Origin of the sequence: Terribacillus sp. AE2B 122 (assembly GCF_902497585.1) — a bacterium.
GTDB classification, from domain to species: Bacteria; Bacillota; Bacilli; order Bacillales; family Amphibacillaceae; genus Terribacillus; species Terribacillus saccharophilus_A.
Window position 1 is genome coordinate 18,814 of record NZ_LR700948.1, and the last position, 109,146, is coordinate 127,959.

Consider the following 109,146-nt stretch of genomic DNA (forward strand, 5'->3'; position numbering starts at 1 on the left):
ATTATATGGCTAAAACACTTTTGTCCCAGCCTCATTTTTTTCTTTTAAATACAAAGTACTTCATGAACAGGAAGCTGCTGGCCGAAGACAGGAACATCGCTGCTCCTTTGGCTATATTATTATCAATGTATGCCGGGAAGGATACGAACGTAATTGCGCGCAGAACAGCTAAACCAGCAATGAAAACAAGATTGCTGATTACTAATGCAACCAAGGCTTGGGCAAAGAACAGACTTTTCTCGGTGTTACTAGATCTTTTCTGCTTGCGGAACGTAAATCTCGTATTCCAATAATAACTGTTCCAGATACATACTAAATAACTGATCGTATTGAAGAGCAGCAGCAGGAGATTATTCTTCGTTGGCCAGATAAGTAGTAATATATTGAGTACGACTAGGTCTACTGCTGCATTTAATACACCAATGGACGTAAATTGCAGGATTTGTGTGCGAGTCCTTTTTAACATGATTTATCACAGCCTTCAAGTTACATAGTTAGATCTTAACATCATTCCCTTATTACATTCCTTTTTAACGTTTCAACCAGCATATATGTGGTATGTAGAGCTATATGCTAGTTTTACTTTACTAAGCAAATTTGTAAGAGGAGTGATTGCAGTTTGTGTTACGCAAAGGACATGGAGAAACTCGCACAAAAAGCCAAGCGCCATCCTCAGAAAGTACTTAGCATGTATGTGAATACGGATCCAGCCAACCGTGATCAGACCGGTGGCGAATGGAAGATTCACGTGAAAAATGGTTTGAAGAACTTCGAAACATATCTCAAGAACGACCCTGAGGAGCTGGAGCAGTTCTTGAAAGTGAAAGAAAAAGTGAAACTGTTCTTGGAGGATAACGGGCAAAGCATGAAGAAAAGCTGCGTTGTGTTTGCATCTGCGGATGATATTTGGTTTGCCGAATGTCTCCAGATGCCAGTGACGACTGAATTTCACTGGGAAGATGAGCCAAAGCTTCAGCAGTTTCAAGCATTGTATGAAAAATTTCCAGAATCAGGTGTCATTCTGGTCCAGAGAAATCAAGTCAAAGTAATCGATGCTGTATTAGGAAAAATAAATGATACTAAGCTATATGAGATGGATTTAGATACAGAGAAATGGAAGGTGCAGGCAAGTCCGCAGCGGGCGTTATCTATTAAAGGAAAAGGCGGAAAAGGATCGAAGAAGGACACAATCGAGAACCGTTTGGAAGCTAACCAGAAGCGTTGGTACAAGTCACTTGCACCAGATCTTGATAAACTTGCAAAAGATAATGAATGGAAAAGCATCCACCTTGTCGGAAATAAAGATGAAGCCAAATTGATCGAAAGCTATATGCAGAAGCAGGTCCAGCACACGGAAGGTAAGAATCTCTTCGAGCAAGAGGAACGGAAAGTGCTGGAAGAAGTGATTTTATAAGAAAAGCAGCATGCCCATGGGGTATGCTGCTTTTTCATTAGGATAGACGCTTTCCAGCGACACCATAATTTGCTTTGTTCATTTCCTCGATGATGATGGAAACTGCTTCGGCGCGAGCGCCTGTTGTCTCAACCATCACGTCAGTCATTTTCTTGATCATTTGTTCTTTCTGTTCATCCGTGCGGCCTTCCAGCATTTTAACAGTAATGATTGGCATATATATCGACTCCTTAACGATTGTGACACGTCGGGCAAAGACCATAAAGCTCGAAAGCGTGTGTATTTACATGATAATCCGCAAGTTCTTCTGTGTAAACTGGCAGTGGACATTTCTGCAGCGGTTTGGTCAGCCCGCAACTTTCACAGATGAAATGATGATGATGCGTACCGCTTTTACAAGCGATTTTAAACAGCTTCTCTCCATTTTTCTCACGGGATTCCAACAGCTCCAGTTGTTCGAAAAGACGAAGATTACGATAGATTGTGTCCAAGCTGATGCCAGTATAGCTGGTTTCCATATATGCAAGCAGTGCTTTTGCACTTCGATAGCCTTTGGCATGAATGAAATAGGTAAGGATATCCGCTCGTTTATCGGTATATTTATGACCGTTTTCTTTCAGAATCGCAATGCCTTCGTCTACTTGCATATTAGGAAACTCCTTTCTCGAATGCAGTTTTTCGTTTATTCGCAAGCAGTAGCTTTTGAACAATAAAACTCAACAGAAGAATCAGGATGGATACGACAACAATAGTACCCCCTGGTGGTATCTCGAAATAATAACCAGAGAACAAGCCGACAATAACGGAAGTCTCTCCGAAGACAATAGCCAATATCATTGCCTGTTTGAACCCTTTTGCCAATCGAATGGCTGCTGCTACTGGTATTGTCATTAGGGCAGAGACAAGCAGCACACCTACAATCCGGATGCTAGCTGCAATTACAAGAGCAATCAGGAGCATGAAGATGAAATGAATCGCTTTAGAGTGCAAGCCACTGACACGTGCATGCTCTTCATCGAAGGAAAGCACGAGCAGCTGCTTGTACAAAAATCCGATGACAAGCAGGACAATGATCGAGATGATCACAATAACACGCAGGTCTTCACTGCTGACAGCAGATACAGAACCGAATAGATAAGAAAACAGATCCGTCGTAAAACCATTAGCCAAAGATATGAAGATAACACTCAAGCCGACTCCGCCGGAAAGGATGATCGGAATTGCGATTTCTTGGAAATTGCGGAACATATTCCGAAGCTTCTCAATTAGCAGGGAAGCGAGAACAGAGAACCCAAGACCTGCATAAAACGGGGAAATCACAGGTGTTGCCAGCTTTTTTTCCAACAAGAGTCCGAATGCAATACCAGCTAAGGTCACATGCGATAGTGCATCTGCAATTAAGGATAGTCTGCGTACGACGATGAAACAGCCGAGCAGCGGGGCAATCAAGCCGATCAGCAGTCCGGTATATAGTGTATTTCGTAAAAATTCAAATTGAAGAAAATCGGCAATCATGCATGAATACCTCGCAATACATGTAAATCGGTTTCAGGCAGGCTGAATTGCTCTGGGCTGCCTTCGTATTTGATTTGCTGATCCAAATAAACCAGCTTGGACGCGTACTGTGCAATCCCTGCTAGATCATGCGTGATCATCACTAAGGTAAGTCCTTTTTCCTCGTTCAGCCGCTGCAATAATTCATAGAAGCCTTTTACATTGGCGTGGTCGATCCCAACAGTCGGCTCATCAAGAATGATCAATTCTGGCTGGCTTACAAGCGCTCTAGCGATGAAGACACGCTGCTGCTGACCACCTGAAAGACTGCTGATATTTTCATGCAGATAATCACTCATATCAACTTGAGCCACAGCTTGCTTCACAGCAGTCCTGTGCTTAGCTGAGAATCTCCGGAAATAACCAATCTTCGGGGTAAGCCCCATTGCGACTACTTCGAAAACGGTAGCTGGAAAACCTTTGTTGAAGGCATTCGCCTTTTGGGATACAAAGCTCACTTTGTCCCAATCCTTAAAGGAGGAAACAGTATGTCCGAAAAGCCTAATGGAGCCATTATTCGGCTGCAGCATTCCGAGTGCCAGCTTGATTAATGTTGTTTTACCTCCGCCGTTTGGACCAATCAGACCAAGGAAGTCCCCTTTTTTTACTTGAAGGGATACCTCGCGCAAGGCAGCCTTCTGTTCATATGAGAAATTAATAGTATCTATTTGAAGGATAGATGTCATTTTCTATCACCTTTCTAATCACGTACTTCTTCACAAGGAACTATTCTATCGTAATCATTTCGATTTGTAAATCATAATCGTTTCGATTTATAAATCAAACTGTTGACATATACCTGGTGGGGGTATAATATGGATATATACCTGCAGGGGGTATAAAGGGAGGCATACTATGGAACATTCAGATAAAAAGCCAGTCAAACCAAGGACAACGACGGAAAAGCAAGCACTTGTCAATCGGCTTAAACGAATTGAGGGACAGGTCAGGGGTCTTCAAAATATGGTTGAGGAAGACAGATATTGTGTGGACATCCTTGTTCAGATATCTGCCATTCAGGCGGCACTGAAGAAAACAGGAGCCGCAGTAACGGAAAGACATATGAAGCATTGCGTTTCTCATGCAATACAACATGGAGATGGGGAAGAGGCAATTGATGAATTGATGAAAGTACTGCAGCAATTCGGCAAATAGGAGGCGGTTCATATATGGAGAAGAAGCAAGTAACAGTACCCATTACTGGTATGACTTGTGCTGCATGTGCCACCCGTATTGAAAAAGTGCTGAACAAGATGAACACGGTAGAGGCCAATGTCAATCTGGCAACAGAAAAGGCAGCAATCTCTTTTGATCCGAACCAGGTGGATGAAACAGATTTAACTGGTAAGATCGAAAAGCTTGGCTATGGGGTGGAACCAGAGGAAGTTTCTCTTGATATAAAAGGAATGACTTGTGCTGCTTGCTCAGCAAGAATCGAGAAGGTGCTGAACAAGCAGGAGGGCATCCAGCAGGCTGTTGTCAACCTGGCTGGAGAGACGGCTAGCATTCGCTATAATCCGCTGCTAACAGGTACAGATGAATTTATCGAACGTATTCGGAAATTAGGCTACGACGCAAGCCCGCGGAAATCCAGGAAAGAAAATGCTACAAGCAGAAACAAAGGTATCAGGCTGATGCAATTGAAACTATTGCTATCCGCCCTGTTATCTTTACCATTGCTCGCAACAATGGGCGGGCACTTGGATTTATATGAAGTACCGCATTTCCTAATGAATCCATGGGTGCAGCTATTGCTCGCAACACCCGTTCAATTTTTGATCGGATGGCAGTTTTACCGGGGAGCTTATCACAGCTTGCGCAGCAAATCAGCCAATATGGATGTGCTTGTTGCGCTCGGCACAAGTGCTGCATATTTCTACAGTTTATATGAAGTGATCCGTTTTCAAGGCAGCGGACATATGCCCGCCCTGTATTTCGAGACGAGTGCCATTTTGATAACCTTGATTCTTCTCGGTAAATATATGGAGAAAGTAGCAAAAGGACGGACAACTACTGCCATTACTTCTCTAGTCGGCTTACAGGCGAAAGAAGCGACAGTATTGCGTGGAGCGCAGGAAGAGAAGATTGCAGCAGCAGAGCTGGTTCAGGGTGATATCATTATTGTACGACCAGGAGAGAAGATTCCGGCAGATGGTATCATCGTGAAAGGAAGCACCCATGTTGACGAATCAATGCTCACGGGAGAAAGTATACCGATTAGCAAAGCAGTTGGAGATAATGTAGCAGGTGCTACTGTCAATGCGAATGGAAATATCCAAGTGAAAGTGACGCATTCAAATGATGAGTCAGTTCTGGCGGAAATCATTCAAGCAGTAGAGCGTGCGCAAGGTTCTAAAGCACCTATCCAGCGCTTTGCTGACCGTGTCTCTTCGTTTTTCGTCCCTGCAGTTATCGTGATTAGCATAATCACTTTTGCTGTATGGATTTTACTAGTGAATCCTGGGGAGGTGGCTCCGGCCTTGACGGCTGCTATCGCCGTACTGGTAATCGCTTGTCCTTGCGCGCTGGGACTTGCTACTCCGACAAGCATCATGGTCGGTACCGGAAAAGCAGCGGAAGTGGGTATTTTGTTCAAAGGCGGCGAACAGCTGGAGACTGCATATAAAGTAGATGCTGTCGTCTTCGATAAAACTGGCACCATCACCCAAGGAAGACCGCAGGTAACAGATATTTATGGCGACGCACAGCATTTGTCTGAAGCGATTGCGCTCGAGAAGCAATCAGAGCATCCGCTGGCGCAATCTTTCATTCAATATGGAGAGGAGCATAGTCTTCCGGTCAAAGAAGTGGAAACGTTTGAGAACATACCTGGTAGGGGTATCAGAGGAATAGTAGGAGGCACTTCTATTCTGATTGGAAATGGTGCGCTTATGTCGGAACAGAATTTGCTGTTGGAGGACTATAAGCTGCAGGCTGATATATTGGAAAAAGACGGAAAGACCGTCATGTATCTTGCTACTGAAAATAGAGTAGAGGCCATCATCGCCGTCAGTGATGCGGTCAAACCAGATGCTGCCGATGCAATTAAACAATTAAAGTCACAAGGTATTCGAACTGTCATGCTGACAGGAGACAATCAGCAAACAGCTGAAAGCATAGCAGCAAAAGTTGGCATCGACACAGTATATGCCGGGGTGCTGCCTGCTGGTAAGGCAGATCGAATTGCAGCACTGCAGAAGGAAGGCTTTACTGTGGCGATGGTAGGGGATGGAATCAATGACGCACCAGCTTTGGCATCGGCAGATATTGGCATTGCTATAGGCACCGGAACAGATGTTGCGATTGAAGCAGCTGGTGTAACCATCCTTGGAGGAGATTTGAGACTTGTACCGAAAGCGTTGGGTTATAGTGCGAAAACGATTCGGAACATCAAGCAGAACTTATTTTGGGCGCTTGCTTATAACAGTGCCGGTATACCAGTTGCTGCTATTGGACTGCTAGCGCCATGGCTTGCGGGAGCGGCAATGGCCTTCAGTTCCGTCAGTGTGGTAGCAAATGCATTACGATTGAAAAGACAATTAAAGGAGAGATAAGATATGGAAATGACATTACAAGTAAATGGTATGACTTGCGGACATTGTGAGAAAGCAGTTAAAGGAGCATTAGGGGAATTAGAAGGAATCCAAGGAGTAGACGTGGATTTGGCCAGCGGTAAAGTCGATGTTGTGTATGATGACACGCTTGTGACGAAGAATGAAATGAAAGAAGCAATCGAAGAACAAGGTTATGATGTAGTAGCATAAGAAAGACCTCCGCAATAATTTGCGGAGGTCTTCTTTTTATACTGCAGCAGCGTTTTCGTCCTTTTTAACGAATTGAACGGGTTGCTGTTTCTTAAGTTTCAACACTATACAAGTAATCAGGAAGGTAATAACCAAAATCAAGCCAAGGTGGAGGATAGCTGATGAAACACTTTCTCCAGCATAGATCAGTTGACTGAAGCCTTGTACCCCATTAGAAGCTGGTAGTGCAGCGCCTATTACACGGAATACAGGAGACAACAGGTCAGTCGGAATGATATTCCCAGCAGCCATCAATTGGAACGGAATCATGGCAACGTTGAATAAAGCACCAGCATTGCCGAAAATAGCAAAGCTCATCTGTGTGAAACTAATGCAGGCAAAGACAACTAGCAGCTCGAATCCCCATAGCTGCATGTAGGAAGCAGCTGTATCATTTGCAAGTGCATGAATCGTTACGATAATCGTTGTTACGACAAGTCCGATAACTAGTAAAAGCAGCTGTTTATTCCAAAAGAGCTGCCATTTGCCGAATTTGCGGCTCAGAATTTGCGTGACAATGTTCATTTGAATATTCATTGTCATGACAGCGATGAAAATGATGAATCCAAGAATCATCGGTACCATGCTGGTTGCGAAGTTGCCGATGTGATTTTCTTTTATGATTTCTGCTTGTACATTGGAACCAGCTATAGAGTCAGTCATTTGTCTTGCTGTACTTTCGGCTGCCGATAAAGCAACCTGTGAGTTGGAGCTGTTCAAGTAGAATTGTAATGACGTGTCGCTCTGTTTGGCCAAATTTTCGGTGAATGCCTCCGGAATGACAACGAGCATCGTAATATCATTTTGATCAAGCTTTTCTTTTGCTTTATCATAAGAAGCAAGATCCGCATCAAATGGCATATTATCCATCATTTGTTCTGCCAATGCATTGGCTTGTTCCCCATCTTCATTGACGACAGCAACTTGCAAACGGTCCAGATGATTCGTTGCATCATGATAGCCTGTCAGCCAAATGATGGAAAAGAGTAATGGGACAAGAATGGCAAAAGCCATGCCCACTTTCGTATTTGGGATTTTAAGCATTTCCCGTAAAGGTTGTAGACGCAAAATAAAAACTCCTATCTATTTTAGTTGCACATGCATGTATTTAGCGAAAAAAATCACTGCAAATTCTGATGCAGCTTTCGAATCAGAGTATGCAGCAATTCTATATCCTTCTGATGGAAACCAAGATAAGCATGATTTTCGATTTCTTCTATCTTCGGTTTGATGTCTTTGACCAGATTTCGGCCTTCTGCTGTAATTTGCAAGCGGATAGCCCGCCGGTCATGCGGATCATGTCCGCGGGTGACCAATCCCTTTTTGACAAGCTTATCGACAATCTTCGTAACGGTTGTCTGCTCTCTTTCCGTTAGATCGGCAAGCTCCTTTTGGGTGATGTTATCCTGCTTATCCAATTCGGCAATAAGGGAGAATTGTTCTGGTGTTAGTTCAAACTGCTGAAGCATGCGGGACGTTTCCCGTTTCAAGGATAGATAGGTCCGCGATAAAAGCAGTCCTAACTCGTCTTGTGTCCTGCTCATGGTCCGCTCCTTTCAGATAGCTCAAATAGTTGCACATGCAAGTATATTACGGGTTTGTATTCAATACGTCAATAATTTTTTTGGATTGAGTCAGAAAAAAGGACAACCAGCAGCTGATTGTCCGTCTGTCTCATGAGTATGGAAGTTCTTGTCGTGTTTTGCTGAATTGCTGATAAGCCTGTTCCACTTTTTGCTGTGGCGCTTGTTCCAAGCTGTACCATCCATGTTGGAACATTAGATTATATAAATTACGCTGGGAATCCTGTGTTTCCTTGAATATACGCGCTACTGTTTCATATAACGACTGATTGCTCATTTCATTCAGCGCCGTACTGTACGAAGCTGTCATATACTTTTCCGTGGCAAGCAAATCAGTTACATGATCCCGGTCATTCATTTCCTGCGTTGTCGGGACGGGTGTCTGGGGATTTTGTATCTTTTGATTCTCTGGCATAGCGTTCCCTCCTTAATTGAGCGGTTTTGTCTTCAAATGCTCCAGTAACATATTATAATGGCGCTGATGCATCTGGCCGATAGTGTGCAGCGCTTCCTGGGCATCTGTCAGCTGCACTTCACCGGCAGCATGCTGTGCTTTTTTTGCTGCATTCAAGTTCCAGTTCAGCATATCACTCAAGTACAGCAAGTCTTTTTCTGAAACCATCTCCGGCGGCTGGAGCATAACATTTTGTTGATTTTCTGCTGGCATGGGGATCCCTCCTTTTTCCTTTCTATCGTACCCGGGATCCTGTCGATTATTCTGTGCGAAAGATGTAAACGATTATGCTAAAATAGCAGTATGAAAAGAAAGGAGATCTGTATGTTCCGATTTTATTGGTACCCAAATTGCAGTACATGCAAGAATGCAAAGAAATGGCTGGATGCGAATGAAGTATCTTATGAAGCGATACATATCGTCGAGAACCCTCCGAGTCCGGAGATCCTGCAGGAAGCAGCGGATAAAAGCGGGTTGCCGCTTACCAAACTGTTCAATACGAGCGGAAAAGTATACCGAGAGGGCGGCTATAAGGAGAAAATCAAAGAGGCAGATGATGCCCAGCTCAAGTCATGGCTATCCGAAAACGGTATGCTGATTAAGCGTCCTCTTTTAATTGGAGAGAAGTCAGCGGCAGTCGGTTTCAAGCCGGAAGCATACGAGGCTGTAACTGCTTAGAATTGAGCTGAAACAGTGGTAATTTTATCTATTACCTTTTATAGTAAATATGTTAGCTATTCTTGTAGAAAATAGGTGGAGGAATAAAAATGAGCAACTTACCGAAAGATCTACGTTATACAGAGGAACATGAATGGATTAAAAAAGAAGATGGCAATCAGTACCGAATCGGTATTACCGACTTCGCCCAGGACGAACTCGGAGACATCGTATTCGTGGAACTTCCATCCGTCGGTGACGAACTGAAAGCAGACGAGCCATTCGGAAGCGTTGAATCTGTCAAAACAGTGTCCGAGCTGTATGCTCCGATCAGCGGAAAAGTCGTAGCTGTGAACGAAGATTTAGACGACAGCCCTGAATTCGTAAATGAATCCCCATACGAGAAAGCATGGATGATCGTAGTGGAAGCAGACGACGAAGCAGCGTATGAGAGCTTGCTATCTGTAGAAGATTACGAAGGACGGATTAAAGAGGATTAATTTTTTGGATCCTTGTTGATATCTGTTAGCAAGGGCAGCGGTCTCTTATCATATAATATGGCAAGCGTTCATTGCTAAGCCTTTATCGGGGCACGGGCAAGGAAGCAATCAAATATCGATCAGAATAGGTGATGCCAGTATGGGTGATGAAGAAAAGGTCATTATTGTAGAAGGACGCTCGGATAAAGAGCAGATAAGGAAGATCATCGATGAGGAAGTGACGATCATCTGCACCAATGGTACATTGGGCATCGAGCGGCTGGAACAGCTGTTGTATGACTATGACTTGGATCACAAGCAAGTATATATTATGGTGGATGAGGATAGCGCCGGTCATAAGCTGCGAAAACAGTTAGCCCGAGAGCTGCCGCATGCCCAGCATATTTACGTAGACAGAACCTATCGAGAGGTAGCGGCGACCCCGGCCCCTGAATTGGCCACAGCCCTGCTTAGCAGAAGTATCATGGTGCATCCATTCTTCCTCGTCTGAAGAAAGAAGGGATGAATTATCGAGGTTATCAAAACAGAGGTTCAGAAAGTCACACACCAGGAGCAAGCAAGAATATTTGTGCACACACCTTTTTGCGGTACTTGTCAGCTTGCAGAAAAAATGCTCCTTACAGTGGAGGCCGTGACAGGCCAGGAACATTACCATAAACTGAACGCCTCTCTTTTTCCTGATTTTATGCAGGAAAATCAGATCGAAAGTGTACCTTGTCTTATTACATTCAAACAAGGGGAAGTTCAGGAAAAAATATATGCGTTTCATTCCGTTCAGCATATGCTGGCGAAGACGCTGAGCGAATAAAACAGCTTTCCGATTTGGAAAGCTGTTTTTTCTTGCAGGAAATCAGAACAAGAAGAGCCAAATACAGTGTAGGGAGGGAATGGCGGATGATCATCGAAAAACTGACAAAGCTTAAGCATCAGATCGAGGTAAGGGAGGATCTGCTGCCTTTATGTAATGACAAGCGGCTGAAGGTCTTCATTGAATGGGGAGATGCACATTTTGATTTACATATAGACAGAAGCAGCCTCACGACACCAGCTTCTAAGCCTTATGGTATTTTACATATACGTACTGATGAGCAGACACTGCAGGAGCTTCTTGCTGGTGAGGTACAGCTTCGCAGTATCCGTAACAAGCAAGTAGTGGACGGCGATTATCAGCATATCCTGCTTGTAGAGGCACTTCTATTTCTGGGAGGTCAAGGAAGTCTGTGAAATATGTTGACAAGAATATTGACTAGATGCTAAACTCCTTTTAGCAATCATATAACTATACTCTTATCAAGAGTGGCGGAGGGACTGGCCCGATGAAGCCCGGCAACCACAGGTTATCCTGTATGGTGCCAATTCCTGCAGGGAAACCTGTACAGATGAGAGAACAATTATCGAACGCAGCTGCGTCTTTTTGTTCTCTGAACAAAAAGACGCTTTTTTATGCTTATAAAGCAACACGAGGAAGGAGGAGCGGATATTGATCACTATCAAAAACCTCTCCAAGATATATCGTACGAAAAAACAGAATATTACAGCGGTCGATGAGCTTAATCTGAAAATTGAGTCAGGTGAGATTTTCGGCGTAATTGGCTACAGCGGTGCTGGGAAAAGTACTTTCGTTCGCCTGCTGAACCGTCTCGAAGAACCGACAGCTGGTGAAATAATAATCAATGGCAAGGATATCGTCAAACAGCGCAAAAATGAACTTCGCCTTGCCAGACAAGAAATCGGGATGATCTTCCAGCATTTCAATCTGCTATGGTCTCGTACTGTACACCAAAACATTGCTTTTCCATTGGAAATCGCAGGTGTGCCGAAAAAAGAAAGAAAGGCAAAAGTGGATCGTCTGATTGAGCTAGTAGGATTGCAAGGGCGCGAAAACGCCTACCCATCTCAACTGAGCGGTGGACAGAAGCAGCGAGTCGGCATTGCAAGGGCGTTGGCTAACGATCCGAAAGTGCTTCTATGTGATGAAGCAACATCCGCACTGGATCCGGAAACAACAGACTCAATCCTTGATTTGCTTGTGGACATCAATAACCGTCTCGGTTTGACTATCGTATTGATTACACATGAAATGAATGTAATCCGTAAAATCTGCCACCATGTAGCTGTTATGGATACCGGAAAAGTTGTGGAACAAGGAGATGCAACGCATGTATTCCAGAATCCGCAGCAGGATATTACGAAGCGCTTCGTTCGACAATTGGATGGAAGTGAACAGTATGCTTCTTTATCCGCAGCAGTAGTCAAAGAAGGAACTGGCACGATCGTAAAGCTTTCTTTCTCTGGGGAAAACGTGAATCAGACGGTCGTCAGCCAGACTGCGAAACAATTCGATGTGGATATCAATATCCTGCAGGGGAATGTTTTGCAGACGCAAACCGGCGCAGTCGGCAATCTTTTCTTACAGCTAGTGGGCAATGAATCGGAAGTGGAGAAGGCACTGGACTTCATCCGCGGAGCAAATGTAAAAGCGGAGGTGCAGGAACTTGTTTGAGAAGTGGTTTCCGAATGTAGATATTGCAGACTTGAACACAGCCATCTATGAGACATTCTATATGACGATTCTTTCCTTGATCGGTACATTCATTATCGGTATCATCCTTGGTCTTTTACTTTATCTGACTAGCAGAGGCAAGCTCTGGGAAAATAAAATTGTCTACGGAATCGTAGCAGCGGTCGTCAACATATTCCGGGCGATTCCGTTCATCATACTTATCCTGCTTCTATTCCCATTTACTGACTTTATCGTCGGTACAATCCGCGGTCCGGAGGCAGCATTGCCCGCACTTATCATTGGGTCAGCGCCTTTCTATGCACGGTTAGTTGAAATCGCATTGAAAGAAGTAGACAACGGAGTAGTGGAAGCTGCTAAGGCAATGGGTGCAAAGAATAGTACGATCATGTTCAAAGTACTGCTGAAAGAATCCATGCCAGCACTTGTTTCTGGTCTTACAGTAACAGCAATTGCGTTAATTGGTTCTACAGCAGTTGCAGGTGTTATCGGAGCAGGCGGTTTAGGCGATTTCGCTTACTTCTACGGCTTCCAGCGACGTCAGTTTGATGTAGTATTCATCTGTACGCTTTTAATTGTTATTGTGGTATTTGTCTTCCAATTTATTGGAGACTTGATTTCAAATAAATTAGATAAACGATAAGGAGAGATTCATTTGAAAAAGGCATTATTAGTTATTTTATCGGCAGCTTTCATGATCTTCCTGGCAGCCTGTGGTTCATCTGACAGCGGCTCAGGCGATGAAGAAACAACAACAATCAAAGTAGGGGCTTCCAGCACACCGCACGCTGAAATTCTTAAAGAAGCACAGCCTATCCTTGAAAAAGAAGGAGTCAATCTTGAGATTGAAGAGTATCAGGATTATGTACTCCCGAACGATGACTTGGCAAGTGGTGATTTGGATGCGAACTACTTCCAGCACATCCCTTATCTAGAAACTTCTAACGCAGATACTGGCTATGACTTGATCAGCCTTGGAGCAGTTCACTTGGAGCCAATGGGTGTGTATTCTAAGAATATCGAGAGCGTAGATGATATTAAAGATGGTACTGAAGTAATTATGGGTCGTAACGTTTCTGAGCAAGGACGTATCCTATCCATCTTCCAAGAGGAAGGCCTTATCAAAATTAAAGATGGTGTCGAGCCTGTAGATGCTACTTTGGATGATATTGCAGATAACCCGAAAAACCTGAAATTCAGCATGGATGTTGATCCAGCTTTCCTTCCGGATACGTATGAATCCGAAGAAGATGCATTAGTAGTTATCAATACGAACTATGCATTGCAAGCAGGTCTTACGCCTTCTGAGGACGCATTGATCCTTGAAGGTACTGATTCTCCTTATGGGAACATCGTAGCGGCACGTGCCGAAGACAAAGACAATGAAGCATTGAAAAAATTGATGGATGTCCTTCATTCTGATGAAATCAAACAGTTCATCGAAGACAATTACGACGGAGCAATTCTTCCTGTCGATAAATAAGTACCACTATTCTCATGCCTTTGCTGGAATTCTCAGCAGAGGCTTTATTTTTGGCTTGAAATGGATGTGTGATACAATAGAAAAAGATCATGTTAAAACTGTGTATTTATCCAGTAAAAAAGTTGATAATGGTCGAATAATGCTTTAAGATTGTAATGAGAATAAATTGATAATGTGTTTAAATAACATATTATCAAAACTTATAAAATAGCAGCTATCGGAGGGTTTATAAATGGCAGGTTCAGTTTTAGAAATTAAAGACCTACATGTTTCGATTGAAGATAAGGAAATTCTAAAAGGTGTAAACCTTACGATAAAGAGCGGGGAATTCCACGCAGTAATGGGACCAAACGGTACTGGTAAATCTACGTTGGCATCCGCAATCATGGGACATCCTAAATACGAAGTGACAAGCGGAAGCATCACTTTGGACGGAGAAGATGTTTTGGAAATGGAAGTGGACGAGCGTGCTCGTGCTGGTCTGTTCCTTGCAATGCAGTATCCAAGTGAAATCAGCGGTGTAACAAACTCTGACTTCCTTCGCTCTTCCATCAACGCTCGACGCGCGGAAGGCGATGAGATTCCACTGATGAAATTTATTAAAGAGATGGATGAAGCTATGGACTTCCTTGAAATGGATAAGAACATGGCACAGCGTTACTTGAACGAAGGTTTCTCCGGCGGGGAGAAAAAGCGTAATGAAATCCTTCAGCTTCTAATGATGAAGGCTGAAATCGGTATCCTTGACGAGATTGACTCTGGTCTTGATATCGATGCACTGAAAGTTGTTGCAAAAGGAATCAACAAACTGCGCGACGAAAACTTCGGTTGCCTAATTATTACCCACTACCAGCGTTTGTTAAACTACATCGAGCCTGACTTCGTACACGTTATGATGCAAGGCCGTGTTGTTAAATCCGGCGGATCTGAGCTTTCTAAGCGTTTGGAAGCAGAAGGCTACGATTGGATCAAACAAGAGCTGAACATCCAAGACGAAACAATTAACGCGTAAACTGGAGGAGGGATCTTATGACTGTTGAAACGAAGCAACAATATAATGATGAATATATCAGCCGTTTTTCCAGTTCTCGCAATGAGCCTGAATGGATGAAGGAACTTCGCCAGCAAGCTCTTTCTCAATCGGAATCTTTGGACATGCCAAAACCCGATAAGACTGGGATTAAGAACTGGGATTTTGATACGTACGTGCATGAAGTAAAAGGGGAGAAAATCAGTGCATTGGGCAGCCTGCCAGCAAGTGTGGCGGCACTTATCGATGCGGATAATGCTCCAAACCTTTACATTCAGCGTAATAATAGCGCGGCATACCTTGCCCTAAACGAAAAATGGAGCGAGCAAGGTGTTATCTTCACGGATATCTTCACTGCCTTGCAGCAGCATGGTGATTTGGTGAAGCGATTCTACATGAAGGATGCTGTAAACATTGATGAAGATCGTTTGACAGCTCTGCATGCAGCATTGATGAACGGCGGAGTGTTCGTCTATGTTCCGAAAAATGTTGTAGTGGACGAGCCGCTTCAAACTATTTTCTGGCAGGAAGATGATAAAGTCGCTTCCTTTAATCATATTTTGATCGTTGCCGAAGCAAACAGCGCTGTAACATATGTTGAAAACAGCATTTCGCATAATGCAGAGCAAGCAACATTCGCAAATGTCGTAACAGAAGTTATCGCGGCGGACAATGCTAACGTTTCTTATGGTGCGGTTGATAACTATGCTGCAGGTACGACTGTCTATGCAAAACGCCGCGGTGTAGCTTACCGTGATGCTCGCATCGACTGGGCTATCGGCCAAATGAACGATGGTAACACAATCAGTGAGCATATTACTCACTTGATCGGTGACAACTCCAGTTCTGAAGCGAAAAGTGTAGTTGTGGGACGCGGGAAACAAATCCAGAACTTCACGACGAACATTGTCCACTTCGGTCAGAATTCTGTTGGAAGCATCTTGTCCCATGGTGTTATGAAAGACCAGGCGAGCTCTGTATTCAACGGTATCGGTAAAATCGAACATGGCGCCAGCAAATCTGATGCTACCCAAGAAACACGCGTCTTGATGCTTAGCCAAGGTGCTCGTGGAGATGCTAACCCGATTCTTTTGATTGATGAAGATGATGTAGTTGCTGGACACGCTGCTTCTGTAGGCCGTGTCGATCCGCTTCAGCTTTATTACTTGATGAGCCGCGGAATCACGAAGCATGAAGCTGAACGTCTAATCATCCATGGATTCCTTGCACCTGTTGTTAATCAGCTGCCGATTGAAACTGTAAAAAATCAGCTGACTCAGGTAATTGAAGGGAAAGTAAACTAATGGATGCCCGCTCTATCCGTGAACAGTTCCCGATCCTGCATCAGGAAGTCAACGGACATCCGCTGGTCTACTTGGATTCCTCCGCAACTTCCCATAAGCCAATAAAGGTATTGGAAGCTGTGGATGCCTATTACCGGAATGACAACAGCAATGTACACCGTGGTGTGCATACGCTAGGAACCCGGGCTACGGATAAATATGAAGGTGCCAGAGAAAAAGTGCAGCAATTCATCAATGCCAGAAGCACCAAGGAAGTAATTTTCACACGAGGTACAACGACAGCAATCAATACGGTTGCTCACAGTTACGCCCGTGCGAACTTGGAACCTGGTGATGAAGTGATCATTACACCAATGGAGCACCACAGTAATATCATCCCGTGGCAGCAGGCGGTCAAAGCGACCGGAGCAACACTTAAATATTTTGAGCTAAATGAAGATGGAACCTTGAACATGGAAGATGTGAAAAAATCAATCGGTCCTCAAACGAAGATCGTTGCTTTGACTCATGTCTCCAATGTATTGGGAACCATTAATCCTATAAAAGAAATCGTTGAGCTTGCGCATCGTCAGAATGCTGTCGTTCTCGTTGATGGTGCGCAAGGTGCTCCGCACGTGAAAGTGGATGTGCAGGACATCGATTGTGATTTCTATTGCTTCAGCGGTCATAAGATGTGCGGACCGACTGGAATCGGTGTTCTTTATGGAAAGCAGGAACTGCTTGAGAACATGGAGCCGGTCGAATTCGGCGGTGAAATGATCGATTTCGTACATCTGTATGATTCAACATGGAAGGAGCTTCCTTGGAAGTTTGAGGGAGGTACTCCAATCATTGCAGGAGCAATCGGACTTGGCGCTGCGATTGACTTCCTGACTGAAATCGGTCTGGATAAAATAGAAGCGCATGATCAGAAGCTGACTGCATATGCAATGGAACGGATGAGCGAAATCGAGGGACTGACCATTTATGGTCCTTCGAAGAATAAACGCTCTGCAGTGGTCACTTTCAATATTGATGGTGTCCATCCGCATGATACAGCGACTGCACTCGATACAGAAGGTATCGCTGTCCGTGCCGGACATCACTGTGCGCAGCCGCTTATGCGCTGGCTTGATGTCACAGCTACTGCCCGTGCAAGCATGTACGTTTACAATACCGAAGACGATATCGACAAACTTGTCAGCGGACTGGCAAAAACGAAGGAGTTTTTCGGAAATGTCTTTTAATAACCTTGATACACTCTACCGTCAAGTGATCATGGATCACTATAAACATCCGCGGAATCGTGGTAAGCTGGAAGAAGACGCACTTGTGGTCGATATGAATAACCCGACGTGCGGAGACCGTATCCAGCTGCAGATCCAGGTGGAGGATGGCAAGGTGAAGGATGCAAAATTCGAAGGAGAGGGCTGCTCTATCAGCATGTCTTCTGCCTCTATGATGACACAAGCCATCAAAGGCAAATCCATCGAAGATGCACTTCGTATGTCACAGCTGTTCTCTGACATGATGCTAGGGAAGGAAATCGATCCTGGTAACCTGGAGATGGGTGATGTGGAAGCACTGCAGGGAGTTGCGAAATTCCCTGCACGCATCAAATGTGCGACACTCGCCTGGAAGGCGATGGAGCAAGGCGTCGAAAAGAACTAAGACTTGAACACTGTCGTGTGAAATAGATGTAATCCTATAAGGAGGTTTTACTATGGCTAAAAAAGCGCCTGAAATTGGAGATTACCAGTATGGATTCAGTGATCGTGATGTTTCCATTTTCCGTACGGAAAAAGGCCTTACACCTAGAATCGTTGAAGAAATCTCTAAGATGAAAGAAGAACCACAATGGATGCTTGACTTCCGTCTTAAATCCTTGGAGCAGTTCTATAAGAAACCAATGCCGCAGTGGGGTGGAGACCTTGCTGAGCTTGATTTTGATGAAATCACATATTACGTGAAACCATCCGAGCGTTCCGAGCGTTCCTGGGACGAGGTACCGGAAGAAATCAAGAACACATTTGATAAACTAGGTATTCCGGAAGCTGAACAGAAATACCTTGCTGGTGTTTCCGCACAGTACGAATCAGAAGTTGTCTACCATAACCTGAAGGAAGACTTAGCGGATATGGGTATCATCTTTAAAGATACAGATACTGCGCTTAAAGAAAATGAAGATTTGTTCCGAGAATATTTCGGTAAGCTTATTCCGCCTTCCGATAACAAATTCTCAGCTTTAAACTCAGCAGTCTGGTCCGGAGGTTCCTTCATCTATGTACCGAAGGGCGTAAAGACAGATATTCCATTGCAAGCATATTTCCGGATCAACTCTGAGAATATGGGTCAATTCGAGCGTACGCTTATTATCGTTGATGAAGATGCATCTATACACTATGTTGAAGGATGTACTGCTCCAGTGTATACAACGAACTCCTTGCATAGTGCGGTTGTTGAGATCTATGTAGCAAAAGATGCTTACTGCCGTTATACAACAATCCAGAACTGGGCAAATAACGTTTATAACCTAGTTACAAAACGTGCGACTGTTGATGCAAATGGTACGATGGAATGGGTTGATGGCAACATCGGTTCCAAACTTACAATGAAATACCCTGCAATCATCCTAAAAGGTGAAGGCGCACGCGGTATGACATTGTCTATCGCACTTGCAGGTAAAGGACAGCATCAGGATGCTGGTGCGAAAATGCATCATTTGGCACCAAACACTTCTTCTACGATCGTTTCTAAATCCATCTCTAAACAAGGTGGTAAAGTAACTTATCGCGGAATCGTTCACTTCGGTAAGAAAGCAGACGGCGCTCGTTCTAACATCGAGTGTGATACGCTGATCCTGGATAATAAATCCACTTCCGATACGATTCCTTACAACGAGATCTTCAATGAGAACATCTCTTTGGAACACGAAGCGAAAGTTTCCAAAGTATCCGAAGAACAATTGTTCTACTTGATGAGTCGTGGTATCTCTCAAGAAGAAGCGACAGAAATGATCGTAATGGGCTTCATCGAGCCATTCACGAAAGAACTTCCAATGGAATATGCCGTTGAAATGAACCGTCTGATTAAATTCGAAATGGAAGGTAGTATTGGATAAGCCTTTGTTATAAGGGTTTTCCTGCACTTGTTGAAGTGGTTGCCCACCAATTGCCCAACAAGTGCAATACTAACCTTCAATATAACTGGAGTACTGATTGAGAGCATCGTCCTCAATCTTCTCTGTTACATGTAGATACGTGTCTGCTGTGACTTTCACGCTTGCGTGACCAAGTCGCTCGGACACGTATTTTATATTTGCGCCAGCTTCAAGCAAGTGGACTGCATGAGAATGCCTAAGCGCATGGGGTGACAATACAGGTAGATCCATTCGTTTACAATGGACCTTGAAGAAATCACGTACTATGTTTGTACGCAGCCAGCGACCTTCATGCTGGTGGAATATAACACCATCCTTGGAGGGTCTATATCTTTCATATTTAAGCACAGTTTCTTTTTGGTTGATTCTGTGCATTTTTAATGCCTTCACAGTAAAGTCATCGAGCTTAACTTTACGAACACTCTTCTTACTCTTAGGAGTAGAAAGGTACGGCTCGGAGTTAGTTGGATAGACCAATGTCTTGTCTACGTTAATTGTTTTTCTAAGTTCATCAAAGTCATCCCAGGTAAGTGCTAGTGCTTCACCTATACGAAGACCTGTCCTGGACATTAACGTAAACAGATACAAGTACTGTCGACTGTGTTGATACTTCGCGTTCTTCTGTGGATTTTTCAGCCCATCCAAAAAGACAGACATTTGCTGTTTGGTGAAGTATTGGAGTTTTTCCTCCTTATCGACTTGCTTCGGTATCTTAATCCTTTGAATAGGATTTGATTTCAACACTTGGAATTCATGTACCGCATCATTGATTGCTGAATTCATTATGCTGTGAATTCTTCTTATTGTGCCCTCAGAATACTTACCTGGAAGCTCATTGATCCACTTCTGATATTCAGTACGGTTTAATTCCTTTAACTGATAATTACCCCATCGAGGCAGTATATTGAGCCTGACATTTCTCTCCTGAAGAGAGTAGGTTATGGGCTTTACGTAAGGCCTTTTGTAAACCTCAAGCCAATCTTCAAAGTACTTACTTACAACCTCACGCCCGTTTTCAATGAATCCGTGATAATCAAGATCGGACTGCATTTGTGTAGCAGCTATCCTTGCTTCGGGCTTCGTACTGAAACCTCCAACAGTCTTTTCACGTCTTTTACCTGTGATTTTGTCCTTATATACGATTCGGAATTCCCACGTTTTCCCGCGTTTCCTAAACGACGCCATGGTTTCTCACCTCCTTTCAAGTTTCATTAGGTAACGATAAGGCTCAAAAGTTAATGACAATCTTCTTAAGTTTGCCGGCGATCTTAACGCTGCCATCCGTAACGACTATAGGTGGATAGTTGCTGTTTTCGGACTGAAGAACCAAAGCACCATCTTGTTTGTAAACTCTTTTTAATACAGCCTCATCATTAATAACAACCGCTGCTATTTCTCCATCTTCTACTTCCTCTTGTTTTCTAATTAGCAGTAAGTCACCGTCGTTAATCCTTGCCCCAGTCATACTATCGCCTTTTGCGCGCAAATAAAAATACTCCCCACCATTCAACCATTCTTTTGGAGTAGCCTCATAACTTTCTATATCTTCAAAAACAACTGTTCCATTACCACAGGAGATTGCACCAACTACTGGAAGAGCTATCATTTCTTGATTAGGAGTCTTACGCTCGTCTAAGTCATCGTCCACTAAGTAGTCCAGACTAACATTAAAGTAATCAGCTAATCTTCTAAGTGTTGAAAGTTTAATATTGTCAGATCCTTTTTCATAGAAATTCACAATTGTTGTGTATGGAACACCCGACGCTTTAGATAATTGACTCCTGTTAATACCACGCTCATCCATTAACATATCCAATTTTTCGATAAACAACATTTTCCTTTTCCTCCGATTGCAGCTAATTTATTTTAAATGAATTATGTAAATTATTACGTTACAAGGTAAGTTAGGTTTCATTATACAGTAATATTTTTCACTTGTGAATAATATATATACCCTTCATGGTAAATTATGTTTACTTTTCTGTTGACACATCTACCATGCACGGTATATAGTTTAGTCATTCCTACCACGCATGGTAGTTTTGGGGAGGTGATGATAATGTTTCCAAACCTTCGAGCTGAAATGGCGCGGTCGGATATTGATGGGGTTACTGTAGCTGACATCATTGGTGTGAGTACAAGAACATTCCGAAATAAGATGTCCGGTAAAACCGAGTTCAGCAGGTCAGAGATGTTCACCATTAAGCGGAAAATATTCCCTGGACACACAGTAGAGTATCTGTTTACTGAAAATGAAAATATAAAAATCGCTCAGTGAAAGGAGGGTGCCTGTGAGTGCTTTGATAAATGTGCAGATAGACGAGAATAAAGCTCTTGAAATTTATAAGGAGAAGGTAGCTGAAGTCATCAAGGATTACGATGCAGACTTAGTCTACTGGGATTCGAAAGAACTGTGTAAGAGGACTTGTATGAGCTGGAAGTTCATACAAGAACAGTTCTTTTACGATCCAAGATTTATCAAAACAAAAGTGGGGTCTAAATGGTTCTTCCCTGCAAAAGAAGCTAGAGAATTTCTCCAGATCTGGATTCAAGAAAAGGGGGCAAGAGGATGAGCGATTTGATATTAACCTCTCAAGATGGTCTCCTACTTGCTGATAGTCGTGATGTTGCTGAAATGATTGGGAAAAGGCATGACAATTTGGTTAGGGATATAAGTGGATTTGTCGATATTTTAGAAACCTCAAATTTGAGGGCTGATGACTTCTTTTTAGAATCATCTTATCGAACAGGCACCAGTAAATCATACAAGTGTTACCTTCTAACTAAAATTGGTTGCGATATGGTTGCCAACAAAATGACAGGTACAAAGGGTGTACTTTTCACAGCTGCTTATACAAAAAAGTTTGAAGAAATGGAGAGGCGACTTCAGGGTCCAAAGTTACCTGTCACCTACAGAGAGGCATTACAGCAACTGCTATTAGAGGTAGAACAAAAAGAGAAGTTGGAAACACAGAATCTTGTACTTTCTCAGCAGGTTCAGGAATTTCAGCCAAAAGCCTCCTACTATGATTTGGTTTTGCAGACAAAATCCCTACTGACCATTACTAAGATTGCCAAGGATTACGGGATGAGCGGAACTACATTGAACCGTAAATTGCACGAACTGCGAGTCCAATATAAACAGAGCGGCACTTGGCTGCTGTATGCAGAACATCAGGACAAAGGATACACCCAAACAACAACTCATGTTATCGATACGGACAAGTCCAAGGTGAATATGAAGTGGACGCAAAAGGGACGACTGTTCTTGTATGAGCTGCTGAAACAAAACGGTATTTTACCAACAATCGAAAGGGAGGCTGAACTCAGTGGCATACAAGCTTAAACCATATATGGAGATGGAGAAGCCGGAGCTGAGAGAAGGGAAACTCAAGTTACTCGAAAAGGCTTACGCTGAACAACAAGAAGAATTGAACAAAATGAAAGACAATGACGCTCATGGTAATAGAGTGAGTATTCAAGAAGGTCGAGTACATGGCATAGAATTAGCAGCTATATACCTGGGATATGAATTCGTGGAGGTAACTGATGATGTCAAATCCTCGTAAGGATTACTACAAAGGACTGCTTGCTATAGCAGCCTCCGATCATTTGGATTTTACGTCAAAAGCTTCAGAAGCTTCGTTTGATGGTGATGAAAAGAGCGCTCTGAGATATCAGCAAAGAGCAAGTAATTCCTTAAACACAATGCTGACTATTCAACGTTGCATAATCCGCTTAGAAGTGGCCGAGAACAATCGGAAGTTGAGGTTAGTGCGATGAAGTTTGATAAGATCGATTACTTTTATCTGAGCTTAGGCGGGATGGCATGGTTATTCCTCTACGTATCTGGGATTATCGGAAGCTAATGAAGGAGGTGCTGCGAAGAACATATATAGAAAAAAAGAAAACACTGATCAGCCGCCAAGCAAAGATCAGTGCCTAAAAAAATAACTTAATTCGATTTTAACCATTCGTAACAGATTATTCAAGGGAGGTTCGCGGTATGACAGATGAAATCAAAAAGTTGGTGCGGAATTTTTTGAAGGAAGATCTGGCTAAACAAGTTGTTGAACTGCAAAAGACCATCACTGAAATGGAAAGAGTGTTTAACCAAACGGAAGAAGATAACGTCTCACTACGATCTCGTTTGAAGACTATACAGGATAGCAAACTAATTATTCTCACCGACGGCAAGTCCAGTGGAACTCAGGTTATTTGGGAAGGCGAGCCTATCCGTGATTTGAATACAGTCAAGCTATTCGTAAGCCATAAGGCAGTAAATGCTTCAGTACAAAAAATGATTCCATCAAGCGACGGCAGTATTGATCGCCCAATCGTCAACCTGATTGGAGAAGGGTATAAGCCTGCAGATAAGAAGCAGCATAAGCCAGTTATTAAAGAACCTTTGACTAAAACAGTACCGTCTAAAGCAAAGGAGACTCATCGAAAAAAGTCTCCAGCCAAGATAATTAAGAAAGCTAAACCTGAACCTGCTACTAAGAAAGAAGTACTTCCGACATTCAAGCAGCCTGATGCATGGACATGCTTCGAATGTGGGGCTGTTAATGACAAATCGAAAAAGAAAAAAGGCAAGGTGCAGTGCTACAGCTGTAAGTCCTGGACGAAAGAGGATGAGCTATGAAAACAATTGATTTCGGTTTGAAAAATAACTGGTCATATTTTATCGACTTTGCTGAGAAAGAACTTGGAAATTCCTCATTTCCAACACTTTATTTTGTTTATGAGGAAGATGACTGCGGAGATGAAGTGCATATCTTTGATGATCATTCAGACTTGGATAAATGGCTTGCGGAAGAATTTTGGAGACGCGAGAGATACGACACAAACAATATGGAAGAATCAATGGATGACTTTTTCATTTGGAAAGTTGTTTCAGAATCGGATTTTAAACGTCTTAGCAATCTTTACGAAGGTGCTAAACTCACCCCTATTTCAGTTAATGGTGAGCGTTATTACCGCAAAAAAATTGCTGTTGCTGTTGAGCCGACAGTTAATGTATCAACCAATTTTTATTAACGGTGATGACTATGCAATATAAAATCCCAATTCCTTACTTCTATCACAGTTTAGCTGCTAACGCATATCCAGCAGATACTGACATCGATGAAGTGAGGAAGAAATTTAAAGCCTATGTCACTGGTTATGTCTTAAACACTCATCCAGGATGGGAGTTAGATCGCATAGAAGAGAACTACGCATTACTCAAAAGGAGAGAGTAGCATGGCAAAATTCAGAATGGTTCACACTGAATTCTGGAGTGATCCAAAAGTAATTGAGGAGATGACACCGGAAGACAAATTGTTCTTCCTATATCTCCTTACAAACAGTCGCACTACGCAAATTGGTATTTACCAAATTACAAAAAAGGTGATGGCTTTCGAAATTGGTTTTTCTACTGAATCAGCAAATGCCCTGATGGATCGCTTTATAAATCATCATAAGCTGATTAAATACAATTACGAAACTCGTGAACTTGCAATAAAGAATTGGGGCAAATACAACTTCAATAAGGGCGGGAAGCCAATCGAGGATTGTGTGAAAAGCGAGCTGTCAGATGTGAAGGATTTAAGCCTGATTAAGTATGTTGCTGCTGGAATTGCAAATGAAAAAATACGAACCATCTACGATACGTATTACGAATCGTTAACGGCACGTATCCCGATAAGTGGTACTTCGGTAGAAGAAAAACAAGAATCCAGTAATAATGCCGGTTTGAACGATACGTCTACGATACGTACCACGATAAGGGGACAAGAAAAAGAAGAAGAAAAAGAAGAAGAAAAAGATAAAGAAGTAGAAGAAGAAAAAGATGCGCCTCACGGCGATTCGGACACACCACCTACTCCTTCTGAATCTATTACATTTTTTCAGAAAAATATTGGACTAACATCCGCATACGTTTCAGAAGAAATCCTTCAATGGATTGACGATGTTGGAGACGATCTTGTGTTATTTGCTTTAAAGCGTGCAGTAGATCAAAACAAACCAACATGGGCTTATGCGAAAGCCATCTTGAAAAAATGGTTGCAAAACAATATTCGTACTGTTCAACAAGCACAAGATGAGCAGGAAAGGTTTTCTAACCAAAACCAGCGCAAGCAGAACAATTCTGTATCAAACAAGCCAGCTGAGATTGTTCCGGAGTGGTTTCAAAATAAAACGGTCTTCATTGACCCTCCGCCTACTACACCTGAGGAAGCAATGGATGCTGCAGAGATGTTAAGACAATTTAACGAGCAAAAAGCAAAGGACAAGCAGTAATGCAACCTCATCCGCGACGAGTAATTATTTTAGAAGATTGCAAGTTCGATTGGGAATGGGAAGATCTCCATGAAGTTGCGGAAAGTTGGGAAGCTGGGGAAGAGCTTGAATCAATCGCTAAAAGGCATGCAGTAAGCCGACGTTCTATGTTTCTAGCACTCTTTTATCTTGCTGACGAGAAAGTAATAAGCAGACCTTTTGCTTATCGGATTGGAAGTGGAACAAATGAGTCCTAATGAGTTGAAAAGACTCAGTGATGATGGATTATGTGAGTTGGCAAAGGATGCCTATTGCCGCATTGGTACTCACTCTGTTAGCGAATATCCAGATGAGAATTATTTAGAGCAACAGAAGGGCATTATCGCAATGATTTCAGAAGAGCTATCCAGGAGGGATGTTTAGTGGCAAAGACCATAACGGACGCAGACAAATGGGTTGCAGAAACAACACGTAGACTCCAGCTTATTAAGTATTTAAAAGCTGCAGGGGTTAAGCGGACGCCAGCTGGTAAGTCATTAATCATAGCACCATTGGTGGATTTAGAAAGATTAAATATTACCGTAAAATGCGCGAATTCCTGAAGGAGGTGGATCAACCTTATCATCGGTACCAGAAGTTAATGATATAGCTGCTGTTAGCAGTCAATACACCGCAGATACATAACTTGTCCTCTCAAAACAAGATATGCAGCTGCACTGACAAAAAGTACAGAAATGAGGTTGTACCGTGAATACCGAAGAAACTCAAATCAATCTTGATGAACTTGCCGGTGGGGCAGTGCATGAGAAATTTAACCGTGAAATGAAACGCGTATTAGCAAACATAATGGACCCGAACACAGATCCAGAAAAGAAACGCAAAATCACTATTACTTTGACAATTGCCGGTGATGAGAATCGAATGACAACGGATGTAACTGTTTCTGCGAAGTCTACCTTGGCGCCTTCTAAAGATGTATCTACGAAGTTGGTCATCGGAGAAGACCATTACGGCAACGTTTTAGGTCAAGAGTTAAAGTCTGGCATCATCGGTCAAACATACATGGATGATGATGGTGAGCTGCGGGATGATACAGGCCACCTAATTGATTTGCAGAAAAAACGCAACGAATCCAAATAAAACGAACATATCAGGAGGAATTATACATGATTAAAGAAGCGTTTCAGTATGTTATTGGCTTAGCCCAGAAGGAAATCAAAGAAATTGGTGGTCAGAATTATGCTACTGGTCAACTACACCTAATTCCACAGCCGACTGTTAGCACGTTAAAGGTTCGCAGTCTATCAGGCCTAGTTGAGTACCTGAAAGAGGAATTCGATCAAACAAACAAAGTACTAATCCATATCGAAAGCCCGACAAGCGTTCGAGTGTACTCGCAAAATAATCAAGACATGAATCGAAATGAATGGTTACATGCTTCAGCAATTATCCCGGATTTTCGATTCGATAATTTTTATGATGCAGAGTCTTTCAACATCAAGCTACAGTCCGTCTTCGTTCAAAATGAAGATCGTGACATCATGCTGAAGGTTGTAGGCAATATCCAGGAAGAGAACGTGTCTACCACAGGTGATGACGGCGTATCTCAGAAAGCCACAATACGAACTGGAGTTGCAACAGTAAGTGATGTAAAGGTACCGAATCCTGTACTAGCTGCACCTTATCGTACTTTCACCGAAGTCGAACAACCGGAGAGTAATTTTATATTCCGGATGCAGAATGGTCCTCGCTGTGCATTGTTTGAGGCAGACGGAGGAGCTTGGGTGCATGAAGCAATGGATAACATCTCTGATTATCTAGCTAACGAGCTGCAGGAACTTATCGAAGCGGACAAGGTTAGCATAATTGCATAATAAGTCGGGGCTGAACGCCCCGATCATTTCTCTCTAGAAAGGATGATTAGGTGGGTAGTTTAAAGGATATTCTCAAGTTTAATAAAGGCGATGTTTTCTACGCTCCTATAAAAGTTGTGAAAGTGAAAAAAGAAATACCGACTTCTGTAGTCATAAACGAAAAGGAGTACGTATTGAAACCTGCTGGCCAAAAGAGGAGGAAGTAGGATGCCGATTTACATGAAGAAAGCAATAAGCTCTTTAATTGCCACAGCAACTGTCACGTTAATGTATGTAATTAAAAAGGATGAACAGTTACGTCAATATGAGCAGTTAGATCAAGGGGAGGAATTGTAATGAGCGAACCAGCATTTGTCGGTACTCCACTCGAAGGAAGAAAACGCAGATATACAGTCATAAACGAGCGCGATTTAAACAAATACGTACCGGAGAAAGCACAAAGTGATTTCCAATATGAATTCAATAATATATGTGACTTAATCGAAGAAGGAAGAAGCAATGACGGTAAGCAGCGGTACAACTCTTATATTGTTATTAATGTTGATGAGCCGTATGTAGATGAAATCATTGAGGTCATGAAACGTCATGGTCACTGGGAGGAAAAGAAATGAGTAAATCAATCAATGAACTTTGTACTGCAGCATTCGAAACAGCTAAATCAAAGGGATGGCACGATGAACCTCGTGAAACTGGAACCTTGCTTGCATTGGTTCACAGTGAAGTATCAGAAGCTCTGGAAGCCGATCGCAAAGGTGATAAAGAGAATTTCGCTGAAGAGCTTGCTGACACTTGCATCCGGATTTTTGACTTGTGTGGATCTAAAGACATTGACTTGGAAGCTGCCATCACCGCAAAGATGGAAAAGAACAAAGGTAGATTGTACAAGCACGGTAATAAACAGTATTAATAAAATGGCTTGAGATTAAATTCAATGTTTTTGTCTACCCAGTAACGATGGCTTGCCTTAGCAGTCAGACGAAGCAGCTGCTGGCCGGATACCCGAAAAGTGCCGCTGTCGTATCTGGTACGCCATTGATATTCACGAGAATCTTCGGTAGTATGTATGACCTTAACGGCCAAACGGTTTGCACGCCGCATCTGCTCCTGATCTTGCTTTATCAGTCTAATGGCAGCTTCAGTTCTAGCAATATAAATACGTTTCCCATGAAGCCCTGACTTCTCATACAGTTTTATGTCATTCTCAAAATTTTTACAAGCCAGAGATAAGCCTATATAGCCAAGAACAATTTTCATCTGATCATCCAAGGTAATCACTCCTTAATAAGGGCATTATAACACGAACAAGTGTTCCAAATAAGTGCATGAGTTACACATATTAATACTCAATTAGACAGTGCGGTGGTATAATGGAACAAAATAAACAGAATGTAGAAATTGATTTGAACACTGATGCAGTATATATGGTCTCAAATGGGACGTTAAAAGAATTGGACAAACCGAAGTCCGGATATGGTAAACAACAACTTACCTGGCAAAAGAATAAGTTGGTTAATGTAGAAGTAAGCTACACAATTAAATAACGCTACTGGAACAACCAGGGCGCTTAGGACAATCCAGAATAGGATGCTCCTTAGTGCTCTTTTTTATTTAAAGGGGAGGAATTACATATGGCTCAACAATTGTCATTTGTGCTGCCTGAAATCGATCGAGTAAGTACCAAGAACCGAGTGGAGAACTTGCTGGAGCAATACCGCATCTTATTGCTGCAAGTTGATATAGAATTCTTACCAAAGGTGACGGCTGGATACAGTCTCGTGCCACCATCAAACACCAATGCCTTTCATTCCTCTACGGAAGATGCTGCCATAAAAATAGTCGATTACCAGAGGAATCGAACTGAGTTTATCCTACGGATGCAGAAGTCCGTTAATCGGCTTTCATTTCAGGAGAGAAGCATCATTGTTAGGCGGTATATGTTGCAAGAAGAGTACTATGATTATGAAGTATATAATGAGCTTGGTATGTCTGAAAGAAAGTATTACCGAATAAAGGCGCGCGCCTTCTTAAGACTTGCTTTTGCGTTAAGAGAAGAAGTGTACGTGCAGGATGGACAGGCGGTGCCGACGGAATGAAATTTGTACAACCTATTCGGGATCCTGAAGTCATTCGGGTTATGAAAGCATTTTTAAAAGAAAAGAATATGCGCAATTACATGCTCTTTGTCACAGGCATCAATTGCGGTCTGCGAATATCGGATATCTTGCCTTTGCGTGTCAGTGATGCTAAAAGGAATTACTTAAGCCTCAAGGAGAAGAAGACAGGCAAGCAGAAACGTCTAGATATGACTCCAGCCTTGCGTAGAGAACTTCGTGAATACATCATCGATAAAGAGGACCATGAATTCTTATTTAAGAGCCGGGAAGGAATCAATAAGCCTATCGGCCGCAGCATGGCATATAAGATATTGCAGGAAGCTGCTGAGTACGTCAGCCTTGAGGAAATTGGTACGCATACGCTGCGTAAAACATTTGGGTATCACTTCTATAAACAAACAAAAGATGTGGCTATGCTGCAGACAATATTTAACCATTCCAGTCCAGATATTACCCTGAAGTACATCGGTATTAATCAGGACGGCATCGATAAAGCAATGAAGGAATTTAAGATATAGGCTCATCCTATGATAAAGGGATGAGCTTTTTTATTTGCTTAATTATCGACGGCATATTCCATAATCTGATAAATACCTAGTGAATTATCCATAAAAACGCTATGTGTAACTCATTTCCATGGGGTATTATGGAAGTAGGTGTAGCAAGGCATTCAGCCATTTTACCAGTTACACAAAATATAAGATATGGGTAATTGATATCTATTAGGAGGATTTAAAGTGTCGAGTAGAAATGAGTATGAAATTGAGATTATGCCGAGTCAGGAATTACAGCATAATCCCAACTATGAAATTATAGAAGAGTCCGGAGTAAAAAATTATCTTCAACGAATAAGGCCGGCATGGCATGCAAAACAATTAGTTCAACGTACAATGAGGATTCTACCGGTTGATCCAAGTAGTGCTTGCCAAAGAATATTTAATGCGAGTATTCATGACCTAAGAGAAAAAGTGATAATGGCAGGAACTGATATAGCTCAACAAGCTGCAAGATCCTATAATCTTCCCGCAATTTCAAGCGATGAAGACGTTTTAGAACGTTATGATACTGGAAAGTTAATTACGTTAGCATACAGGATGGGGATGTTAACTAGACCAGAATACAGAAGAATTACAAGGGTCTATGATATTAGAAAGGACTTGGAACATGAGGATGATGAATACGAAGCGGGCGTAGAAGATGTAGTGTATATATTCAAGACCTGTGTGGATGTAATCTTAGCAAATGATCCAATCAGCATTATTAAGTTGACTGAGATTAAATCCATTGTGGAATCCCCGGATCCAGTTACTCTAGACCATGCTGTCATTGAAGATTTTGGACAGGCTCCTGAACCTCGACAAACTGAAATTTATCAATTCCTTATTAGTACTGCATTGAACAGCAGTCATCCAGATATTGTACGACAGAACTGTTATAACGCTTTAGGTACTCTCAGAGCCTATACAAATCGGAATACAATCTTAACCGCATCCCGACATTTCGTTGATAATAGGCTAGAAAGAAGAACTCCTTTATTAGCTGAGATGAGAGTGGCTAATGTATCAGGGATCTTACCTTATCTTAGAAGTGCTCACGTTAACAGTTTCTACGAACAGTTCTTACAAAGATTAAAAGACACGGGTTACCATTGGGAGAACCATATTGTGCATGGTGAGCTATTAAGGGATTTAAAAGAGATTGGTGGATTGGTCAACTGCAAAGATGAATTAATTAAGGGTAAGATTATGACTTGGCTTATAAAGTGCTATATTGGTGAACCAGGAGGATACGGGCCTTATGGAAGAGGCAGAAGAGTCTTTTACAGTAATTCCGGCGCACCATTGTCCTTGGAACTCCTCGTTGAAGATCCTACGATTAATAAAGAGGAGATTGAAAAAGTAAGAACTAAAAGCCAAGTAATCAGACAAAAAATCGCTGATCAATACATTATGGCTAGATTCCAAGAAATAATAACAGCTGTAGAAAGTCGGTAAGTTATAAAAAGTGGCAGACAAATGGCAGAATGATGGCAGGTCATTTGGTTCTGGATGAGCTAATATGATATTAAGCAATAAAACGAAGGCGCGCTTCCACGTGATGGAAGGCGTCTTTTTCAATGTTCATGACTGAAGGTGATCAGTATGAAGAAAGACAAACCGAAACCCGAAAAGAAGCAGGGAGCGGCACAAGAGCTATCGCTAAAAGAATGGCGCGAAATAATGGGGACTAATCGTGATACATATAAGCGAGGTCCAGGAGGAGCGCTTAGAAATAAGAAGAGGTGACGCACTATGCAAGCTTATGTATGCATGGTTTGTGATGAAGTATTCGATAGTGACAAGAAGCCAGGGAAGATTGAAGAAGACTGGTCTGGTCCGGCATTGTGTCCGTGTTGCAATAGTGATGAGGTGCGGGAAGCTTCAGCATTAGAAGTCGGAGAGCAAGATCGTTTCAATGGTAAGTATGCTGTATGGAGATGCGGTTCCTGTTCACATAAACAAGTCTTCTCTAAAGATGATTGTGAACAAGATGCTTTGACGTGTTCTAAATGTAGAGGTCCAGTATTTCTTGAGAGTTATACAAATAGGAGGGGATAGCGTTGATACCTTTTGAATTAATGAAGGAAGCAAAGAAGGAGTACAGCATACGTTCAGTTGACTTCTCTGACTACTCTGTTGAAGCGTTGGCTGCTATAGGACTTAGCGATGATGAAACCGATATTGGTATTGTCTTATCCAAGTTACAAGAGTGCGACGACATTATACAGCAAGTGCATATAGGTACAGTATTATTCGGTACGATGTATGAGGATATTGCTGACTACATTGCACCAAAGGAAACAGAGTTCCTATCTATCAAGCTTAGCAATATAAACGGAGTACCAGAAGTATGGTACAAAGGTGAGCGTATCAATCCACTGTACAGGCTGCGGCTTGACTGGCATACCAAGACTGATGAGCCTCTGAAGGATATGACTCAGTTGGACATTACTTATATCTCAAAAGAAGACGGACCAAACTTCAGGACTATTGGTTATAACCTGTGAAGTGTCGTAGTTGTAGCAGCCATATACAAGCAGGTGATAAGTACTGCAACAGATGCTGGAGCAAGCAGAGCTTCTACAAGTCCAGAGCATGGGAGCTATGCCGGGCAAAGGTACTGACCAGGGACAACCACCTGTGCCAAGAATGCATGAAGGTCAAGAGGTTAACACCTGCATCAACTGTCCATCACATCATCCATCTACTTGATGATTGGTCGAAGCGATTAGATGAGGACAACCTGATCAGTGTGTGTGCTGCGTGCCATAATAGATTGCATCCAGAGAAGCATGACAAACGAAAATATAATCAAAAAAAGCGAAAAATTATTAAAAATAATACAAAAAACAAAGTAAAACCAATGCAAATGGCGCAAAACCCAGACATTTACTAAGCCCCCCTCCCTTGAAAAGTATAGGAACAACACAGCGGTACCGGAGGGAGGCCCTTCGTTTTCACCGCTGGAACTTTTCATGAGGGGGGGCAACGCCAGAGGAAGGAGGTAAAAGGATGGCAGTTCCGACAGCAAAATTGCTTCGCGATTATCTCGGAGATTCGTATAAGGAATCAGATGAAGAATTGATTTTACTGTATGTAGAAACCCATAGGTTTTATCGAAAGCTTAAAAAAGAGATTAACAAAACTGATTTAATGTACGAGTATACGAACAAGGGCGGCGCGACCAACCTCATTAAGAATCCTCTGGCGGTTGAGCTGACCAAGACGGTTCAGACGCTGAACAATTTATTGAAATCTCTCGGGCTAACGCCGGCACAACGCAAGATTATATCGGACGGCGGTGGCAGCGATGACGGCTTCGACGATTTCTAAGAAAACATCGCTACCAAAAGGCTGGTATCAGCGTTGGCTGGTAGAACAAAAACAAAAGGGCCATATTCTTGAAGTAGCAGCTGATTGTTTACTTACAACCTGGTATGCCGAAAAGCTTGTTGCCGGTGAAATCTTAGCCAGCAAGAAAAACGTTATGGCAGCCCAGCGGCATTTAAATGATTTACAGAAGCAAGGTACCGATGATTTCCCATGGATATTCGTCGAAGATAAGGGACATCGCCCCATTCGGTTTATTGAAAGGTTCTGTCGTCCTTCCAAAGGTGATTTCAAAAGCCTAGTCATACAGCCTTGGCAGCATTTCATATTAGGCTCAATTTATGGATGGGTTCATAAGGATACTGGCATCAGACGATTCAGGGAAGCAATTGAATTTGTAGGTCGGAAAAATGGTAAATCCACCATGATATCCGGCGTAGCAAACTATGCTGTGTCTAAAGATGGGGAGAATGGCGCGGACGTCTATCTCCTTGCTAACAGTAAACAACAGGCCAGTATCATTTTCGATGAAGCAAAAGCTATGGTGAAGAAGTCGCCTCCATTAAGGAAACGATATCAGACGCTCAGATTTGAGATAAAGCATCCTGAATCCTTCTCGAAGATAGAAGCGAGGGCTTCTGATAGTGAAAAGCTGGATGGATTGAACACGCATCTTGGTGTATTTGATGAGATACATGAATTTAAAGATTACAAGCTGATCAACATCATTAAGAAATCTCGCGGATCCCGTAAACAGCCACTGATTCTTTACATTACGACAGCTGGTTATCAGCTGGATGGTCCTCTTGTGAATTACTACGAGCAAGGTGCTGATGTTTTAGAAGAAGTCATTGATGATGATCGTACCTTTTATTTCCTTGCTGAATTAGACAGCGAGGAAGAATTTGAAAATCCGAAGATGTGGATTAAGGCCAATCCGAATATTGGGGTCTCATTAGATTTGGAGACATTGGTTGAAGATTGGAACAAGGATAAGCGGACGCCATCTGAACGAACCGACTTCATAACAAAGCAGTTCAATGTCTTTGTAAATGCTGCAGCAAATCCTTTCTTGGAATTCCAAGTCCTTAAACGAAATGAAAAAGTCATTGATATGGAGATTCTGAGAGGAAAAGTTGCCATAGGAGGCTATGATTTATCATCAACTGAAGATTTCACCAGCGCTTGCTTGGAATTTCCTCTCTTGGACACAGGAGAGGTTTTTGTGTTGTCACACTCTTGGATTCCCCAGAGGAAAGTAAATGAGGGTAATGAAAAGATTCCGTATCAGGAATTTGCGGAAGCAGGGTACCTTACGATTGTCCCCGGTGATTATGTGAATGAAGAAGCTGTTTTTGATTGGTTTGTAGAACAAGCAGATCTATATAACGCCGAATTAATCACATATGATCCTGCAAATGCGTTCCGACTGAATAAGGCACTGGAAGCACACGGTTTCCAAACAGAAATAACGCGGCAAGGTTACGTTACTCTAAGCCCGGCACTAAAGGACCTGAAAAATCTTTTTATTGATGGCAAAGTGATTTCGAATAAAAATCCCTTGCTTCGTTGGTATATCAACAACGTTGAGTTGATAAAAGACAGGAACGGTAACCTTTTGCCTACCAAAACCAACCGTTACCGTAAGATAGATGGCTTTGCTGCATTACTGAATGCACATACCAGAGTCATGGAGCGTTTGGTTGAACCTGCAGGCAATGGCGATATTAGCGTCGTTTCCCTTGCAGATTTAATGAATTGAAGGAGGTGAGATATTGAAGTTATATCAGCGTGTCAGAAGTGCAGTGTACGGGGCGTATATGGCTTGGAAAGGAGTAAGTTACGACTTTTCTCCTTGGCGAGGTAAGATATTTTGGGGTATTGAGAACTCTACATTAGCCACAAACGAGACAATTTTCAGCATCATTACAAGACTTTCCAATATCATGGCGACTTTACCGTTGAAGTTATACAAATCATTTGATGTAGTCGATACCGATACATCAGATACCTTGATAAATTCGCCCAATGTAAATGCAACTGGATTTGATTTTATCCGACAGCTGGAAGTATCGCGGAATGAGTCCGGCAATGGCTATGCTTTAATTCAACGAGATATCAGAATGCAAGTTGAAAACTTATGGATCCTGCAATCGAATTACGTTGTTCCAGTACTGGATACAGATACGCGGGAGCTATGGTACGAGGTAATGGGAGCAAACAACCAAAGATACCTCGTTCATAACATGGATATGATTCACGTAAAGCATATTAGCGGCAACGGCAGCTTAAAAGGCATCAGTCCAATTGATGTATTAAAAAATGCAAATGACTTTGACAAGGCAGTGCGTGAATTCAGTTTAAAAGAAATGCAGGGTGCTCAGAATTCTTTCATTCTAAAATACGGGGCAAACATTGACGAGAAGAAGAGGCAGGCAGTTATTGATGATTTCAAGCGATTTTACCAAGATAACGGCGGTATCCTCTTTCAGGAACCAGGCGTTGAGATCAATGCCCTGGATAGAAAGTATGTAGCTGCAGATACCTTTACATCTGAACGGATAACACGTTCCCGGGTTGCTAACGTATTTAATGTACCTACAACTATGCTGAATGATACTGAGGGGCAAAGTTACTCCAGTAACGAGCAGTTGATGCGTATGTTCGTGGATTTAACACTGATGCCTATTGTCCGACAGTACGAACAGGAATTTAATCGTAAATTATTGACACCGGCCGAGCGCAAAAGCGGTCGGTATTTTAAATTCAACGTGAATAGTTTGCTCCGTGGGGACACAGCAGCAAGGACGTCCTTCTATAACATGATGCTTCGTTCTGGCGGTATGAAGCCGGATGAAGTGCGAAGGCTTGAGGATCTTCCACCAGAAGGCGGAAATGCGGACAAGTTATGGGTTAGTGGTGATTTATATCCTATTGATATGGACCCAAGCCAACGTAAGTCTTCAGCAAGCACAGCACCATCGAAAGGAGGTGAGGAGAATGAGCAAGGACAAGAAGAATAAAAAACCAAAAAAATATTGGGAGATGAAGATGGCTGCAGGAAGTAATAACACTGCAGACATTTTTATTTACGGTGACATTGTACGGTATCAGTGGAAAGAAACTGATGTAACGGCTGCTGGATTCAAGAAAGAGCTCGATGATTTAGGAGAAGTTGACACAATCAATCTATATATCAACTCACCTGGAGGCTCTGTATTTGAAGGTCTGGCCATTTACAACATGTTAGCCCGGCACAAAGCTACGATTAATGTTTATGTCGATGCATTAGCCGGATCCATTGCTAGTGTGATTGCTATGGTCGGGACGATTCATATGCCGAAAAACGCCATGCTTATGATTCATAACCCATGGAATATTGTAGTTGGCAATGCTGCAGATCTTAGAAAAGCTGCAGATGACCTTGATCGCATTGGGAACTCAAGTGTCCAGTCTTATCTCCAGAAAGCAGGGGATAAGCTGACAGAAGAAAGTTTGCAAGAGTTGCTTGATGCAGAAACATGGCTGTCAGCTGATCAAGCATTATCATACGGTCTGTGTGATGTAGTTCTTGAAGAAAACCAAATGGTCGCTTCCATCAGTGATGAATTTCTAGAACGATACAAGAATGTACCAGAAAAATTGAAGAAACCAGAACAAAGAGCTGGTATCTCAGCTGAAGAACTAGTAATGCGTCAACAAATTGCTGACGCGGCAAAATCAAACAAATCTTATTTGGATGTATACCTAGGAGGTATTTAATTATGTCATTTAAAAGAACACCACTTCATCAAGCAAAAAAGTACAAGTTGCCACTCGGATTGCAAATTCAGTTCTTCAGCAAGCAAACACTGTATGAATTGAAACAAAATATGTCTACTGTCGGTCAGCAGCTTCAAAAGGTGGAGCAGAACCTAGCTGATAAGGCTATGGACACATCTGCTACCATGGATGATATCAAACAGCTTCAGCAGGAAAGAGACGGATTGCAAATGCGGTTTGATGTTATCAAGCAGCAGCACGATCAAATGGAGAAAGAAACGAAGCAAAAACTGCAGCAGAATCAGAACTCCTTTGAAGGACTCTCCACAGAAGAGCGGACGGTAAAAGCTAAAGCTGAATTCATCCGTGCATCTGTTCAACAGAGACAGATTTCTGATGATGTTAAACAGCTAATTGCTATTCCGGCTGGCAACTCAACAGGTGGAGATAATTTCTTGCCGACAAATATGCAAAAAGAATTGGTTCATGAGCCGTTCGCAACAAACAAGCTGCGTGAAGTATCTAAGGTAACAGGAATCAAAGGCTTGGAAGTGCCACGTATCAGCTACACTTTGGACGATGATGATTTTATTACGGATGAACAAACTGCCAAAGAACTTAAATTAAAAGGTGATACCGTAGCTTTTGGCCGTAATAAGTTTAAGGTTAAAGCTAAAATCTCAGACACAGTCATTCATGGTTCTGATGTAGAGCTTGTCACGTATGTAGATAATGCTTTAGCTTCCGGACTTGCTGCCAAAGAGAAGAAGGATGCTCTTGCGGCAACTCCTAAAGAGGGACTTGAGCATATGTCCTTCTATGAAGGCGCGAAAGTCAAGCGTGTTTCTGGTGCCACAAAGTACGCTGCAATTAAAGCGGCAATTGCGGATCTTCATGAGGATTACCGCGAAAATGCCAAAATTGTAATGAGCTACAAGGATTATACCGATATTATCGAAGATCTTGCTAACGGCAATGCGACGTTCTACCAAGCACAGCCAGAACAAGTACTTGGGAAACCTGCAACGTTCGTGGATGCAGCTACTGAACCGATTGTCGGTGACTTCAATTATTTCGGTATTAACTACGATGCAATGACATATGACACTGACAAGAATGTGGACACGGGGGATTATCTATTTGTTCTTACTGCTTGGTACGATCAGCAACGTACGCTTGACTCTGCATTCCGTATTGCGACTGTAGAAGCTCCTACACCCTAATGCGCCCCAAGGTCTGACGCTAAGCTCCAAGTCGGACACGAGTGTGAGTCTGACTTGGGATGCTGTCAGTTATGATGGGGGCATTAAGCAATACGAAGTGTTCCGTGATAGGGCGAGTATCGGGACTAGGGTGGGCACCAACTTTGCTGATAGCGGCTTGACAGCTGATACTGCCTATGAATATACCGTTCGTGCTATCTCTAATGATGATTTGTACTCTCCAGAAAGTGATTCACTCACTGTGACAACGGATCCTGCACCTGGAAATGAAGGTACAACGTAATGGCTACAGCAGAAGAATTACTGCCAGAAGTGAAGGAATGGCTTCGAGTGGATGGGGATGATGAGAATAAAACAATTCTCACCCTTCTCTATTCTGCTAAGTCAATATTAAAAGGTTCTGGAGTTCCGGAAGTTACTGATACGGATGATAAAGAGCTTTTCGAGCAATACAAGCTAGCTATATTCCTATGCGTCACTCATTTCCATGAAAATCGGATACCTGTTGTTACCGGCATGACTGCAGCTAATCTACCGTTTAGTTTGCAGAGTATTATCCTCCAGCTAAAGGCAGGTGCATTACCACATGAACCCCGGGAGACTTGATCAACGTATTGCATTCACAGAAACGGGTTATGTAGAAGATGACGATGGTTTTGGAGTAGAAAAGGAAGTGGAGTTTACAAAAGCTTGGGCAGAACTGAAAACGCTCCGGGATCGTTCCTTTTATGCAGCTGCACAAACCAACAATGAGGATAACCTTCAGTTTCTAATCCGTTACAGAAAGGATATAGCAAAGCGTGATGAACAAGGAACGCGAATGGGTCTCCGGTGGCGGAATAGAGATTATGAAATTGCCTCTCTTACAGACGATGACGGGAAAAAGAAGACCATGACCATCATTGTTAAGGCAGTTAATGCCAGAATTCAATCTGAAGAGGAACAACCTGATGAGATTTGAATTTGAAGGTATTGATGAATTGATCCGTAAAATTGAGTCGCTTGGACAAGATACCACTCAAGCAAAGGAAAAAGCAGTAGAAGCTGCGGCAAACATCTATCGCGATGAAGTCGAGTCTTTAATACGTGCACGAGGATTAGTCGCTACGGGTAAGATGGCCAAGTCCATTATCGTAAAGAAAGTTGATGGGGAAATAGCATTTGACGTAGGACCTTCCGATGATGGGTGGTACCTTATCTTTCATGAGATAGGAACATCAAAGATGAAGGCCACGCCAACAATGCTGCCGGCTTTCGAAAATACAAAGGCACAAATGATAAGCGTCATGGCTGAAACCCTGCGGAAGGAGCTGAGGCTATGACCATAAAGGATATTTTGACACCACTAGGGTATCCGGTTGATAAGTTTCGTAGAAGAAGCACCAAGCTTCCGAGTATCTCATACTTCTATGTTCATCAGGGTACTGCATTAGCTGCGGACGACGCAGAGAAGAAGACGAAGCATATTGTCCAGGTAGACGTGTGGGCAAACGAAAATATCAATGCGGTCGTGAGGAAAGTAAAGGAAACGATGATTGCTGCCGGCTACTGGAGAACATTTGAATATCCGGATTATGAAGAAGATACGAAGCTCCTGCATACGGCGCTTCGTTTTTCTATTGATACAAAACCAGAGGAGGAATTGTAAATGGCATCTATTGGCGTAAGTAATCTACACATCGCAAAGCTGTTGACTGACAATAAAGATGGAGTGACCTATGATACACCGAAAAAAGTGGCTCCTTCTATTACAGTAGGAATGGTACCTACTACAAATTCAAACAACCTATATGGTGATGACCAAGTTGTTTCTGCAGACACAACTCTTGGCCCCGTGGAACTCACACTCAATACAACTGATTTACCGGCAGACATTGAAGCTGAAATGCTCGGTCATACAATTAATGATGATGGAGTTATGGTATCGAACAGTCAGGATCAGTCACCTTATTTTGCGGTTGGATTCAGTTCAAAGCAGACAGATGACGGGAAAGAGCTATTTGTGTGGCTTTTGAAAGTTAAATTCCGAGTCCCTGATTCCAACCACCAGACGAAGGGTGAAAACGTTGAGTACCAGACCCCTACTATCATCGGTTCAGGTATCCCTCGTACTTCTGATGGCGACTGGAGATATAAGGTTAAAAGCGCCGATCCTGACGTAAACCAAGCAGCTATATCTAATTGGTTCAATCAGGTTTACGATAAGTCAACGGCAGAGGCTCCAGCTTCAACTCAAACTTTTACTACAGAAGAGGAAACAACTGATTCAACAATTTAAGGAGGCTAATTAGCCTCCTATTTTTTTAGAGGAGAGGATAAGTTATGGCGCTGACATTGAAACTTACACTAACAGATGACAAAGGAAACCAAAAAGAAAAATTATACACTATTAACAAGGTGAAGGCTGTGTTTCTTCGAAAGGCTTTAGAACAGGATATGCGCATTGACTATACAGAAATGAAGCTGGAGGTAGTTGATGAGCTTGTTGGATTTTGTGTAGATGTATTCGGACACCAATTCTCAGCTGATGAGTTTTATGAAGGTCTAAACACAGATGAATTATTCCAGACTGTCGGCCGAATCAAAGCATATTGCCGTGGTGTACAAGGTATCACTGAGGCAAATCCTCCAGCTGCTGTCGAAGAGATCCAAGAAAATCAGGATACGGAACCAGTGGGAAAGTAAAAAGTGTCGCTGAGCAGTACAGCGACATAAAAACTTTTTATAAAAGAAGAATGAGTGAAGGGATGTCTATTTCCGAAGTTGACGAGATGGATATCTTTTTCTTTTTTGAGCTTTTCGAAGAGCCACAGGTTTCTATTGAATCGATTTTGTAAGGGGGGGTCTATTCGTGGCTGAAGAAATTGCTGCTTTACGGACCAAGGTGTCCATGGAGGATGCCCAGTTTACCCGGTCAGCTAAGTCAATGGCTGCTGATCTCCGTCAATTAAAGTCAGAAATGAATATGGTCAAAGCGAGCGGCAAGGAATACGAGAACAGCATGTCCGGCATGAAGCAACAGTCTGATATTCTTTCTAGGACTTTAACAGTGCAGCAGCAGAAGCTTGCTGAAATTAAAAAGCGATATGATGAGAGTGTTCGTGTTAAGGGTGTTGATGCTGATGAAACAAAAAAGCTAGCTGCGCAATATAACAATGTTGCGGGTCAGATCACCAGAACACAAACTCGGATGGATGCACTAACAGCAGAGATTAAGGAACAATCAAATCCTTGGAATCAGCTTAGTCAGGATGTAAGTGCTGCAGGGGATAAGATTCACTCAGCCGGACAAAAAATGTTCGGTACCGGTAGGAACATGACAGTCGGTGTAACTACTCCTATAGTCGGTTTTGGAGCGGCTAGTGTAAATGCTGCTTTGGAATTCGATGGAGCAGCAGGAAAAATACAAGCTCAAATGGGTACGACTGCGGACAGAGCTGAAGAATTAGCCGGTATTAGTAAGGGATTGTGGAAAGACGCAGTAGCTAATAACGTATCTGAAGCATCTAACGCTATTCGTACAGCTGACACTTTACTTAAAGGATTATCGAACGAACAACTTGAGAATGTAGCTATTGGTGCATTGGATCTTCAAAGAGCTTTTGAGTATGACGTAAAAGAAAGTATTCGATCAGCTAAATCACTAGTAGATAACTTTGGTGTGGATGGTGTGAAGGCTTTTGATTATGTCACTGTGGCAGCGCAGAAGACTGGTGATTACTCCAATGACTTGCTTGATACCATCAACGAATACAGCCCTCAATTTAAAGCAGCAGGCATAAGTGTGGAGGGGATGTTTAATATCCTTGTTCAAGGTGCACAAAACGGCGCTTTCAATATGGACAAGGTTGGAGACGCAGTCAAGGAGTTTAATATCAAAGCCAAGGACGGTTCTAAAACGACTGCTGACGGATTCAAAGCTATTGGTCTTAATGCCGATGAAATGGCTCAAGCTATCGCTAAGGGAGGCGAGGATGGAGAAAGAGCATTCATGGCTACTGTCACTGCTCTTGCATCAGTCGAAGATCCAGTGAAAAGAAATATTGCTGGTGTTGCTCTCTTCGGGACACAATTTGAAGACTTAGAATCAAAAGTCATTTCTTCGCTAGATCCAACTAAGGATATGCTTGGAGATGTAGAGGGAGCCACGAAAAAAGCTGGAGACGCTATGCGTAATAACTTCGGAACAGAGGCATTGAAAGTGTGGCGTGATTTGCAAGAAGAGCTTTTACCGGTGGGCGAAGAACTTCTTGATATCGCAGAAGATGTCATGCCTCGCGTTGTCGACATGGTTGGAGGCATGACCGATGCTTTTAGTAACCTTTCCCCAGAGATGCAAACTTCTATAATAACTATTGCTGGCATTACGGCAGCAGCCGGGCCTGCTTTGATGGGCATAGGAGGTTTGGCGCAGGGGATCGGGGGCTTGATTACAGTCGGAGGCACTTTAATTGGAGCATTAGGTGGTACAGCTGGTTTAGGGGCTACTTTAGCTACATTTGCAACAGGACCCGTTGGCATAACTGTCGGTGCTCTTGCACTTCTCGGTGGTGGAGTTTATGCCGTAACTCAATCGGTAGAAAAGAGTAAAGAGGTTAACCTTGATCACGCTAAGTCTCTTCTCGAGCAGCAGCAATCTTTTGAGGGGATGATTGTTAAATACGAAGAGCTTCGCAATCAAAACCAGTTGACCAATGAACAGCTTTTGAGATTCCGAGATATACAGGCAGAGTTGAAAACGGCTTCTTCAGCTGACGAAATTGCAAGGTTAAAAGATGAAGCTGCAGGATTACAGGAAAAGTCGGGTCTTACGAACGGCGAACTATCAAAGATGCTAGAGCTAAACGATGAGATAATTTCCCAGACTCCGGAAACTAGCCAAGCGTTTTCGGATAAAGGTCAATCCATAATCGAGAATACTGACCAATTACAAGAAGCAAACGAGGTCATGCGTGAACAATTGATGTTAGAACTTGAAACACAAAAGGCTAAAGCAGACGCAAAAGTTGATGAGAATATCAGGGATGAGATAAAAGCTCGAGAAGATCTTAATGCTAAAATCATTGAATTTAACAATACGCGCGTGGAAGAAGCAGCAGAACAATACAATTTGAACCAGCTTAAGAAACAGCAGCAAGAAGCGTATGCTGCGGGTGAGGAAGGCATTGCGTTCCAATTAGGCACACAAATTACAACGCAAGAAGCGTTAGTTGATCAAAAGGGTAAACAAGTTGCGAAGATAGCTGAAGAGATTCAGGGAAAGCAGACTTCCTTGCAGAAGAGCCAGGAAGAGCTTGAAAAGACACAACAGATATATGGAGAAATGATTAATTTACAGCTTGCTCAAGCAGGCATCAATGCAAAAGGAGCAGAGGGAATTACCCAGTTAGATCAATCCATAGAAAAATCCATTAATAAGCGCAATGAACTAATTAACATTAGTAATGAGCAAGGAGGCTTAAATGATAAACAGCGAACGGAATTAGAAAATCTTAATTCCTCTATACAGAAATACAAGGATACAAAATCCTCCATCCAAGAAATTCAAGGTGAGCAGGATGCAGTGAACGGAAAGATTAGTGCCGGTCGTAAAGAGGCAGGTCAGATGTCAGACACTCTAAGTAAATCCGAGGCAAAAGATATCAGATTTACCGGAGATGGCTATGAAGATGCCAAGATAATAAGTGATGAGACAGCCAGAGGCACCATGAAAAAAGTTGAAGTAACAGATTATGGAAAAGCGAAGTCCATCTCAGATGAGGCTGGCAAGGATGTAGACAAGACGGTGACAATTTGGGCAAAAGTAAAAGGTGCTGTTGGAAAAGTAGGTGATTGGCTCGGATTTGCTGGAGGTACAAGGTATGCACCTGGAGGCATGGCTTGGGTTGGAGAGCAAGGAAAAGAGCTTATGCATACTGCCAACGGTTTGAACTGGGTAGGTGAACAAGGTAAGGAACTTATGTATGTTCCTCGAGGAGCTCAAATAATTCCTCATGGCGAATCAATGAGGATGGCGCGCGCAGCAGAGAAGGATTATCCTGGTTACGCTACCGGTACATTGGCGGCTGCATCCAATGTAACAAATAGCCTGGACATGTTTGCTCGATATGCGGTTAGTCGTGTAAGAGTGCCGAGCAGAGAGCAAAATACAGGTGCTGTAACTATTGATAACAGAAATGAGTTTGATAAAGTTGTGCGTGAATTAAGACAGGTTAAAGGCGTGCTTAATAATATCCTAGCAAAAGATACAAATACTTATTTGGATGGTAAGTTGGTATCAGATCAGGTAGATAGGCACGGATTAAATAAACTGTCCTCAGCCGAAAGGGGACTTGCTACATGATGTCAGGTATCGCATTCATGGGTAAACACTCCTTTAAGGATTTCGGCTATACAATATCTCCGGATAAGGAAATAGGTATTGCCGAAAAACAGAAGAAATTGATTACTGTTCCATTCAGTAACAGCTCATATGATTTCAGTGAGTTGTATGGTTCGCAGACATATTCATCGCGGTCCTTGACGTATCCAATAAATATCGTGAATGAGGGCAACCCCTCGAGGAATGCTCTCATTGCGACTCGCACGAGGCTGCTAAACTGGTTAGCGAATTCACCTGGGAAGCAACCTCTACTTGATGACGACTACCCAGGCTACTATTTTCTAGCGGAACTTGATCAGGGTGCAAGCTTTCAAGATGACTGGCGCACGGGTATCCTTACAGCTAACTTCACAGCATACCCGTTTATGATTGGTACCCGGCCAGAAGGACACGATATATGGGATGAATTCAATTTTGAATTGGACGTTGCTCAGCAAGTACGTTTTGATGTCAATCGCAGCTTGATGGTGAATCTCTTGAATGTAGGAACGCCGGATGTAATACCTGAAATTATCACATCATCTGCAATGTCCTTGCGTAAAGGAGCTATTACATTAGAGGTGCCCGCAGGTAGGAATAGGAGCGATGATTTCACACTGGAATCCGGAGACAACTTGATTACAATTACGGGTACTGGAACCATTGAGTTTGTGTATTACAAGGAGATGTTGTGATGTACAAAGTCACTGCAATAAATGATGGTGTGGCAACAGTTATTCATCACCCAAAAGTAAATAGTATTAAATTACCTACAGGGTCGATCGCTAAAGAAATTAACTTGATCGACTCTTTTAATTTTCAGATTTATCCGAGCAATCCGGGATATGGCAAGATACGCCCATTCAAAACACTGATCAATGTCTTGAACCTCAAGACAGGTCGGTATGACTTTGAAGGACGTGTCCTCCAGCCGAATGAAGAGATGGAGGATTCAGGTGTTGTCAATGCAGCCTTTACTTGCGAGGGCGAACTTGGGTATTTACATGACAGCCAGCAGAAGCATCGGGAATATCGGGGATCACCCACAACCTTTCTACAGGAAATACTCAACTACCATAATAGTCAGGTCGAGGATTACAAACATTTTAGGCTGGGACAGGTAACTGTAACGGATCCAAACGATTACGTCTATTACTACACAAGTGCAGAACAGTCCACTTTTGATACCATCAAGGATAAGCTTCTTGATCGATTGGGTGGAGAACTGCAAATACGTAAAGCGGATGGCATCCGATACCTGGACTATATGGTGCGAATAGGAGAGTTAAAAAAGAACACGCCTATTCGCTTATCAAAGAATCTCAAGAGTATTACGAAGCAAGTAGACCTGACCAGTATCATTACGCGGCTTACAGTACTTGGAGCAAGAATTGAATCAGAGGACGACACTGCTACAGATGCATCTGAAGCAAGGATAACAATTGAATCAGTAAACAACGGACTTCCATATCTTGATGGATATGCACTTATTGATGAATACGATATAAAAGGTGGATCAGTAACCTTCGATGATGTCACAGATCCGAATATTCTCAAAAGCAAAGGACAGGAGTATTTGGAAAGTCAAAAGACTTTTCTAGCTCAATATACATTGAATGCTGTGGATTTATCGCTGATTAATAAAGCTATAGACAGCTTTGAGGTCGGAAACAGTCACCCTGTATATAATCCAATCATGAATATAAACGAGGACTTGCGTATCATTGGGAAGTCGATTGACATCAATGGTCCTGAAGGAAATGACCTTACCATAGGTGACAAGTTCAAACAGCTGCACCAAATCCAAGCAGATAATGCAAAGGCAGCGAGGAACATTGCTCAAATACAGTCACAGGTAGGTGCTCAGTCACAGCGTATAGGAACGCTGTCGGCAGAAGTGAAAGCTGTTAACGAAAGTGTTGTACAAATAAACCAAGCAATCATTGACAATGATTTGCCTGGAATGAACCAAGCAATAGTAAATCTAAATGAGGCAATATATGACCTTAATTCAGCAATAGAAGGCATTCCTCTTTATGGAGATGCAACGCCCAATACATCAGGGCTTATGCCTGCTACTGATAAAGCAAAGCTTGACTTAATCTCAGCTAAGCAATTAATTGATTTAGATCTAATCAAAACAACATTAGAAGAGCTGCAGAAAAAACTGCAGCTTATTTCCGTTGTGAATCCTGTTGATCTTAATCAGATGAACGAAAGAATAACAGCTTTGGAAGGAGGAACAACAAATGGCAATACCTGATAAGATTAAGCAACTTGCAAACGATGTTCGTACAAAAATATTTGGAGTAGATGTAAGGGAGTCCTTTGCAAAGAGCATGGAAGAAACTGCGGATGTAGCGGATCAAGCAAAAACAGCATCAGATTACCAGACTGGAAGAGTAGATAACTTAATCAGAAACAATCCTCAGCCTTCTGAAGTGGTGGATATGAGATATGATGCAGATGGAGAAGAACATGCAACGGCAAGCGCCCGCTTGAATTCTGACTACGATAAGTTAAATGGCGGGATAGAAACAAATACAAATGCATTGCAGAAGAAAAGTAATGAAATTAATGTTATCTATTCAGCAATTAAAGTGCCTATGGCTAACTATCCAAGGCTCCAAGGTGAAACAGACGACAATGGTAGCTTTGAACGAGCTGCAGCCGATATCCCTAATGGAGCAATCCTAAAACTCGAGGCAAAAGTTTACTATTTATCAAGGAAGTTGGCCTTTAATAGGCAGATTATTGTAGAGGGTCTTGGCTGGTATCGGGTACCAAACAGTATGGCGGTATTCGGGAGTGTAATAAAGGTTGCTTCTGAAGAAGCTCAAAACTCCTTAGAAAGTTTGCTCCATTTCAAAAAAGGCGGAAGTGAACTACGATTTACTGCTGTAGTGGGATTGAATAAGAAAGGTATTGGAGTTGAATTCTCAAACCCAGAAGCGGTACCTACTGACTCATCACAATATGTACACACCGGTAAACTTGATGGATGCATTGTAATGGGTTTTAATATCGGACAAATGAATGGTGCTTTTAGTGACCACATATCAAATCATAAGTCATATCTTACAGGTAACAATCATGCGGTAGGTTTCGGAAAAGATACTCATCATGATCATTACTTTGAAGACAGCAATTTGGACGGGAATGTTGAATCGAGTTTATATTTTCCTTCTAATTACAGTGTAGTTAACACTACAGTGCTGAGAACACACCTTGGATTTTCTAAATGGGGCATTTATCAAGAGGAAACCACCACGAATGATGGAATTGCGGGTCTTACTCTTATTGATTCTCCGATTGAGTTCGTTAGCGAGGGCATGATTAAATGTAGAGCGATAGGTCAAGCTCGATTTATAGGTGGTTACTGGGCGTGGGCAACCGGAACGACCTCATCAAATGCGTGTATTACTACGGATATGGTCAATTTCGGTCCTGTAGAAATTAAAGTAAGAACGGAAACCACTAGACCTAATCCAAATTCGCCATTCCTTATTCGAGTAAACTCTTACCACAACCATCCTATTTATATTGATACAGCTCTTAATGGATTGGCGAAAGAGTTTTATTATTCTCCAACTGGCGGAAGAAAAGTGTTTATAAACGGGGAAGAAGAAGCACCGGTTGTATCAAAGTTTAATGCATACGCTAATGCAACTCAACATTTCCCTTCCGTGGAATGGACTAAAGTCAATTATAGAGTTGAAGAATATGACACACTTGGTGAATATGATATTCAAAACTCACGGTTCACTTGTACCAAATCAGGCGTATATATCGTTTCAGCGGCAATTTATTTAGGTGCAACCAATGATATGATCTTAGCAATCAGAAGAAACGGAAATGAGTACAAAAAGATATACCATGGAACAGGAAATATGGCATCAGGTACATCTACAATCAATTTGAATGCAGGGGATTACGTTGAGATATTTGCTAAGCCAAATGGAGCAACTAATGCTGATATTGTTAGCTCAAACCAAAATCAGTCTGTTTATTTCTCAATGGCTAAAATTAAATGATTGGAGGTTTAGTTATGGCTTTGACAATGACGATTACTACAACAGACGGCATTACGATTTCTAATGCCTACGGTAAAATAACAAACTTTAATGGAGACAAGCATCAATTTTCTTTTACGATAAATTTTTATATATCGAAAGAAGCAGCTGAAGAAGGTATTGCTCCTTTAAGGACGGGAAACAATAGTCATTCGTTTTCTTATGATTTAATTGACTCTAGAAATTTATATGAACAAGCCTATGATTATCTGAAAACCCTAGATTTTTTTAAAAATGCGATAGACGTTATGGATAATTACGTTATATAAGCAAAATAAAGGGACACCTCTTTTTCAATATATGGTAATATTTAATCATATAAAAAGGGGTGTGTTTTTTATTGAATTCTAGGTTAATAAATAATAAGTTTTTTCTAGCTTTTATTATTTTGGCAGTCAGCGTGTTTTTTGGTACAGCGATACCGGTAATCTCTTTATACAATCAAAAAATGTTGATTGAATTATTTTTCACAGCAATCTTACTAATTCCCACTTTATTTTATTGTATAAAAGGATCACATCGAATAATCCCTGCGGTATTTTATGTTTGGATTTTGGCACCATTCTTTCGGAGAATATGTGACTGGCTCACGGGAGCGTATTCAGATACATCACTAATTATTGTTGCTCCTTATGTCGCATGCTTCATACTGTTCGTACCGCTTTTAGGGAGTAAATATCGCATTACTAAGAAACAAAAATATTTAATGGTATCGTTTCTTGTTGTAGTTGGATACGGATTATTATATGGAGTTCTAAACAATGGAACAGCAGCACTTTATCAATTTCTAGCATATTTTGCTCCAGTAACTATCCTTTTGTACATTCTCATTAAAAACCCTTCTAATGAAACACGAGTTAAGTGGATTAATAGATTGGTTTCAATGGCTGTACTGGTTTCAATATATGGATGGATTCAATTTCTGTTCGTTCCACCGTGGGATGCTTTTTGGATGCAAAGTGTTGAAATGAATTCAATCGGCCGTCCGCTACCTTTAGAAGTTAGGATGTTTTCGACATTAAATGCTCCGGGAGTTACAGCCCTTTTCTTGGGTGCAGTGCTAGTTGCTCAATTATCTGACAACCAGTTTAGCGGTCGATGGGGAATTCTAAAAGTCATTATTATCATCTCAGCACTTGCAATAACACTTGTTCGCTCAGCATGGATTATGGTTGCGATAGCATTTCTTGCATCTGTATTCATCCTATCTAAGAAGAAAAAATTTAAATCTTTATTCCTCATGGCAACAATGGGAGCCTTCTTATTCTTGGTAGTACCACACTTACCAGGAGGGGACATAATAGCAAGTCGAGCCAACTCATTCCAAAGTTTAGGTCAGGATACATCGTTCAATGCCAGGATTAGCTTTTTGCAGAGTACATTGCAAAATGCGATTGCATCTAATCCATTGGGGTATGGTTTAGGCGGCACGGGTGTAGGTACTAAGTTAGGTAGTGACGGTGGAGGAACTAGTGTTTTCGATAACGGTTACCTGGATATTATATATACTTTTGGAGTTGTGTTTGGAACATTTTTAATTATCGTTTTCTTTAAAATTAGAGGGGTTATTAAGGAATCATTAGTGTATGATAATTCGCTAAAACCTTTTAGCAGGTTGGCTTATCTAACGTTAGTTTGCTTATTTGTCAGTCTTTTAGCCGGTAACAGTTTCACAGGAATATTCGGTCTCGTATTCTGGTTATTCATAGGAATATCACTAAATGATAAGAAGTTCGAGGCTATTAATCAAACTGAATTAGAAGATGGTAAGAAACCTAAAGGGGTTAAGGTAGGAAGAAAAAGAATTGTGTGGTAGTTAGCCCGAAAAGATAAGGAGGTACCTATTTTGAAAAGGTACCACGAATTGGACTCCATTAGAGGAGTTGCAGCTTTAGCAGTATTTGTACTGCATTTGTTAATAGTATTAGGCTTCACTTCAACAGCCTATTTTTCGTTTTTGGAAAAATCGCCTTTAAGGATTTTATGGTCTGGTAATGAGGCGGTTATTATATTCTTTGTTCTAAGTGGCTTTGTGCTGTCACTTCCCTTTATCAAAGGGAATAAAGTTAGTTATCCCGAATTTATTGTTAAAAGGTTTTTCAGAATTTACATTCCATTTGTAGTCACATTAGTTATAGCGATAATTGCGAGAAGCTTTCTTACTATTGAAGGGCAAGGGGATATCTGGTCTAAATCTCTAAGCTTTGGTTCTGTAGTTGAACATATCTTCTTGATTGGGATGTATGATCAAAAGCAACTCAATCCAGTAATATGGAGTCTTGTTCATGAAATGAGGATATATATTATTTTTCCTCTGTTAATGTACTTTGTGGTTTATAAAAAAATAACACATGTTATATTGGGAGGCACAATATTGTCGATTGCTGGCATTGGCCTTCATTACGTATTTGCTGACAAAGTTGATTATTACACTAATTATTTTGATACACTCCACTATGTCCTAATGTTTATAATGGGCGCTTTGTTGGCTAAGCACCGCGAATATATAATTAACAAACTAAGAGGATTGAATAAATTAACTTTCAGTACCGTGTCAATATTAGCATTACTACTGTACACTTATTCCAGTCTCTTACCTCCATATGTTTCAGATTGGTTCACGGCATCAGCTGGTTGTATTATTATTGCAGTTTCCATGGCTAGCTCTAAAATATCCAAAATGCTCAATAAAAAAGTTTTCATTGAGTTGGGTAATATTTCATATAGCCTGTATTTGTTACATTTCATTATTTTACTTTCATTCATTAGCCTCATAGATAATGCATTCGTAGTACTTATATTAACTATAATATCTACATTTGTCGTTTCAAAGGTGTCATCTATATATTTGGAGGGCGCAGGAATAAAGTTTGGTAAGAAAATTGCTTCAGCATTAAAAAAGAACAGTGAATTAAGAAATGAAGAAATAGCTTAAATCACATAGTGTTTTAATTTTAAGCATCTCCAAATTGGAGGTGCTTTTTATTTTGTGAAGGAGGTGACAGCGGTGAAAAGATTAAAAGGGGGCGAGAAAAGAAATGGAGGAAGAAAAATTGCTAAATGATCACGAGCGCAGAATTGCCAGTCTGGAGCAGGGGCAAGCAGAAATAAAAGATCAAATGGATAAATTGTCCGATCAGGTCACTGCCGGAAACACCAAGGCTGAAAAAGACAACACTTATCTTCGCGAACAGAACGATAAGATGTTCAAAACTCTTATTGAGATCAACACCAGGTCGCAGGATCGTAAGCATGAACTAAAGCTACTGGATAAACAGAACTTCTGGAAATTAGCTATTGGTATAGGTGGCAGCGCTGGTGCCCTTATCACCTTAATTCAAGCTTTAATTGGATATATGACACGTTAAGCCTACCGGGTCCATCTGGCGGGCTTTTATTATGCAGAAAAAGGAGAGGTTCACTTTGAAAATCAATTGGAAAGTACGTTTCACAAATTTTCATTTCTACATTCAACTAGCATTAGCAATTTTCGTTCCAATCTTGGCATATGCAGGGCTGACAGCGCAGGACCTTACAACATGGCCGACGCTTTTTAATGTATTCGCTGAAGCAGTCAGAAATCCATATGTACTGTTCACTGTTGCAGTCAGCGTCTATAACTCTATTCCGGATAACACCACAAAAGGTATCGGAGACAGCCAGCAGGTTTTGACTTACAACAAACCGAAAGGGGATAAATAATATGGCTTACAAATTTCAAGGATTAACACAATTAGTGGATAAACGAGAAGGACTAAAAGAAGCTGGGGAGTATGTTGATTATGGTGCATCAAGTAAAACAACACGGGTTTGGCATCATAGCTTAACCAAAAAAACTGCTGGTGGTTCAGATGCTGCCAGTTTCGCGGCTTATCATGTTTCCTTAGGCTGGCCAGGAGTTGCATACCACTTCATAATTGAGCCGAAAAATATCGTAAAAGGCAAGGACGGTAAAGATCGAGCGCGAATCGTATGGGCGCAGGAAATCGGAAAGAAATCATATCACGTAGGTAACAGCAATAAATTCTCTCTTGGTATCTGTATTGCAGGAGATTATCGTTCTGATAAATTGGATGAGCCAACCCTTAGATCGATTAAGGAGCTACACGGCGCGCTGGTTTCCGATGGGATTGGTAAGACCGACAAGGCTCATAACGAGATGCCAGGATACAGTTGGAAGGCTTGCTGCGTGTTTGATTATAAAAAAGCAATTCAAGGGTCATATGTACCTTCTAGTGACAAATCTGATTCGGTACCGGACACATATACAATTCAGGAAGGCGACACGCTTTACAGCATTGCTGGCCGTGACGGCGCTGGTGGCGTAACAGTTGAGGATTTAATAGCAGTGAATGATGTAGATCCACTCAATTTACGTCCTGGTACAAAGATTAAATTTGCTAAAGCTAAGGGAGCTTCAGCTAGTACAAGCAAGCCAGCAACGTCCACTGCATCCAATACACGAAAGAGCAACATCAAAAAGATTCAGGATACTCTTAACAACCGTTACGGATTGAAAATAGCAGAGGACGGCATCCCGGGACCAGAAACAAACAAGGCAATTTACAAGGGTCTGCAAAAAGAATTGAACACGCAGTATAAAGCTGGACTAGCTGTAGATGGTATTCCCGGCAAGAAAACGAAAGCAGCGTTACCTACTGTACGGCAAGGTGCTAAAGGAAACATTACTTGGTTAATACAAGCTATCCTTTATATCAAAGGGTACGACATCAACGGTAAGGATACGGACAAAGACGGCAGCGGCGTGGATGGAGGTTTCGGCTCCAATACTGCTGCCGGCGCAAAAGATTTCCAAGGAGACAAAGGCTTGAAGAGAGATGCTGTCATCGGCATAAATACTTGGGCAGAGCTTCTTGCATAACAATACCCCTCCTTAATTGGAGGGGCTTTTTTTATTTGGCAGTATGATCACCGAAGATTAAAGCAGCATGATCCATATACATTTCTTCGAACATCTTCCGTTCCTCATCAGTAAACCTCAAAAACCTGTGATCCCATTCTAATGCTCTTTCTAAGTCGTACCCTTCCTCGTGCGCAATAAAGTCATGAACTACCTTCTGCCTCACTAATAAATACTCTGAATACATTTCTGGTCTGATCAATCTGATCATCTCCCTTCACCTTTATAATCGGACAAAAGGTTAGAGAGGTGTGATTTATTTTCCATTTTTACAATTTCTTAATCCGTGTAAATTTCCTTTATGTCCACACCTAACATAGCTGCCAGTTGGACAGCTTTATCAAGAGGAGGATAGCTACGGCTATATATCCAGTTAGCAAGTGTATTGCCAGACACTCCAAGCTCTTTGGCAATGTGTGCTTTCTTGAATCCGGACTGCTTAATATGCTCTTCTAGCTTCATCTTCATGCGTATCACCCTTGGATTTATCACAAATTAATTTGTGATTTTTGGTATCAAATATGAGTGCCATGGATATACTAATCTTAGAAACGCATATACGAATGCAGATACAATCGAATACACGACCTTAGAATCTAGGAGACTCTCATCTTAGCGCTTCTCTTTTAACTTTATTTTCTTTCTTGCTTCGCTCCTAAGATGACCTGTAATTTATCTTCTCTTTTTCCTTGTCCAATCCCTGCTATCAACCCATCGGAATATACAAACGACTATACATCACATGAAGATACGACCGTATATGCAATCGAAAAGAGGGATGCATATGTTTGAAATGGCATTTGCTATTGCCGGCTGCAGCTATATTGCGGCTAGATTGTTCGCACCTGACAGTGACCGTTATAAGATCAAAAAAGCTTTTCGCAATTTGAAATACCGAGTGAAGGACTATGACCCTTCACTGATTCGGACGATTAAGAAAGACGATTATCAGGAGTATGTCTACAACGTGCCGTATGGATTGATAGACGATTCAAAGCTGCAGCCTGTGCTCGAGAAAACGCTTGACCGCCCTGTGCATGTGTATTTTGATGGGAAGCTTCATGTGAGAGTGTATAAAAGCAGCATACCGAAAAGGATTGCTTACAATTGGCAGCAGAGTGACGGTTGGACGTTCCCAATCGGAGTTGGTCTTTCAGGAATGGTGACGCATGATTTTGATAAAGTCCCTCACATGACGGTCGCTGGAGCAACGAGACAGGGTAAAACAGTGCTGCTGAAGTTAATCCTTGCCCACTTGATTTCAAACCATCCTGATGATGCGGAAATCTACATTGTGGATATGAAAGGCGGCTTGGAGTTTGGACCATATGAAAGGATGAAGCAGATCAAACGCGTGGCCAGCTCAGTAGACGAAGCCGGCGAACTATTTGAACATATCCTTGCTGAGATGCGGCAGCGGATGAAGATGTTCAGGGAAAAGGAATACACCAATATCCTGGACACTGATTTGAAAAGAAGGACTTTCATCATAGTCGATGAGGGCGCAGAATTAACGCCATCTGCTTTCCACACCAAAGACGAGAAGAAAGTATACCAGTATTGCCAGCAAGCTCTGTCAGAGATCACACGCATCGCAGGTGCCATGGGGTACCGAAATATATTCTGTACGCAATATCCAACAGCTGACACGCTGCCGCGACAGGTAAAGCAGAATAGTGATGCTAAGATTAGTTTTCGACTACCGACTGAAGTAGCCAGCCGTGTGGCTATCGATGAATCTGGAGCAGAACAGATAAGCAACGTGGGCCGGGCAATTTACCGGACACATGAGCGACAGGAGATTCAGGTACCGTATGTCAGCGACGAAGAGATAAAAGAAAAATTGGGGAGGTACATGGAAGATGTTACAGGCCGAGAAGAGAAGGTTACGCGAAGAAAAGATATTGTCCACTTTGGATAGCCTTGGTTTTGCAACCCGTAAACAGCTACAGCTTATTGAGCAACTGGGCGGAGATCGTAATGCTCACAGGATCCTAAAGGAGATGGAGCAAGATAAACTGATTGGCAGCCAAAGGACAGAACAGAAGGTTTACTATGTGGCTGCCCGAGGAAGAGATGCGATCGGAAGCACAAAAGATGAATTGAGAACAGGTAAGATGAAACATACCCTTATGCGTAACGAGATGTACATTAAGCTCGGAATGCCTGGAGACTGGCGTAATGAGGTCCCTGTCACATGGGGACAGAACAAGCTTATTCCGGATGCGATGTATCACTTAAAGGGTGAAGTACATTTTGTAGAGGTCGATAATACACAGCCTATGAGGTCTAACTATGAAAAGATTAAGCGGTACAGTGAACTATCCAGATTGATTTTTGAATCTCAGAAGCACCTGCCTACGTTAATATGGTGCACGATATCCGCCTCAAGGAAAGCTAAGTTGGAAGAATCATGTAAAAAAGCAGCTGTAAAATGCAAGGTTATAATGGTATGATTTAGGTAAATAGTATTAGGGGGTACTTATGAAACAGTTGGTATTTGGACTCATATTATTGCTCTGCTTAGTCGGATGTAGCTCTGCGCAAGGTGAAGGTGGTGCAAGAGGCACTGCCGAAGATTACATGGATGCAGTCAAGTCTGGAAGCGATGAAGCAAGCGATTATATAGATTGGGAAGCTGAAGGATTTATTGATGTTTTTGATTATGAATATTTAGAAACCATTGATGAAACCGAAATACAAGACACACAAGTTTACTCATACGATCTATGGCACGACGTGTACGCTGAAGACTACGCCACTTTTGATGACTTTAAAGAATTTGAAAAAGAGCTCTTCCATAATGTTAAAGGTGATTATGAAATAATACAGGATAATCAAGAAACACTTGAGTTGTGGGATGGCAAATCATACAAAACTAAATACACGCTTTTATACAATGTTGAAATAGCAAATGAATTTGGAGAAAAAATATACAAAAAAGCTGAGATAACCCTTTCGCCTGATTTAGTTATGCGAGATGGGGACGATGAATTTGTAGAAGGATTTGTAGTATCTGATATTTATTTAAGATAAGGGCCTTGTGGGGGCCTTTTTTATTTCCATATTTTACAACTTAAATATGGAATAACATTCCTGTATAGTAATAACAAAGGAAATACTTTCTCATTGAGAAAGTATCGCTCCGGGAAGGGTTACAATCACCCTCTGCCGTTTAGCACTCAATCCATTCGTACAGATCTTCTGCTGAGCAATTAAGAATACGCGCGGCAAGTACAGCATGGTTAAATCTCATTTCACTCGTACCTGATTTCCACTTTGACACAGTTCCTTCAGTTACTCCCATGCGTCTTGCAAACTCTGCCTGGTTCATTCTGCGATCTGTAAGGATTAAAGATAAACGACACTTCCCTTTCCGGAGTGCCATAGTTTACCTCCTTAAGCAGCTATTAAAAGTATAACTTCACGGAGAAAAAATTGGAAGGAAGGTTTGCATCATGAATGTGCTGATTGATGAAGAGTATCACGAATGCGGTTATAAGTACAAGAGGAAGAAAGTGATTGATATCGAACACAACATGCACACAGTGATCTTAGTATGCCGTCAATGCAAGCATACTGTGGAGTTAAACAAAAAAGACCTCCCTAAGGAGGTCTGAGCTTGCCCACGTTCTGCCCACCAATTGCCCAACAACCTAGAACATCATAGAATATCCTATCCCAAACACCCTATTAAAAATGCTAGTTTTAAGCTATTTAGTACCTTCTATCTTCCTATATAATAGGCGCAAATAATCAAATTCGAGATGGAAGGTTCTATCGGTTAATAAACGTAATATTTATTTGAAGAAGACGAACTTTTGAAGTTCGTCTTCTTTTTTGTGAAAAAATAAAGAAAGACAAGGGAAATAGGAATCTACTGCTTTTTCTTACGTAGACTTTAGTTTAGGAACATTAAACTTGTTAGTTGTATAAAAATAAATGAGTTCAACTTTCGTGAGGAGGAAGATTCCTATGGATCAAGATTATTCTTATAACAGCAAGCAATTACCAATGCAGAGACAAAGAATCACAATGCAACAAGCACAAGAAAGAGCCCTTCAAAGAGTACCTGGAAGCGTAATGCATGTAGATATGGACCTAGAAAATGGTGTTTTAGTTTATGAGGTATTCATTATGACAGCACAAGGAATGATTTATGAAGTAGAGATACTAGCCAAAAACGGCAGAATACTAAAAATTGAACAAGAAAATGATGATTGATATCTGAAGGCACTAATAAGAAGGAATAAGGTGCATAAGCCGAACTGTTCACTTCCTATAAATATCGTAAGGTCCAATTTAGCATATAAGGCATTCTTTCTTGCCGAGAATGCTTTTTTATTTGTCTATTTCAATAAAAAAACGTTATTATACAGTAATTATTTATTGTAAAACGATAAATAATGTATTAATATCATAAATAAGAAATTCAAGTGAGGTGCTCTTATGAAACGTGAAACACTCTTTTTAAAGCTGGCTGTCTTTCTAATGGCATTGCCGGTTCTTGCAATATGTATTTTTGCAATTCCGAATATAGCTTTTGGTTCGGCAGATTATTATCCGGAAGTAGAATTTTTAAAATATCCTGCTTTGGTTGGATTGTATGTAACGGCATTGGCATATTTTCTAGCTCTATATCAGTCTTTCCGCCTGCTTGGTTATATTGACAAAAATATAGCTTTTTCCGATTTGTCTGTTAAGGCATTAAAGAATATTAAACACTGCGCTATAACTATCAGTATTGTTTACGTAATACTTCTGCCGCTAATTTATGTCGTTGCAGAGAGAGACGATGCTCCAGGACTTATTTTAGTAGGAATGGCACTTATCTTCGCACCGTTAGTAGTAGCAATCTTTGCTGCTGTCCTGCAAAAGCTGCTGAAAAATGCCATTGATATTAAATCAGAAAATGACTTAACGGTCTGAGGTGAGAAATATGGCGATAATTATAAATATAGATGTAATGCTGGCAAAAAGAAAAATGAGTGTAACCGAACTGTCCGAGAAGGTTGGGATCACGATGGCCAATCTATCTATCTTAAAGAACGGAAAAGCAAAAGCAATTCGAATATCAACGTTAGAGGCTATTTGTAAGGCTTTGGATTGTCAGCCAGGAGATATACTGGAATACCAAAATGATGAAGTGTAATGAAGTAGCGCAAATGTGGTAAGAGGAAGAAAGTACTGGAGGGATAAAGCTATGTATAGAAATCGCAATCTGACTTACTATGCAGGACAGGAATTACCGGCATTCCAAAAGAGAACATTAGCTTCAAGAATGCTGGGAGCATTAACGCAGCTCGTTCGTTTTGGCTGGGATCAGGCATTATCATGTTTGTTTCCGGTCGTGATTTTTGCTTCTTTGGCTCTGACTCAAGTAATTCCGCTTCCCTTCCTGCCGCGCTATGACTGGCTGCTAGTTATCTGTCTCCTGATGCAATGGCTGATGCTGCGTTCCGGACTAGAAACACGGGATGAACTAAAAGTGATTACAGTGTTCCACATTATTGGTCTTGCGCTCGAATTGTTCAAGGTACATATGGGTTCCTGGTCTTATCCCGAAGAAGGCCACTTCAAAATCTTCGGCGTTCCTTTGTATAGCGGCTTCATGTACGCAAGTGTTGCGAGTTATCTCTGCCAGGCTTGGAGAAGACTTAAAGTAGATCTTATTCAGTGGCCCCCGTATCTCGTTGTGGTTCCACTTGCAGCTGCTATTTACTTGAATTTCTTCCTTCATCATTTCTGGATTGATATTCGGTGGATTCTATCCGGGCTGGTACTTATCGTCTTTTGGCGAGCATGGGTTACTTACGAGGTTGGTGGAATTCGTTATAAAATGCCGCTCGTACTTTCCTTTGTACTTATCGGCTTTTTTATCTGGGTAGCTGAGAATATTGCAACATTCTTCGGAGCTTGGGAATATCCGAACCAAACGGAAGCATGGAGCCTTGTTCATTTAGGGAAGGTGAGCTCATGGCTATTATTAGTAATTGTCAGCTTCCTTATTGTAGCTACGCTGAAGAAGTTTAAGGGAAGAACCACATAAATTTATTTAGCAAACTGCATTTAGCAAAGCGAGAGATAAATGTTTGGTTATAACTTCGACTGGGAACATTTCCTTATGTGAAGAATCAAAGGAGATGAAGTCCATGAGTTATAATTTAGAAGGCAAAGTAGCAATCGTGACTGGTGCCAATGATGGTATCGGCTTGGAGACAGTGAAGGCATTTTTGAAAGAGGGAGCGAAAGTTGTCGGTGTCAGCTTGACGTTGGATAATGTGAAAGATATTGCAGATCATTCTTCTTTCCTGCCACTGGAGCTGGATCTGACTGATGAAGGTGCTGCTGACAAAGTGGTCGAAGCGGCTGTTTCTCATTTCGGAAAGCTTGACATCCTAGCGAATGTTGCGGGGATTGCCATCTATAAAGATAGTTTCATGGATGTAACGTTGGATATATGGAAAGAGACTTTCGAGACGAATTTATTTGCTGTCGTAGCATTAACGAAAGCGGCTATTCCGGAACTGAAGAAACAGCCTGGGGCGAGTATCGTCAATGTAGCATCTGAGAGCGGACACGTGCCGGATTCGTTTGCGATTGATTACAGCGGCAGCAAAGCAGCTATTCTTAATCTGACACAAGCCTTATCAGATGAGTTTGGCGGAGATATCCGTGTGAATGTCGTGTCACCAGGTCCGACTCGTACAACGATGTGGAATAAGCCAGGCGGTATGGTCGATATGCTTAGTGATATGTTCGATAAAGAAGGAGAGGAAGCGGTCAGCTACTTCGCGAAGGAAGTCCGTCAAATTCCGCGCGGTGAGATTGGGAAACCTGAAGAGATTGCCAATGTGATTGTCTTCTTAGCTTCTGATAAAGCGACGTATGTCACTGGAGCAGAATTCCCAGTAAACGGCGGGTCGGTCAAATACAAATAATTTCTGTTATAATGGTATGACTGCGGTATGCAGTCATACTTTTTTTATTACAGTTGAAAAGATGGAAGGGATACACATGGTATTTGCCGTAAGTTTACTAATAGGACTTCTTGCAGCAGCGCTTGGCAGTCTGGTAGGTTTGGGAGGAGGAATCATCCTTGTACCGTCGCTGCTGATTTTGAGCAACTTCTGGGATGAATTCAGCTGGGCTACACCACAAGCAATCGTTGGTGTGTCTGTCATCTTTATGATTTTTACTGGCCTGACTTCTACGCTGACATATATGAAAAGCGGACGGGTTGATTACAAAAGCGGACTCATTTTCCTAGCTGGAGGAATGCCAGGAGCTATTCTTGGGTCATTCCTGAATCGTTTTATTTCGGGTGATGGTTTCTCGTTATACTTTGGTATACTTGTGCTGCTTGTTTTCTTTATGTTCTTCGTAAAACGTAAGGAACGTGAAGTGATTAATCCAAAAGGCATCATCGTTACAAAAGAGATTAACGGAACCACGTATACATATAGCTTCCGATTCATGGCAGCATTTGTACTGTCCTTGTTTGTCGGACTGCTTTCTGGTATGTTCGGAATTGGCGGAGGCAGTTTTATGGTGCCTGCCATGATTCTCTTATTCGGATTTCCAGCGCATGTTGCTGTTGCCACAAGCATGCTTATGGTATTCTTCCTCAGTATCGTTAGTACCGTTATGCATATATCCCTGGGACATGTGGAATGGAACGTTGTATGGGCCTTTATTCCAGGTGCGATTATTGGCGGGTTCCTCGGTGCGAGGATTAACCAGATGCTGAAAGGTAATACTGTCGTTTGGATATTGCGTATCATGCTCGTATTAGTTGCTGTCCGTTTGATTTGGGACGGTTTGTCGTCATAAAGGAGTAGAGAAGGATGCAGGAAAAGCTGACTATCAACTACACAAATGATTTGCATAGCTATTTCGAGAACTGGCCAAAGATTGTCGGCTATCTGAAGGAAAATAAACAAAGGCTTAAAGATGCAGGTGAGACATGCTGGCTTGTTGATATCGGTGATCATGTCGATCGATCACGTCCGATTGCGGAAGCATTCCGAGGCAAGGCCAATATCAGCCTGCTGAACGAAGCTGGCTACGATTTCGCAACAATTGGCAATAATGAAGGCATCACACTTGATTATGATGACCTTTATCATTTGTACGATGAAGCAGAATTCCGTGTTGCAGTTGCAAACCTTCATTCACAGACCGAGGAAGATCCGAGCTGGATGGAGTCGTCCTGGGTGGTCGAAACTGCTGGCGGTGTAAAAGTCGGCATGATCGGATTAACAGCGCCGTTTCCGGATTTCTATAATCTGATCGGCTGGAATGTACAAGATCCGATGGAAGTCCTGAAGCGGGAAATTAGTTCGCTTCGATCTTCTTGCGATGTGGTTGTTTTGCTTTCCCACCTCGGAATTTATGCAGACAGGGACATAGCTGCTGCTTTTCCTGAGATTGATGTAATCGTTGGCGGGCATACCCATCACTTACTCCATGAAGGGGAATTTGTGAATCAATGTCTGATTACGACTGCTGGTAAGCAGGGCTTCCATTTCGGAGAAGTGGAAATCATCTGGGACACAGAACAGGGATGCATTATCGATAAGCGAGCCAGGGCAATTCCTGTGGCAGATTTGGAAGATGATACAGACACAGCGGAGCATGTTGCTATTTATTCGGAAAATGCAGCAAAAGCAATGCATCGTCCTGCCGTCGTTCTGCCAGATCCGATGCCTTGTGTTCCTTATGAAGATTCCCGTGTAATGGATCTCCTGACCGATTATCTGCGCAGATGGACGAAGGCAGATCTTGCTTTTCTAAACGCAGGGGTGCTACTGGATAGCTTTCCTGCAGGAGCCGTATCTTATATGGATATTCATCGGATTTGTCCGCATCCGATAAATCCGGCTACAGTTCCGTTAACTGGAGAAGCACTGGAGCAAATCGTAAATGCTGCATTACAGCCTGATTTCGTTTCATTCCCTCTTAAGGGCTTTGGTTTCCGCGGAAAGGTGATCGGTAAGATGATCTACAGCGGACTGACGTTCGACATTACGGGAACAGAAGCAAAACCCGTGGCTGTAAACTTGAAGATACACGGTATGCCGTTGGATCCTAACAAGCTTTATCTAACGGCAATGGCGGATACCTTCACTTTCGGCAGCTTGCTGCCAAATATAAAGCAGGCAGAAGGTAAGAAATATTTCATGCCTGAAATGCTGCGGGATTTACTTCTGGAAGCATTTAAAGAAATAGAAAAATAGCAAACACCTCCGTTTCTCCTACATAGGATATAACGGAGGTGTATTTAAATTGATGACTGTAGAACCTTTATTTCTAGAAGGTAAGCCTTTTACCGCTGTGACTGTAAAATTGCCGAAAACAACCTTGCTCGTTGTGTCGAATGATGTCGGTTATATTATGTGCGGAGCACTGGACGTAGATTTGCTGAATGAAAAGCTGGCAGATCGCAATATTATATCTGGCAGGGCAGTCGGAGTTAAGACAATCGAGCAACTGCTTGCAGCACCGCTTGAAAAGGTAACAGAAGCATCAGCTGCGTATGGCTGGAAACCTGGAATCATAGGAAAAGAAGCATTACTTCTCCTACCTTAAAAAAATTGTCGAAGTGCGTCCCCTCAATCTAGATTGTTTTCCGTTTTTCTGGTACTATTTTATCAGAATGGAATGTCGGAGAAGATAAGGGGTACGTAAATGAGACTAGTTTCGACAAAATCGGTAAAGCCCGGCAGTAAGCTCGCTCAACCCGTATATAATGATAAAGGCAGTGTTCTCATCCAGCGAGATGTGGAGTTGACAGTAAATATTATCGATCGCTTAAGAGAGCTGCGATATACCTATGTCTATATCAGAGATGACAGGCTGCAGGACATCGAGCTTTACTTCTCCACTTCCAATGAAAAACGGCTAAAAGCGATGCAGGTTATCCATAAGAGCTTTCAGGAAATCAAGAAGAATGATAATGGCCGATATCTGACCGAAAAGATGACAGATAAAATTACGAGCTCCATCCAAGAGATGGTCAGCAATTTGCGGCCAAAACGCCAAACATTGACGATTCTTTCCGATATGCTCATATATGATGATTATATTTTCTCTCATTCAGTAAATGTGGCATTATATGCGATGGCCATCGCCAATGAAATGAAACTTCCTGTTTCTGTTGTAGAGGAAATCGGTTTTGGTGCGATCCTGCATGATGTAGGCAAGATGTTCGTTCCGCAGGAAGTATTGCAAAAGACCGGCAAACTAACTGACTCGGAATTCGAGCAAATCAAGGAACACACAACAAAGGGTTTCCATTATTTGCGCAAGATGAACAATATCCCTCTGGTAGTCGCGCATTGTGCATACCAGCATCATGAACGGATAAATGGCTCCGGTTACCCACGAGGTATTAGCGGGTCGGATATTCACTTGTATGCGAAAATCATAGGTATAGCAGATGTCTTTGATGCTGTGACGAGCAACCGTGTTTACCGGGATGCGATGCTGCCGCATGAAGGTTTGGAAATACTGTTTGCAGGTGCAGGGGATCAGTTCGATATGGAGATGGTTGAGGCTTTCAAGCGAAGTGTTGCAATCTACCCGACTGGACTTACTGTTCGCCTGAGTGATGGACGGATGGGAATCGTGATACGTCAAAATGAAGACATCAATACAAGGCCGATTATCCGGATTCTTCAGGAAGCGGATGGTACAGAACCTGTGCCGTATGAAGTGGACTTGTATGTGCATTTGAATATAACGGTTGTAGCTTGTTCGACATCTGCTGAGATGAACTAGCTAATTCTAAGCCCCCTTGGTCAAGCATATGCTTGATTCGAGGGGGTTTTTTCATGCGTCCATGGCAGCGCAGAGCTTCTAAAGCATCACCTTCCTTTCGTCATGTGTTTCTGATGACCCTGCTGCTTTTCATGCTATTCACTAGTTTAAGCCTTTGGCTTGTGAATAGGGGCTTGGAGCCGACACTTATGGCAATTGCAGAAACAAAGACAGAGCAATTTGCTAAACAGGCGATAAACCAGGCTGTACAGGCAGAAAAGGAAGCGGATTTGGACTTGAATGCATTTGTGCAAGTTGAGAAAGATACGAATGGAAATGTTACACATGCCAGCTGGGATGCAGCAACTGTAAATGAGGTGCTGCGGAAAGTGACCTTCCGTGTACAAAACTATCTGCGGCTGATGGAGGATGGCGAGATGCCGGCTGTCAGTGAGGAACAGCTGGCTGAAGAAGCAGCAGCTGACGTTATTCAGGAGAAGTTGGAGGAGGATCCGACACTTGTCGATATACCACTTGGTCAAGCAACCAATAATGCTTTGCTTGCTAATCTTGGTCCGCGGATTCCGGTAAAATTCGAAATGATTGGCTATGTAGAGTCAGGTGTTGATGTAAAGGTGGAAGAGTACGGCATAAATAATGCGATGTTTGTATTTATGGTCGAAATTAAAGCGAATGTCCGAATCATCATTCCATTTTCTACGAAGACGACAACTGTAACGCAGGATGTTTTGTTGGGAAGTACGGTCATCCAAGGGCAAGTGCCGGAATTCTATAACAATGGAGGAGAGTCCGGATCATCTCCATCTTTCTCCATTCCAATGCAAAAGGAAGGCGAATAAATTCAGCCTTCCCTTTTTTGCTGTTTGGATTTTTGTTCCCAAATTCGAAGGTATGGATATGGATCAAAGGAAAACTCTGAGCGTCCATTGTCCTTATACATGCCGTAATGCAAGTGAGGCGGGAATTTACCTGATGTTCCTGGCGGTCCATAGCCGCTTGCGCCTACATACCCTATTACATCTCCAGGTTTGACGACATTCCCGACGGATACACCTTTTTCGAATCCGTTCAAATGGGCATAGTAGTGATAGATATTATTGCTATCCCGAAGACCGATACGCCAGCCGCCATACAAATTCCAGCCTTTCAGTTCGATAACGCCGTATGTCGTCGCATATACGGGTACTCCGTAGTTAGCGAAGATGTCCGTACCTTCATGAATCCTTCTGCCGCCAAATCCGCGTGCATCTCCCCATGTATTGCGATAGCTGTAATTATGATGAAGCGGAAGCGGGAAAGAGCGTTTATCCAGCTCTATTGTACCGAACTTCTCATACAGCTTGGCAGTATTCATGATCGTCTGTACAGTAAGATCACGCTCATAATAATGCCATAGGGCTATCTTGATATCGTTTTTCGTCGTTCCAATTCGCTGGATAAAAGAGGCCATCGTGTAGAGTACATCTTCTGGATTATCTGGATCAGCCTGTTTGTCTCCATCTCCATCACGCCCTAATCCTTGAAACCATAGAATGGAGGATTCGTCTGCCAGCTGTCCGTGTGAAGCAGCCCCAAACCATTTTTCTTCTGGGATTTCGATCGCAATCAGTTTCTCTTCTTTGGATTGTGTCGGGAGATTATGCTCGTACTGATCAATTGCAGCTAAATAATACCAAGGAAGTCCTGCGGCAGCTGCTGTTTTCTTATAAAGCGCCATGCGATCCTGCTTTGCTTTATTTACGTTTTCTTCACCTTTTGCAGAGGCAGAGAACGGGAAACTGCTTAGCAGGAGAATTAGCAGCATGGCAATGTGTATCTTTTTCATGTGCTGCTCACCTTTCCTTACACGTTTGCTGTTAGTTTGTACAGAGATCAGAATTTCATGAGTAATGATCATTAGATGAGAAGAAGGAATGCGAAAATATAAAAGAAATATGCTACACTAGAAGCAAGATAGGGGAGTCGATAGATGGTGAAAACAACAGTACAAGGCAAGCACTATGAAGTGGTGCAGGATGTGAAGGAAGCCTTTCAGGAACAGGCATTCCAAAACCGCTATAGCGAAATCCTGACTAAATATGATTACATTGTCGGTGACTGGGGGTATGAGCAGCTTCGTCTAAAAGGATTCTTTGATGACGATAACCCAAAATCCACCTTCGATACGAAAATCAGCACATTGGAAGATTATTTGTATGAGTATTGCAATTTTGGCTGCGCATATTTTGTCGTGAAAAAAGTTTCGGCAAAGTGAATGCGTGAGAGAGGGGCAAATACGATGTACTTTGTAGATAAAAGAAAGATAGAAGCAATCCTTACATATATGGAAGAGCTGCTGGGAGTAGAGATACCTCATTCTGCGGGGCTAACAGGCAAGCTTGCTGCAGAACGGCGGGCACAGCTTTTGATTGAAGGTATACTGGATACTGGCAACAGTGTAATTGACGGATTTATCATGCGTGATCCAGGCAGCTATGATGATATTATCGATATCCTAGCTGATGAAAAGGTAATAGAGGAAGATACTGCACCAGCCTTTAAAGAAGTGATTGGGCTGCGTAAAATGCTGACTGCAGAATATCAGCATGTGGATCACCAAAGACTTGCAGATACGATGGAGAAACATCACGGTTTGCTTAAACAATATGTAGAATGGGTTAGAGCATATCTGGTGGACGAGACGCGGACAGCTTCCGCTTTTGCAAGGAGCAGCCAAGATGAAAGCATATGATGGGTATCTGATCGATTTAGACGGAACGATGTATCTAGGTAAGGAGCGGATTGAAGCTGCACCAGGATTCATTCAAAGACTAAAGGATGCTGATAAAAAGCATCTTTTCGTGACGAATAATTCCACGCGCACACAGGAGCAAGTAGCTGCTAAGCTTCGCCAAATGGATATTGCAGCTGAACCGGAGGATGTGTTTACGACGAGCATGGCTACGGCAGCATTCATCCGTGAGCACAATCCAGCTGCCCGGGTATTTGCTATTGGTGAAGAAGGGTTGTTCGATGCCTTGGAGAAAGAGGAGCTTACCTTAGCTGAAGAAAACTGTGATTATGTTGTGATCGGTCTTGATACATCGATTACGTATGAGAAGCTGGCAAAGGCTTGTCTGCTTGTTCGAGCAGGAGCAAAGTTTCTCTCCACGAACAGTGACAGAGCACTTCCTACTGATGCCGGCTTGATGCCGGGCAATGGAGCGATCACAGCTGTCATTTCTGTCAGCACTGGTATTGAACCGACCTTCATCGGCAAACCAGAGAATATCATGATGGAGCAAGCAAGGAAGCTATTAGATTTGAACAAGGAACAAGTTCTTATGGTAGGGGATAACTACCTGACCGATATAACTGCAGGTATCCGAGCGGGTATGGATACACTGATGGTTTGTACCGGTTTTACAAGAAGAGAGGAACTCCCTTTCCTTGATCCGAAGCCAACATATACGATCGATACGTTAACCGAATGGGAATTCAAATAAGAGCAGCCTTTCATAAGGCCGCTCTTTTTGTTTATCCGTCAATATTTTCTTCGTCGTTCTGACTGTGCGCAAGCCTACTGGCTGCCGCCGCTGCGATAGCACCTACAATGTCATCCAGGAAAGTGTGGCATTCCCCGCTGCTTTTATCATTCAGCTTGGCCAAAATGCCGGGTTTCTGTTTGTCGATATAGCCATAGTTCGTAAATCCGATTGATCCATATAAGTTAATAATGGAGAGTGCAATCACTTCGTCTATTCCATACAAGCTCTCGTCTCTCGCCAGATTATCCTGCAGCGGCTGTTCCAGTTTTCCTTGTTCGGTTAGTACGTCAAGCTGGATTCCTGTCAGGATGGCGTTTTGTACCTCTCTTTTTGACAATACGCGTTCCACATTATAAATGCACCGGTCCATCGTTAGGCCAGGGTAATATTTCTCTTGCAGAAAATGTACCAGCTCCGCGATGTCTTCTACTTGTACACCTCGTTCGATAAGCCATTCCCGTGCTTTTTTCTCTAATTCAGCAGTCATAAGATCACTTCGCCTTTCTATGTATAATTCTGTTAGCAGTATACCCTTCTAACCTATGCGCCAACCGTCAGCTCTGGAACATGTTTTTTACCGATGCTTCATAAAATGTATCAGGAGGTGTTTGCTCGTGTTGCAGTTGATGCAGCAATATATACCAGGGTTCACCGGGAAGCCGGTTTCCTATCGGAATTATCACGCTTATCAGACAACAGAACGGTTATATGTCATTATACCAGCAAGAACGGATCAAGACAGTTATTATGAACTGGCTGCTATCACCGTTTATATGCAGGAAGCAGGTTTTCCGCGTCTCGCTCAGCCGATGCTGACAACAGAAGGTCAGATATTGACTGTTTATGAAAATACAGCTTATCTCGTGGTAGAGATGCCGCCGCCTTATTCAAGAAGTCTGGATGCGCATGGTGCAGAGCTTGCTGCCTTCCATCAGCTAGGTGCCGGCTGTCCGTTTGCACCAGATACACTATCCAGCTACGGGAAATGGAGTGATCTATGGACTGTGCGGCTGTCGCAGGCAGAAAGACTTTATTCAAACATCTATCAAAAACGACCACTTGTTCATGAAGAACGTGTATTTCTGGACACTTTTCACTATGTAATCGGCAGGACGGAGCTTGCCATTCAATACTTGAATGAAACAAGCAATGAGTTCCGTTTTACAGACTATGATCAGCCGACCACGGTATTCACGAAATACCAATCTGAACTGGCAGATACATATGTGCTGCCGCATAGCATCATTTATGACCATCCAGCTCGTGATTTAGCAGAATATATGAGGACTGCTTTTTGTGCGGAGGAAGAGATGGAAACGGGTGAATTTCTCCAATCTTATATGCAGCAGCGCCCGCTCTCTGTATTTGGAATGAGAGTGCTGTATGCCAGGTTGATCATGCCACTTCATCTTTTCGATCAAATCGAGAAAGGTTTAACTGGAAAAGCGTATGAAACACTTATCATGCAGCAAAGCAAATACGAGCAGCGTCTGGCCGGATTATTCGATCACATGCAGGTTGATACTCGCTCTCTTGAGATACCTATGTTGGAAAATTATTTGTAAAGTTGGTTGCGATAGTAGATTGATAGAGTTATAATGTCCTTTATACAAAAACATTTGTTTATTTCAGGTGGACAGGAGGCTGGATGAGATGAAACAAAAGATACAAATCGGCTTATGCGGCCTTGGTACAGTCGGAAGCGGTGTGGTTCAGATTTTACAGGATCACCAAGAGCAGATTCGTTATAAACTCGGCTGTGAAGTGGAAGTAGCGAAAGTGCTCGTCAAAAACAAGGAAAAGAAACGCGAATATATCAAGGATGCTTCCATCCTTACGATGGAGGCTTCTGATATTACGGATAACCCTGACATTGACATCGTTGTCGAAGTGATGGGCGGCATGGAGGATACGTATCAGCTGATGGAACGCAGTATCCGAAACCGCAAGCATATCGTGACTGCCAATAAAGACTTGATGGCAGAGCATGGTGACAAGCTGTTTGCACTGTCCCAGGAATATGATACGGATATTTACTATGAAGCTAGTGTGGCCGGCGGAATTCCAATCCTTCGTTCGCTCAGTGACGGCCTTGCTTCAGATAAGATTGAGAAAGTGATGGGTATCGTCAACGGAACGACGAATTTCATCCTCACGAAAATGACAGATGAAAACCTATCTTTTGAAACAGTGCTAAAGGAAGCGCAGGCTCTTGGATTTGCTGAAGCTGATCCAACTTCAGATGTTGAAGGTTTGGATGCAGCCCGTAAGATGACATTACTGGCAAATTTGGCATTTAAGATGCCTGTGGCATATAGTGATGTCCAAGTTGCAGGTATCACTTCCGTATCCCAGGAAGATATCGAGTTTGCCGGAAAGCTAGGCTATATTGTGAAGCTGATCGGTATTGCAGCAATAGATGATGGAAAAGTAGAAGTGAGCGTCGAGCCTACTTTGCTGCCGGAAGCACATCCACTGGCACAGGTGAAAAATGAGTTCAATGCTGTTTATGTGTATGGACACGCAGTCGGCGAGACGATGTTTTATGGTCCGGGTGCTGGTGGGCTGCCAACAGCGACAGCCGTCGTTTCCGATCTGATGGAGGTCATCAAGAATATCCGCTTAGGTGTCAGCGGTAAGGCTTATGTGCAACCTCAATATAAAACTGCTTTAAAGGATAATACTGAAAAGCATGCCAAGTATTTCATTCGTGTAGAAGCAGAGGATCAGACAGGTGCGTTCCACGCCGTTACGAATGTGTTTGCAGGTCAGGATGTCTCGTTTGCTAAAATCCTTCAGCTGCCTCATAGCAAATCGAAAACAGCAGAAGTCGTCATGGTGACACATAAACATAGCAAGCAGCAAATCGAAAACAGCATACAGCAGCTGGAGCAATTGAGCGTCGTGAAACGCGTAATCAGCTGTTATCGTGTAGACGGAGAGGATTGAGAAGCATGGGATGGAAAGGACTTTTAGAAGCATATAAAGAATATTTGCCGATTTCAGAGGAAACACCAGCTGTAAGTTTAGGAGAAGGTAACACACCTTTAGTTAAGCTAGAAAAGCTGTCAGCAGCTTATGGTATCGAGGCCTACGCAAAAATCGAAGGAGCGAACCCAACGGGAAGCTTCAAGGACCGCGGTATGGTCATGGCCATTGCCAAGGCAAAAGAAGCAGGGGCTAAAGCAGTCATTTGCGCATCGACAGGCAATACTTCTGCTTCAGCAGCTGCGTATGCTGCCCGCGCGGGTATGCGCTGCTTCGTTGTCATTCCGGAAGGTAAAATTGCACAAGGAAAGCTTGCCCAGGCAGTCATGTACGGCGCGGAGATCTTTTCAATCGAAGGCAATTTTGATGATGCACTGCGTGTTGTACGGAACTTGAGCGAAACTGAGCCGGTGGCGCTCGTCAATTCTGTGAACCCATATCGTCTCGAAGGACAGAAGACTGCAGCCTTCGAGCTGTGCGAACAATTAGGACAAGCACCGGATTACTTATTCATTCCTGTCGGTAATGCAGGTAATATCAGTGCATATTGGAAAGGCTTCAAGGAATATGAGCAAGAAAAAGGGTACAGTCTTCCAGTTATGAAGGGCTATCAAGCAAGCGGAGCAGCTCCGATCGTGCATGACCGGGTGTTTGAGAATCCGGAAACTGTAGGCACTGCCATACGTATCGGGAATCCTGCAAGCTGGCAGAAAGCAACCGCTGCAAGAGATGAATCAGGCGGAACAATTGACGAAGTGACAGATGAGCAGATTATCGCTGCATATCAGAAAATAGCTCGCGAAGAAGGCATTTTCGCTGAACCAGGATCTTGTGCATCTTTCGCGGGACTGCTGAAAGCTTTGGAGCAAGGAGAAGTACCTAAAGGCGCAACCGTTGTTAGTGTACTAACTGGAAACGGATTGAAGGATCCGAACACAGCGATTGAATACAGTACAATCAAGCCGGTCGTCCTCCCGAACGAAGAACAAGTGATTGCAGACGCCATCAGGGAGCGGATGTAAATGAAACGCTGGCAAATAAGCGTACCGGCAAGCACTGCCAATATTGGACCAGGCTTTGATTCGGTTGGTATCGCTTTGAATCTGTATTTGGAGCTGGAAGTTCAGCCTGGACTGGAGTGGGAATTCATTCCGATGTCAGATGCCGTGCAAGGTCTTCCGGCTGGCAAAGACAATATGATTTATGAAACAGCCCTTTATGTGGCAGATCGCTATGGATATAGTAATCTGCCAGCATGTACGGTTCGTATGAATAGTGTTATTCCACTAGCCAGAGGGCTCGGCAGCAGTGCTACAGCCCTTGTTGCCGGTATTGAGCTGGCGGATTGCCTTTTGTCGCTTCAGTTGAGTGATGAAGAAAAGCTCGATATCGCTGTAAGTTTGGAAGGACATCCTGATAACGCAGCACCATCCATTTTAGGGGGATGTGTGATTGGCTATTATGATGACAAAGTTCATTATATACAGACACCAATTAAGGATGTACGTTTTCTAGCAGTTATTCCATCATTCAAACTTGCAACGTCAGATGCCAGAGCTGTTCTTCCAGATCAGCTTCTGTATAAAGACGCTGTAAAGGCAAGTGGTATTGCAAATGTAGCCGTTGCTGCCTTGCTGCAGCAAAATTGGAAGCTGCTTGGAGAGATGATGACGAAGGACCTTTTCCATCAACCCTACAGAGAGTCAATGATTCCGCATTATAAGGAAATCACCGACTCCCTGCAGGAAGCTGCATATGGTGTCTATTTAAGCGGTGCTGGCCCGACGATGATAGCTTTAATCGATGAAGCCCGGGCAGAAGCTGTCCATGCACACTATCAGAATATGTATCCTGACTTTGAATGGCTTTTGCTTTCATGTGCTGCAAAAGGAAGCTTCGCAGAAGAGTTAGCTGTCGAAGCATGACAAAACCCACAGAATCGGGATGATTTCTGTGGGTCTTTACTATCTTACGTATAAATAAAGAACCACGGGAAAGCTGTCACTTTTCCGTGGTTCTATCATTGTATTAGAATACTTGCTCGATCTCACGCACACCAGGAACTTCTGCCATTAAAGCACGTTCAATTCCGGCTTTCAATGTGATCGTAGAGCTTGGGCAGTTACCGCATGCTCCCATAAGACGCAGACGTACGATACCTTCATCAACATCGACTAGCTCGACGTCGCCGCCATCACGCAGCAAGAATGGACGCAATTTATTCAAAACTTCTTGTACTTGGTTTTCCATCATCCATTATCCCCCTTACGATTATATATTCATTATAAATCCTTTCCGGAAAAAAATCCACGCTGGCTAACTGAGAAATTTTATCAATTAAAAAATAAATTCCAACATCGTGCTTGTTACGGTAAACTGAAGCTAACAGCATACGAGAGGATGGAGCAGGATGACAACTAATATTACCGTATATGGAGCTGATATCATCTGTGCAAGCTGTGTGAATGCACCAAGCTCTAAAGACACGTATGAATGGCTGCAGGCCGCATTGGCAAGGAAGTTCGAAAACAAACAGTTTCAATTCGAATACATTGATATCAATGAACCGCCTGATGTAGTAAAGCATAAGCAGTTCGCGGCGAAAGTGATAGAAGAAGATCTGTTCTTTCCTGTTGTTCTCGTTAATGATGAAATCGCGGGTGAGGGAATCATTTCCCTTAAGGCAGTCACAAAAGCTGTCGAGACAGTCAGCGCAACCTAGTTGTGCTGATATCCCGCCTTATGGTAGGATTATCACTTAATAGTGTTACATCCTAGAATAGGAGTGAGCGGGTTGAATCCGATCATTGAGTTTTGTGTTAATAATCTGGCCTCAGGTTCTCAGGCAGCTTATGAAAAGCTGGATAGTGACCCAGGTCTTGATGTCATAGAATACGGCTGTACAAGCTTTTGCGGCATTTGTGCCCAGCACATGTTCGCTCTTGTAAACGGTGAACCGGTGACAGCTGAGACACCTGATGAGCTTGTCGAAAATGTTTACAAGTTCATCGAAGAAAATCCGTTATTTTAATTGGCCGTGCGTCTGCATTCCGCAGGCCTCGGCTTTTTTCATAGTAGAGGAGAAGAGACAATGGAGATACCGTTTGTGAAACTGCATGGCTTAAAAAACAGCTATATTTTTATTAATCTGTTCCAATTCCAGCTGGAGGAGGAAATGCTAGCGCCGCTTGCGATAGCTGTCGCAGACAGGGATACTGGAATCGGCTCTGACGGCTTGATACTTATCCATCCGAGCGAAACGTGTGATGTAGGCATGCGTGTTTTCAACCTGGACGGTTCCGAAGCAATGAATTGCGGGAACGGTCTCCGCTGTGTCGCGAAATATGCTTATGAAAATGACTTGGTGGAACGTGATACATTCACGATTCAGACGAAGGCAGGACAAGTGGAAGCAAAAGTGCATGGATCAAAAGCGCATGTACATGAAGTGACAGTTGATATGGGAGCGCCGATTTTGCAGCGTGAACTGATTCCAATGCTCGGTGAGGCTGGTCAGGACGTCGTCGATGAAGTTTTTGAAGCAGGAGAAGAACAGCTTCATGTTACAGCAGTAAGCATGGGTAATCCACACGCCGTGTTCTTTGTCGATAACATTAATGAAGCACCGCTTTATACGCAAGGTCCTGTTATTACGAAGGATCCTCGATTCCCAGAAGGAGTCAACGTCGAGTTCATAGAAATGGTCTCCAATAAAGAAATGCATTTCCGTGTATGGGAACGCGGCTCTGGTGTTACACAGGCATGTGGTACTGGTGCTTGTGCGGCAGTCGTTGCAGCAATTCAAAATGGCAAAGCACCGTATGGAGAAGAAGTGACCGTACATCTTAGCGGCGGCGATTTGTTCATCCGATGGGAAAAAGACGGTTCCGTCTGGATGCGTGGTGCGGCTGAAAAGACTGTATCTGGAACTTTTTATTGGGAGCACAGTGCTTGAGCATCAGTGAATAGGAGCGTATACTGAAAGTAAGATTAGAATAGGGAGGTAACTTGAAATGGTATTGAATATTACTGACACTGCCAGCCTTCAGATCAAAGAAATGATGAAGGAAGAAGAAGCAGAAACAGTCCTGCTGCGCTTTGGCGTCAAAGGCGGTGGCTGCAGCGGCCTTTCCTACAGCCTCGGCTTTGAATATGAAAAAAATGAAGAGTTGGATACATTCGAAGAGGTCAACGATATCCCGGTCATCATCCGTTCTATGGATATTCCGGTTATCCAAGGCACTACTATCGATTTCAAACAAAATATGATGGGCGGCGGGTTTACTATTGATAACCCGAACGCCATCGTCAGCTGCGGGTGTGGTTCGTCATTTAAGGCGGCAGCCCGTGAAGGTACGCCTGAGAATTGCTGATGTTAAAATGAAAGCCTTTCTGCCGTTTGTACAATCAAACGGCAGAAAGGCTTTTTTGCATTTTCTAGAGTCTTTCTCATTTAATTTAGTAGAGCCTCTTTAATATGACCATTTACTTGGTAGCTGTTTAAAAGACCAATATGAGATACGCCGTAAATTCTAATGTTATTCGCACCAGTAAGGACGGATAGATAGGAGCTTACGACATAGTCACTTGTCGAATAGATGGAAGTAGTATCTATGCCAGAAGGCGCTGCACTAGTTGTCAGTCTATTTGCCCCACCTAGCGTTACGAGCTTATCCACTTTGTCACCGCCGCCTTTATTCAATATGTAATAAAGACTGTTTGCGCCTCCCATGCTATGTGCCACGATGTTTACTTTATCGCTGCCTGTTTCTTCGAGTACGTCATCTACAAATCCCTGAATGGCAGATGAATTCAATTCTTGATGCCCTTGCTTGCTTGGGAGATCAATTGAATAAAGCTCATCACTCGACCATCCTTGGTTCTGTAAGTATCTTTCAATGAAATAGAAATTCGAATCGGAACCCGTCAAACCGTGAACAAAGACAACTGGTGTGTTATCAGTAGCGGCTTGGACTTTAGTGGGCTGGAAATAGGCAGAAAATGTTAGTACCATGGCAAAGCTGATAATCAAAAGCGTAATTTGTTTACATTTTCTCATTTCTTGTATCCTCCTAATATTTATATTATGTAATACTATTAAATTGTAAAATATCAACTGGAATTCCGGTATTGGGAAATTTATGATGATTTCACTATTTCTACGTCCTTTAGTAAACCATTTTCACAGTCATAATCACTCATCAGTAAGATTTTATTTCCCAATTAGAGTGTACAAAGTAGGTGTTTTATTCTTGTGATAATATTGCTAGAATCAACAGTTAGAAATCCCATTAATGTCTATTAAGGAGATATAAGATGATCACACTAGCTAAACCTGCAGATGCGTCGGAAATCCACCGGGTCATGATCGCTGCATTTGAAGAGTACAGAAATACGGCAGTTCCATCCAGTGCATTGGATGAAACAATAGATTCAATAAGATCATTTTTAGAAGAGGGTAAAGAGAGAGCTCTTCTTTTTTGGATTAATAATATAGCGTTAGGTACTGTCCGTTTTAAGGAAGAGGATGGTGCTTTATACTTCTTCCGCTTATCTGTAAGACCAGAGTGGAGAGGAAGAGGGGTAGCACGACACTTACTATCAGCATTAGAAAATTATGCGGCAACCCAAAGTCTTGGTACGCTTTACTGTCAGGTGAGGCTGTCAGAAGAGAGAAATATCGATTTATATAAGAAGAACGGATTTTGCATCAATGACAGTAAAACAATTACAAAATCCAATGGGATTCGGGTTGAAACAGTCATGATGACCAAAAAGCTATGATAAGTAAGTAGAGCTCAGTAAAACCTATATCATGCGGAAAACCAAAAATTGTAATGTTATAAAATGATTATATTAATAAAATGCGGGTATATAACTCCTACCAACACCTACATAAGGTGAAAGCATTGTTTGTACAACAGACAACATGCATAAATGGAGGAGAGAGAACGATGGACAAACAAGCGAATGGACAAGGGCATGTCGCTCATACTGAGGACGATGGTCGAAGTTCGAAGCGAAGATTAAGATTAATCGCTATTATTTCTACCTTCGGTGGATTATTATTCGGTTACGATACAGGTGTAATCAATGGGGCATTGCCTTTCATGGGGCAGGAAGACCAATTGAATCTGACACCATTAACAGAAGGAATGGTAGCAAGTTCCTTGCTTCTTGGAGCAGCGTTCGGTGCTGTATCCGGCGGTAAGCTTGCAGATAAAGTCGGTCGACGTCGTGTGATATTATACTTAGCTGTATTATTCTTCTTAGCAACTTTAGGTTGTTCTTTTGCACCGAATGTGGAGACAATGATTGTCTTCCGCGTACTGCTTGGACTAGCAGTTGGTGGTGCTTCGGTAACTGTTCCTGCTTACTTGGCGGAGGTTTCTCCTACTGAGTCACGCGGAAAAATGGTAACGATGAATGATTTGATGATCGTTACTGGTCAGCTTCTTGCTTATTCTTCTAACGCATTTCTTGGAAATATGTTCGGAGATACTGCTCATATTTGGCGTTATATGCTTGTTATTGCTACAATACCAGCTCTTGTACTTTGGTTCGGAATGCTTGTTATGCCAGAGAGTCCGCGCTGGCTTGCACAGCAAGGTATGCTGAAAACTGCTTTCCAGATTCTTTCAAAGATTCGCCGTAAAAATCGGGCGAAGCAGGAAATGGAACAGATTAAGAATACGGTAGAAAAAGAGAAGAAGCTGGACAAAGCTTCCTTTAAAGATTTGACTATTCCGTGGATCAGAAGAATCGTTCTTATCGGATTAGGGATTGGAGTAATCCAGCAGATAACTGGTGTAAACTCCATCATGTACTATGGTACTGAAATTTTGAGTGACGCAGGATTTGGTCGAGATGCGGCTCTTATAGGTAACATTGCCAATGGTATCATTTCCGTAGCAGCTACTATCTTTGGTATCTGGCTGCTAGGTAAAGTAGGACGCAGACCGATGCTGACGGTCGGATTTATCGGTACGACAACTGCATTGCTTTTGTTAACGATTGTAACGACATTCTTTGAAGGTTCGGCTGCACTTCCATATCTAGTGCTGAGTCTAACGGTAACTTTCCTTGCATTCCAGCAAGGAGCGGTATCGCCTGTCACATGGTTGATGCTTTCTGAAATATTCCCGTCACGTATTCGTGGTATGGGGATGGGGATTGCAATCTTCTTCCATTGGATGACAAACTTTACGGTAAGTTTGACCTTCCCAGTGTTGCTTAGTGCGATCGGTCTATCCAGCACATTTCTTATCTTTGTTGTTCTGGGTATTGCTGCTATTCTCTTTATCCAAAAATTCCTGCCAGAAACGAAAGGTCGTACGCTGGAAGAATTGGAACAAGATTTCCGTGATAAGAAAACCCGCAAAACTGTTCCAAAAGTGACTAAGAAAACTGAACTAAGTGAAAGAGTGTAAATAAAAAGATCCCTTCCTGGCAGACAGGAGGGGATTTTCTTTTATAAAGAAAGAAATTGTTATGCTGTTTTCACCGGTGAAAATGGTAATAATCATGAGTGCTGTGGTACAACTGTTCAATTGAAATAGAGTTGTAATATAACAAAAGTGATTATTTTGACAAAAGACGGGTATATAAATCCTACCAGCCCCTACATACAGAAAGGGTAAAAGCATTATTCATGCAGCAGTCAAATGCGTAAATGGAGGAGAAAAATATGGACAAACATGAGACTGAAAAAGGGCATGTCCCACAGATTGAGGATGATGGAAAAAGTTCGAAGCGGAGGCTGAGATGGATTGCCATCATATCTACTTTCGGAGGATTATTGTTTGGATATGATACAGGTGTCATCAATGGTGCACTGCCGTTTATGGGTCAGGAAGATCAGCTGAATCTTACACCGCTGACAGAAGGTGTTGTTGCCAGCTCTCTGCTATTAGGAGCTGCATTTGGTGCAGTATTTGGCGGAAAGCTTTCTGATAAGGTAGGTCGCCGCCGTATTATTTTGTATCTTGCTGTTTTATTCTTTATTGCGACATTAGGCTGTTCATTCGCACCGAACACGGAGACAATGGTGATCTTCCGAGTGCTGCTTGGTCTGGCCGTTGGTGGTGCTTCTGTAACTGTGCCGGCTTACCTTGCTGAGATGTCTCCAGCAGCGAAACGTGGACGAATGGTAACACAAAATGAATTGATGATCGTAACTGGTCAGTTGCTCGCTTATACTTCCAATGCTGCACTTGGAAACTTGTTCGCTGATACAGGTCATATCTGGCGTTATATGTTGGTTATCGCAACCTTGCCGGCTATCATACTTTGGTTTGGGATGCTGGTTATGCCGGAAAGTCCTCGTTGGCTTGCACAGCAAGGTATGCAAAAGACTGCTTTCCAAATTCTTTCGAAGATTCGCCGCAATAATCAAGCAAAACAAGAAATGGCGGAAATTCGCAAGACAGTGGAAAAAGAAGAGAAACAGGATAAGGCGTCATATAAAGACCTTGCGATACCGTGGATAAGAAAGATTGTTTTTATCGGTATGGGTATAGGTATTATCCAGCAAATCACCGGGGTTAACTCTATCATGTATTACGGAACAGAGATATTGAGTAATGCAGGATTCGGAACACAAGCTGCATTGATTGGTAATATTGCAAATGGCGTCATCTCTGTGCTTGCCACATTTGTTGGTATCTGGCTGCTAGGCAGAGTAGGTCGTAGACAGATGCTGACAGTAGGTTTTATCGGAACAACGAGTGCGCTGCTGCTTATTACGATTGTTGCTACTTTCTTTGAAGGGACGACAGCACTTCCGTATATGGTATTAGCTCTGACAGTCACATTCCTTGCCTTCCAGCAGGGTGCTGTTTCACCAGTCACATGGTTGATGCTAGCAGAGATTTTCCCTTCCAGGCTGCGCGGAATGGGTATGGGGATTGCTGTATTCTTCCAATGGATGACGAACTTCACTATTAGTTTGACTTTCCCAGTCTTGTTAAGTGCAATTGGTCTATCCAGTACTTTCTTAATCTTTGTTGTCCTGGGGATTGCTGCAATTCTCTTTATACAAAAATTCCTTCCAGAAACAAAGGATCGTACGCTGGAAGAATTGGAACAGGATTTCCGCCAGATGACAATCCGCAAAACAGTACCAAAATTGAAGAAGAAAACAGAAATAGGAGAAAGGGTATAATCCCTTCTCCTATTTTTTTGTTTCGACTAGTTTCTTTAAGCCTGCTTCCAATTCGTCGAAGAAGACAGGCATTCCATGTCCAGTACCAGCCGCTTGAGGATGCAGCTCCTGCAGCTTGCGGATGGAACGGAAGGACTCCTGCTCGTCCATTGTGAAGTAGCGTGGAGGACCGTTGAATTCCTTTTGCTGCGTAAGCACTTTGTGCAGAGATTCCTGCTGCACGGTCGTAAACGCATCACCTGCAATCAAGACTTTATCTTCTGTATGGAATAAGCTGATATGCCCTGGAGTGTGTCCTGGTGTGTGGATCCATTCCCAGCCTGGCAGGTGCGGTACTTTATGGTCGAGCGGTATGAGCCTTACATGCTTGCTTAAATCGATTCCTGTATTCGGGAAGGTCTTAGACAGCTTGGTAATCAGTCCGCCGCCAGCATCAGTCTTTCCTTCCGGATAGTCAAGCTGTCCAGTCAGGTAGGGAAGCTCAAGCTCATGCGCATAAACAGGCACATCCCATTCCTTCACCAGCTCGACGATACTGCCGACATGGTCGAAGTGACCATGTGTGAGGAGAATGCATGCTGGTTTAGTGCCTTCACCAAATAGTTCAGCAGCAGCTTGCTTAATATTGCCTGCTGTATCAGGAACCCCGGCATCGACAAGTACCCATTCTTTTGTATCAGGATTTTCAATAAAAAAGACATTTACTATTCTGTCTAGATAGCCATGAACAGTTGGGGAGACAGTTGTTTCTTTTCCGCTCTTTATTGAGGCAAGCGGAATTAAGCGATGTTCATATTCGTTTTCCATACAGCTCCTCCTTTATCGATACTAGTGTGTGAAAGAAGGGCTTCCTTATACAAGAAGTATAAAAAAACACCGGTTTTCCATAAAGGTAACCGGTGCGGTGTTATTTAAAACATGCTTGTGGAATGTTTAGGCTGTACACGAGCTTCTGGATCAATGTATGTTTTGGCATTGTTGATGGCAGTCGGGCCTTCGCCGAAACCAGAGGCGATCAGGTTGACTTTACCAGGGTACGTACAAATATCACCAGCTGCGTAAATGCCAGCGATATTCGTTTCTTGCTTCGTATTGACAACAATACTGTTTTTCTCGATTTCCAAATCCCATTGCTTGATTGGTCCTAAGGAAGAAATGAAGCCGTAATTGACGAGTACTTCGTCAACATCGATCGTTTCAGTTTCTTCGCTTTTCACCTTCTGCAGAACAACCTGTTCGATGCGGTCAGTACCAAGCATCTCAACTGGTGTATAAGGAGTCATGATTCTTACATTGGATTGCATGAGTCGTTCTACACTGTGTTCATGGGCACGGAACTCATCCCGGCGATGCACGAGAATGACTTCTTTGGCAATTGGTTCAAGCATTAGCGCCCAGTCAACAGCAGAATCGCCGCCACCTGCTAATAGCACACGCTTGCCAGCGTATTTCTGCATATTATCCACATAGTAATTCAAGTTAACACCCTCAAACTCGTCGCATCGTTCAACTGTCAGGCGACGAGGCTGGAAGGCACCGTTTCCTGCTGTGATGATGATCGTTTTCGAGAAGTGTACATCCTTATCTGTTTCGATGCGGAATGTATTATCTTCTAAACGCTCGACTTTATCGACTGATTCGCCGAGTGCGATGGTAGGGTCAAAGCGTTTCAGCTGTTCCATAAGGTTGTCCACTAATTCCTGTGCGCGGACTTGAGGGAATCCAGCTATATCATAGATGTATTTTTCAGGGTATAAAGCTGAAAGCTGTCCGCCCACTTGGGGAAGGCTTTCAATGATTTTGACACTTTGCTGACGCATCCCACCATAGAATGCGGTGAAAAGTCCGACTGGACCTGCACCGATGATGGTCACATCATATATTTGATCTGACATACCGGTTCCTCCTAGTATTTTTAAACGTAACAATTGGTATTTTATCATAGTTGCTGAAATATGAGTAAGAAGAAGGATTTTTAATGACTAGTAGTATGCCCTCGAACATGATAAGCTTCCCCTTTTTTGGTTGATAAAAGGAAAGAAAACGTTTACCATAATATTGATGACGGTTTTGTGACAGTTTTATGTTTTCATCTGCATTATAAAGTGAATAGTATCACAAACAAAAAAATTAATGAGTTATTAGGTTGCAGCAAGCTTAGGAAAAACCAAACTATATTAATGGATGTGATCAAAGATGAGCAAACCAAAAATTGTGATTGCAGGTGCTGGTTACGGCGGCCTGATTACGACAGTGAAACTTCAGAAACTGATTGGAGCGGACGACGCGAGCATCACGCTCGTAAACAAGCATGATTACCATTATCAGACAACATGGCTTCATGAGAATGCGGCCGGGACGAGACATCATGATCAGACGCGGATTGCAATCAAGGATGTTATCGATGCAAAAAAAGTCAATTTTGTCCAAGATACGGTAACGAAAATCAAACCAGATGAAAAAAAGCTAGTTATGCAAAACGGCGAAATCTCCTATGATTATCTTGTTGTAGGCTTAGGCTTTGAGCCGGCGAATTTCGGTATTGATGGCCTTCTTGACCATGCGTACATGATTCGGAGCATCAATTCCTCCCGTTTGATCAGAGAGCATATCGAGCACAATTTCGCAGTGTATAACAATGAAGCGGAAAAGAAAGAAGAACGTCTTAATATCGTTATTGGCGGAGGGGGCTTCACGGGCATCGAGTTTGCCGGAGAATTGGCAGAACGTATACCAGAACTGTGCAAAGAATACGATATAGACCGGGATAAGGTAAGGGTCATAGTTGTAGAAGCTGGAGCTTCCGTCATGATGGGATTCGATCCGCAGCTTGTTGAATATGCCTTGAATTCCTTGGAATCCCGCGGCATCGAATTCCAGACAAATGCCTTCCTTAAGGAAGTGACAGCCAACAGCATTGTTTATGAAAAAGCTGGTGAGAGACATACGGTCAAAACCAATACAACGGTATGGGCAGCTGGTGTTAAAGGTAACTCGATTCTGGAGGAATCCGGTTTCGAAGTAAACCGAGGCAAGGTGATGGTGACAGAGGATCTGCGTGATCCGAACCATGACGATATCTTTATTGTCGGCGATTGTGCGGCCGTCATAAATGGCGAAAACGGTAAACCGTATCCGCCAACAGCGCAAATAGCTACACAGATGGGTTATAACTGTGCCCAGAATCTGAAAGCACTCATCCGCAAGGAAAGCAACACCCAGAAATTCGTGCCAGAGATCAAGGGTACGCTTGCTTCCTTAGGAGGCGGTGACGCCATGGGTATGGTAATGGGTAAGAAGCTGTTCGGAAAACCGGCAGATGTGATGAAGAAAGCGTCGGATAATCGCTATCTTTTCCAGCTTGGCGGTGTAGGACTAGTCTTGAAAAAAGGGAAGTTCAACATATTCAGCTAAACAAAAAGCAGCCATATGGCTGCTTTTCTTTTGTATAGGGATATTCTCATTTGTCGATGCTGTTACCAGAGGTGAAAGATATGATGCGACGATGGTGCATAAGAGCACTGCTTTGTACCCTCTGGCTTACAGCTATGTATGTGACCTGGAGCCAGCTGACGAATTTGACAGCAGAGGACGTCATCCAATATGAACAGAGGCAGCTTCCTGTACGTGACTTCGGAAGCAAGCAGCTGCATTTACAATTAAAACAGCAAATAGATGACTAAAGAAATACCAATGCCGGTTAATGCGCCGAAAAAGACTTCGATCGGCTGATGTCCGAGCATTTCTCGGATTTCGCGATTCTTTTCGAACTCCTGCTTACTGCCCCAGATTTTCGCTTCATCCACAAAGCGCTGAAAATCCTTCAGAAGCAGATTCAGCAATATTGCCTGTTCACCGGCTTGTCTTCTTACACCGGATGCATCAAACATGATGATGATGCTAAAGACGAAGGATGCGGCAAAAATAGGGGAATCAAGTCCGCTTTCAAAGCCGATCGAGGTTGTCAGGGCAGCCACGGCTGCTGAATGGCTGCTCGGCATTCCCCCGGTACTGAATGCAAGGTCGGCTTGAATGCGCTTATCCGCAATCGCACGGATAGGCACTTTTATTATTTGTGCGAAAACGATTGCAATCAGCGCACTCCATAGAGGCATATTTTGTAACAATGACATGTACTGCTACATCCTTTCAGAGAAAAAGCTATAATATATGATGTACTCATTATAACTAAATTTCCCTGAGAAAATGTCATTTAAACGAAGTATTATATGTCACTTTACCTTTTCTGAAAGCATGAGCCACTCTAGGGTAAAACAAGGCTGCAAGAATTGCGAAACAGAAATCTTTGATAAAGAACGGTATCATGCTGATCCAAGCAGCCAAGTAGCTTATATCCACACCCATCCAAAGATGCATGGCGCCGTACATATACGTGACCCCAAAGAGATAATTTACAATTACACCAGCGATTACCGCTCCAAAAACGCGGTAACGCATAGATGTCTTTTCCATAATAAACCCAGCGATAAAGGCAATAGGTATGAAAGATAGCAAGAAACCGCCAGTAGGCCCGGCAAAGACACCAAATCCTCCAGAGAGATCTGCGAAAATCGGCAGCCCAGTAAGACCTAGCAGTACATAACAAATCATACTGTAGGATCCCCATTTATAGCCTAACAGCAAACCAGCAAGTAGTGCGAAGAAAGGCTGCAATGATAACGGCACTGTTTGTCCTCCGATTGGTACTGCAAGAAACGGCAGCCAAACCGAGATATTTGCTCCGACTGTCATCAAGCCCACAAACATCGCGCTTGCAGTCAATTTACCAGTACGACTCATAAATTTATCAACTCCTTGCAGAAATAGTAAGCGACAGGCTCTTTATTGTCAACCTAATTTTTGTTGAGGTTTACAATATAGGCATAGAAAAAGGCATAGAAGCCTTCTTCTATGCCTGGATTGCTGCATCCAATGCAATTTCCATCATATCGCCAAAAGTAGTCTGACGCTCCTCGGCAGTTGTTTCTTCGCCAGTAAGGATGTGATCGCTGACTGTAAGGACAGATAGCGCTTGGCAGTCATGTTTCGCAGCAATCGTGTAAAGTGCAGTTGTCTCCATTTCGACAGCCAAAACTTTGTAATCTGCCAATTTTCCGTAGAATTCCAATGTGTTGTCACGATAGAAACGATCGCTTGTAAAGACGTTACCAACACGGATGTTCAAGCCTTTTGCTTGTCCAGCTTGATATGCTTTCAGCAGCAAATCAAAGTCAGCTGTAGGGGCAAAATCGACTGTACCAAATTCCTGACGGTTTATTTGGGAATCAGAGCTAGACGTGGAGGCTAAGATTACATCACGAACTTTAACGTCTTTCTGAATAGCGCCTGCAGTACCAACGCGAATCAGTTTCTTCACGCCGTAGCTTTGAATCAATTCATTTACATAGATGCTGATGGACGGCACACCCATACCTGTACCTTGAACAGAGATTCTTTCTCCTTTGTATGTACCGGTATAGCCATACATTCCTCTTACTTCGTTATAAAGCTTTGCATCTTCCAAAAATGTTTCAGCGATGTATTTTGCGCGAAGCGGATCCCCAGGAAGCAGGATCTTGTCTGCAATCTGGCCGGCTTCTGCATTTATATGTACACTCATGACAGCACTCCTTTTTGCTAGATGTGTCAAAATTACCATAAATACAAGATAAACTCAATCTTATGGCGTGAAGCTGTTTTTAAACTTAAAAAAGTGACATATTTATTTAAAAACGCTTTCTTTTCTCCTATAATAAGTATGTTACTACTTTCACATTTACATACATGAGCTATTTGCTTTGGAGGGAATTACGATGCAAGAGAAAACATTCACTATTACAAGCGAAACGGGAATCCATGCGAGACCTGCAACGCTGCTTGTTAATAAAGCCGGCCAGTTCAATTCTGAGATTGAACTCGCTTTTAAAGAAAAGAAAGTGAACTTGAAATCGATCATGGGTGTCATGTCACTAGGTGTCCCGCAAGGAGCACAGGTTGTTATTACAGCTGACGGAAATGATGAGGCAGCAGCAATAGAAGGTATCCAGGAAGTGCTGGAAAACCATTTGAGCTGATTGAAAAAGCTGGAGATTTTCTCCAGCTTTTTTTATACTTTCCTCAAGGAGTATAATATACCGGATGGGAGTCCTAGCTTATGAAATGTCATATATCACAGCTTCCTGGCATCGGAAGCAAAATTACGCTGCGCACTGGAGAAGAGGGGATGGTTGTTATTATCGTCCATCACTCCGGCAAACGAGAATTATATTTCTTTGAAGACGCTTCCAGTGATGAGGCGGATTTCGCAATGGATTTAACGGCAGATGAGACACGGGAGCTAGGTGCACAGCTTTTAGGTGCTACTTATCAGCCTGTTGATACAGACCAGCTAAAATTGTTTCGCAAGCAAATCGTTGTGGATTACATTGAATTATCGGAATCATCTGAGATTGCTAATAAGACATTAGAAGAAGCAGCAGTGCGGTCGAGAACTGGTGTTACTGTTATCGGTATTATCCAAGGTGATGAGACGATTGCCATTCCAGAGCCGGCTACTGTTTTGAAACCGGGAGATGTATTGATGTCAATTGGAAAGAAGAATCAGATTGATGCCATGATCGACCTTTGCGACGGTAAGGAAGAGCAGACTTGAGTGTGCAGCTGCCAACGCTGCTTGGAGCTGGCCTTGTCTTGCTCGGAATATTCTACCTAGGTTTTCTATCCATCAAAATCCGTTTTCCGAGTGTCATTCTGTATATTTTGTTTGGCATCGTTCTGGCAGATTTGCTGCTTCATAATGAAATTCTCCACTTTTCAAGTGAAGTTGGTATCGTTTTGCTTTTCTTTGTACTCGGACTTGAATTCAGTATTTCGAGACTTGGCGGTATAGCTAAGAAAATCTGGTCAACTGGTCTCTTGGATGTGATGTTAAGCCTTGGTGTGACAATGGGGATTTGTTTAATCATGCAAGTAGATCTATTTACGTCATTCCTGATTGGTGCGGTGGCCTATGCAACAAGCTCTTCCATTACGGCGAAGCTGTTGGATGACAAGAGCAGAATGGCCAATATGGAGACAGAATTCATCTTGGCGCTGCTTATATTCGAGGATATCATCGCGCCGATTTTAGTCGCTGTGCTTATTGGTATCAGCAGTTCGGGAAGCTTTGAACCGATTAGTGCTGTATACCTTGTGCTGAAAATACTTGGTCTGGCTGTAGGGGCAGTGGTACTGAGCAAAACAGTCTTCCGTAGGTTCGATACATTCATGGATAAGTTTGAAGACGAGGATTTCAAGATTGTGCTGTTAATCGGAATAGCCTTGACTTATGGAGGACTTGCCGTCTATCTCGGCTTATCTGAGGTGCTGGGTGCCTTCCTGGCAGGGATGATTTTAGCGGAATCGGGTAAGATCGAGCGAGTGGAACATGCTGTGAACCCGATTCGAGATTTGTTGCTGCCGACGTTCTTCATCTATTTTGGTACGACTATAGATTTCGGTGACGGTGTACCAATGCCAGTACTGCTTACGATTGTCTTGATCTGGACGATGGCAGCTAAAGTGATGACAGGCTACTTCGGCGGCTTGATGTACGGTTTGCCGAAGCGAGTCGCCTTCCGTGGCGGATTGTCTATTTGCGCCAGAGGGGAATTCAGTGTCGTGATTGCTAGTATTGCAGTTGGTACAGCGAAAGTATTTGCAGGCATCTACATCGTATTGGCGGCTTTCATTGGTGTACTGTTATTCGAATTTGCCCCAAAGTTAACGAACAAGATTTTTGGTAAGCCTGTGACGAAAAAACGTAATTTGAAACTGCCAGGCTCTTAAGACAACGAAAAAAGGCAGGAACAAAGTTTCCTGCCTTTTTTCGTTTACTTAAAGTAATCTTTCTCCAATGTCTCCACGTTTGCAAGCGCAAGTTCTTGATAGCGAGAAGAAGGCTGTTCCTTCAAATCGTGCTTTAGCTGCTGAACTGCTGTCCGCAAAGAATCGGAGTACTCCGGTACTGTGTTTGTATATGCTGATACTGCAGTTTTTGGTATATTCGCTTTTTCATTCTGTGCGAGCGCCCGGCGTTCATGGAAGAAAACATCTTCTGTTTCCTTCGGATGATGCAAATCACCTTGCTGCGGATGCTTGAGAACAGCCAGTATCTCTACTAAATAAAACTTGCCGCGTTCTTCTTTGATACTTCCGACATAGGTACCAGTTTTATAGCGTGCTTTTACGACGCTGCCCATTTCTAAGGTCATTTTGCTGCCTCGAATTCTTTAAGGCTGTTTTTCAGCCGGTCCAGGGCATCCCGCATCGTTTCAGGCGGGCAGGCAATGTTCATCCGAACAAATCCAGTACCTGCTTCTCCGAATTGTACACCGTCATTGAATCCTAGCTTCGCTTTCTGGGCAAAGAAGTCCATCAGTTCTTTTGGTTCCAACTTCATTTGACGGCAATCCAGCCACATCAAATAGGTGCCTTCCAGCGGTGCAAGCTGGATAAGAGGAGTATCAGCCAATGCTTCTTCCGTCAGCTTCCGATTTACTGCCAAAATGTCCAGCAAACCATCCAGCCATTCCTCGCCGTCCGTATAAGCGGCTTCCATTGCAGCGACTGCCATCGTATTCAACATATGGAAGCCTTGCTTAGAGAAGGTTTCTTGCAGCTGCTTTCGCATATCTTCCTGCTCAACGATGCTGTATGATACCTGCAGTCCTGCCAAATTGAATGTTTTTGACGGGGACAAGAATGTGATTGTCCGTTTGCTCATGTCTTCAGACAAGGAGGCAATGGGGATATGCTGATTCCCTTCATGAATTAAATCGGCATGAATCTCATCTGACAAAAGTAAAACATCGTACGTTTGACATAGGTTCACTAAGCGCTTTAGCTCCTCTTTCGTCCAAACACGTCCGACTGGATTATGCGGATTACAAAGAATCATCGTCTTTGCTCCTTCTCGGAAACATGTCTCCAAGTGCTCGAAATCCATCTGGTATGTACCATTTTCTTCGAGCAAAGGATTTTCGACGATTTTGCGGTCATGTGCAGTGACCACGCTGTAAAAAGGAGCATAAACAGGCGTCTGGATGACGACTTGCTCACCAGGTTCTGTAAACGTCTGGATAGCCATATGCAGACTGGTTACTACGCCGGGGCTGTAAAGCAGCCAGCTTGGCTTAATGCGCCAGCCGTGGCGTTTTTCAACCCAATTGGATACGGTCTTTGAAATACTCGCATCTGTAATTGTATAACCATAAATACCGTGTTCAGCCCTGTTCTTCAAGGCGTCTATCACCGCTCGAGGTGATTGGAAGTCCATATCTGCGACCCACATCGGCAGAACATCTTCTCCTCCATATAATGCTGTAAGGTTGTCCCATTTCACCGATCGGGTCTTTCTGCGGTCGTGAACTGTTTCGAAATTATGCATAGTCCGTACTCCTTCCATCATTTCTTTCCCCATTATATAAAGAAATCCTTCGAAAAGCGAAAGGCTTGATCATTCTATATACGAGAGAATTGTTTCAGGCGTTTCCTCAGGGAGAAGATGACCGGCATCAGGAAGGATATGGAGTGTAGCATTCGGAAGCTCGGCAAGCAGACGATAGCCGATCGAAGGGGGCAATAATGGATCCTTCTTTCCCCAGAAAATAATTGTGTCTGCTTGTATCTGCTGCAAACTGTCATTTGGCAAATCGCCGCCTCGTGTTCGGATGAAGCTAGCAAGACTTGGATAAAGATCCTTAGCCATAAAGGGGATGCTATACGCAACCACCATCCGAAGGGTGACCTTATCAGGATCAGCTACAAGGTGGCGCAGGAAACCAACGACACTGCTGGCTTCGAATGCGAGGTGCATAATGGCAGGGAAGATGCTGGCGGAAGCGATCAAGCTTGAGAATGCGTCTGTTGGCAGCATATAGCTTGATGGTGCAAACAGAAACAGTTTATTTATCCGATCAGGGTAACTATAGGCGAGACGCATGGCAATTTGACCGCCCATTGAATGACCGCCAATATCTATTTTTTCTATCTGTAAATGATCAAGAAGAGATGCGGCAAGACGGGTATAATCTTCATAGGAAAAAGCTATTTCAGCCGATTTTTGGCTATTTCCAAAGGGGGGGAAATCTAATGTCACTACTTGGTACCGTTGACGCAGCTCCGGAATCATGCGGTGAAAGCAGCCTCCGGAGGCAAGGAACCCGTGAAGAAGAAGGATTGTGCGGGAGGTGTCATGACTGTAAGAAGAATAAATACGATAATCAATAGCTATATCTTCGTAGTAGAAGGTATGGTTCGAGTAAGACATTCTAGCTTGCCCCTTTGCCTGCAATTAGTTCTAGTTTCGGTCATTTTGGACTTTATATGCAAAAAAAATAGCAAAGCGATACGCATCGCTTTGCCTACAGGGGGAATACGAGAAAGTCTTACATAACTATGTATTACCAAAATTGCTTACTAGCAAACCTATTCTAATAAAAAAATTATACATATATAAATTTTTGCCGAAACCAACTTACTGTGATAGAATTATTTATTGCGTATAAAAGTAGAAAAAATCAGGAGTTGTTTAGTATGGCAGAGAAGTTCGAAACAGGACAAGTATTGACAGGTAAAGTAACAGGAATCCAGCCTTACGGTGCTTTTGTTGCATTGGATGAGCAGGTTCAAGGTTTGGTTCACATTTCCGAGGTGACTCATGGTTTCGTTAAAGATATCAATGAACACCTATCTGTAGGCGATGAAGTTAAAGTTAAAATTCTTGATATCAACGAACAAAGCGGTAAATATTCCCTTTCTATCCGTGCTACAGAAGAAGCACCTGCAAAGCAGCAGCAAGCTAGCGTTCAGAAGCAAGCTGTTTCTGAGGATGCTCCAGCAGGATTCAATACGTTGAAAGACAAGCTTCAGGATTGGATCAAACAAACTGAAGGCAAATAATTAGAAAGACCCCCATAATAGGGGGTCTTTTTTTGATTTATCCATTTATGCCTTGGTTGTTGTCGCTTCTTCCACTTCTTTACGCTCTAGGAACAGAGCGGAAATTGACACAAGACCAGCCAAGCCGACAAGACTGTAGATGATCCGTGGGAAAGCAGCCGCCTGACTGCCGTTACCAAAGATACCTGCAACCAAGTCGTAGTTGAATAAACCGACTAGTCCCCAGTTGATCGCGCCAATTATGACAAGAACAAGAGCGATACGCTGTATCATATTCAACTGCATAACCTCCATTTCATGAAGCGAGATGATAAATCTTTCTTAGCATGCCTTTGTTGACCGATTATATTCCTATAACAATTCTTGATTTACTTGTCCAGTTTCGGTAAAGTTGCTATAGTAAGCAGTTTCAAGGAGGATGAATATGACACACATCGGATTTGATTATAAGAAAGCGTTGCCATATATCGGGGAGCAGGAACTGGATTACCTTGCACCGCTCGTGCAGGCCGCGCATGAACAATTACATAATAAAACAGGTGCCGGCAATGATTTCTTAGGCTGGCTTGAATTACCAATGGATTACGACAAAGAAGAGTTCGCTCGTATCAAGCAGGCAGCAGCGAAGATCCAATCTGATTCGGATGTTTTGCTCGTTGTCGGAATTGGCGGTTCTTATCTTGGCGCTCGTGCGGCAATTGAAGCACTGACACACAGCTTTTTCAACGTACTTTCTAAAGAAGACCGCAAAGCACCACAAGTATTCTTTGTCGGCAATAGCATCAGTGCCCCATATTTGAATCAGCTTCTTGATGCAATTAAGGGCAAAGATGTCAGTGTGAATGTTATATCCAAAAGTGGTACAACAACTGAACCGGCAATTGCCTTCCGTATCTTCAAAAAGTATTTGGAAGAGAAGTACGGAGCCGAAGAAGCACGCAAGCGTATTTATGCCACAACGGATAAAGCAAGAGGTGCTTTGAAAACACTTGCCAGCAAAGAAGGATATGAGTCGTTCGTCATCCCTGATGATGTTGGCGGCCGTTTCTCTGTGCTGACAGCTGTGGGACTATTGCCAATTGCAGCTGCTGGTGTTGATATCGACAGCATCATGTCTGGCGCGCAAAAGGCGCAGGAAGAACTGTCTGTATCTGATCTGAAGGAGAACCCGGCATATCAATACGCAGCTATCCGAAACGTTCTTTATAACAAAGGTAAGAATATCGAACTGCTTGTGAACTACGAGCCATCATTGCAGTATTTCAGTGAATGGTGGAAACAATTGTTCGGTGAAAGTGAAGGGAAGGATTTGAAAGGATTGTTCCCGGCGTCTGCTAACTTTTCTACAGATTTACATTCCCTAGGTCAATATGTACAGGAAGGCCGCCGCGACTTGTTCGAAACAGTCGTGCTTGTGAAACAGCCTGTCTCTGATGTGACCATAGAAGCGGAAGAGGAAGACCTTGATGGCCTGAACTATCTTGCAGGTCAGACAGTTGATCAAGTGAACTACAAAGCGTTCCAGGGTACACTGCTTGCTCATACAGATGGTAACGTACCAAACTTAGTCGTAGAAGTTCCAGCACTGGATTCGTTCAGCTTCGGGTATCTGGTATACTTCTTCGAGAAAGCATGTGCAATCAGCGGATACTTGCTTGGTGTGAATCCGTTCGATCAGCCAGGAGTGGAAGCATATAAGAAGAACATGTTCGCACTGCTTGGCAAGCCTGGCTATGAAGAAGAAAAAGCAAAATTAGAAAAAAGATTATAATTGATAAATCCCTTCTGGCCCTGGTGGCAGAAGGGATTTTTTATTCGATATGCTGCAAGGTGATGATGCTGTCTTCCTGAAGCATCGGTTCCTGGAAGTCTGGGCTCATATCTATTGTTTCTCCACGCATATAACCAATTGCCGTCTTCTCTTTACGGGCAAAATAACGGCTTGCTTCAAAGAAGCTTTTACCTGCTAATTCACTTGGCAATGATATGCTTCGAATTTCCTGTTCTTTCAGAAAATGCAGCAGCAGCTCCAGATGACTTTTCTTTTCTTTATGATACACTTCGTGGAAAAACAATGTGCTCACGAAATCATTTGATCGGATGACGACATCTGCTCCTGCACGGCGAAGGTTTTCTTTCTGACTATGCGTCAGCACTTCGGCCACGATATGAAGATTTGGATTGTTTCCTCGTAAAGCAATTGCTGTCAGAATTGTCATGTAATCAATCTGTTTCTCGTTTTTGCCAGCGTTTGCAGTAATAATAGCGGTCTTTGCATATTGGATATTCGCTTTTTGAAGGGTCTTATCCTCAGATGCGTCTCCACGGATGAAGTGTAAAGTATGTTCCCGGTAGGGGAGCATAGTCAGTGACTGATCGATTAAGACGACAGACTGTTCCGGGTGTTTTTCATTCAGCTTCTCAAGCAGTGTCCTGGTCCGCTCATTCCAGCCAATAATGATGATATGATTACTTCCTTTGAACTCAGTAAGCCCTTTGGAAAGATCCTGGGTATACTTTACAGTTCCAGCAGCAATGGTGGTCAAAGAAAAAGTAACAAGACCAGCTCCAGATAGGATGAGGAAAATTGCAAGTATCTTGCCATACAATGTTTCCGGAATCAAGTCTCCGTAGCCGACAGTGGAAGCAGTGACGAATGCCCACCAGATACCGTCAAAATAAGTTGGGAATTGCTTCGGTTCTATGTGGCGCATGCATATGCCGAATAACACCATCACCACAAGTATAGTAGAAAAGAGACGTACAAATATGGGAAGGCGGAAATAGAAACGGCGCAGAAACTGTGTAACCATGCTATCCCTCCTCAATTTTTGTTAGTATATGTATATTCACATGCTTTAAACGGACAGGAGGAGAAGGGTTGGATAAATTGACAGCAGCATGGCTGGAAGGGCACTTGCAGGAGCCAATCAGGCAAGTAGAAGCTATTGATTCGGGTTGGGATCATGACGTATATGTACTGAATGACAACTGGGTATTCCGAGTGCCAAAAAAAGCTATAACAGCCAACCAGGAAGTGGAGAAAATACTTAAGGATTTGCAGACCAAAACAAATATTGCACTGCCGGCATTTACCATCTGTACAACTCCGGAGGGCAGAGAAGCGATGCTCTATCCATACATACCAGGTCAACCAATCTCTGCGAGCATGTCGGATCTTTTTCTGGAGAATGCCGCGATTCAGCTAGGTACCTTTCTTTCGAAGCTTCACAAACTAGATCCCACCAGTTACAGGCTGCCAAAAAGAGACAGATCTTATTATGATCTGCTCCTTGAGAAAATAAGATTGTTTTATCCCGATTTATCCGCTTCTGTTATCCATCATACAGAGAGTGTGTTTGCAAAACTGCATCCGGTTTTTACCACTGTAGTACATGGCGATCTCAGACCAGCGCATATTTTGTGGGAGGAATCATCCCGTCAGGTCGGCATCATCGATTTCAGTGATATGCATGTTGGTGATCCAGCCATCGATTTTGTTGGAATCAGACAAATAAATACGGATTTTTTGAAGCAAGTATTGTTTAATTATGATTCTGCCGACAAGGAGGCAATCTGTCAGCGTGCAGACCTGCTAACCAACTTAGGGGTGTATTATGAACTGCTTGAATATGGACCTAGCCGCAAGCTGGCAGCTAAGATGGAGCGCCAATTTGTGTGATATGGAAGCGGCGTGACACATATCTTGCTTTGCAAAACAAAAAAACATCCGTAATGGATGTTTTTATGCTTCTTCAAGGCCGCGTTTAAAACTTGCATAGACGCGCTGCCAGAAGTCTGTATTGTCACGATAGGATTTTGTAATAAAAGTGAGCATCTGATTGCGTTTTTCTTCATATTCAGGTGCATCCTTATCTGGCAGACTGCTGAAGGATTCATCTATATATACTTGTAGTTCAGGAGCTCTTGGACCCCATTTTGCAACTTCATCCCCATTTTGGTTAATAAAGATTATGATCGGAATGGAACGGCTTTTCCCATTAGTTAGGTATTGATCCATCAACTCAAGGTTTTCATCACGGTGAAGGATGCGCACATCAATTGCTCCGGCCTGTGCGATGTGATAAAAAATCGGTAAGTTCAGCATGGCATCTCCGCACCAGTCTTCTGTCAGTACGATGGCACGCAATTTCTGAGTGCGCAGTGTGTTGAAAAATTCCGTATCAGCTGGGAGCTCGTAGTGATCGTAGATATGCATTGTATTTTCTTTATGAGTTTGCATGGAGTCCAAATAAGCGTCGATATTTATTCCTTTTTCAAACCATTCGTTTAGTGTCGTCATGTATCTCATCCTTTCTGATGTTTAGTTTACCCGAGCGCTAGGATAAACTAAACAAATAAGCTTCTGATTATGCTACAGTGATAGAAGACTACATAAAAAGGCGGAATAGACATGCAACTAGATAATCAGGAATTTTTAATGGAATTACTGCGGACGGCATCTCCGTCAAGCTATGAAATGGACATACAGAAAAAGTGGATGAAAGAATATGCTCCATACGCAGATGAGATGAGAACGGATGTATCAGGTAACGCTATTGCAGTTGTAAACCCGGATGCAGAATTCAAAGTCCTTCTTGCTGGGCATTGTGATGAAATCGCAATGGTCGTTACCGGAATTGATGCGAATGGTTTCCTGCAGATTGATGAAATGGGACGCTTCAATGCAAAAGCAGCATTAGGTATGACCGTACAGGTCATAGGTTATAACAAGACGATTCCAGGTGTAGTCGGTGTGAATGCGATGCATCTTGGAGGAGTGAAGGGAGACTTTGAACTGCCGGATCTGTATATAGATTGCGGAGCGAAGTCCAAGCAGGAAATGGAGCAATACGTGCAAGTAGGTGATTTGATCGTCTATCAGCGGCAGCCATCAGTGCTTATGGATCGTTATTTGACTGGAAGAGGTTTGGATAACCGTACAGGTTCATTCATCGTAGGAGAAGTTGTCCGCCGGCTTAAGAAAGAGAACGTTAATGTTGGCGTATATGCAGTCAGCACAGTAAACGAAGAAACAAATATGGGTGGAGCGTATTTCGCAGCAGCTGGTATTCAGCCAGATTTAGCGATTGCATGTGACGTTACATTTGCAACTGACCATCCAGGTGTTAACAAACGGAAAGCAGTAGACGTTAGCTTGGACGGAGGACCTGTGCTGGCTAAAGGTGCACCGATCAACCGAAAAGGGAATATCTTGCTAGAGCAAGCAGCGAAGGAACTGGACATTCCGCTGCAATATGAACTAACACCTCGCGCTACCGGAACTGATGCCGATAAGATGCGCTATTCAGGTAAAGGTGTATCGACAGCGCTTGTGTCTTTGCCGCTTCGCTATATGCACTCCCCGGTGGAAACAGTCAGTCTGCAGGTCATTCAGCAGGAAATCGATCTATTGGTAAAATTCCTGACAAACCTGACTGGCGAAGAAAGCTTGAATCCATTAGACCTGTGAGCATAGGGGTTGCAAATGCACAGAAAGCAGTTATAATATAATAACAAAACTAAATCGATTCTATCTTCGGGGCAGGGTGTAATTCCCGACCGACGGTGACAGCAGGAAACACTGCTGAAGTCCGTGACCCGCAGAACTTAGTTCTGCGGCTGATCCGGTGCAAGTCCGGGACCGACAGTGAAAGTCTGGATGGGAGAAGATACGAAGCAGAAGAGGGATGCCGAACGGGCTATCCTTGTTTCCATACGATATTTGTATGCTTAACATCTTCATGCTTATTTGCGTATATTCCAAGCCCCAGAGCGTTATGCTCCGGGGTTTTTTAACGTAGATAGGCTGCTTCCCCTTCATCAAGAGTTAGAATCGATAAACAAGATGAAGGAGGAGAACGATTATGCGTTCATCCAAGTTAACAAAATCAATCACTTTCGCTTTACTGGGAGCGATCAGCATGGTGCTTATGCTGCTCAATTTCCCGCTTCCATTTCTGCCGCCTTACTTGAAGATAGATTTCAGTGAGATTCCGGTACTGATTGCAGCACTGCTGTTTTCACCGCTTGCAGGTGTTGCTGTCGAAGCAATCAAGAACTTATTATATCTTATCTTTACAGGAGCTGGGGACCCGGTTGGTGTCGTGGCGAATTTCCTGGCAGGCATGCTCTTCGTAATGCCGGTTGCATACTTTTATCATAAATTCAAAGCAGGCAAAAAAACACTCGTGTCAGGATTGGCTACAGGTACAGTTACCATGGCTGTAGGAATGGGTGTACTAAATTACTTTGTTGTTCTGCCATTATATAGCATTTTCCTGGGTTCTCCTGTCCTAAGTGCTGATGCGAAATGGGCAGCAGTCGTTGCTGGTATCCTACCATTCAACCTTTTGAAAGGTATCATCATAGCAATCGTCTTCGTGCCGCTATTTGCAAAACTGAAACCTTGGTTCGCGAAGCGTAAAAGAACAGCTGCAGCATAAGAAAAGCTCCCGATTTGGGAGCTTTTTTATTTGACTGAAAAAGTTGTTGCAAAGCAAGATAATCCATGCTACAATAGTCTAGCGATGAGCTGAATTGCATAAGTCGGTAAAGCACGTCTTAGACACGTGTGGATGTGGCCACATGGCTTTACACGCCGCAATATCAACAAAGGCACCCTGCGAGGGTGCCTTTTCTTATGCACTTTTTAAGCTCTTCTTGTCTCTTCAACTTCAGCTTGTTCCTCTACTAGCAAGCGGGCGGTAGGTTCAGCCTTCAGCCGTTCCTCAGGGATAGGTTCGCCGGATTTCTCGCTTACTCCATACGTACCTTCTTCGATTCTGTCTAATGCATCCTCAATATCACGAAGGCGTTCACGTGCTGCTTCTTTCAATGTTTCTGCAGTTTCACGATCATGCATTTCTGTGCCAAGGTCACCTGGGTGATTGACAATTGTCGAAAGCTCGCCAGTAGAATCATTAGGGAATTCTTTAGCGCTGTTATAACTATCGTTGCCTTTAATTTGTTCCTCTGCTTCTTCCTTCATCGCAAGCAATTGCTTACGGAAATAATCCAGTTTATTTTTATCCATTTTCAATCCATCTCCTTTATTGCCTTCTCGTTTTAACGGCCAGCGTACAGCGGGCGATACAGAGCAGGTCTTCATTCTCATCCGAAATGGATATTTGCCATACCATCGTCGATTTTCCAACATGAATCGGAGAAGCGACTGCAGTTACGATGCCAGACCGAACACTGCGAATATGGTTTGCGTTGATCTCCAGGCCAAACACAGCCTGTGTTGCAGGATCTGCATGCAGGTTGCCTCCAATACTTGCTGCTGTTTCTGCCAAAGCTACGCTAGCACCACCGTGCAAGAAACCCATTGGCTGTCTGTTATGCGGTCCGACGGGCATCTCCATCACAACCTGATCCTTATTTGCTTCGACCACACGCATTTGCAGCTGCTCCATTAATGTATCTGAGAAGTTCATATATAGTAACCTGCTTTCTGTATGTAATGTATTTCCCGTACTAGTATGTATTAAACCTATATAAAAAAGCGGGCTGGATGCCCGCTTCTAAAGTCAGAATGAAAGTGGTACGAATTGCTGGATCAGTAAAGCAATCACAAGCAATAGACCATAAATTGTATTTGTTTGACCTGTTGCCTTCATCGCAGGCATCATCTCAAGCGGCATTGTCTTGCCAATGAAACCACGGTAAGCATCACGAGCTTTCTTAATGCTCAAGAATGTGATGACCGCCCAAATTGGAAGTAATCCTACAGCAATGAACACAGCAGTAATGACATAGCTGACAATAAAACAAATGCCAAGGAAGGTAACACCTTTTTTACGGCCGAGCAGGATCGCAACTGTTCTTCTGCCGTTTACTTTGTCACCGTCATGGTCACGCAGGTTATTGGCGAAATTGATACACGCAATGAAAATAGTCACAGGAATACTGATCAATACAACATCACCAGTAAGTGTTAATGTCTGGATGTAATATGTTATGCAAATGATGATTGCGCCCATAAAAACTCCAGATGTCAATTCCCCGAAAGGTGTGTAGGAAATTGGATAAGGTCCTCCTGTATACAAATAACCGCAAAGCATACATGCTAGTCCGATTAATGCAATATACCAGCTGGATTCCATGCAAATATAAACGCCTAACAGCATGCTGATAGCATAGAAAGTCAATGCTAGTGACAAAACGGTTTTCGGCTTGATACCGTCGCGTACAATGGTACCGCCGATTCCAACAGACTGTTCATTATCCAGGCCGCGGACAAAGTCATAATACTCATTGAACATATTCGTCGCACATTGGATCAGCATACATGCAAGCAGCATAGCTCCGAAAAGCAGCCAGTTGATCTTGCCATCCAATGCAGCGAGCATCGTTCCTATAAAGACAGGCACGAAGGAAGCCGTCAAAGTATGAGGACGCATCAGGCGCCACCAAATTTGGAAGCCTTCGCGCTCATTAAGTGCTTGTCGCACGTTATCGTTCCCGATAGATTGCATAATACTTTCTCTCCTTAAAAATGCAGGGCATTATATCATATTAATTTTAGGGAAACAAAGATAGCATGTCAACGTTAATTGCTTACTTAAAATAAGTTATCAAGTGCTACTCCTTGTTTATCGGCGAAAAAGGGAATAGAATAGGGAAGGACATCAGAAAATGAACGTAAATGAACTTTAATTGTCCTTGCAGTAATGTGGAGGTCGGAAAATATGATTCAACAATATAAGACGGATTTCGAGTCTTTTCTTCGTAAAGCTGCTGATAAGCAGCAACAGCAAATACTGGTCAGCTGGACTGAGAAAGTCGGAGCGATAGATCCTCTCCGTTTCTTTGCTAATGGTTCTTCTTTAGAAGGAAACCGCCATTTCTGGTACAGCCAAAAAGATGATCTTTACTTGGTTGGTGCAGGACCGGCAATATTGGATATGCGTACTGCTGATGAATGGGAGCATGTTATAGAAAGTGCAGTTGTTCACAATCTTTCTTTGAGAGCTGGAACAGGCCCTGTTGCTTTTAGTGGAATGAACTTTCAGCAGGAGCGTGAACGTGAACTGTGGCAGGACTTTCCAGATACACAATATCGCATACCTGCTTTTACTTTGACCAAAACGGAGAAAGAATATTATGTAACAATTAATCAGTTAGTGGATGGTTCGAATATAGAGAGTCAAATCACTACTATACTTGGGCAGCTCGAGCAGCTGTTCGCTGAAAAAGATCTTCCTGCGCTGCAGACGGAGCTCATTAGGAAGGAAGAGCTAGAGTCACAAGCATGGAAGCGATTAGTAAACGAAGCAACGGACACAATAAAATCGACTGAATTGGATAAAGTTGTGCTGGCGCGAGCGATGAAACTTGAATTTGAAGAGAAGCTTCATGCAGCTGGTGTGCTTCGTAATTTGCTGGACACCCAAAAGGACAGTTTTATTTTTGCTGTCGAAAATGGCTCAGCGTGTTTTCTTGGGGCGACGCCGGAGCGTCTAGTGCGTGTTGAGTCTGGCATACTGCATACAAGCTGTGTCGCAGGAACTGCTCCGCGCGGTAAGAGCGAGACAGACGATCAAATGATCGGAGATGCGCTGCTGCAAGATAGTAAAAATCGTGAAGAACATCAATACGTTGTAAAGATGATTACCGATGTAATCAGCAAATATAGCAAGGACTTGCTTGTGCCTGATGGACCGCAGCTATTGAAACTACGGCAGCTTCAGCACTTGCATACACCGGTTTCTGCCACACTCCTGCCTGGAGCCTCGCTGCAGCAGATTGTGCAGGAACTGCATCCAACACCTGCGTTAGGCGGTCTGCCTAAACAGGAAGCATTGGATTTCATTGAAAAAAAAGAACCGCTTGAACGAGGCTGGTACGGTGCGCCGGTAGGCTGGATGGACAGCTATCGTAATGGTGATACTGCCGTGGCCATCCGTTCTGGTTTGCTGGACGGGAACCAGGCTGTGCTGTTTGCAGGCTGTGGTGTCGTGAAGGATTCGGATCCAGATATGGAATTCGAAGAGACGGCGATCAAATTCCGTCCAATGCTGGAAGCTTTGGAGGTATCAGAATGAGTCATATAGAAACATTGACCAAATATGTCGGACATTTTGTGGATGCACTTTGGCGAAGCGGTGTGGAGCAGGTCGTAATTTCACCTGGATCTCGTTCCACTCCGCTAGCCCTTATGATGACAGAGCATCCGCAAATGAAACAATGGGTGAATCTGGATGAGCGATCCGCTGCATTCTTTGCGCTTGGTCTTGCGAAGGAAAGTCAAAAACCAGTGGCGCTTGTCTGTACATCAGGAACTGCAGCAGCAAACTATATGCCTGCTGTTGTTGAGGCTTTTTACAGTCGTATCCCTTTGATTCTTTTGACGGCAGATCGCCCGCATGAACTGCGGGACGTAGGTGCACCGCAGGCCATCAATCAAATTCAGATGTACGGCGGCTTCGTCAAATGGTTCCATGAGATGATGCTTCCGGAAGCGAATCCGCCAGCATTGCGATATGTACAGCAGCAAGCAGCTAGAGTGATGCAGCAGGCGCTGGAAGGAAATCCAGGACCAGTGCATCTTAATTTTCCGTTTCGGGAGCCGCTTACGCCTGATTTTACCATTGAGAACATTTGGTCCTCAGGAGAAAACACAGCAAAGCCTGCTCTATATGGTTCAGCACAATTGGATGCAAACCAAGTACAGCAGCTTGCCGAAATTCTTGAAACCTCTAAAAAAGGCTTGATCGTAGTCGGCCCTCAGGAGGATAAGGAATTTGCGAATGCAGTCGTTCATCTTGCAGAAAAGTGGCAGTTGCCAATATTAGCAGATCCGCTATCACAATTGCGAAGCGGAGCACATGCGAAAGATGTTATTATTGAAACATATGATACGATTCTTAAATCGGAATCTGTACGTGTGAAACTGCAGCCGGACTTTATTATTCGTTTTGGCGCTATGCCTGTTTCCAAGCCGTATCTATTTCTGATGAAAGAATATACTGGCAATAAACATATTGTCGTGGAGAAACACGCAGGCTATCGTGAACCAGTCGGTGTGGACACGCAATTTATCTACGCTGATCCGGCTATGCTTTGCGAGGCGTTAGCATCAATTCCTGCCGCTAAGCCAGAAACATGGCTGCCAACCTGGCAGGAAATGAACCGGATTGCGCAAGAAGTATTGCATGACGATATGGAAAGAAAAGAGCTGACTGAGGGAACAGCTGTGCAAGACATGCTTCGTGAAACACCGGAAGATAGTAACGTGTTCGTTGGTAACAGTATGCCGATCCGTGATTTGGACAGCTTCTTCTTTGCAACAGATAAACAAATCTACCCATGGTGCAACCGTGGAACAAATGGAATTGATGGTGTTGTTTCAACAGCACTGGGTGTTGCAGCCAGCGGTAAACGCACCACACTCGTAATCGGAGATCTTTCCTTCTATCACGATATGAACGGGCTGATGCTAGGTCGCAACTACGGCCTCGATCTCACTATTATTGTGATCAATAACAATGGAGGAGGCATCTTCTCCTTCCTGCCGCAAGCTCAAGAGGCAGCTCATTTCGAGGCGCTTTTCGGTACTCCGACGAACTTGGATTTCGCGCATACAGCTGGACTATATCAGCTGCCTTATACACTGGCAGATGATCGTACAGCATTTTCCGATGCTTTGCAGGAAAGTTATAATAGAAAAGGAATGCATATCATCGAGGTGCGTACCGAACGGGATGCTAATGTCAGCTGGCACCGTGAAAAATGGCAGAAAGCCGAGAGGCAGCTGCTAGATTATTTGGATGCTAGTCATGCCTAAGATTCACTATATCGAAAGTGGCAGTGCTAATGCGTCAGATACACTCCTGCTGTTTCATGGATTTACTGGCACGCATCAAACGTGGTTGTCATTCCTGGAATCGTGGAGTGAAAAGCATCACGTAATTGCTGTAGATATGCCAGGTCATGGTCAGACAGCCATTCAGGATGATCTGACCATGGACCGCTTCACGGATGCTGTTGCTGATTTTTTGGATCAACAAAACATTGCTGACGTCAAGCTACTTGGGTATTCAATGGGAGGGAGAGCTGCTCTTGCTTTTGCTTGCCGCTATCCTGATAGAATAAGTGAGATGCTGCTGGAAAGTGCATCACCCGGGTTGCGATCAGAAGAGGAAAGGCTGGCCAGGCAAATGCAGGACGAGCGTCTGGCCAGGCGGCTTGAGACGGATGGTGTGGTGCAGTTTATTGACTTTTGGGAAAACATCCCGCTGTTTGACACACAAAAAAACTTGCCTGAGTTTATCCAGCAGATCATTAGGGAAGAACGCCTATCGCAGCATGCGAACGGTTTGGCGAGTTCACTCCGGACTATGGGAACGGGCAAACAAGACTCCTATTGGGACAAGCTGTCCTATTTGGATAAACCAGTAATCTTAGTTGCTGGATCGATGGATCATAAATTCGTCGGTATCAATCAGGAGATGGAAAAACGGCTGCCAGCAGCAGAATTACACATCGTTGCGACAGCCGGTCACTGTGTCCATGTTGAACAACCGCGAATCTTTGATAAAATAGTAAGAAGATACTTGCTTCATAATGAAGCGGATATATTGGAGGAATCATAATGGCAATTACATGGGAAGCTACCCGTACGTACGAAGATATTTTGTACGAAGAATACAATCAGATCGCAAAAATTTCGATCAACCGTCCGGAAGTTCGCAATGCGTTCCGTCCGCAAACGGTAAATGAACTGATCGATGCGTTTACATACGCTCGTGACGACTCTAACATCGGTGTTATCGTGCTTGCTGGTGTCGGCGATAAAGCATTCTGTTCTGGCGGTGACCAAAAAGTACGCGGTCATGGCGGCTATGTTGGAGAAGACCAAATTCCTCGCTTGAATGTACTAGACCTACAGCGTTTGATTCGTGTCATCCCTAAACCAGTTGTTGCCGAAGTATCTGGTTATGCAATTGGCGGCGGACATGTTCTTCATGTAGTCTGTGACTTGACTATTGCTGCTGATAACGCAATCTTTGGTCAAACAGGTCCTCGTGTCGGAAGCTTCGACGCTGGATACGGTGCTGGTCTTCTTGCGCGTAATATCGGTCAGAAGAAAGCTCGCGAAATTTGGTTCCTATGCCGTCAGTACAATGCACAAGAAGCATTGGATATGGGCCTAGTCAATACAGTCGTTCCATTGGATCAGCTAGAAGCAGAAACAGTTAAATGGTGTGAAGAGATGCTTTCCATGTCTCCAACAGCATTGCGTTTCTTGAAAGCTTCTCTTAATGCAGATACAGATGGACTTGCTGGTTTGCAGCAAATGGGCGGAGACGCAACATTGCTTTACTATACAACGGATGAAGCGAAGGAAGGCCGTGATGCGTTCAAGGAAAAACGCACACCTGACTTCAAGAAATTCCCGCGTTTCCCTTAATAGATACCATCTAGAACCTTTGCAGCATATTGCAAAGGTTCTTCTTTATGACAGAAAGGAATGGATGTAACATGACTGAAATCATCCCGCATTGGCTGCAGAAGCAGGCCGATCTTAGTCCAGGGCGTTTGGCATTAGAGACGCCGGAGGGCACGAAAATTACATTCGGTGACTTGCATAAAGCAGTCGATATCCAGGCTCGTAAGCTCGCTTCTCTAGGTGTTCTACAAGGATCCCGGGTAGCTGTGCTATCCCATAACAGCGTGGAGATGGTGGTGCTTGTCCATGCGCTGAGCTATATCGGTGCAACATTGATCCTGCTTAATACGAGACTGACAGCGTCTGAATGGTCATTCCAGCTGCAAGATAGTGAAGCAGATTTACTGCTCACAGCAGCAAGATTCGAAAAACAGGCGAAGGATACTGGTGTAGCTTTACTGACGATAGAGATGCTGCACGAGCAGCCTGAAAAGGAGTATACATGCTGTACAGAGCTTCGATTAGATGATGTATTTAATATCATCTACACTTCCGGCACAACCGGCAATCCAAAAGGTGTTGAACATACATTCGGCAACCACTGGTGGAGTGCAATTGGTTCTGCCCTGAATCTTGGCCTTTCCCATGAGGATAAGTGGCTATCTCCTCTGCCGATGTTCCATGTGGGTGGGTTATCGACTATTTTCAAAAGCGCCATTTATGGAATGCCTCTATACGTGACCGAGAGTTTTGATGAAAAAATCGTACAGACAGCGATCATAGACCATGGTGTGACGATCGTCTCTGTGGTGACTGTCATGCTACAGCGTTTGCTACGGCTGCAGGAGGAAGATGGTGTCGCATATCCTGAGAAGTTCCGCTGCATGCTTTTGGGAGGAGGACCTGCTCCGCTCCATCTGCTGGAGGAGTCAAAGGCACGTGCTATTCCTGTATTCCAATCGTATGGGATGACCGAAACTTCGTCACAAATCGTGACGTTAAGCCCTGAGGATAGCATTCGCAAGCTAGGATCTGCCGGAAAAGCGCTTGTTCCTGCCCAGCTGCGCATCATGACCGAAACTGGTTTTGCCAAGCCGGAGGAGCCCGGGGAGATTCAAGTGAAAGGTCCGATGATCACCAAAGGATATTATCGGAATCCAAACGCAACTGAAGGAGCTTTCCGAGAAGGTTGGTTGGCGACAGGGGATGTAGGTTATACAGATAAAGATGGTTACTTGTATGTGCTTGACCGCAGGAAGGATCTGATCATTTCCGGAGGTGAAAATATCTATCCTGCTGAAGTGGAAGGCGTATTAACGAGTCATCCATCTATAAAAGATGCAGCTGTCATCGGAAAAACTGATACAAAATGGGGGGGCGTACCAGTAGCATTCCTTGTAAAAAGTGCAGATGTGAGCGTCGAAGAATTACAGACATACTGTCAGGAAAGACTGGCCCGCTATAAAATTCCAAAATACTGGCACTGGGTGGATGAGCTTCCGCGTAATGCCAGTAATAAACTGATGCGCTATAAGCTGCAGCAGCTGCTTGATGAAGGAAGTGCGTGATGGAACTGAGAAGCTATCGTCTATTCCGATACACGCTCCCGCTTAAACAGCCCTTTACGACACATGCTGGTGCGCTGAACGAAAGAGAAGGAATCATCGTCGAGCTGCAGGATAATGAAGGGCGTTCTGGCTTTGGCGAAGGCGTTGCTTTTACTATTCCTTTTTATACAAGCGAAACCGTTGCATCCAGCTGGATCCTGCTGCAGGAAACATTACTTCCGCTTTTATTCGCTAAAAAAGTAAATCATCCTACAGAAGTTCCACAGCTGTTTTCTGGCATCGTCGGCAACCAAATGGCCAAGGCTGCTGTGGAAGGGGCGGCATGGGATTTATACGCGAAGCAGCAGGGCAAGAGCCTTGCTGCTTGTATTGGCGGTAGAAGAACAAAAGCGAAAGCAGGGGCGGTTATAAGTCTATCTGACGATCTTGAGCAGACAATTGAAATGATACGCAGCCAAGGCTTTGAGCGTGCCAAGCTAAAAGTCGCAAAGTATAACGAACGCAGAGCTATTGAGCTGGTCAAGGAAATTGATCCAGAACTTCCGCTCTTGATTGACGGAAATGGCATGTACAAGGAAGAGGATATTTCCTTGCTTGCCGGGTTGGACAGCTTGAACCTGCAGATGATTGAACAGCCGTTTATACCAGGGGATATTGTTCTGCATCAACGCCTGCAGCAGCGTATGAACACATCTATTTGTCTTGATGAAACAGTGGAGAGCTTTTCTGATGCTTGGCAGGCTCTCGAGTTAGGAGCATGCAGGACAATTAATATTAAGATTGGAAGGGTAGGAGGCTTGACGGAAGCAATCCGAATACACAATTTGTGTCAGCAAGCTGGCTTAGCTGTTTGGTGTGGAGGAATGGTGGAAACAGGTATATCGAAGGCACATAATCTGGCGCTCGCTTCTTTGCCAGGGTTTTCAATCCCTGGTGATTTGTCTGGATCTGACCGTTATTTTGATCGTGACTTACTCATCAATCCGCTGCAAGTGGAACAAGGAAGCATCCGAATACCAGATGAACCAGGTATCGGGGTTGAGGTAGATATGGAATATCTGCTATATGTATCCAGTGAGGTATCAACAGGAAAATAGGTGTCAAATGAACTAAATAGGGGTATTTCTAAAGTAATGCAGCTTAGAGGAGGAATACCTATGTTTATGTACCTGTTGGCGATTTTATTGCCGCCTGTGGCCGTGTTGTTCACCGGTAAGCCATTTAAGGCGCTTTTGAATCTAGTTTTAACGCTAATCTTTTTCGTTCCGGGAGCTGTACATGCTGCCCTGGTAGTGAAAGACCATAAAAATAGCAAGAAGCAGTATGCGTAAAAAAGGCGCCCTCTAACCGGGCGTCTTTCTCTTACTTTTCTACTAAAAATGCGTGGTATACTTGAGTTGAGTGCTAATAGATGTTACATTCGTAACCATACATGAAGAGAGGGGTTTCTATTTTATGAAACGTATTACAACCCTATGCCTGATGCTGGTACTAGCTATTGTATTGGCTGCATGCGGGAATGATGAGGATAAATCAACTGATAATGCTTCTACAACAGCCGATCAGGAAGAAGCACAGAAGCAAATGGAAGAAATGCAGAAGAAGATGGAGAAACAGCAAGTGGATCCGGACGAAACAGTCGCAACTGTCAATGGTACGGAAATTAAAGGTGAAGAGTATAATTCACTTCTATCCTCTGCTCAACAGCAATCACAGGCAAGCGGCTCAGATCCGACAACAGATGATGCTGCGAAAGAAATGAAGGAACAAGTATTGAAAAGTCTTGTAGGAAATGAACTGCTTCTGCAGGAAGCGGAGAATAAAGACTACGAGGTTTCTGATAAAGAAGTGGACGATGAACTTAAATCCGCTAAAGAGCAGTTTGAAGATGAAGACCAATTCAATCAGGCACTGGAAGCTACAGGCTCTACAGAAGATGAGTATAAGCAGCAGCTGAAGGAAGGCTTGCTTGTAACGAAATATGTTGATAGCGAGCTGTCACCAAAAGAAGTGACAGAAGACGATATGAAGACATATTATGAAGAGATGGAAAAACAGGCTAAAGAAAGTAAACAAGAAGATAGTCTGCCGAAATACGATGACATCAAGGACCAGCTGAAAGCGACAATGGAACAGCAGAACTTACAGACTGTCATGCTCGATAAAGTGGACGAGCTCGAAAAAGATGCAGATGTGAAATATAATATCTAATACAAGAAAAGGCACCAGGATATCCTGGTGCCTTTTCTTGTTTAATAAGTTGCAGCTGCTTGATCAGAAATGTCTACTGCGCTTTCTGCTTCAGCTGGAATTTCAATGCTGTCTGTTGCATTGTAGTTCTCATAGTTCATATCCATCAATGCATTGACAGTTGCTTCTTCACCGGCATCTTCCATCTTCATGACCATATCCAATTTGATGTTCTTAGGATAATTTGTCTCTTTATCAATGGAAATTGTGTAGTTGAACTTATCGAAAGTAAAGTCACCCATGCTCTCGAGGCTTTCGCCTGCTGCACCCATTTGCTCTTCCATAAAGCTCATCATCTTATCCTCTGCTACTACTACATCAAGTACATACTCTGTATCGGTTTCGGATACTTTAATACTTTCCGCCAGATCCTTAACTTGCTGGACCTGCTCATCCAAAGGCTGTGCTACTTGATCAGTACCAAGTGAAGCACCGATTTCGGATTCAGCATCCATCTTCATCCACATATCAGATGCTGGCTCATACATATAAATCATATTGTCTTTGATATACATATCGAATTGCTGTCCCATGGATTCCATGCTAAGTTTTGAGGAAAGTGGATCCATTACGATAGTACCGTCCGCTGTAGTAGTCATGGTTTGATCCAATCCAGAAGCTTTGACGT

The 109,146-nt window shown here is 43.0% G+C and carries 139 protein-coding genes and 2 riboswitches (1 of these 141 only partly in view); of the genes, 105 read left to right on the forward strand and 34 right to left on the reverse strand.

Features of this window, described 5'->3' with window-relative positions:
• Positions 1-31 precede the first annotated feature (31 nt).
• Positions 32-466: a GtrA family protein gene (locus AE2B122_RS15440; protein ID WP_175074624.1), complete on the reverse strand. Its 435-nt coding sequence runs from the start codon at positions 464-466 to the stop codon at positions 32-34.
• A gap of 153 nt (positions 467-619) precedes the next feature.
• Between AE2B122_RS15440 and AE2B122_RS15445 the strand changes: the two genes are divergently transcribed.
• Positions 620-1,414: a VLRF1 family aeRF1-type release factor gene (locus AE2B122_RS15445; RefSeq protein WP_254593528.1), complete on the forward strand. Its 795-nt coding sequence runs from the start codon at positions 620-622 to the stop codon at positions 1,412-1,414.
• 37 nt (positions 1,415-1,451) lie between these two features.
• Here the strand turns inward: AE2B122_RS15445 and AE2B122_RS15450 are convergent, their stop codons facing one another.
• The 4 genes from AE2B122_RS15450 to AE2B122_RS15465 are packed head-to-tail and all read right to left on the reverse strand — an operon-like array spanning position 1,452 to position 3,654.
• Positions 1,452-1,631: a 2-hydroxymuconate tautomerase gene (locus tag AE2B122_RS15450; RefSeq protein WP_038564843.1), complete on the reverse strand. Its 180-nt coding sequence runs from the start codon at positions 1,629-1,631 to the stop codon at positions 1,452-1,454.
• 13 nt (positions 1,632-1,644) lie between these two features.
• Positions 1,645-2,061: a Fur family transcriptional regulator gene (locus AE2B122_RS15455; RefSeq protein WP_095218359.1), complete on the reverse strand. Its 417-nt coding sequence runs from the start codon at positions 2,059-2,061 to the stop codon at positions 1,645-1,647.
• Between the two features lies 1 nt (position 2,062).
• Complete coding sequence (locus AE2B122_RS15460) at positions 2,063-2,929, reverse strand: metal ABC transporter permease (RefSeq protein ID WP_095218358.1); 867 nt, start codon at positions 2,927-2,929, stop codon at positions 2,063-2,065.
• Positions 2,926-3,654 carry a metal ABC transporter ATP-binding protein gene (locus AE2B122_RS15465; protein WP_095218357.1) on the reverse strand — a complete coding sequence of 243 codons (729 nt, stop codon included), beginning with the start codon at positions 3,652-3,654 and terminating at the stop codon, positions 2,926-2,928. Before AE2B122_RS15465 ends, AE2B122_RS15460 begins: the two co-directional genes overlap by 4 nt.
• A gap of 169 nt (positions 3,655-3,823) precedes the next feature.
• Between AE2B122_RS15465 and AE2B122_RS15470 the strand changes: the two genes are divergently transcribed.
• Genes AE2B122_RS15470 through copZ form a run of 3 tightly spaced genes read left to right on the forward strand, consistent with a single transcriptional unit; the run spans position 3,824 to position 6,732 of the window.
• Positions 3,824-4,123, forward strand: a complete 300-nt coding sequence (locus tag AE2B122_RS15470) for a metal-sensing transcriptional repressor (protein ID WP_095218356.1) — start codon at positions 3,824-3,826, stop codon at positions 4,121-4,123.
• Between the two features lie 14 nt (positions 4,124-4,137).
• Positions 4,138-6,522, forward strand: a complete 2,385-nt coding sequence (locus tag AE2B122_RS15475; protein WP_175074625.1) for a heavy metal translocating P-type ATPase — start codon at positions 4,138-4,140, stop codon at positions 6,520-6,522.
• 3 nt (positions 6,523-6,525) lie between these two features.
• Positions 6,526-6,732: a copper chaperone CopZ gene (gene copZ, locus AE2B122_RS15480; RefSeq protein WP_095218354.1), complete on the forward strand. Its 207-nt coding sequence runs from the start codon at positions 6,526-6,528 to the stop codon at positions 6,730-6,732.
• Between the two features lie 36 nt (positions 6,733-6,768).
• Here copZ and AE2B122_RS15485 read toward each other — a convergent pair whose 3' ends face one another.
• The 4 genes from AE2B122_RS15485 to AE2B122_RS15500 form a co-directional block, all read right to left on the reverse strand.
• Complete coding sequence (locus tag AE2B122_RS15485) at positions 6,769-7,839, reverse strand: YhgE/Pip domain-containing protein (protein WP_254593529.1); 1,071 nt, start codon at positions 7,837-7,839, stop codon at positions 6,769-6,771.
• 53 nt (positions 7,840-7,892) lie between these two features.
• The gene (locus AE2B122_RS15490; protein WP_175074626.1) at positions 7,893-8,315 is read right to left on the reverse strand and encodes a MarR family winged helix-turn-helix transcriptional regulator; all 423 of its coding nucleotides are present in this window, start codon (positions 8,313-8,315) and stop codon (positions 7,893-7,895) included.
• Between the two features lie 130 nt (positions 8,316-8,445).
• The gene (locus tag AE2B122_RS15495) at positions 8,446-8,769 is read right to left on the reverse strand and encodes a spore coat protein (protein ID WP_095218352.1); all 324 of its coding nucleotides are present in this window, start codon (positions 8,767-8,769) and stop codon (positions 8,446-8,448) included.
• A gap of 12 nt (positions 8,770-8,781) precedes the next feature.
• Positions 8,782-9,021 carry a hypothetical protein gene (locus tag AE2B122_RS15500; protein WP_175074627.1) on the reverse strand — a complete coding sequence of 80 codons (240 nt, stop codon included), beginning with the start codon at positions 9,019-9,021 and terminating at the stop codon, positions 8,782-8,784.
• A gap of 111 nt (positions 9,022-9,132) precedes the next feature.
• Between AE2B122_RS15500 and AE2B122_RS15505 the strand changes: the two genes are divergently transcribed.
• The 13 genes from AE2B122_RS15505 (at position 9,133) to sufB (ending at position 19,403) form a co-directional block, all read left to right on the forward strand.
• Entirely contained in the window at positions 9,133-9,486 is a 354-nt protein-coding gene (locus AE2B122_RS15505) for an arsenate reductase family protein (protein WP_095218350.1), read from the forward strand.
• 89 nt (positions 9,487-9,575) lie between these two features.
• Entirely contained in the window at positions 9,576-9,965 is a 390-nt protein-coding gene (gcvH, locus tag AE2B122_RS15510) for a glycine cleavage system protein GcvH (protein WP_175074628.1), read from the forward strand.
• Positions 9,966-10,104: 139 nt separating this feature from the next.
• Positions 10,105-10,455, forward strand: a complete 351-nt coding sequence (locus tag AE2B122_RS15515) for a toprim domain-containing protein (RefSeq protein WP_038564869.1) — start codon at positions 10,105-10,107, stop codon at positions 10,453-10,455.
• 27 nt (positions 10,456-10,482) lie between these two features.
• Complete coding sequence (locus AE2B122_RS15520; protein ID WP_095218348.1) at positions 10,483-10,773, forward strand: thioredoxin family protein; 291 nt, start codon at positions 10,483-10,485, stop codon at positions 10,771-10,773.
• Positions 10,774-10,859: 86 nt separating this feature from the next.
• The gene (locus AE2B122_RS15525; RefSeq protein WP_095218347.1) at positions 10,860-11,189 is read left to right on the forward strand and encodes a hypothetical protein; all 330 of its coding nucleotides are present in this window, start codon (positions 10,860-10,862) and stop codon (positions 11,187-11,189) included.
• Positions 11,190-11,249: 60 nt separating this feature from the next.
• A riboswitch (SAM riboswitch) is annotated at positions 11,250-11,351 on the forward strand.
• Positions 11,352-11,445: 94 nt separating this feature from the next.
• Positions 11,446-12,468 carry a methionine ABC transporter ATP-binding protein gene (locus AE2B122_RS15530; protein ID WP_095268565.1) on the forward strand — a complete coding sequence of 341 codons (1,023 nt, stop codon included), beginning with the start codon at positions 11,446-11,448 and terminating at the stop codon, positions 12,466-12,468.
• The gene (locus AE2B122_RS15535) at positions 12,461-13,129 is read left to right on the forward strand and encodes a methionine ABC transporter permease (protein WP_175074629.1); all 669 of its coding nucleotides are present in this window, start codon (positions 12,461-12,463) and stop codon (positions 13,127-13,129) included. The genes AE2B122_RS15530 and AE2B122_RS15535 overlap by 8 nt, the downstream gene beginning before the upstream one ends.
• Positions 13,130-13,141: 12 nt before the next feature.
• A complete protein-coding gene (locus AE2B122_RS15540) occupies positions 13,142-13,969 on the forward strand; it encodes a MetQ/NlpA family ABC transporter substrate-binding protein (protein ID WP_254593530.1) in 828 nt (275 codons plus the stop codon).
• Positions 13,970-14,201: 232 nt separating this feature from the next.
• Complete coding sequence (gene sufC, locus AE2B122_RS15545; RefSeq protein WP_095218345.1) at positions 14,202-14,981, forward strand: Fe-S cluster assembly ATPase SufC; 780 nt, start codon at positions 14,202-14,204, stop codon at positions 14,979-14,981.
• A 17-nt stretch (positions 14,982-14,998) separates the two neighbouring features.
• Positions 14,999-16,303 carry a Fe-S cluster assembly protein SufD gene (sufD, locus tag AE2B122_RS15550; protein ID WP_175074630.1) on the forward strand — a complete coding sequence of 435 codons (1,305 nt, stop codon included), beginning with the start codon at positions 14,999-15,001 and terminating at the stop codon, positions 16,301-16,303.
• Positions 16,303-17,529: a cysteine desulfurase gene (locus tag AE2B122_RS15555; protein WP_095218343.1), complete on the forward strand. Its 1,227-nt coding sequence runs from the start codon at positions 16,303-16,305 to the stop codon at positions 17,527-17,529. Before sufD ends, AE2B122_RS15555 begins: the two co-directional genes overlap by 1 nt.
• Positions 17,519-17,953 carry a Fe-S cluster assembly sulfur transfer protein SufU gene (sufU, locus tag AE2B122_RS15560; protein WP_095218342.1) on the forward strand — a complete coding sequence of 145 codons (435 nt, stop codon included), beginning with the start codon at positions 17,519-17,521 and terminating at the stop codon, positions 17,951-17,953. Before AE2B122_RS15555 ends, sufU begins: the two co-directional genes overlap by 11 nt.
• Positions 17,954-18,005: 52 nt before the next feature.
• Positions 18,006-19,403 (forward strand): Fe-S cluster assembly protein SufB, encoded by a 1,398-nt coding sequence (gene sufB, locus AE2B122_RS15565; protein ID WP_095218341.1) that lies wholly within the window; start codon positions 18,006-18,008, stop codon positions 19,401-19,403.
• Between the two features lie 69 nt (positions 19,404-19,472).
• Here sufB and AE2B122_RS15570 read toward each other — a convergent pair whose 3' ends face one another.
• Positions 19,473-20,627 carry a site-specific integrase gene (locus tag AE2B122_RS15570; RefSeq protein WP_175074631.1) on the reverse strand — a complete coding sequence of 385 codons (1,155 nt, stop codon included), beginning with the start codon at positions 20,625-20,627 and terminating at the stop codon, positions 19,473-19,475.
• A 43-nt stretch (positions 20,628-20,670) separates the two neighbouring features.
• Complete coding sequence (locus AE2B122_RS15575) at positions 20,671-21,276, reverse strand: XRE family transcriptional regulator (RefSeq protein ID WP_175074632.1); 606 nt, start codon at positions 21,274-21,276, stop codon at positions 20,671-20,673.
• Between the two features lie 225 nt (positions 21,277-21,501).
• On the opposite strand from AE2B122_RS15575, the gene AE2B122_RS15580 reads away from it, so the two are divergent.
• The 15 genes from AE2B122_RS15580 to AE2B122_RS15645 all read left to right on the forward strand — a co-directional run bounded on the left by AE2B122_RS15580 (position 21,502) and on the right by AE2B122_RS15645 (position 28,487).
• On the forward strand, positions 21,502-21,720 hold the full coding sequence (locus tag AE2B122_RS15580) for a hypothetical protein (RefSeq protein WP_175074633.1): 219 nt from the start codon (positions 21,502-21,504) through the stop codon (positions 21,718-21,720).
• 13 nt (positions 21,721-21,733) lie between these two features.
• Positions 21,734-22,015 (forward strand): group-specific protein, encoded by a 282-nt coding sequence (locus tag AE2B122_RS15585; protein ID WP_371809666.1) that lies wholly within the window; start codon positions 21,734-21,736, stop codon positions 22,013-22,015.
• Complete coding sequence (locus AE2B122_RS15590; RefSeq protein WP_175074634.1) at positions 22,012-22,788, forward strand: phage antirepressor KilAC domain-containing protein; 777 nt, start codon at positions 22,012-22,014, stop codon at positions 22,786-22,788. Before AE2B122_RS15585 ends, AE2B122_RS15590 begins: the two co-directional genes overlap by 4 nt.
• Complete coding sequence (locus tag AE2B122_RS15595; RefSeq protein WP_175074635.1) at positions 22,772-23,011, forward strand: hypothetical protein; 240 nt, start codon at positions 22,772-22,774, stop codon at positions 23,009-23,011. The genes AE2B122_RS15590 and AE2B122_RS15595 overlap by 17 nt, the downstream gene beginning before the upstream one ends.
• A 437-nt stretch (positions 23,012-23,448) precedes the next feature.
• The gene (locus AE2B122_RS15600; RefSeq protein WP_175074636.1) at positions 23,449-24,087 is read left to right on the forward strand and encodes a hypothetical protein; all 639 of its coding nucleotides are present in this window, start codon (positions 23,449-23,451) and stop codon (positions 24,085-24,087) included.
• Positions 24,084-24,482 carry a hypothetical protein gene (locus AE2B122_RS15605; protein ID WP_175074637.1) on the forward strand — a complete coding sequence of 133 codons (399 nt, stop codon included), beginning with the start codon at positions 24,084-24,086 and terminating at the stop codon, positions 24,480-24,482. The genes AE2B122_RS15600 and AE2B122_RS15605 overlap by 4 nt, the downstream gene beginning before the upstream one ends.
• A 204-nt stretch (positions 24,483-24,686) precedes the next feature.
• Complete coding sequence (locus AE2B122_RS15610) at positions 24,687-25,727, forward strand: DnaD domain-containing protein (RefSeq protein WP_175074638.1); 1,041 nt, start codon at positions 24,687-24,689, stop codon at positions 25,725-25,727.
• Positions 25,727-25,963 (forward strand): hypothetical protein, encoded by a 237-nt coding sequence (locus AE2B122_RS15615; RefSeq protein ID WP_175074639.1) that lies wholly within the window; start codon positions 25,727-25,729, stop codon positions 25,961-25,963. The genes AE2B122_RS15610 and AE2B122_RS15615 overlap by 1 nt, the downstream gene beginning before the upstream one ends.
• Positions 25,953-26,129 (forward strand): hypothetical protein, encoded by a 177-nt coding sequence (locus AE2B122_RS15620; protein WP_175074640.1) that lies wholly within the window; start codon positions 25,953-25,955, stop codon positions 26,127-26,129. Before AE2B122_RS15615 ends, AE2B122_RS15620 begins: the two co-directional genes overlap by 11 nt.
• Entirely contained in the window at positions 26,129-26,308 is a 180-nt protein-coding gene (locus AE2B122_RS15625; protein WP_175074641.1) for a hypothetical protein, read from the forward strand. Before AE2B122_RS15620 ends, AE2B122_RS15625 begins: the two co-directional genes overlap by 1 nt.
• Before the next feature lie 145 nt (positions 26,309-26,453).
• Positions 26,454-26,846 (forward strand): replication terminator protein, encoded by a 393-nt coding sequence (locus AE2B122_RS15630; protein ID WP_254593531.1) that lies wholly within the window; start codon positions 26,454-26,456, stop codon positions 26,844-26,846.
• Positions 26,847-26,872: 26 nt separating this feature from the next.
• Entirely contained in the window at positions 26,873-27,580 is a 708-nt protein-coding gene (locus AE2B122_RS15635; RefSeq protein ID WP_175074642.1) for a hypothetical protein, read from the forward strand.
• Positions 27,581-27,787: 207 nt separating this feature from the next.
• On the forward strand, positions 27,788-27,916 hold the full coding sequence (locus tag AE2B122_RS19385; RefSeq protein ID WP_256366466.1) for a hypothetical protein: 129 nt from the start codon (positions 27,788-27,790) through the stop codon (positions 27,914-27,916).
• The gene (locus AE2B122_RS15640) at positions 27,916-28,191 is read left to right on the forward strand and encodes a hypothetical protein (protein ID WP_175074643.1); all 276 of its coding nucleotides are present in this window, start codon (positions 27,916-27,918) and stop codon (positions 28,189-28,191) included. Before AE2B122_RS19385 ends, AE2B122_RS15640 begins: the two co-directional genes overlap by 1 nt.
• Positions 28,188-28,487 carry a MazG nucleotide pyrophosphohydrolase domain-containing protein gene (locus AE2B122_RS15645; protein WP_175074644.1) on the forward strand — a complete coding sequence of 100 codons (300 nt, stop codon included), beginning with the start codon at positions 28,188-28,190 and terminating at the stop codon, positions 28,485-28,487. Before AE2B122_RS15640 ends, AE2B122_RS15645 begins: the two co-directional genes overlap by 4 nt.
• Here the strand turns inward: AE2B122_RS15645 and AE2B122_RS15650 are convergent.
• Positions 28,484-28,846, reverse strand: coding sequence for a hypothetical protein (locus AE2B122_RS15650; RefSeq protein WP_175074645.1), 363 nt, complete (start codon positions 28,844-28,846; stop codon positions 28,484-28,486). The genes AE2B122_RS15645 and AE2B122_RS15650 overlap by 4 nt on opposite strands.
• 101 nt (positions 28,847-28,947) lie before the next feature.
• Here AE2B122_RS15650 and AE2B122_RS19530 point away from each other — a divergent pair, with 101 nt between their 5' ends.
• From AE2B122_RS19530 to AE2B122_RS15795, 28 genes are all read left to right on the forward strand, one after another.
• Positions 28,948-29,121 carry a DUF3954 domain-containing protein gene (locus AE2B122_RS19530; RefSeq protein WP_175074646.1) on the forward strand — a complete coding sequence of 58 codons (174 nt, stop codon included), beginning with the start codon at positions 28,948-28,950 and terminating at the stop codon, positions 29,119-29,121.
• A gap of 87 nt (positions 29,122-29,208) precedes the next feature.
• Positions 29,209-29,673 carry an ArpU family phage packaging/lysis transcriptional regulator gene (locus AE2B122_RS15660; RefSeq protein WP_175074647.1) on the forward strand — a complete coding sequence of 155 codons (465 nt, stop codon included), beginning with the start codon at positions 29,209-29,211 and terminating at the stop codon, positions 29,671-29,673.
• Positions 29,670-30,212 carry a site-specific integrase gene (locus AE2B122_RS15665; protein ID WP_175074648.1) on the forward strand — a complete coding sequence of 181 codons (543 nt, stop codon included), beginning with the start codon at positions 29,670-29,672 and terminating at the stop codon, positions 30,210-30,212. The genes AE2B122_RS15660 and AE2B122_RS15665 overlap by 4 nt, the downstream gene beginning before the upstream one ends.
• A gap of 219 nt (positions 30,213-30,431) precedes the next feature.
• Entirely contained in the window at positions 30,432-31,688 is a 1,257-nt protein-coding gene (locus AE2B122_RS15670; protein ID WP_217468093.1) for a hypothetical protein, read from the forward strand.
• A 605-nt stretch (positions 31,689-32,293) separates the two neighbouring features.
• Positions 32,294-32,740, forward strand: a complete 447-nt coding sequence (locus tag AE2B122_RS15680; protein ID WP_175074650.1) for a hypothetical protein — start codon at positions 32,294-32,296, stop codon at positions 32,738-32,740.
• A gap of 146 nt (positions 32,741-32,886) precedes the next feature.
• A complete protein-coding gene (locus AE2B122_RS19280) occupies positions 32,887-33,129 on the forward strand; it encodes an HNH endonuclease (protein WP_254593532.1) in 243 nt (80 codons plus the stop codon).
• A gap of 116 nt (positions 33,130-33,245) precedes the next feature.
• On the forward strand, positions 33,246-33,566 hold the full coding sequence (locus tag AE2B122_RS15690; RefSeq protein WP_175074652.1) for a P27 family phage terminase small subunit: 321 nt from the start codon (positions 33,246-33,248) through the stop codon (positions 33,564-33,566).
• Positions 33,544-35,325 (forward strand): terminase large subunit, encoded by a 1,782-nt coding sequence (locus AE2B122_RS15695; RefSeq protein WP_175074653.1) that lies wholly within the window; start codon positions 33,544-33,546, stop codon positions 35,323-35,325. The genes AE2B122_RS15690 and AE2B122_RS15695 overlap by 23 nt, the downstream gene beginning before the upstream one ends.
• 13 nt (positions 35,326-35,338) lie before the next feature.
• Entirely contained in the window at positions 35,339-36,586 is a 1,248-nt protein-coding gene (locus AE2B122_RS15700; protein ID WP_175074654.1) for a phage portal protein, read from the forward strand.
• Positions 36,564-37,325, forward strand: coding sequence for a head maturation protease, ClpP-related (locus tag AE2B122_RS15705; protein WP_254593533.1), 762 nt, complete (start codon positions 36,564-36,566; stop codon positions 37,323-37,325). The genes AE2B122_RS15700 and AE2B122_RS15705 overlap by 23 nt, the downstream gene beginning before the upstream one ends.
• Before the next feature lie 110 nt (positions 37,326-37,435).
• Positions 37,436-38,548: a phage major capsid protein gene (locus tag AE2B122_RS15710; protein WP_254593539.1), complete on the forward strand. Its 1,113-nt coding sequence runs from the start codon at positions 37,436-37,438 to the stop codon at positions 38,546-38,548.
• A gap of 13 nt (positions 38,549-38,561) precedes the next feature.
• Positions 38,562-38,831, forward strand: coding sequence for a fibronectin type III domain-containing protein (locus AE2B122_RS15715; RefSeq protein ID WP_175074715.1), 270 nt, complete (start codon positions 38,562-38,564; stop codon positions 38,829-38,831).
• The gene (locus tag AE2B122_RS15720) at positions 38,831-39,154 is read left to right on the forward strand and encodes a head-tail connector protein (RefSeq protein ID WP_175074656.1); all 324 of its coding nucleotides are present in this window, start codon (positions 38,831-38,833) and stop codon (positions 39,152-39,154) included. The genes AE2B122_RS15715 and AE2B122_RS15720 overlap by 1 nt, the downstream gene beginning before the upstream one ends.
• Positions 39,135-39,509, forward strand: a complete 375-nt coding sequence (locus AE2B122_RS15725; protein ID WP_175074657.1) for a phage head closure protein — start codon at positions 39,135-39,137, stop codon at positions 39,507-39,509. The genes AE2B122_RS15720 and AE2B122_RS15725 overlap by 20 nt, the downstream gene beginning before the upstream one ends.
• Positions 39,499-39,870, forward strand: coding sequence for an HK97-gp10 family putative phage morphogenesis protein (locus AE2B122_RS15730; RefSeq protein WP_175074658.1), 372 nt, complete (start codon positions 39,499-39,501; stop codon positions 39,868-39,870). The genes AE2B122_RS15725 and AE2B122_RS15730 overlap by 11 nt, the downstream gene beginning before the upstream one ends.
• Positions 39,867-40,196, forward strand: a complete 330-nt coding sequence (locus tag AE2B122_RS15735) for a hypothetical protein (protein ID WP_175074659.1) — start codon at positions 39,867-39,869, stop codon at positions 40,194-40,196. Before AE2B122_RS15730 ends, AE2B122_RS15735 begins: the two co-directional genes overlap by 4 nt.
• Positions 40,197-40,826, forward strand: coding sequence for a major tail protein (locus AE2B122_RS15740; protein ID WP_175074660.1), 630 nt, complete (start codon positions 40,197-40,199; stop codon positions 40,824-40,826).
• A gap of 44 nt (positions 40,827-40,870) precedes the next feature.
• Positions 40,871-41,233, forward strand: a complete 363-nt coding sequence (gene gpG, locus AE2B122_RS15745) for a phage tail assembly chaperone G (protein WP_175074661.1) — start codon at positions 40,871-40,873, stop codon at positions 41,231-41,233.
• Between the two features lie 166 nt (positions 41,234-41,399).
• A complete protein-coding gene (locus AE2B122_RS15750; RefSeq protein ID WP_175074662.1) occupies positions 41,400-44,891 on the forward strand; it encodes a phage tail tape measure protein in 3,492 nt (1,163 codons plus the stop codon).
• Entirely contained in the window at positions 44,888-45,604 is a 717-nt protein-coding gene (locus AE2B122_RS15755) for a phage tail protein (RefSeq protein ID WP_254593535.1), read from the forward strand. Before AE2B122_RS15750 ends, AE2B122_RS15755 begins: the two co-directional genes overlap by 4 nt.
• Positions 45,604-47,172: a phage tail spike protein gene (locus tag AE2B122_RS15760; RefSeq protein ID WP_175074663.1), complete on the forward strand. Its 1,569-nt coding sequence runs from the start codon at positions 45,604-45,606 to the stop codon at positions 47,170-47,172. Before AE2B122_RS15755 ends, AE2B122_RS15760 begins: the two co-directional genes overlap by 1 nt.
• Positions 47,159-48,943: a hypothetical protein gene (locus tag AE2B122_RS15765; RefSeq protein WP_175074664.1), complete on the forward strand. Its 1,785-nt coding sequence runs from the start codon at positions 47,159-47,161 to the stop codon at positions 48,941-48,943. The genes AE2B122_RS15760 and AE2B122_RS15765 overlap by 14 nt, the downstream gene beginning before the upstream one ends.
• A 14-nt stretch (positions 48,944-48,957) precedes the next feature.
• Entirely contained in the window at positions 48,958-49,251 is a 294-nt protein-coding gene (locus AE2B122_RS15770; protein ID WP_175074665.1) for a hypothetical protein, read from the forward strand.
• A 71-nt stretch (positions 49,252-49,322) separates the two neighbouring features.
• On the forward strand, positions 49,323-50,798 hold the full coding sequence (locus AE2B122_RS15775) for an O-antigen ligase family protein (protein ID WP_175074666.1): 1,476 nt from the start codon (positions 49,323-49,325) through the stop codon (positions 50,796-50,798).
• 30 nt (positions 50,799-50,828) lie between these two features.
• A complete protein-coding gene (locus AE2B122_RS15780; protein ID WP_175074667.1) occupies positions 50,829-51,917 on the forward strand; it encodes an acyltransferase in 1,089 nt (362 codons plus the stop codon).
• Between the two features lie 118 nt (positions 51,918-52,035).
• Positions 52,036-52,350 carry a hypothetical protein gene (locus tag AE2B122_RS15785; RefSeq protein WP_175074668.1) on the forward strand — a complete coding sequence of 105 codons (315 nt, stop codon included), beginning with the start codon at positions 52,036-52,038 and terminating at the stop codon, positions 52,348-52,350.
• A gap of 55 nt (positions 52,351-52,405) precedes the next feature.
• A complete protein-coding gene (locus AE2B122_RS15790) occupies positions 52,406-52,684 on the forward strand; it encodes a phage holin (protein ID WP_254593536.1) in 279 nt (92 codons plus the stop codon).
• 1 nt (position 52,685) lies between these two features.
• On the forward strand, positions 52,686-53,864 hold the full coding sequence (locus AE2B122_RS15795) for a peptidoglycan-binding protein (RefSeq protein WP_175074670.1): 1,179 nt from the start codon (positions 52,686-52,688) through the stop codon (positions 53,862-53,864).
• Positions 53,865-53,895: 31 nt separating this feature from the next.
• Here AE2B122_RS15795 and AE2B122_RS15800 read toward each other — a convergent pair whose 3' ends face one another.
• Both AE2B122_RS15800 and AE2B122_RS15805 read right to left on the reverse strand, forming a co-directional pair.
• Positions 53,896-54,114 carry a hypothetical protein gene (locus tag AE2B122_RS15800; protein ID WP_175074671.1) on the reverse strand — a complete coding sequence of 73 codons (219 nt, stop codon included), beginning with the start codon at positions 54,112-54,114 and terminating at the stop codon, positions 53,896-53,898.
• Positions 54,115-54,182: 68 nt separating this feature from the next.
• The gene (locus AE2B122_RS15805; RefSeq protein WP_175074672.1) at positions 54,183-54,371 is read right to left on the reverse strand and encodes a helix-turn-helix transcriptional regulator; all 189 of its coding nucleotides are present in this window, start codon (positions 54,369-54,371) and stop codon (positions 54,183-54,185) included.
• A gap of 316 nt (positions 54,372-54,687) precedes the next feature.
• Between AE2B122_RS15805 and AE2B122_RS15810 the strand changes: the two genes are divergently transcribed.
• Genes AE2B122_RS15810 through AE2B122_RS15820 form a run of 3 tightly spaced genes read left to right on the forward strand, consistent with a single transcriptional unit; the run spans position 54,688 to position 56,939 of the window.
• A complete protein-coding gene (locus AE2B122_RS15810) occupies positions 54,688-55,824 on the forward strand; it encodes an FtsK/SpoIIIE domain-containing protein (protein ID WP_175074673.1) in 1,137 nt (378 codons plus the stop codon).
• Positions 55,766-56,359, forward strand: coding sequence for a replication-relaxation family protein (locus AE2B122_RS15815; protein WP_175074674.1), 594 nt, complete (start codon positions 55,766-55,768; stop codon positions 56,357-56,359). Before AE2B122_RS15810 ends, AE2B122_RS15815 begins: the two co-directional genes overlap by 59 nt.
• Positions 56,360-56,387: 28 nt before the next feature.
• The gene (locus AE2B122_RS15820; RefSeq protein ID WP_175074675.1) at positions 56,388-56,939 is read left to right on the forward strand and encodes a hypothetical protein; all 552 of its coding nucleotides are present in this window, start codon (positions 56,388-56,390) and stop codon (positions 56,937-56,939) included.
• A 139-nt stretch (positions 56,940-57,078) separates the two neighbouring features.
• On the opposite strand, the gene AE2B122_RS15825 is transcribed toward AE2B122_RS15820, so the two are convergent.
• Positions 57,079-57,291: a helix-turn-helix transcriptional regulator gene (locus AE2B122_RS15825; protein WP_175074676.1), complete on the reverse strand. Its 213-nt coding sequence runs from the start codon at positions 57,289-57,291 to the stop codon at positions 57,079-57,081.
• Between the two features lie 587 nt (positions 57,292-57,878).
• Here AE2B122_RS15825 and AE2B122_RS15830 point away from each other — a divergent pair.
• The 10 genes from AE2B122_RS15830 to yunB all read left to right on the forward strand — a co-directional run bounded on the left by AE2B122_RS15830 (position 57,879) and on the right by yunB (position 65,524).
• Positions 57,879-58,127 (forward strand): PepSY domain-containing protein, encoded by a 249-nt coding sequence (locus AE2B122_RS15830; RefSeq protein ID WP_175074677.1) that lies wholly within the window; start codon positions 57,879-57,881, stop codon positions 58,125-58,127.
• Between the two features lie 225 nt (positions 58,128-58,352).
• Positions 58,353-58,832 carry a DUF2975 domain-containing protein gene (locus tag AE2B122_RS15835; RefSeq protein WP_095268568.1) on the forward strand — a complete coding sequence of 160 codons (480 nt, stop codon included), beginning with the start codon at positions 58,353-58,355 and terminating at the stop codon, positions 58,830-58,832.
• A gap of 10 nt (positions 58,833-58,842) precedes the next feature.
• Complete coding sequence (locus AE2B122_RS15840) at positions 58,843-59,055, forward strand: helix-turn-helix transcriptional regulator (RefSeq protein WP_095268569.1); 213 nt, start codon at positions 58,843-58,845, stop codon at positions 59,053-59,055.
• Positions 59,056-59,187: 132 nt separating this feature from the next.
• Complete coding sequence (locus AE2B122_RS15845; protein WP_175074717.1) at positions 59,188-59,952, forward strand: DUF817 domain-containing protein; 765 nt, start codon at positions 59,188-59,190, stop codon at positions 59,950-59,952.
• Between the two features lie 103 nt (positions 59,953-60,055).
• Positions 60,056-60,844, forward strand: a complete 789-nt coding sequence (locus tag AE2B122_RS15850; RefSeq protein WP_095268570.1) for an SDR family NAD(P)-dependent oxidoreductase — start codon at positions 60,056-60,058, stop codon at positions 60,842-60,844.
• Positions 60,845-60,920: 76 nt separating this feature from the next.
• Entirely contained in the window at positions 60,921-61,736 is an 816-nt protein-coding gene (locus AE2B122_RS15855) for a sulfite exporter TauE/SafE family protein (protein WP_095218336.1), read from the forward strand.
• 14 nt (positions 61,737-61,750) lie between these two features.
• Positions 61,751-63,142 carry a bifunctional UDP-sugar hydrolase/5'-nucleotidase gene (locus AE2B122_RS15860; protein ID WP_095268571.1) on the forward strand — a complete coding sequence of 464 codons (1,392 nt, stop codon included), beginning with the start codon at positions 61,751-61,753 and terminating at the stop codon, positions 63,140-63,142.
• A gap of 49 nt (positions 63,143-63,191) precedes the next feature.
• Positions 63,192-63,494 (forward strand): YunC family protein, encoded by a 303-nt coding sequence (locus AE2B122_RS15865; RefSeq protein ID WP_095218334.1) that lies wholly within the window; start codon positions 63,192-63,194, stop codon positions 63,492-63,494.
• A 99-nt stretch (positions 63,495-63,593) separates the two neighbouring features.
• Positions 63,594-64,685: an HD-GYP domain-containing protein gene (locus tag AE2B122_RS15870; protein WP_095218333.1), complete on the forward strand. Its 1,092-nt coding sequence runs from the start codon at positions 63,594-63,596 to the stop codon at positions 64,683-64,685.
• Positions 64,686-64,738: 53 nt separating this feature from the next.
• Positions 64,739-65,524 (forward strand): sporulation protein YunB, encoded by a 786-nt coding sequence (yunB, locus tag AE2B122_RS15875; protein WP_095218332.1) that lies wholly within the window; start codon positions 64,739-64,741, stop codon positions 65,522-65,524.
• A 2-nt stretch (positions 65,525-65,526) separates the two neighbouring features.
• Here the strand turns inward: yunB and AE2B122_RS15880 are convergent, their stop codons facing one another.
• Positions 65,527-66,510 carry a M23 family metallopeptidase gene (locus AE2B122_RS15880; RefSeq protein WP_095218331.1) on the reverse strand — a complete coding sequence of 328 codons (984 nt, stop codon included), beginning with the start codon at positions 66,508-66,510 and terminating at the stop codon, positions 65,527-65,529.
• 144 nt (positions 66,511-66,654) lie between these two features.
• Here AE2B122_RS15880 and AE2B122_RS15885 point away from each other — a divergent pair, with 144 nt between their 5' ends.
• The 3 genes from AE2B122_RS15885 to AE2B122_RS15895 are packed head-to-tail and all read left to right on the forward strand — an operon-like array spanning position 66,655 to position 68,170.
• The gene (locus AE2B122_RS15885) at positions 66,655-66,939 is read left to right on the forward strand and encodes a YutD family protein (RefSeq protein WP_095218330.1); all 285 of its coding nucleotides are present in this window, start codon (positions 66,655-66,657) and stop codon (positions 66,937-66,939) included.
• A 24-nt stretch (positions 66,940-66,963) separates the two neighbouring features.
• Complete coding sequence (locus AE2B122_RS15890) at positions 66,964-67,416, forward strand: DUF86 domain-containing protein (protein WP_175074678.1); 453 nt, start codon at positions 66,964-66,966, stop codon at positions 67,414-67,416.
• Positions 67,403-68,170: a TIGR01457 family HAD-type hydrolase gene (locus tag AE2B122_RS15895; protein ID WP_175074679.1), complete on the forward strand. Its 768-nt coding sequence runs from the start codon at positions 67,403-67,405 to the stop codon at positions 68,168-68,170. Before AE2B122_RS15890 ends, AE2B122_RS15895 begins: the two co-directional genes overlap by 14 nt.
• A 31-nt stretch (positions 68,171-68,201) precedes the next feature.
• Here the strand turns inward: AE2B122_RS15895 and AE2B122_RS15900 are convergent, their stop codons facing one another.
• Positions 68,202-68,699 carry a phosphatidylglycerophosphatase A gene (locus AE2B122_RS15900; RefSeq protein ID WP_095218327.1) on the reverse strand — a complete coding sequence of 166 codons (498 nt, stop codon included), beginning with the start codon at positions 68,697-68,699 and terminating at the stop codon, positions 68,202-68,204.
• Between the two features lie 127 nt (positions 68,700-68,826).
• On the opposite strand from AE2B122_RS15900, the gene AE2B122_RS15905 reads away from it, so the two are divergent.
• The 4 genes from AE2B122_RS15905 (at position 68,827) to thrB (ending at position 73,125) form a co-directional block, all read left to right on the forward strand.
• Complete coding sequence (locus tag AE2B122_RS15905) at positions 68,827-69,777, forward strand: hypothetical protein (protein ID WP_095268574.1); 951 nt, start codon at positions 68,827-68,829, stop codon at positions 69,775-69,777.
• Between the two features lie 88 nt (positions 69,778-69,865).
• Entirely contained in the window at positions 69,866-71,161 is a 1,296-nt protein-coding gene (locus AE2B122_RS15910) for a homoserine dehydrogenase (RefSeq protein ID WP_095268575.1), read from the forward strand.
• A gap of 5 nt (positions 71,162-71,166) precedes the next feature.
• Positions 71,167-72,222: a threonine synthase gene (gene thrC / locus AE2B122_RS15915; RefSeq protein ID WP_095268576.1), complete on the forward strand. Its 1,056-nt coding sequence runs from the start codon at positions 71,167-71,169 to the stop codon at positions 72,220-72,222.
• Positions 72,223-73,125, forward strand: a complete 903-nt coding sequence (gene thrB, locus AE2B122_RS15920) for a homoserine kinase (protein ID WP_175074680.1) — start codon at positions 72,223-72,225, stop codon at positions 73,123-73,125. It begins immediately after the preceding gene.
• 103 nt (positions 73,126-73,228) lie between these two features.
• Here the strand turns inward: thrB and AE2B122_RS15925 are convergent, their stop codons facing one another.
• Positions 73,229-73,453 carry a NifU family protein gene (locus AE2B122_RS15925; RefSeq protein ID WP_038564952.1) on the reverse strand — a complete coding sequence of 75 codons (225 nt, stop codon included), beginning with the start codon at positions 73,451-73,453 and terminating at the stop codon, positions 73,229-73,231.
• 157 nt (positions 73,454-73,610) lie between these two features.
• On the opposite strand from AE2B122_RS15925, the gene AE2B122_RS15930 reads away from it, so the two are divergent.
• From AE2B122_RS15930 to AE2B122_RS15945, 4 genes are all read left to right on the forward strand, one after another.
• Positions 73,611-73,922: a YuzD family protein gene (locus AE2B122_RS15930; RefSeq protein WP_175074681.1), complete on the forward strand. Its 312-nt coding sequence runs from the start codon at positions 73,611-73,613 to the stop codon at positions 73,920-73,922.
• Between the two features lie 72 nt (positions 73,923-73,994).
• Positions 73,995-74,231, forward strand: a complete 237-nt coding sequence (locus AE2B122_RS15935; RefSeq protein WP_095218321.1) for a YuzB family protein — start codon at positions 73,995-73,997, stop codon at positions 74,229-74,231.
• A gap of 60 nt (positions 74,232-74,291) precedes the next feature.
• On the forward strand, positions 74,292-75,155 hold the full coding sequence (dapF, locus tag AE2B122_RS15940; RefSeq protein ID WP_175074682.1) for a diaminopimelate epimerase: 864 nt from the start codon (positions 74,292-74,294) through the stop codon (positions 75,153-75,155).
• Between the two features lie 58 nt (positions 75,156-75,213).
• Positions 75,214-75,573 (forward strand): iron-sulfur cluster assembly accessory protein, encoded by a 360-nt coding sequence (locus AE2B122_RS15945; RefSeq protein WP_095218319.1) that lies wholly within the window; start codon positions 75,214-75,216, stop codon positions 75,571-75,573.
• Positions 75,574-75,653: 80 nt separating this feature from the next.
• Here the strand turns inward: AE2B122_RS15945 and AE2B122_RS15950 are convergent, their stop codons facing one another.
• Complete coding sequence (locus AE2B122_RS15950) at positions 75,654-76,259, reverse strand: triacylglycerol lipase (protein WP_175074683.1); 606 nt, start codon at positions 76,257-76,259, stop codon at positions 75,654-75,656.
• A 257-nt stretch (positions 76,260-76,516) separates the two neighbouring features.
• On the opposite strand from AE2B122_RS15950, the gene AE2B122_RS15955 reads away from it, so the two are divergent.
• From AE2B122_RS15955 to AE2B122_RS15965, 3 genes are all read left to right on the forward strand, one after another.
• On the forward strand, positions 76,517-76,984 hold the full coding sequence (locus tag AE2B122_RS15955) for a GNAT family N-acetyltransferase (protein ID WP_095218317.1): 468 nt from the start codon (positions 76,517-76,519) through the stop codon (positions 76,982-76,984).
• Between the two features lie 170 nt (positions 76,985-77,154).
• The gene (locus AE2B122_RS15960) at positions 77,155-78,630 is read left to right on the forward strand and encodes a sugar porter family MFS transporter (RefSeq protein ID WP_095218316.1); all 1,476 of its coding nucleotides are present in this window, start codon (positions 77,155-77,157) and stop codon (positions 78,628-78,630) included.
• A gap of 257 nt (positions 78,631-78,887) precedes the next feature.
• Positions 78,888-80,363: a sugar porter family MFS transporter gene (locus tag AE2B122_RS15965; protein ID WP_175074684.1), complete on the forward strand. Its 1,476-nt coding sequence runs from the start codon at positions 78,888-78,890 to the stop codon at positions 80,361-80,363.
• A 9-nt stretch (positions 80,364-80,372) separates the two neighbouring features.
• On the opposite strand, the gene AE2B122_RS15970 is transcribed toward AE2B122_RS15965, so the two are convergent.
• Entirely contained in the window at positions 80,373-81,170 is a 798-nt protein-coding gene (locus AE2B122_RS15970) for an MBL fold metallo-hydrolase (protein WP_175074685.1), read from the reverse strand.
• Between the two features lie 104 nt (positions 81,171-81,274).
• Complete coding sequence (locus tag AE2B122_RS15975) at positions 81,275-82,258, reverse strand: NAD(P)/FAD-dependent oxidoreductase (protein WP_175074686.1); 984 nt, start codon at positions 82,256-82,258, stop codon at positions 81,275-81,277.
• A gap of 301 nt (positions 82,259-82,559) precedes the next feature.
• Between AE2B122_RS15975 and AE2B122_RS15980 the strand changes: the two genes are divergently transcribed.
• Together AE2B122_RS15980 and AE2B122_RS15985 are read left to right on the forward strand one after the other, a co-directional pair.
• Positions 82,560-83,777, forward strand: a complete 1,218-nt coding sequence (locus tag AE2B122_RS15980) for an NAD(P)/FAD-dependent oxidoreductase (RefSeq protein WP_175074687.1) — start codon at positions 82,560-82,562, stop codon at positions 83,775-83,777.
• Between the two features lie 83 nt (positions 83,778-83,860).
• Entirely contained in the window at positions 83,861-84,046 is a 186-nt protein-coding gene (locus AE2B122_RS15985) for a hypothetical protein (RefSeq protein ID WP_038564978.1), read from the forward strand.
• Here the strand turns inward: AE2B122_RS15985 and AE2B122_RS15990 are convergent.
• The 3 genes from AE2B122_RS15990 to deoD form a co-directional block, all read right to left on the reverse strand.
• Positions 84,023-84,496, reverse strand: coding sequence for a divergent PAP2 family protein (locus AE2B122_RS15990; protein WP_095218311.1), 474 nt, complete (start codon positions 84,494-84,496; stop codon positions 84,023-84,025). The two genes, AE2B122_RS15985 and AE2B122_RS15990, sit on opposite strands and share 24 nt — an antisense overlap.
• Positions 84,497-84,572: 76 nt before the next feature.
• Positions 84,573-85,163, reverse strand: coding sequence for a biotin transporter BioY (locus AE2B122_RS15995; protein ID WP_095218310.1), 591 nt, complete (start codon positions 85,161-85,163; stop codon positions 84,573-84,575).
• A 109-nt stretch (positions 85,164-85,272) separates the two neighbouring features.
• The gene (deoD, locus tag AE2B122_RS16000; RefSeq protein ID WP_038564986.1) at positions 85,273-85,983 is read right to left on the reverse strand and encodes a purine-nucleoside phosphorylase; all 711 of its coding nucleotides are present in this window, start codon (positions 85,981-85,983) and stop codon (positions 85,273-85,275) included.
• A gap of 193 nt (positions 85,984-86,176) precedes the next feature.
• Here deoD and AE2B122_RS16005 point away from each other — a divergent pair, with 193 nt between their 5' ends.
• The 3 genes from AE2B122_RS16005 to AE2B122_RS16015 all read left to right on the forward strand — a co-directional run bounded on the left by AE2B122_RS16005 (position 86,177) and on the right by AE2B122_RS16015 (position 88,190).
• Positions 86,177-86,437: a phosphocarrier protein HPr gene (locus tag AE2B122_RS16005; protein ID WP_095218309.1), complete on the forward strand. Its 261-nt coding sequence runs from the start codon at positions 86,177-86,179 to the stop codon at positions 86,435-86,437.
• A gap of 80 nt (positions 86,438-86,517) precedes the next feature.
• Positions 86,518-87,015, forward strand: coding sequence for a cation:proton antiporter regulatory subunit (locus AE2B122_RS16010; protein WP_095218308.1), 498 nt, complete (start codon positions 86,518-86,520; stop codon positions 87,013-87,015).
• Between the two features lie 2 nt (positions 87,016-87,017).
• The gene (locus tag AE2B122_RS16015; RefSeq protein WP_175074718.1) at positions 87,018-88,190 is read left to right on the forward strand and encodes a cation:proton antiporter; all 1,173 of its coding nucleotides are present in this window, start codon (positions 87,018-87,020) and stop codon (positions 88,188-88,190) included.
• A gap of 44 nt (positions 88,191-88,234) precedes the next feature.
• Here the strand turns inward: AE2B122_RS16015 and AE2B122_RS16020 are convergent, their stop codons facing one another.
• The 3 genes from AE2B122_RS16020 to AE2B122_RS16030 all read right to left on the reverse strand — a co-directional run bounded on the left by AE2B122_RS16020 (position 88,235) and on the right by AE2B122_RS16030 (position 90,672).
• Positions 88,235-88,615: a kinase-associated lipoprotein B gene (locus tag AE2B122_RS16020; RefSeq protein WP_095218307.1), complete on the reverse strand. Its 381-nt coding sequence runs from the start codon at positions 88,613-88,615 to the stop codon at positions 88,235-88,237.
• Positions 88,612-89,790 carry a MalY/PatB family protein gene (locus AE2B122_RS16025; protein WP_175074688.1) on the reverse strand — a complete coding sequence of 393 codons (1,179 nt, stop codon included), beginning with the start codon at positions 89,788-89,790 and terminating at the stop codon, positions 88,612-88,614. The genes AE2B122_RS16020 and AE2B122_RS16025 overlap by 4 nt, the downstream gene beginning before the upstream one ends.
• A gap of 69 nt (positions 89,791-89,859) precedes the next feature.
• Positions 89,860-90,672 (reverse strand): alpha/beta fold hydrolase, encoded by an 813-nt coding sequence (locus AE2B122_RS16030; protein ID WP_095218305.1) that lies wholly within the window; start codon positions 90,670-90,672, stop codon positions 89,860-89,862.
• Positions 90,673-90,938: 266 nt separating this feature from the next.
• On the opposite strand from AE2B122_RS16030, the gene yugI reads away from it, so the two are divergent.
• Complete coding sequence (yugI, locus tag AE2B122_RS16035; protein ID WP_095218304.1) at positions 90,939-91,304, forward strand: S1 domain-containing post-transcriptional regulator GSP13; 366 nt, start codon at positions 90,939-90,941, stop codon at positions 91,302-91,304.
• Between the two features lie 45 nt (positions 91,305-91,349).
• On the opposite strand, the gene AE2B122_RS16040 is transcribed toward yugI, so the two are convergent.
• The gene (locus AE2B122_RS16040; RefSeq protein ID WP_095218303.1) at positions 91,350-91,583 is read right to left on the reverse strand and encodes a DUF378 domain-containing protein; all 234 of its coding nucleotides are present in this window, start codon (positions 91,581-91,583) and stop codon (positions 91,350-91,352) included.
• Positions 91,584-91,728: 145 nt separating this feature from the next.
• Here AE2B122_RS16040 and AE2B122_RS16045 point away from each other — a divergent pair, with 145 nt between their 5' ends.
• The gene (locus AE2B122_RS16045) at positions 91,729-93,075 is read left to right on the forward strand and encodes a glucose-6-phosphate isomerase (RefSeq protein WP_175074689.1); all 1,347 of its coding nucleotides are present in this window, start codon (positions 91,729-91,731) and stop codon (positions 93,073-93,075) included.
• A 40-nt stretch (positions 93,076-93,115) separates the two neighbouring features.
• Here the strand turns inward: AE2B122_RS16045 and AE2B122_RS16050 are convergent, their stop codons facing one another.
• Positions 93,116-94,117 (reverse strand): TrkA family potassium uptake protein, encoded by a 1,002-nt coding sequence (locus tag AE2B122_RS16050; protein WP_175074690.1) that lies wholly within the window; start codon positions 94,115-94,117, stop codon positions 93,116-93,118.
• Between the two features lie 68 nt (positions 94,118-94,185).
• Between AE2B122_RS16050 and AE2B122_RS16055 the strand changes: the two genes are divergently transcribed.
• A complete protein-coding gene (locus AE2B122_RS16055) occupies positions 94,186-94,986 on the forward strand; it encodes a phosphotransferase family protein (RefSeq protein WP_175074691.1) in 801 nt (266 codons plus the stop codon).
• 63 nt (positions 94,987-95,049) lie between these two features.
• Here the strand turns inward: AE2B122_RS16055 and AE2B122_RS16060 are convergent, their stop codons facing one another.
• A complete protein-coding gene (locus AE2B122_RS16060; protein ID WP_175074692.1) occupies positions 95,050-95,607 on the reverse strand; it encodes a thioredoxin family protein in 558 nt (185 codons plus the stop codon).
• Positions 95,608-95,718: 111 nt separating this feature from the next.
• Between AE2B122_RS16060 and AE2B122_RS16065 the strand changes: the two genes are divergently transcribed.
• Together AE2B122_RS16065 and AE2B122_RS16070 are read left to right on the forward strand one after the other, a co-directional pair.
• Positions 95,719-96,777 carry a M20/M25/M40 family metallo-hydrolase gene (locus AE2B122_RS16065; RefSeq protein ID WP_175074693.1) on the forward strand — a complete coding sequence of 353 codons (1,059 nt, stop codon included), beginning with the start codon at positions 95,719-95,721 and terminating at the stop codon, positions 96,775-96,777.
• 58 nt (positions 96,778-96,835) lie between these two features.
• Positions 96,836-96,982, forward strand: a riboswitch (FMN riboswitch).
• Between the two features lie 189 nt (positions 96,983-97,171).
• A complete protein-coding gene (locus AE2B122_RS16070) occupies positions 97,172-97,750 on the forward strand; it encodes an ECF transporter S component (protein WP_095218297.1) in 579 nt (192 codons plus the stop codon).
• 206 nt (positions 97,751-97,956) lie between these two features.
• Here AE2B122_RS16070 and AE2B122_RS16075 read toward each other — a convergent pair whose 3' ends face one another.
• From AE2B122_RS16075 to AE2B122_RS16085, 3 genes are all read right to left on the reverse strand, one after another.
• Positions 97,957-98,340: a TraR/DksA C4-type zinc finger protein gene (locus tag AE2B122_RS16075; RefSeq protein WP_093880306.1), complete on the reverse strand. Its 384-nt coding sequence runs from the start codon at positions 98,338-98,340 to the stop codon at positions 97,957-97,959.
• Positions 98,341-98,356: 16 nt separating this feature from the next.
• Positions 98,357-98,743, reverse strand: a complete 387-nt coding sequence (locus tag AE2B122_RS16080; protein ID WP_095218296.1) for a hotdog fold thioesterase — start codon at positions 98,741-98,743, stop codon at positions 98,357-98,359.
• A gap of 93 nt (positions 98,744-98,836) precedes the next feature.
• Positions 98,837-99,784, reverse strand: coding sequence for a 1,4-dihydroxy-2-naphthoate polyprenyltransferase (locus AE2B122_RS16085; protein ID WP_175074694.1), 948 nt, complete (start codon positions 99,782-99,784; stop codon positions 98,837-98,839).
• Positions 99,785-99,997: 213 nt separating this feature from the next.
• Here AE2B122_RS16085 and AE2B122_RS16090 point away from each other — a divergent pair, with 213 nt between their 5' ends.
• From AE2B122_RS16090 to AE2B122_RS16125, 8 genes are all read left to right on the forward strand, one after another.
• Positions 99,998-101,353: an isochorismate synthase MenF gene (locus tag AE2B122_RS16090; protein ID WP_175074695.1), complete on the forward strand. Its 1,356-nt coding sequence runs from the start codon at positions 99,998-100,000 to the stop codon at positions 101,351-101,353.
• Positions 101,350-103,095, forward strand: a complete 1,746-nt coding sequence (gene menD / locus AE2B122_RS16095) for a 2-succinyl-5-enolpyruvyl-6-hydroxy-3-cyclohexene-1-carboxylic-acid synthase (protein WP_175074696.1) — start codon at positions 101,350-101,352, stop codon at positions 103,093-103,095. Before AE2B122_RS16090 ends, menD begins: the two co-directional genes overlap by 4 nt.
• Complete coding sequence (gene menH, locus AE2B122_RS16100) at positions 103,088-103,903, forward strand: 2-succinyl-6-hydroxy-2,4-cyclohexadiene-1-carboxylate synthase (RefSeq protein ID WP_254593537.1); 816 nt, start codon at positions 103,088-103,090, stop codon at positions 103,901-103,903. The genes menD and menH overlap by 8 nt, the downstream gene beginning before the upstream one ends.
• Positions 103,903-104,721: a 1,4-dihydroxy-2-naphthoyl-CoA synthase gene (gene menB / locus AE2B122_RS16105; protein ID WP_038565044.1), complete on the forward strand. Its 819-nt coding sequence runs from the start codon at positions 103,903-103,905 to the stop codon at positions 104,719-104,721. The genes menH and menB overlap by 1 nt, the downstream gene beginning before the upstream one ends.
• A 71-nt stretch (positions 104,722-104,792) precedes the next feature.
• The gene (locus AE2B122_RS16110) at positions 104,793-106,268 is read left to right on the forward strand and encodes an o-succinylbenzoate--CoA ligase (RefSeq protein ID WP_175074698.1); all 1,476 of its coding nucleotides are present in this window, start codon (positions 104,793-104,795) and stop codon (positions 106,266-106,268) included.
• A complete protein-coding gene (gene menC, locus AE2B122_RS16115) occupies positions 106,268-107,365 on the forward strand; it encodes an o-succinylbenzoate synthase (protein ID WP_095268591.1) in 1,098 nt (365 codons plus the stop codon). Before AE2B122_RS16110 ends, menC begins: the two co-directional genes overlap by 1 nt.
• 66 nt (positions 107,366-107,431) lie before the next feature.
• Positions 107,432-107,599, forward strand: a complete 168-nt coding sequence (locus AE2B122_RS16120; RefSeq protein WP_245609735.1) for a YqaE/Pmp3 family membrane protein — start codon at positions 107,432-107,434, stop codon at positions 107,597-107,599.
• A gap of 124 nt (positions 107,600-107,723) precedes the next feature.
• Positions 107,724-108,479 carry a SurA N-terminal domain-containing protein gene (locus AE2B122_RS16125; RefSeq protein ID WP_095218289.1) on the forward strand — a complete coding sequence of 252 codons (756 nt, stop codon included), beginning with the start codon at positions 107,724-107,726 and terminating at the stop codon, positions 108,477-108,479.
• Positions 108,480-108,520: 41 nt separating this feature from the next.
• On the opposite strand, the gene AE2B122_RS16130 is transcribed toward AE2B122_RS16125, so the two are convergent.
• On the reverse strand, positions 108,521-109,146 hold the 3' portion of the coding sequence (locus AE2B122_RS16130) for a DUF6612 family protein (RefSeq protein ID WP_095218288.1). The gene runs 196 nt beyond the window's last position; the window shows 626 of its 822 coding nt (coding positions 197-822); the start codon falls outside the window, past its right edge; the stop codon is at positions 108,521-108,523.

What these genes read in the sequence shown, in the direction of transcription:
- AE2B122_RS15440 (WP_175074624.1), bottom strand. Translation starts at nt 466, where the DNA reads ATGTTAAAAAGGACTCGCACACAAATCCTGCAATTTACGTCCATTGGT.
- AE2B122_RS15450 (WP_038564843.1), bottom strand. Translation starts at nt 1,631, where the DNA reads ATGCCAATCATTACTGTTAAAATGCTGGAAGGCCGCACGGATGAACAG.
- AE2B122_RS15455 (WP_095218359.1), bottom strand. Translation starts at nt 2,061, where the DNA reads ATGCAAGTAGACGAAGGCATTGCGATTCTGAAAGAAAACGGTCATAAA.
- AE2B122_RS15460 (WP_095218358.1), bottom strand. Translation starts at nt 2,929, where the DNA reads ATGATTGCCGATTTTCTTCAATTTGAATTTTTACGAAATACACTATAT.
- AE2B122_RS15465 (WP_095218357.1), bottom strand. Translation starts at nt 3,654, where the DNA reads ATGACATCTATCCTTCAAATAGATACTATTAATTTCTCATATGAACAG.
- AE2B122_RS15470 (WP_095218356.1), top strand. Translation starts at nt 3,824, where the DNA reads ATGGAACATTCAGATAAAAAGCCAGTCAAACCAAGGACAACGACGGAA.
- AE2B122_RS15475 (WP_175074625.1), top strand. Translation starts at nt 4,138, where the DNA reads ATGGAGAAGAAGCAAGTAACAGTACCCATTACTGGTATGACTTGTGCT.
- copZ (WP_095218354.1), top strand. Translation starts at nt 6,526, where the DNA reads ATGGAAATGACATTACAAGTAAATGGTATGACTTGCGGACATTGTGAG.
- AE2B122_RS15490 (WP_175074626.1), bottom strand. Translation starts at nt 8,315, where the DNA reads ATGAGCAGGACACAAGACGAGTTAGGACTGCTTTTATCGCGGACCTAT.
- AE2B122_RS15495 (WP_095218352.1), bottom strand. Translation starts at nt 8,769, where the DNA reads ATGCCAGAGAATCAAAAGATACAAAATCCCCAGACACCCGTCCCGACA.
- AE2B122_RS15500 (WP_175074627.1), bottom strand. Translation starts at nt 9,021, where the DNA reads ATGCCAGCAGAAAATCAACAAAATGTTATGCTCCAGCCGCCGGAGATG.
- AE2B122_RS15505 (WP_095218350.1), top strand. Translation starts at nt 9,133, where the DNA reads ATGTTCCGATTTTATTGGTACCCAAATTGCAGTACATGCAAGAATGCA.
- gcvH (WP_175074628.1), top strand. Translation starts at nt 9,576, where the DNA reads ATGAGCAACTTACCGAAAGATCTACGTTATACAGAGGAACATGAATGG.
- AE2B122_RS15515 (WP_038564869.1), top strand. Translation starts at nt 10,105, where the DNA reads ATGGGTGATGAAGAAAAGGTCATTATTGTAGAAGGACGCTCGGATAAA.
- AE2B122_RS15525 (WP_095218347.1), top strand. Translation starts at nt 10,860, where the DNA reads ATGATCATCGAAAAACTGACAAAGCTTAAGCATCAGATCGAGGTAAGG.
- sufC (WP_095218345.1), top strand. Translation starts at nt 14,202, where the DNA reads ATGGCAGGTTCAGTTTTAGAAATTAAAGACCTACATGTTTCGATTGAA.
- sufD (WP_175074630.1), top strand. Translation starts at nt 14,999, where the DNA reads ATGACTGTTGAAACGAAGCAACAATATAATGATGAATATATCAGCCGT.
- AE2B122_RS15555 (WP_095218343.1), top strand. Translation starts at nt 16,303, where the DNA reads ATGGATGCCCGCTCTATCCGTGAACAGTTCCCGATCCTGCATCAGGAA.
- sufU (WP_095218342.1), top strand. Translation starts at nt 17,519, where the DNA reads ATGTCTTTTAATAACCTTGATACACTCTACCGTCAAGTGATCATGGAT.
- sufB (WP_095218341.1), top strand. Translation starts at nt 18,006, where the DNA reads ATGGCTAAAAAAGCGCCTGAAATTGGAGATTACCAGTATGGATTCAGT.
- AE2B122_RS15570 (WP_175074631.1), bottom strand. Translation starts at nt 20,627, where the DNA reads ATGGCGTCGTTTAGGAAACGCGGGAAAACGTGGGAATTCCGAATCGTA.
- AE2B122_RS15575 (WP_175074632.1), bottom strand. Translation starts at nt 21,276, where the DNA reads ATGTTGTTTATCGAAAAATTGGATATGTTAATGGATGAGCGTGGTATT.
- AE2B122_RS15580 (WP_175074633.1), top strand. Translation starts at nt 21,502, where the DNA reads ATGTTTCCAAACCTTCGAGCTGAAATGGCGCGGTCGGATATTGATGGG.
- AE2B122_RS15590 (WP_175074634.1), top strand. Translation starts at nt 22,012, where the DNA reads ATGAGCGATTTGATATTAACCTCTCAAGATGGTCTCCTACTTGCTGAT.
- AE2B122_RS15600 (WP_175074636.1), top strand. Translation starts at nt 23,449, where the DNA reads ATGACAGATGAAATCAAAAAGTTGGTGCGGAATTTTTTGAAGGAAGAT.
- AE2B122_RS15605 (WP_175074637.1), top strand. Translation starts at nt 24,084, where the DNA reads ATGAAAACAATTGATTTCGGTTTGAAAAATAACTGGTCATATTTTATC.
- AE2B122_RS15610 (WP_175074638.1), top strand. Translation starts at nt 24,687, where the DNA reads ATGGCAAAATTCAGAATGGTTCACACTGAATTCTGGAGTGATCCAAAA.
- AE2B122_RS15615 (WP_175074639.1), top strand. Translation starts at nt 25,727, where the DNA reads ATGCAACCTCATCCGCGACGAGTAATTATTTTAGAAGATTGCAAGTTC.
- AE2B122_RS15620 (WP_175074640.1), top strand. Translation starts at nt 25,953, where the DNA reads ATGAGTCCTAATGAGTTGAAAAGACTCAGTGATGATGGATTATGTGAG.
- AE2B122_RS15635 (WP_175074642.1), top strand. Translation starts at nt 26,873, where the DNA reads ATGATTAAAGAAGCGTTTCAGTATGTTATTGGCTTAGCCCAGAAGGAA.
- AE2B122_RS19385 (WP_256366466.1), top strand. Translation starts at nt 27,788, where the DNA reads ATGCCGATTTACATGAAGAAAGCAATAAGCTCTTTAATTGCCACAGCA.
- AE2B122_RS15640 (WP_175074643.1), top strand. Translation starts at nt 27,916, where the DNA reads ATGAGCGAACCAGCATTTGTCGGTACTCCACTCGAAGGAAGAAAACGC.
- AE2B122_RS15645 (WP_175074644.1), top strand. Translation starts at nt 28,188, where the DNA reads ATGAGTAAATCAATCAATGAACTTTGTACTGCAGCATTCGAAACAGCT.
- AE2B122_RS19530 (WP_175074646.1), top strand. Translation starts at nt 28,948, where the DNA reads ATGGAACAAAATAAACAGAATGTAGAAATTGATTTGAACACTGATGCA.
- AE2B122_RS15660 (WP_175074647.1), top strand. Translation starts at nt 29,209, where the DNA reads ATGGCTCAACAATTGTCATTTGTGCTGCCTGAAATCGATCGAGTAAGT.
- AE2B122_RS15665 (WP_175074648.1), top strand. Translation starts at nt 29,670, where the DNA reads ATGAAATTTGTACAACCTATTCGGGATCCTGAAGTCATTCGGGTTATG.
- AE2B122_RS19280 (WP_254593532.1), top strand. Translation starts at nt 32,887, where the DNA reads ATGAAGGTCAAGAGGTTAACACCTGCATCAACTGTCCATCACATCATC.
- AE2B122_RS15690 (WP_175074652.1), top strand. Translation starts at nt 33,246, where the DNA reads ATGGCAGTTCCGACAGCAAAATTGCTTCGCGATTATCTCGGAGATTCG.
- AE2B122_RS15695 (WP_175074653.1), top strand. Translation starts at nt 33,544, where the DNA reads ATGACGGCTTCGACGATTTCTAAGAAAACATCGCTACCAAAAGGCTGG.
- AE2B122_RS15705 (WP_254593533.1), top strand. Translation starts at nt 36,564, where the DNA reads ATGAGCAAGGACAAGAAGAATAAAAAACCAAAAAAATATTGGGAGATG.
- AE2B122_RS15710 (WP_254593539.1), top strand. Translation starts at nt 37,436, where the DNA reads ATGTCTACTGTCGGTCAGCAGCTTCAAAAGGTGGAGCAGAACCTAGCT.
- AE2B122_RS15720 (WP_175074656.1), top strand. Translation starts at nt 38,831, where the DNA reads ATGGCTACAGCAGAAGAATTACTGCCAGAAGTGAAGGAATGGCTTCGA.
- AE2B122_RS15725 (WP_175074657.1), top strand. Translation starts at nt 39,135, where the DNA reads ATGAACCCCGGGAGACTTGATCAACGTATTGCATTCACAGAAACGGGT.
- AE2B122_RS15730 (WP_175074658.1), top strand. Translation starts at nt 39,499, where the DNA reads ATGAGATTTGAATTTGAAGGTATTGATGAATTGATCCGTAAAATTGAG.
- AE2B122_RS15735 (WP_175074659.1), top strand. Translation starts at nt 39,867, where the DNA reads ATGACCATAAAGGATATTTTGACACCACTAGGGTATCCGGTTGATAAG.
- AE2B122_RS15740 (WP_175074660.1), top strand. Translation starts at nt 40,197, where the DNA reads ATGGCATCTATTGGCGTAAGTAATCTACACATCGCAAAGCTGTTGACT.
- gpG (WP_175074661.1), top strand. Translation starts at nt 40,871, where the DNA reads ATGGCGCTGACATTGAAACTTACACTAACAGATGACAAAGGAAACCAA.
- AE2B122_RS15755 (WP_254593535.1), top strand. Translation starts at nt 44,888, where the DNA reads ATGATGTCAGGTATCGCATTCATGGGTAAACACTCCTTTAAGGATTTC.
- AE2B122_RS15760 (WP_175074663.1), top strand. Translation starts at nt 45,604, where the DNA reads ATGTACAAAGTCACTGCAATAAATGATGGTGTGGCAACAGTTATTCAT.
- AE2B122_RS15765 (WP_175074664.1), top strand. Translation starts at nt 47,159, where the DNA reads ATGGCAATACCTGATAAGATTAAGCAACTTGCAAACGATGTTCGTACA.
- AE2B122_RS15770 (WP_175074665.1), top strand. Translation starts at nt 48,958, where the DNA reads ATGGCTTTGACAATGACGATTACTACAACAGACGGCATTACGATTTCT.
- AE2B122_RS15795 (WP_175074670.1), top strand. Translation starts at nt 52,686, where the DNA reads ATGGCTTACAAATTTCAAGGATTAACACAATTAGTGGATAAACGAGAA.
- AE2B122_RS15800 (WP_175074671.1), bottom strand. Translation starts at nt 54,114, where the DNA reads ATGATCAGATTGATCAGACCAGAAATGTATTCAGAGTATTTATTAGTG.
- AE2B122_RS15805 (WP_175074672.1), bottom strand. Translation starts at nt 54,371, where the DNA reads ATGAAGATGAAGCTAGAAGAGCATATTAAGCAGTCCGGATTCAAGAAA.
- AE2B122_RS15810 (WP_175074673.1), top strand. Translation starts at nt 54,688, where the DNA reads ATGTTTGAAATGGCATTTGCTATTGCCGGCTGCAGCTATATTGCGGCT.
- AE2B122_RS15815 (WP_175074674.1), top strand. Translation starts at nt 55,766, where the DNA reads ATGTTACAGGCCGAGAAGAGAAGGTTACGCGAAGAAAAGATATTGTCC.
- AE2B122_RS15820 (WP_175074675.1), top strand. Translation starts at nt 56,388, where the DNA reads ATGAAACAGTTGGTATTTGGACTCATATTATTGCTCTGCTTAGTCGGA.
- AE2B122_RS15825 (WP_175074676.1), bottom strand. Translation starts at nt 57,291, where the DNA reads ATGGCACTCCGGAAAGGGAAGTGTCGTTTATCTTTAATCCTTACAGAT.
- AE2B122_RS15830 (WP_175074677.1), top strand. Translation starts at nt 57,879, where the DNA reads ATGGATCAAGATTATTCTTATAACAGCAAGCAATTACCAATGCAGAGA.
- AE2B122_RS15835 (WP_095268568.1), top strand. Translation starts at nt 58,353, where the DNA reads ATGAAACGTGAAACACTCTTTTTAAAGCTGGCTGTCTTTCTAATGGCA.
- AE2B122_RS15840 (WP_095268569.1), top strand. Translation starts at nt 58,843, where the DNA reads ATGGCGATAATTATAAATATAGATGTAATGCTGGCAAAAAGAAAAATG.
- AE2B122_RS15850 (WP_095268570.1), top strand. Translation starts at nt 60,056, where the DNA reads ATGAGTTATAATTTAGAAGGCAAAGTAGCAATCGTGACTGGTGCCAAT.
- AE2B122_RS15855 (WP_095218336.1), top strand. Translation starts at nt 60,921, where the DNA reads ATGGTATTTGCCGTAAGTTTACTAATAGGACTTCTTGCAGCAGCGCTT.
- AE2B122_RS15860 (WP_095268571.1), top strand. Translation starts at nt 61,751, where the DNA reads ATGCAGGAAAAGCTGACTATCAACTACACAAATGATTTGCATAGCTAT.
- AE2B122_RS15870 (WP_095218333.1), top strand. Translation starts at nt 63,594, where the DNA reads ATGAGACTAGTTTCGACAAAATCGGTAAAGCCCGGCAGTAAGCTCGCT.
- yunB (WP_095218332.1), top strand. Translation starts at nt 64,739, where the DNA reads ATGCGTCCATGGCAGCGCAGAGCTTCTAAAGCATCACCTTCCTTTCGT.
- AE2B122_RS15880 (WP_095218331.1), bottom strand. Translation starts at nt 66,510, where the DNA reads ATGAAAAAGATACACATTGCCATGCTGCTAATTCTCCTGCTAAGCAGT.
- AE2B122_RS15885 (WP_095218330.1), top strand. Translation starts at nt 66,655, where the DNA reads ATGGTGAAAACAACAGTACAAGGCAAGCACTATGAAGTGGTGCAGGAT.
- AE2B122_RS15890 (WP_175074678.1), top strand. Translation starts at nt 66,964, where the DNA reads ATGTACTTTGTAGATAAAAGAAAGATAGAAGCAATCCTTACATATATG.
- AE2B122_RS15895 (WP_175074679.1), top strand. Translation starts at nt 67,403, where the DNA reads ATGAAAGCATATGATGGGTATCTGATCGATTTAGACGGAACGATGTAT.
- AE2B122_RS15900 (WP_095218327.1), bottom strand. Translation starts at nt 68,699, where the DNA reads ATGACTGCTGAATTAGAGAAAAAAGCACGGGAATGGCTTATCGAACGA.
- AE2B122_RS15910 (WP_095268575.1), top strand. Translation starts at nt 69,866, where the DNA reads ATGAAACAAAAGATACAAATCGGCTTATGCGGCCTTGGTACAGTCGGA.
- thrC (WP_095268576.1), top strand. Translation starts at nt 71,167, where the DNA reads ATGGGATGGAAAGGACTTTTAGAAGCATATAAAGAATATTTGCCGATT.
- thrB (WP_175074680.1), top strand. Translation starts at nt 72,223, where the DNA reads ATGAAACGCTGGCAAATAAGCGTACCGGCAAGCACTGCCAATATTGGA.
- AE2B122_RS15925 (WP_038564952.1), bottom strand. Translation starts at nt 73,453, where the DNA reads ATGATGGAAAACCAAGTACAAGAAGTTTTGAATAAATTGCGTCCATTC.
- AE2B122_RS15930 (WP_175074681.1), top strand. Translation starts at nt 73,611, where the DNA reads ATGACAACTAATATTACCGTATATGGAGCTGATATCATCTGTGCAAGC.
- dapF (WP_175074682.1), top strand. Translation starts at nt 74,292, where the DNA reads ATGGAGATACCGTTTGTGAAACTGCATGGCTTAAAAAACAGCTATATT.
- AE2B122_RS15945 (WP_095218319.1), top strand. Translation starts at nt 75,214, where the DNA reads ATGGTATTGAATATTACTGACACTGCCAGCCTTCAGATCAAAGAAATG.
- AE2B122_RS15950 (WP_175074683.1), bottom strand. Translation starts at nt 76,259, where the DNA reads ATGAGAAAATGTAAACAAATTACGCTTTTGATTATCAGCTTTGCCATG.
- AE2B122_RS15955 (WP_095218317.1), top strand. Translation starts at nt 76,517, where the DNA reads ATGATCACACTAGCTAAACCTGCAGATGCGTCGGAAATCCACCGGGTC.
- AE2B122_RS15960 (WP_095218316.1), top strand. Translation starts at nt 77,155, where the DNA reads ATGGACAAACAAGCGAATGGACAAGGGCATGTCGCTCATACTGAGGAC.
- AE2B122_RS15965 (WP_175074684.1), top strand. Translation starts at nt 78,888, where the DNA reads ATGGACAAACATGAGACTGAAAAAGGGCATGTCCCACAGATTGAGGAT.
- AE2B122_RS15970 (WP_175074685.1), bottom strand. Translation starts at nt 81,170, where the DNA reads ATGGAAAACGAATATGAACATCGCTTAATTCCGCTTGCCTCAATAAAG.
- AE2B122_RS15975 (WP_175074686.1), bottom strand. Translation starts at nt 82,258, where the DNA reads ATGTCAGATCAAATATATGATGTGACCATCATCGGTGCAGGTCCAGTC.
- AE2B122_RS15980 (WP_175074687.1), top strand. Translation starts at nt 82,560, where the DNA reads ATGAGCAAACCAAAAATTGTGATTGCAGGTGCTGGTTACGGCGGCCTG.
- AE2B122_RS15985 (WP_038564978.1), top strand. Translation starts at nt 83,861, where the DNA reads ATGCGACGATGGTGCATAAGAGCACTGCTTTGTACCCTCTGGCTTACA.
- AE2B122_RS15990 (WP_095218311.1), bottom strand. Translation starts at nt 84,496, where the DNA reads ATGTCATTGTTACAAAATATGCCTCTATGGAGTGCGCTGATTGCAATC.
- AE2B122_RS15995 (WP_095218310.1), bottom strand. Translation starts at nt 85,163, where the DNA reads ATGAGTCGTACTGGTAAATTGACTGCAAGCGCGATGTTTGTGGGCTTG.
- deoD (WP_038564986.1), bottom strand. Translation starts at nt 85,983, where the DNA reads ATGAGTGTACATATAAATGCAGAAGCCGGCCAGATTGCAGACAAGATC.
- AE2B122_RS16005 (WP_095218309.1), top strand. Translation starts at nt 86,177, where the DNA reads ATGCAAGAGAAAACATTCACTATTACAAGCGAAACGGGAATCCATGCG.
- AE2B122_RS16010 (WP_095218308.1), top strand. Translation starts at nt 86,518, where the DNA reads ATGAAATGTCATATATCACAGCTTCCTGGCATCGGAAGCAAAATTACG.
- AE2B122_RS16020 (WP_095218307.1), bottom strand. Translation starts at nt 88,615, where the DNA reads ATGACCTTAGAAATGGGCAGCGTCGTAAAAGCACGCTATAAAACTGGT.
- AE2B122_RS16025 (WP_175074688.1), bottom strand. Translation starts at nt 89,790, where the DNA reads ATGCATAATTTCGAAACAGTTCACGACCGCAGAAAGACCCGATCGGTG.
- AE2B122_RS16030 (WP_095218305.1), bottom strand. Translation starts at nt 90,672, where the DNA reads ATGTCTTACTCGAACCATACCTTCTACTACGAAGATATAGCTATTGAT.
- yugI (WP_095218304.1), top strand. Translation starts at nt 90,939, where the DNA reads ATGGCAGAGAAGTTCGAAACAGGACAAGTATTGACAGGTAAAGTAACA.
- AE2B122_RS16045 (WP_175074689.1), top strand. Translation starts at nt 91,729, where the DNA reads ATGACACACATCGGATTTGATTATAAGAAAGCGTTGCCATATATCGGG.
- AE2B122_RS16050 (WP_175074690.1), bottom strand. Translation starts at nt 94,117, where the DNA reads ATGGTTACACAGTTTCTGCGCCGTTTCTATTTCCGCCTTCCCATATTT.
- AE2B122_RS16060 (WP_175074692.1), bottom strand. Translation starts at nt 95,607, where the DNA reads ATGACGACACTAAACGAATGGTTTGAAAAAGGAATAAATATCGACGCT.
- AE2B122_RS16065 (WP_175074693.1), top strand. Translation starts at nt 95,719, where the DNA reads ATGCAACTAGATAATCAGGAATTTTTAATGGAATTACTGCGGACGGCA.
- AE2B122_RS16070 (WP_095218297.1), top strand. Translation starts at nt 97,172, where the DNA reads ATGCGTTCATCCAAGTTAACAAAATCAATCACTTTCGCTTTACTGGGA.
- AE2B122_RS16075 (WP_093880306.1), bottom strand. Translation starts at nt 98,340, where the DNA reads ATGGATAAAAATAAACTGGATTATTTCCGTAAGCAATTGCTTGCGATG.
- AE2B122_RS16080 (WP_095218296.1), bottom strand. Translation starts at nt 98,743, where the DNA reads ATGAACTTCTCAGATACATTAATGGAGCAGCTGCAAATGCGTGTGGTC.
- AE2B122_RS16085 (WP_175074694.1), bottom strand. Translation starts at nt 99,784, where the DNA reads ATGCAATCTATCGGGAACGATAACGTGCGACAAGCACTTAATGAGCGC.
- AE2B122_RS16090 (WP_175074695.1), top strand. Translation starts at nt 99,998, where the DNA reads ATGATTCAACAATATAAGACGGATTTCGAGTCTTTTCTTCGTAAAGCT.
- menD (WP_175074696.1), top strand. Translation starts at nt 101,350, where the DNA reads ATGAGTCATATAGAAACATTGACCAAATATGTCGGACATTTTGTGGAT.
- menH (WP_254593537.1), top strand. Translation starts at nt 103,088, where the DNA reads ATGCCTAAGATTCACTATATCGAAAGTGGCAGTGCTAATGCGTCAGAT.
- menB (WP_038565044.1), top strand. Translation starts at nt 103,903, where the DNA reads ATGGCAATTACATGGGAAGCTACCCGTACGTACGAAGATATTTTGTAC.
- AE2B122_RS16110 (WP_175074698.1), top strand. Translation starts at nt 104,793, where the DNA reads ATGACTGAAATCATCCCGCATTGGCTGCAGAAGCAGGCCGATCTTAGT.
- menC (WP_095268591.1), top strand. Translation starts at nt 106,268, where the DNA reads ATGGAACTGAGAAGCTATCGTCTATTCCGATACACGCTCCCGCTTAAA.
- AE2B122_RS16120 (WP_245609735.1), top strand. Translation starts at nt 107,432, where the DNA reads ATGTACCTGTTGGCGATTTTATTGCCGCCTGTGGCCGTGTTGTTCACC.
- AE2B122_RS16125 (WP_095218289.1), top strand. Translation starts at nt 107,724, where the DNA reads ATGAAACGTATTACAACCCTATGCCTGATGCTGGTACTAGCTATTGTA.